This window comes from Rhodanobacter sp. B2A1Ga4 (assembly GCF_018101315.1).
Lineage (GTDB): Bacteria > Pseudomonadota > Gammaproteobacteria > Xanthomonadales > Rhodanobacteraceae > Rhodanobacter > Rhodanobacter thiooxydans_A.
The window spans coordinates 1-114556 of sequence record NZ_JADBJR010000007.1; the positions used below are offsets into that span (position 1 = coordinate 1).

A 114556-nucleotide genomic window follows, 5' to 3' on the forward strand; every position below is an offset into this window, starting at 1 on the left:
CGGGCAGGGGAGCGCCGGGGTGGGGGCGCTCTTGTTCGTACCCGTCAGCCTGGGCAACCCCCTCCCAACCTCCCCCTGCGCGCAGGGGGAGGAGCCAAGAAAACGGAGCCTCACGTGACCAGCCCCATCGAAGCAAAGCAGCAGCAAGTCGAAACCCTGATGCGGCTGGCGCCGGTGATCCCGGTGGTGATCATCGAGGACGCCCGCAACGCCGTGCCGATGGCACGCGCGCTGGTCGCCGGCGGCATCCCGACGATCGAAGTCACCCTGCGCACGCCTGCGGCACTGGACGCGATCCGCGCGATCGCTGCCGAGGTGGAAGGCGCCGTGGTCGGCTGCGGCACCGCGCTGACTGCACGCGACCTCGAAGCCGCGCAGCAGGCTGGCGCCCGTTTCGCCGTGTCCCCTGGCACCTCGCCGCGCCTGCTCGACGCCGCCGACGACAGCGCACTGCCGCTGTTGCCGGGCGTGGCCACCGCCAGCGAGGCGATGGCGCTGCTCGAACGCGGCTACCGCCACCTGAAGTTCTTCCCGGCGGTACCGGCCGGCGGCACCAAACTGCTAGGCGCCTGGGCCAGTCCGCTGCCGCAGATCCGCTTCTGCCCCACCGGCGGCATCAGCCTGAGCAGCGCGCCTGATTTCCTCGCCCTGCCGAATGTGCTGTGCGTGGGCGGCTCCTGGCTCACGCCCGCCGACAAGCTCGCCAGCGGCGACTGGGCCTGCATCGAACGGCTGGCGCGCGAGGCGGCTGGCTTGCGCGGAAACCCACCGCCCGCGCGATAACGGGTAAGGTGCCCTGCTGCACATGCCCGCCGATCCCGCGGCGGGCCAGGCCAGGACTGACTACTTGAACATCGGACCGCTCGCGCTCTCGTCCGGCCTGCTGGCCTTGCTGTTCGGCATCATCGCCGCGCTCGCCAGCGCCGGCTTCCTGCATCGGCGCGGTCATGCCGACGCCGGCAACGCGCTGTACCTGGCACTCGGCATCGGCCTGCTCGCCGCGCGCGCCGCCTACGTGGCCGGCTGGTGGCCGCAGTACATGCAGCAGCCACTGAGCATCCTGAACATCCGCGACCACGGCTTCGACCCGATCGTCGGCGCGCTCGGGCTGCTGGGGGCAGCGGCGGCGATCGGCTGGCGCCGGCCACCGTTGCGCCGGCCGCTGGCTGCCGGCGTGGCGGTCGGCGTCATGGCCTGGGCCTTCGCCGGACTGGTCGCGTACAAGCTGACCACGACCACCCATCCCGGCTTGCCGGCCCTCGTGCTGAGCGACCTGGACGGGCACGAGGTACCGCTGCAAACGCTGCGCGGCCAGCCCACCGTGATCAACCTGTGGGCCACCTGGTGCGGGCCGTGCCGGCGCGAGATGCCGGTGCTGGCCGAGGCGCAGCAAGCGACGCCACAGATCCGCTTCGTGTTCGCCGACCAGGGCGAATCGGCGGCGGCGGTGAAGCACTTCATGCAGGTGCAGCGGCTGGCGCTGCAGCACGTGCTGATCGACGGCAACCTGCAGCTGTCGAACCACTACAACGCCCGCGGCTATCCGACCACCTTGTTCCTCGATGCCGACGGCCGCCTGCGCGACATGCACATCGGCGAGCTGTCGCGCGCCACGCTGGCCGAACGGTTGCAGCGGATCCAGCCACCCACCGCGCCGGCGCCGCGCTGACCGCACCCCGCGAGCGGCTCCACCGCCTTCTGGTGACATGGTCCATGCACAACCCAGAATCCACCCGACCGAACGCCGCGACCAGCCGCACGCTCGGCCACCTTGCGCTGGTCGGCCTGCTGCTCTTCGGCATCGTCGCCGTGACCGTGCAGGTACTGCGCAACGACCTGAACTGGATCGACGCGCCGCTCAGCTTCTACCTGCTGGACGCCTACGGCCACTGGTTGCAGGCGGCATACGTCGTGCTGGCGTTGGCGCTGGCCTCGCTGGGTGCGGGTTACTACGTCGCGTTGCGGCATGGGCGCCGCAGCGCGGCGCCATGGCTGCTGTTCGTCTGCGCCGGTGCCGGCCTGTGCGTGACCGCGCTGGCGCACAGCAACCTGCCCGGCCACGCGCCCACGCTGGAAGGCTTCGTGCACGGCGTCGCAGCGCAGACGGCGTTCCTGTGCGTCAGTGTGGCGATGCTGCTGCAGTCGTGGTGGTTGCGTACCGATCCGCACTGGCGTCCGCGCTTCGCGCCGGCGTTCACGCTGGCGCTGGCCGGCTTCGCGGGAATCTGGACAGACGCGCTGTGGCACGGCATGCCGCGCGGACTGGAGCAGCGGCTGGTGATCGCGCTGATCCTGGCGTGGCTGCTGCTGGCGGCGAACTGGCTGCGGCGCCACCGCGCCGCCTGAAAAAACGCCTTACACCGTTTCGGCATCCAGCCGCGCCATCACCGCGTCGGTGACGCGGGCGCAGCGCTGGCCCATGAACGGGAACGCCCCGCTCATCGTTTCGGCCAGGCTGCCGTGCAGCGACGTGCGCAACAACCGGCGCGCGCGATACAGGCGCGTTTTCACCGTCTCCGGCTTGATCGCCAGCAGGTGGGCGGTTTCCTCGACCGAGCATTCCTCCACCTCGCGCATCATGTAGACGGTGCGGAATGCCGGCGGCAGTTCATCGATGGCGTGTTCGAGCAGGTGGCGGATCTGGCTGCGGGCGGCCGCGACGGCCGGATCCTCGCTGCCGAACTTCGAGGGGAACTGGATGACCTGGTGGCTATCGTCCACCGCCGCGTCGACCTGCTCCAGGCCGACCATGGCGTGCCGTTTGCGCAGGCGCCCGCGCGCCTCGTTCAGCACGATGCTGGTCAGCCAGGTCAACAGGGTCGAGTCGCCTCGAAACGAATCCAGCTTGTGATAGGCACGCATATACGATTCCTGCAGCACGTCTTCCGCTTCCGAATCCTCGCCGAGCACGGCACGCGCCACGCGGAACAGCCGCTGGTTGCAGCGCTGCATGATGTGGCGGAACGCCTCGCGATGACCGTCGCGGACCAGCGCCACCAGCGCGTGATCGTCCAGCGCGGCGACATCGACGGGTGAAACATGGGCATGGGCTGACATGGTTTTCTCCTTTTACACCTGATCCGATGCATTGGGGCGACTTGAGGTTCCCGGGTCAGCGCCTGTGAAGAAAACCACTTCCTGTGGTTTTCTTCTATCGCGAGTCCGGTACACGCCCGGACTCGCTCACGCGAATCAGGCACTTGCGTGCCCGATCCGCGACCGGCCATCCCTGGTCGGCCTGAGAGGTTGAATGGCCACAACCTCTTAGCCGGCCAGCGTCGCCAGGATCTCCTGCCGCCGCGGCTGATGCGCGAATTCGCCGAGCAGGCGCCGGGTCTGCATCGACACCCCGTGCAGGCGCACGCCGCGCGAGGACAGGCACTCGTGGCTGGCCTCTACGATTACCGCCACGCCGCGCGGCTGCAGCACCTTGGCCAGCGTGTCGGCGATCTCCACGGTGAGCCGCTCCTGGATCTGCAGGCGCCGGCCGAACGCCTCGACCAGCCGCGCCAGTTTGGAGATGCCGACCACGCGCTGGTTCGGCAGGTAGGCGATGTGCACTACGCCGCGGATCGCCGCCAGGTGGTGTTCGCAAGTCGACTGCAGCGGGATGTCGCGCAGGATGACCAGCTCGTCGTAGCCGCCGACTTCGCCGAAGGTGCGGCTGAGCAGGCTGGCCGGGTCCTGCCGGTAGCCGGCAAACCATTCCTCGTACGCACGCACCACGCGCGCCGGGGTGGCCAGCAGGCCTTCGCGCGCGGGGTCGTCGCCGGCCCAGCGGATCAGCGTGCGCACCGCCGCCTCGGCCTCGGCGCGGGTCGGCTGCGGGGTTTCGGCCGCGGCGGGCAGCACGGCGGGCTGGGCAAAAGCCTGGTCGAGATCGAGCATCGGAGAGCTTCTCTGGTGGTGGTCAAGCATCGGATGAGCTGGCGGTGTCCGAGGTTCCCGCCGGCGCCGCCGATTTACCCGGAACCTCTCGCGGGCTGATCGCATCCCATGCGCACCGGTACGTCTACAACGCGCATCCGCTCGCTGGCGCTACCCATCTGAAGGAGTGATCACCATGAACAAGACTGTCTTCGCCCTCGCCCTTGCGCTCGCCTTCGGCGGCATCACCGCCGTGCAGGCGCAGCAAGCTCCGGCCACCCCCGCGCACAGCATGTACGCCTCGCAGATGAACTGGTTCGGCGGCGTCACCTACAGCGGTGCGCCCGCGCTGAACGTCACCGCCGCCCTGGTCGAGGCTGGTGGTGGCGCCAGCCACTTCGACTTCGCCACGGCGCTGGTTTCGATGCTGGGCCAGGACACCGTCAACGCCGAAGTGGCCAAGCTCACCAAGCAGTACGGCAAGACCGCCACCGACAACTTCATCGCCGGCATGACCTTCGCCGTCAATGACGGCCTGAAGCGCGCCACCGAAGCGGGCGTGAAACTGCCGGCGGCGCCGGCGGACCTGAAGGGCGCCAAGCTGGCCAGCACGCTGGTGACCGCCGGCACCACCGCCGATGGCACCTGGTGGTCGGGCTATCTGTTCGACAAGGCCCTGTCGCATGGCATCCACGTGCAGGTGATGCAGGACATCGACGCGAAGTTCGGCCATGGCGCCGACGAAAACACCCACAAGATCCTCAACCAGGCGATGTACGACGTGGCGCAGGCACTGAAGGCGAAGGGCGTGAAGCTGGCTTCGCTGCACTGAGCCGGTTCGTCCGACAACACTGTCCCGGGCACCCTGCGCTGTACCTGACGCGGGGTGCCCGATGGCTCAGGCCACTTCCTGCCAGTTGAAGTACCGTCGGTCGGCGATGTCCAGCAGGTCAAGATCCTCGCTGGTGTCGCCGTAGGCGTATACGCAGTCGAAGTCGCCGGGGTCGTACTGTTGCAGCACCCGCCGTGGCTTCTCGGCGCCCACGCACTGGCTTCCACGATAGCGACCGCTGCAGCGGCCATCGACCACTTCCAGCTCCGAGCAGATCAGCGCCAGCCCGTGCCGGCGGCACCAGTGCTGCAGATAGGCGTCAAGCCCGCCGGAGACGACTACCACCACGTCACCCTGCGCCTTGTGCCAGGCGATGCGTTCCATTGCCTGTTCGCGCAACACGCCGGGCAGCACCTCGCGCGCAAACCGCTCCCCCGCGTCATCCAGTCGCGCCATGGGCTCGTCGCGAAAACCGAAGCGCACCACGTGCGAGCGGATCGCGTTGCTGGAAACCAGGCCGAGCTTGTAGCCGATCACCACCGGCGCCAGCAGCCACTTGCCGGCGGCCAGCCGCCGCGGCGTCACCGCGAAATGCATGAAGTCGGCAAACATCTCGCGGGTGGTGATGGTGCCGTCGAAATCGAACAGCGCAAGATTCATGCGTCGATGCGTCCTTTCGTCATCGGTAGTTCCTTCCTGCCCACGCCAGCCATGACGCTCTTTGCGGGCCGCGTGCACCGGCCCGCATGCCTCACGACATAAGCACGGCGGGCCATGACGCCCGATCAGTGCGCCGACTCGTCCTTCACCGGCTTCACGTACGTCTCGAATAGCTCATCGATGCGCCGGTATTCGTCGTACCAGGAATCGGCGTGCACGAAGCCGTGGCGCTCCAGCGGATACAGCGACATCCAGAAGTTCTTCTTGTGCAGCTCGATGAAGCGCTGGTACAGGCGGATCGAATCCTCGGCCAGCACGTTGTCGTCGATCAGGCCGTGCTGGATCAGCAGCGGGTCCTGCAGCTTGTCGGCGTACTCGATCGGCGAGCTGGTCTTGAACGCTTCCGGATCGAGCTGCGGGTCGTTGAGGATGTCCGAGGTGTATTCGTGGTTGTACAGCGTCCAGTCGCTGACCGGGCGCAGTGCGGCGCCGGCGGCGAATTCGCCGGGCGCACGCAGCAGCGCCATCTCGGTCATGAAGCCGCCGTAGCTGCCGCCGTAGATGCCCACGCGCTTCGGATCGACGTGGTGGTTCTGCACCAGCCAGGCCTTGCCGTCGAGCAGGTCCTCCAGTTCCGGGTGGCCCATCTGGCGGTAGATCGCGGTGCGCCAGGCGCGGCCGTAGCCTTCGGAGGCGCGGTAGTCCATGTCCAGCACCACGTAGCCCTGCTGCACCAGCAGGTTGTGGAACATCTGCTCGCGGAAGTAGTTCGACCACGACAGCGTGACGTTCTGCAGGTAGCCGGCACCATGCACGAAGATCACCGCCGGTTTCGGCGATGCATCCTCGCTGGCCGGGCCGTAGTACTTCGCGTAGATGGTGCCCGCGCCGTGCGAGGACTTCACCTCGACGATCTTCGGCGCGATCCAGTCGTGCGCGGTGAACGCGGGCTTCATGGTGTCGGTCAGTTCACGGGGCGTGCCGCCGGCGGACGGCTGGACGGCCAATTGCGACAATACGTACGGCGCGGAATGCAGCACGGCGAGCTGCGTGCCGTCGGGCGACAGCGCGAAGTCGTCCATGCCCTGGTAGTTCGTCACGCGCGCCAGCTCGCCGCCGGTAACCGGCAGGCGGTAGACGTCATAGCTGTACGGTGCCACCTGGTTCGTGCGCAGGTAGAACCACTGGCCGTCCGCGCTGAGCTGCGGGTGGCTCACCTCGAACTGGCCCGCGGTCAGCGCCTTCGCCTTGCCGTCGAGCGGCTTGACGTAGAGCTGCGACCAGCCGGTCTGCTCGCTCAGGTACCACAGCGTGCGGCCGTCCTTCAGCCAGCCGAAATCGTTGAAGTTCCAGTTGATCCACGCCGGGTCGGTCAACCGCTGCTGCGGCACCAGCGCGTGCTTGGTAAAATCCACGCTGGTGAGCCAGCGGTCCTTGTTGTCGATCGCGCGCAGCTGGATGGCGAGCTGGCGACCGTCGTCGCTCCACACGATGCCGCCGCCACCGCCGTCGTCGGCACTGCCGATGATGCGCACAGCACGCCGTTCCGGCGCCTTCAGCGCCTTGGCCTGGTCGGCCTTGCCGGCCTTCTGCAGCGCGGCGACAGCGCGCGCGCGCAGGTCCTTCAGCGGGTCGTCCTTGATCCCGGGCAGCGTGTCGGTGGCCAGCGGGTAGGACTGGTGGCCGGCCAGGTCGAGCAGCAGCAGCGACTGCGGCGCCGGATCGTTGCGGCCCACGTACACGCGTGCTTCCTGCGGTTCGAGGTAGCCGGAGTCGGTGACGTAATGGGCGAGCGTCGGCGCCGTGCCGGCGGCGTAGCCTTTCGGCGCGGTGACCAGCAGCAGCCAGCGGCCATCCGGCGACAGTTCGCTGTCGACCAGGGTGATCTTGTCGCCGAGGAAGAACGGCAGCGGTGCGCGGCCCGGGTCGGCGGCGGCCAGCGCCTGGTCCTCGTCGCGCTTCGCCTGCTTGTCGGCCTTGAGCTGGCGCAGCGTCTTGAACAATGCCAGCTGCCGCTCGCCCAGCGCGTCGGGCTGCTTCGCCTGCGGGTCGTCGGCGAATTTCAGCACCGCCGCGAGCGCGGTGACGCCGCTGGCCAGGTCGTGGCTGTACCAGTCGTTGCCGTCGCGGAACTGCAGCGCGCGACCATCGGCGGAAAAGCGCGGCGCGGATTCGCCCTGCGGCGTGCGAGTGAGCTGGCTGCGCCGGCCGCTTTGCAGATCCACCACGAACACGTCGCCGTGCAGGATGAAGGCGGCATGCCGGTGCGCGCGGTCGAACACCGCCGGGCCGTCGGCCTGCGCCAGCGCGGCCGGATCGAGCTTCGCGCCATGCCCCGTCGTCGGGTCGACCCGATACAGGTCGCGCAGCGGGCTGCCGTCGCGCTTCAGCGAGTAGTACAGGCTGCGGCCGTCCACGCTCCAGTACGGCGACTCCACCGCCTGGCCGATCCAGTCGGGGTTGGCCATCACGGTGTCCAGGTTGAGCGGCGTCGATGCCGGCGTGGCGAGCGCTGCCAGCGGCGCGGCGGTGAAGGCGACAAGGGTAGCCAGCAGCAATCGACGCATGGATTCTTCCCGGGCAAAAAAGCCAGCATAGCCGAGCGCGCCGGCGATCCGCCGCCACCCCTGCCGAAAGTCAGCGGCCGGCGGCTGCAGCGGCGGCGACGCATTGCTACTCTGCTCGCTGCCACGTCTTCCCATGGAACCTTCGCCATGCGCCTCGCGCCTCTCGCCGCCACCCTGCTGCTCGCCGCCGGCGCCACCATCGCAGCCCAGCTGCCGCCCGTGAATCCGTCGACGAAGCCGCCGCGCGAGCTGGCGCTGATCGGCGAATCGCAGCCGTTGCCCCCGCCCACGCCGCGGCAGGCCGCGTCCAGCGAGTTCCACGGCGTCAGCGTCGCCGATCCGTACCGCTGGCTGGAGAACCCCGCCGACCCGGCGGTGTGGCAATGGATAACCGCGCAGAATGCGTACACCGAGGCGGCCATGGCCGCGATGCCGCAGGGCAAGGCGCTCACCGCGCGGGTGCAGCAGCTGGCGATCACCTCGACCACACGCTCCGGCCCGATGCTGGCCGGCGGCACGCTGTTCTACCTGCAGCAGACCCCGCCGCAACCCCAGCCGGTGCTGATCGCGCAGGCGTGGCCGGATGGCGCGGTGAAGGTGCTGGTGGACCCGAACGCCGACCACGGCGGCACCGCGATCACCGCCTACTGGCCGTCGCCGCACGGGCGCTACCTCGCCTACGGCACCGCCGAGGGCGGCAGCGAACTGACCACCATCCGCGTGCTCGACGTGGCCAGCGGCAAGACCCTGCCCGACACCCTGCCCTGGGCTGGCGGCGGCACCACCCCGCAGGGCCTGGCCTGGGACGCCGACGAGCGTGGCTTCAGCTACGTGCGCTTCGCGCCGCCGGCAGCCGGCCAGGAAGTGGAACAGTTCCACGCCACGCTGGTGCACCACGCGCTCGGCGAGGCCGCCGCGGTGGATCGCGTGGTGTTCGGCCAGGGCTACGCGAAAACCGCAGAATACGTGCTGGTGAACTCGCCGGCCACCGCACAGGCTGCGGTGCTCGCCTACGACGGTGACGGCGGCCCGGCCGAGGTGTTCCTGCAGCATGGCGATCGCTTCACTCGCGTGCTCGACCGCGGCGCCAACGTGCGCACCGTCGCCTGGGTGAATGGACGTCTATACGCCGCCGCGTTCCGCGATGCGCCGCGCGGCAAGGTCGTGGCCATCGGCGAAGACGGCAAGGCGGTGCCGGTGCTGGCCGAGCGCGAGGGTGCGATCCAGCAGATCGCCCCGCTCGGCGACGGCTTCCTGGTGGTGCGCAGCTGGGGTCCGGACTGGTGGGTCGAGCAGTACGGCGCCGGCGCGAAATTCGTGCGCCGCCTGCCGCTGCCGGAACACGGCATCGGCATCGGTGACATCGCCTCCGAATCCGGCCAGCCGAAGGCGCTGATCAGCTACAGCGGCTGGACCACGCCCGCGCGCTGGGCCGAATACGACGGCACCAGCGGCACGCTGAAGACCGTATTCGAGGTCAAGCCTGCCGCCGACTATTCCAAGGTGGTCGCGCAGCGCATCGAAGGCACCTCGAAGGACGGCACCAGGATCCCGGTAACCGTGCTGTCGCTGCCCGGCACCACGGCGAACGGCAAGCGGCCCACCATCCTGTACAGCTACGGCGGTTTTGACCTGCCGGTGAAACCCGGCTTCATCGGTCCGAACCTGGCCTGGCTGGAACGCGGCGGCGTGCTCGCCTACGCCAACATCCGCGGCGGCAACGAGAACGGCCAGGCCTGGCACGCGCAGGGCCAGAAGCTCGACAAGCAGAATGTGTTCGACGACTTCCACGCCGCGGCGCTGGCGCTGATCCACGCGCGCTGGACCGACCGCGCCCATCTCGGCATCCTGGGCGGCAGCAACGGCGGCCTGCTGATGGGCACGCAGATCGTGCAGCACCCCGGTGACTACCGCGCGGTGGTGGCACGCGTCGGCATCTACGACATGCTGCGACACGAGACCGATTTCGCCAACGGCCCGTACAACATCCCCGAATACGGCAGCATCGCGGACCCGGCCCAGTTCAAGGCCACCCTGGCCTATTCGCCGCTGCAGCACGTGCAGGCGAACACCGCCTACCCGGCGGTGCTGCTCACCACCGGCGAGAACGACCCGCGCGTGGCGCCGTGGCAATCGCGCAAGTTCGCCGCTGCGCTGCAGAACGCCAGCTCCTCGACGCGTCCGATCCTGCTGCTCACCCGCATGAACGCCGGCCACGGCATCGGCGCCCCCTTCAGCCAGCGCGTCGGCGACACCGCGATCGGGCTAACTTTCTTCGCGCACGAGTTGGGGCTGGACGTCGCGCGCTGACGACACTGTTACCCGCCTCGTACGTGCGGCATGCTGGCTGCGCGTGCGGCGCGAGGGTGCCGGTATCCACGGGGGAGAAGATGGCGATGAAAAGCGTCGTGTGCTGTACCGGTGTCATGCTGCTGGCTTGTGCGTTGCCGGTACAGGCAGCCGACAGCCAGACCCAGACCTACGTCATCGGCGCCGAAGTAAGCGCACTGGGTGAACTGACAAAGACGCAACCGGAACTCGGGGTTACCAAACCGATCGCCGCTGTGCTGGACATGGCGCTCAAGCATTGGCGATTTGTGCCCGCGCAAAAGGATGGGAGAGCCGTTCCCGTACATACCTTCATCACGGCCGCGCTGGAGTCGGTTTTCGATGCCGATGGCAAGTACACGCTGACGGTCAGGTATATCAGCCAGGGGCCCAAGTGGGAGCACTCCGGCTTTCCGCTTTATTCTCCGGAGGCCATGCAGATCCACGCGCAAGGCAGCGTCGAGGCTACAGCCGAGCTTCAGGCGGACGGCAAGTTGATTATCAAGGATTCGCGCACTTCCGCCACAGGTCGTGGCGGCAGGTTGCTGGTCCACGGTGTCGACGATGCACTTCTGCACGATCGGTTTACCCCGGAAACGCTGGACGGAACGCCGGTCTCCGCGCATCTGCGCACCCGCGTCGTGTTCACTCCGGACACGCGCCATACGGGCACGACGACCTACTGCAAGGGGCATCCCGGCACCATCCCGATCTGGTGCAACGAAAGCCAGGCTGACAATTCACCCCCGACAGCCGCGGATCGCGATTTCCTGGAACAAACGGGTTTTGTCGTGGGCATCGAAGCCAACCGGACCTGGCGCCCGGGAATTTCGAGCGTGCTGCAGCCGAGCATGATCAATCCGATAACCATGCATCTCTGACCCACCGGTTCGTCCCGATCAAGTCGATACGGCGGCATGAACGCCGACCGCGGCATCGGCACATCGGTTACCTCGCGTGTCGTCGTTGAGGCATCATGGTGGCTCGCGCGGCGCGGGGACGCTGGCGATGCCTTGGAAGGAGATCCGATGAAAACTGCCATGCTCAGCGCCGCCCTGCTCGCGCTGGTGTGCGTCTTGCCGGCGCACGCTGCCGAGAAGCGCGAACAGATTTTTGCCGTTGGCGTCGACGTGGATGCAACCGGGCACATTACTGCCACCCAGGTCACCACCGATGTGCCCGCATCGATCGCCGCCGTGCTGTCTTCCGCGGTGAAACAGTGGCAGTTCGTGCCGGCGACACTCGGCGGCCGGCCGGTACAGGCGCATACCTTCGTCTACACCAGACTGCAGGCATCGCCAAACGCGAGCGGTCGATACGATCTGCGCATCAGCTTCATGGGCAACGGCCCCCGCATCGTCAACCGGACACCGCCGCGATACCCTGAAGACGCGTTGCGCAGACGTCAGGCGGCGCTCCTCATCCTCGAAGCCACCGTGCAACCCGACGGCCATTTGACCGGCATGAAAGTGAGCAACAAGTTTGCGGACTGGCCTGTGCTGCCGTCGTTCAAGGTTGCCGTACTGACGGCCGCCAAACAGTGGCATGCCATCCCGGAGCAGGTCGATGGCCACCCCGTGGCAACGCGACTGCGCATGCCGTTCACCTTTACCATCAATGGCCAGACGTACACCGCGCAACAAATCCGGATCCTGCGCGAAGCCGCGCACATGGACGCCGCGACAGCGGGCGCGAAGACCGCCCAGCCCGACATCCCGCTGCCATCGGAGCAGGAGGTTGCACTGGACAGTCCGCTGCAGCCACATGCCGTCGCCACTATCATCAGCGCCCCCTGACCCCACCGAGCACCGCATGCCCCTGCCCACCGTCGAACGCGAAACCGGCTCCTCGCCCCGCCACAGCATCCTCTGGCTGCACGGCCTCGGTGCGGACGGCAACGACTTCGCGCCGATCGTGCCGGAGCTGGTCGATCCGGCGTGGCCGGCGCTGCGCTTCGTGTTTCCGCATGCGCCGGTGCGGCCGGTGACGATCAACAACGGCATGTCGATGCGCGCGTGGTACGACATCATCGGCTTCGATGCGCGCGCACGGCAGGACGAGGCCGGCATCCGCACCTCGATCGCCGCGGTGGAGACGCTGATCGCGCGCGAGCACGAGCGCGGCGTGCCGAGCGAGCGGATCATCCTCGCCGGCTTCTCGCAGGGCGGTGCGATCGCCCTGGCCGCCGGCCTGCGCCATGCGCAAAAGCTGGCCGGCATCATCGCGCTGTCGACCTACCTGCCGATCTCGGCCACGCTCGCTGCCGAGCGCAGCGCGGCGAACGTGGCCACGCCGATCTTCTGGGGCCACGGCACAGCCGATCCGGTGGTGGTGCTGCAGCGTGGCACCGACTCGCGCGACACGCTGCAGGCGCTGGGCCATGCGGTGGAATGGCATACCTACCCGATGGCCCACGCCGTCTGCGCCGAAGAGATCGACGACCTGCGTCACTGGCTGGGCCTGCGCCTGGCGTAACTGCACCTGTGCTGCGGCATACTTGCCGCATGCGCGAACCCACGCCCAAGCGCGGCCTGCGCGGCCGTACCGAGCAAAGCCCACTACCGGATTTCTGCCAGCTGCCGGCGCTGTTCGCGCTGCTCGTGGTGGGCGCGCTGACGGTGACCGTGATGTGGCTGGCGCACGACGAGCCGCGTGACTGGTCCGCCTACAGCGTCGGCATGCTGTTCACGACCCTGCTGGGCATGGTGGTGGCGGTGACCTTGTGCGCACTGCGCCCCTGGCTGCAGCGCCTGCCCGGGCACCTGCCGTATGTCGGCGCCTGGCTGCTGATCCTGCTGCTGGTGCTGGCCGGCAGCATCGCGGCACACTGGTTCGATGGCGTACTGCAGATGTACCTGGTGCGCGGCAGCCTGCCCGTGTTCGCGCGCGACAACGTGCTGATCGCCGCCCTGCTCGGCGCCGCGATGCTGCGTTACTTCTACGTGCTGGCGCAGTGGCAGGCGCGGCTGGCCGCGGTCGCCCGCGCCCAGGTCGAGGCGCTGCAGGCGCGCATCCGCCCGCACTTCCTGTTCAACAGCATGAACACCGTGGCCGCGCTGATCCGGGTCGACCCCGACGCCGCCGAGCGCACGGTGGAAGACCTCTCCGAACTGTTCCGCGCCGCGCTGGGCCAGCACGACAGTGCCGACGGCACGCTAGGCGAGGAGTTGGCGCTGGTCGAACGCTACCTGGCGATCGAGCAGCTGCGCCTGGGCGCGCGCCTGCGCGTGCGTCGCGAACTGGACGAGCTGCCGCGGGATTTCCCGCTGCCGCGCCTGCTGCTGCAGCCGCTGGTGGAGAACGCGGTGCGCCACGGCATCCAGCCGCTGCGCGAAGGCGGCGAGATGAGCCTGCGCGGCTGGCGCGACGGCAACGGCGTGCGCATCGAGATCATCAACCCGCTGCCGGCCAACCCACCTGCCGCCGGCAACGGCCATGGCCTGGACAGCGTGCGCCGGCGCGTCGCCTACCGCTACGGGCCGCTGGCGAAAGTGCAAGCCGGCGCGCAGGGCGAACACTTCGTGGTGCAGCTGCAACTGCCGCGAGGGTCGGCCTGATGCGCGTGCTGGTGGTCGACGACGAACCGCTGGCGCGCGCTCGCCTGGCCGCGCTGCTGGGCGAATGCGCCGGCATGGAAGTCGTCGGCAACGTCGGCGACGGCGAGGCTGCGCTGGCTGCACTCGACGAACTACAGCCGGACGCGCTGCTGCTGGACATCAACATGCCCGGCACCGACGGCGTGGCGTTGGCGCAGCGCCTGGCCGGCCGCACTCGGCCGCAGGTGATCTTCTGCACCGCCTACGAAGCGCACGCGTTGAAGGCGTTCGAGCTGGGCGCGGTCGACTACCTGCTCAAGCCGGTGCGGCTGGAACGCCTGCGCGACGCGCTGCAGCGCGCGCAACGCCGTCTCGCCGACACCCCGCGCGAACCGGCCGCGTACCTGAGCGGCCGGCTGCGCGGCGAACAGGTGCGTATCGCACTGGACGAAGTGATCTGCCTGCTCGCCGACGAGAAATACGTGGTGGTGCAACACCGCCGCGGCGAACTGCTGATCGAGGATTCGTTGCGCCAGCTGGAAGAAACCTACCCCGACCAGCTGGTCCGCCTGCACCGCAACTGCCTCGTCCCCCCACCGCGCCTGCTCGGCCTGAAAACCCTCGCCGACGGCCGCGTGCTGGCCCGCCTCGACGGCAGCGAGCTCAATCCCGAAATCAGCCGGCGTAATTTGCCGGCGGTAAGGAAGTTGCTGCGGCTGGGATGAGTGCAGCCATCGTCAAACCCTGCAGGCAAGCCAGAGCGACAATTTCTATTACCGCGACTTATGGGTACCGAGAACGGACATCTCGATCAGTTCGCCGCGCAGCGAAGCAACCCCGTGCACCAATGCAGCAGATTGAATTTATACAAGCCCCACTCCGCTTGACGACTAACGATCAAAAGCCGAGTATCCAGTTCATGCGCTCCACCCCGAGGCCAAGCAAGCGCGTGCCAATTCACAACGCTTGTAGGGGAAGCTTATGACTTATTCAATCTGTCTTCATATCCAGCGAATCAGTGGCCGCGCAAGCAGAAACCCACTGATTTATCTACGTTAGGTGCGCCGGAGCCGCAAGATCGTATTTCATTATCAGGGGGATTAATCGTGTTCTACAAATGTTTGGTTGGCCTATCGCTGATACTTGTACTCGGCTCGTGTTCGAAGTCTCTGAGTCCCGAACAACAGGCCCAAGTAAAATCGCTTACTCATGAGCTAAGCGAAACGGATACTGCACTCTCAAGTGCGGTCGCAACAGATGCACAATATAGCGGTGGCGCGGTTAAAGCTTTGACTACGCTACGCGTCCAATTACTTCAAATCAACAAAGCACTATTACAGCAACGAATTTCGGCCATCGAGTCCGGAGCGCCGATGACCGTCAAGGTCAACACCAGCAAGCCAGATACTGAACGCGCCAACTTACTTGCAAGCGAGATTGCAGCACAGGAAACAAAGGCGGCTGCAGCGCAGGTTAAGGCCGACAGCGCGGGTGGTGGACTCATTGGCGCAATGGCACAAATGGAAACGGCTACCGAACAGAATACGCTTGCTCTACTTAGGCAGCAGTATCTGATCGCCAAGTATGGCTTGGCCCCGCTCACAGTTACACCTCGTGACGATGCACGGGCCGAAGCCAGCGGTCAAGCCGCGCCTACAACAAATCCGGAAGCAGCAACATCGGATAACGACAAGATTCAATTTGAAATTATCAAGCCAGTTCTCTTGAGCAAGAGGTTCGCAACGCAGGACTATCAGGATTATATCTGGTTCAATATCCAGTTTGATCCTATAGGTTTAGACAAACCAACTCGTGCCATAAAGGGCACTCTTATCTTAACTGATTTGTTTGGCGAACAAAAATTCGCGCTTAATTGGACGATTGACAAGCCAATGAAGCCGGGCGAAACATATACAGAGAACGGCTCTGGATTTGATTACAACAAGTTTGTTGACTCGCATCAATGGGTACTGGCAACCGATCTAAAGAATATGAGAGCCAAGTTCCGCGTTGATAGCATCTTGTACGCGGACGACACGAGACGAGACTTCTGATCAAAGGCACTGATCAAAGGGTGATCAAAGGGGACGGAGGTAATTAATTTTGGATGGTTACCTCCGTCCTTTTTTCGAGATCAGAGATCGCATACGCTGGAATTCCGAAGTGTGGCGCGTGAGTGGACAGATCACTGGTGCGCATAAGCGTGATATCGAGTACGAAGGCTCACCCGTGCCACTGCCGCGAGGCCGATCCGCAAAAAGATCGGTGTCAGGCTCCCCTATCTGGGCATCTTCGACAGGGTGTGCGCACCAGCTAGCCGGGCCCGGAAGTTCCGCAGCCGCACGGAACTTCCCTGCACCCGGCGTGGACGCGACATATGCGTCAATGGTCGGTGGAAACGAACGAGGAGCCACCATGAACCACCCCTTCAAAGTCGGCGACCACGTGCGCTGGAATTCGGAAGCGGGTTACGTGACCGGCCGGATCACCAAGGTGCATACGCGCGACACCGAGTACAAGGGCCATCTGCGCCACTGCAGCGAGGCCGATCCGCAGTACGAGATCAAGAGCGACAAGACCGATCACATCGCCATGCACAAGGGCGCGGCGCTGCACAAGATCGACTGAGATGCCCGACAACCCCGCCACGATCTGGACGATCGGCCACTCCACCCGCACGCTGCAGGAATTCCTTGGGCTGCTGGGCGAATACTGCATCGAGGCGATCGCCGACGTGCGCCGCTTTCCCGGTTCGCGCCGCTACCCGTACTTCGCCAGCGACGCGCTGGCCGCCACGCTGCCCGCGCACGGCATCGCCTACCAGTGGATCCCCAGACTCGGCGGTCGCCGCAAGGTGCAGCCGGGTTCGCCGAACACGGCGTGGCGCAACGCCTCGTTCCAGGGTTACGCCGACTACACCGCCACCGCGGAGTTCGCCGCGGGCCTGGCCGAACTGCTGACGCTGGCCACCGGCAAGCGCACGGCGATGATGTGCGCCGAGGCGGTGTGGTGGCGTTGCCACCGCTCGATCATTGCCGACGTGCTGAAGCTGCGCGGGATCGAGGTGGTCCACATCATCGACGCCGCGCACGCGACCGTGCATCCGTACACGTCCCCGGCACGCGTCGTGGATGGGCACCTGAGTTATGCACCAGCGCAGGACGCGCTGCTGTAGGCAGGCGGATCAGCGCAGCGGCTCGGTCGCGGTGTCGCCGCTGCAATGGATGGGCTGGCCGCTCTTGCCGAGCGCCTGGCTGAAACTCGAACCGCTGCGGTCGATGACCAGGCCACCGGCGCACTGCTGATCGGGGCCCAAGCGGTAGCTGGCCTGCACCCGCAGCGCTTCCTGCCGCTGCCGTTCCGCACGCCTGGCCTGCGCTGCCTGATACTGCGCGGCTTCCTCGCCGACCTGTCGATAGGTCGTGGCCAGCTCCTCGCGCCGGCGTTCGAGCGTCGCCGTCAGGCGGGCGCTGCGCAGCTCGGCCTGGGCCCTGGCCTGTTGCGCCTGCAACTCGGCATGCTGCGCGAGATCGCGGGTGAGCTCGTCAGCGTGACGCGCGGCCAGGTACAGGGAGAGTCCATGCCCGGCAAGCACCACGGCGACCAGACCGGCCACGACGCCTCCCACCTTCCATGACAATGGCACGGCCATCGTGTCCACCTCCTGCAAGACCGTCGAAAACCCCGGGTGATCCAGCTTCGCGGCGCCGCGCCGCGGATCGGCCGGGCGAGTCTAGCAGGGAGTTTCCGGACGCCTTGCCGGCCCGCGTCACACATCGTCCGGACCGGCCCGGCCCGGTTGGCATGGCGTCAACCATGACGGACGAAGGTCCGCATGGTCTGTCCCGACATCGTGCGAAACACCACGGGGCGCGGGGCGCCCGCATCGCCGGCGATGAACTCGAAGTGCTCGTCATCCAGCGTATAGCTGCCGGGCAAGGGCTTGCCCTGGTCCGCGCCAATGGCATCGATCCAGGTGATCGACTTCGGCCGGGTTGATGCGTCCATGACGAACTCGCCTTCCAGCAACAAGTGGCCTTGGATGGTGCGCACGCTGAAATGCGTTCCGGCGATCGTGGTCAGCGCACCCGCCCCGCCGTGCTCATCCGGCGGATCCACCACGCCATCGGCTTCCATGCGGACCTGTCTCCACACACCTTGCAGCCGTGCCAAGTCGAGCCCGGAATCGCCGGGCGCCAAGTCATCCGATCGTTGCGACATGTCCATCCTTGCATGAGTGGTCGGCGAGCTTGGCAGCGGCGCGTTGCTCCTCCGCGCGTTGGCTGCCGCCATCGCGCGTAGCGGTTGCACGCCGGCCAAGAGCGCTCAGCGCCCGCGCGGCGTGCCGACGCCTACTCCTTCTTGATGGCATGCCCGCCGAACTCGTTGCGCAACGACGCCAGCAATTTGTCGGCGAACGAATCGCTGTCGCGCGAGCGGAAGCGCTCCATCAGCGACAGCGTGATCACCGGGGCGGAGACGTTGAGTTCCAGCGCGGCGTTCACGGTCCAGCGGCCCTCGCCGGAATCGACCACGTAGGGCGCGATGCCGTCCAGGTTCGGGTTCTTGCCGAGCGCGTCGGTGGCGAGGTCGAGCAGCCAAGAGCGCACCACGCTGCCGGTGCGCCAGATCTCGCCGACCTGGTGCAGGTCGAGGCCGAACTCCTCCTTGTGCTTGAGGATCGCAAAGCCTTCGGCGTAGGCCTGCATCATGCCGTACTCGATGCCGTTGTGGACCATCTTGGTGTAGTGGCCGGAGCCGACCGGACCGACCCTGCCCCAACCCTGGTCCTTGCCCGGCGCCAGCGTCTCGAAGATCGGCCGCAGCGATTCGACGGTTTTTTCGTCGCCACCGATCATCATGCTGTAGCCCTCCTTGAGGCCCCACACGCCGCCGCTGGTGCCGCAGTCGACGTAGCCCAGGCCGTGTTCGGCGTACAGCTGCGCGCGGCGCAGGCTGTCCTTGTAGTTGGAGTTGCCGCCGTCGATCACGGTGTCGCCTTTCGCCAGCAGCGGCAGCAAGGCGTCGACGGTGTCGTCGGTGATCTTGCCGGCGGGCACCATCAGCCACACCACGCGCGGCGCCGGCAAAGCCTGGACCAGCGCCGCCAGCGAGGCCACCGGCGCGATGCCGACCGCTTCGGCGGCCTTGCGCGCATCTGCATTCGGGTCGAAGCCGCTGACCTTGTGGCCGCCGCGCACCAGCCGTTCGGCCATGTTGGCGCCCATGCGCCCGAGACCCACCATGCCAAGTTCCATCATGTTTGCTCCGTAGCAGTAGAAGAAAGGATCAGGACACCTGCTTGTTCGCGGCATCCAGCCAGCCGCCATCGAAACCGGCGCGGCGCAGGCCGTCGACGATGGCGCGGCAGCCGCGCATCAGTTGCCAGGGCATGCCGCTGCGATGGTTCTCCACCATCAGCACGATCGGGCCGAGGTTGAGGCCGAAGAAGTACGGCGAGACCCAGCAACCCGGCGACTGGCCGGGCTGGTCGGCCCAGGTCTGGTTGAAGCTGGCCCGGAAGCCGTAGGGATGCGCGTCGTGCAGCTGCAGCATGTCGATGAAGTGGTGCAGGGTCGGCAGCACGATCTCCGGCGCGAACGGCAGCGAGGCCACCACCGCCCACGGCGCCAGTGTGCCGTCGTCGATGCCGTACGGCGCGCCGCGACCGACGTAATCGTGAAACTGGCGCTCGATGCCGTCGATCTTCAGCGTGGCCGGGCCCGGTCCGTCGCAGGCGGTGATGCCCCAGCAATGCTCGCCGTAGCCCTTGAAGCCGAGCGGATTGTCGATCGCGTAGCGTTGCTGGACCTGGGTGGCGCGGCGGCTGTTCTCGAAGTAGTCGATGCCCTTGTCGCGCATGAACGCATCGCGGATGCCGCGGAAGTCGATCCATGCCTGCGACAGCTGGTGGGTGAACAGCGGGGCGCAGTACAGGTAGTCGATGTCGTAGCAGCGCTTCCACTCGTAGGTGGACGACCAGGCGGCATACGCGCTCGGCGGCAACGGATGCGTGGGCGAGCCGAGCGCCAGCACGTACAGCAGCAGGCCCTCGTCGTAACCCTGCCAACGGTGCGGGATGAAACCGCTTTCCGGGTGCCAGCCGTGGCCGAGGGTGCCGTCGGCGGCCTGCGCCCACGGCCACTCCGCGCGCTGGTAGAGGAAGTTCGCGGTGTCGCGGATTTCCTTCTGCTCGGCGGTGTCCTCGTCGAAGTACGCGGCGGCGGCGAGCATGCCGGCGAACAGCAGGGCGCTGTCCACGGTGGACAGTTCGCACTGCCACGCGCGCCGGCCGGTCTGCATGTCGAGGAAGTGGTAGTAGAAGCCGCGATAACCGCTGGCCTCGGGCTGCTCGCCCTGCGTGCTGTCGCGGAAGAAGCGCAGCGTGGCCAGCGTGCGCTTGATCGCGGCATCGCGGCCCAGCAGCCCGCGCTCCACCGCCACCGGGTAGCAGCTCAGCGCCAGCCCGGTGGCGGCGATGCTGGCCGGCCAGTCCGGCGCGGTCTTGTCGGAGACCAGGCCGTTCTGCAGGTTCGTCTCGTACTGGAAGTAGGCGAACGCCTTGTTCTGCAGGTGCTGCAGCAGCGGGCCCGCTTCGCGTGGTTGGCTGAGTGGGTGGGAACGCATGGATCTCGTGATCTGTCGCGGTGATGGCAGCAGGGCACCGGAGATGCTGCGCCTGGAGGTCGCTGTCGATACCGCAGGCATCCTACTCCGCGACATGGTGAAACGCAGGTTGACGTCATGCATGCCGCGACCGGCGCATGCTGGATTTTTGCTGTCGCCGACTGGAGTCATCATGCCCTCGCCCGTACCCCGCACGCTCGACACGCCGCCACGCTGTCTGCTCTCCAACGGCCGCTACAGCGTGATGCTGGGCGCGAATGGCGCCGGCTTCAGCCGCTGGCGCGGCCTGGCGGTGACGCGCTGGCGCGAGGATCCGGTCGGTGACGGCTGGGGCAGCTACCTGCTGTTGCGCGACGAGGATGACGGTGAAACCTGGTCCGCCAGCCGGCAGCCGTATGGCACGCACAGACCGGACGACGTGGTCGCGTTCGACGCGGGTTGCGCCTGTTTCAGCCGGCGCCACCACAGCGTGCACAGCATGCTGGAAGTGGCGGTGGCCGCCGAGGCCGACATCGAACTGCGCCGGCTCACCTTGAGCAACCACGGCGACCGCACGCGCACGCTGTCGCTGACTTCGTACGCCGAGCTGGTGCTCGGTCCGATCGGCGCCGACGACGCGCACCCGGCGTTTTCCAAAATGTTCGTGCAGACCGAGTGGGACGCCACGCGCGGCATGCTGCTGGCCACGCGGCGCCGGCGCGACAGCAGCGAGGCCGAAGTGTGGGCCGCGCAGGCGCTGCAGATCGCCGGGGACGGTGGCGGCGACGCCGGCAAATGTGAAACTGATCGCGCGCGCTTCCTCGGTCGCCTGTGCACGCTGCGTGACGCGCAGGCGATGCAGCCGGGAGCCGCGTTGTCGAACACTGTCGGCTGCGTGCTCGATCCGGTGTTTGGCCTGCGTCGGCACTTCACGCTGGCGCCCGACAGCAGCGTGACCCTGCTGCTGTGGACGCAGCTGGCCGATTCGCGCGACGGCGCCATGGCGCTGGCCACGCAGCTCGGCGATACAGCCGCCGCTGAGCGGCTGTTCGACGGCGCCGCGCAACAGGCCGACGCGGAGCGCCGACGGCTCGGCATCGGCGCCGCGCAGGCGGCGCGATTCGCCCACTGGATGAGCGCGCTGCTGTACAACGATCCGCGCCAGCGCGCGGCAGCCGATACGCTGGCGCGCGGCCACGGCGGTGCGCCGATACTGTGGTCCGCCGGCATCTCCGGCGACCGGCCGATCCTCCTGTTGCGCCTCGGCGAAGCCGACGACCTGGCGCGCGTGAACGAGGTGCTGCAGGCACAGCAGTACTGGCGCAGCCAGCAACTGGCCGTCGACGTGGTGTTGCTGCACGCCGCCAGCGACGCGCAGCAGGCCGCGCTCGATCCGCTGGTGAGTGCACAGCAGGCGCGCCTGAAAACCGGTGACCGGCTGCCCAAGGCCGAACTGTTCGCGTTGCGCGACGACGCGATCGGCGAGGATCTGCGCAACGGCCTGCTGACGGTGGCGCGCGTGGTGCTGGGTGGAACACAATCCGCGCTGATTACGGCCGCATCGACGCCTGCGCCCGCCGCGCCAGCGGCGATCCGCGCGACCGCCACCGCAGCCGCCGTCACCGCCCGCGCCGAGACACCGGAATTCGCCAACGGCCACGGCGGCTTCGTCGATGGCGGCCGCGCCTACCGGATCGAACTCGACGAACAGCGCCCCACGCCCGCGCCGTGGGTGAACGTGATCGCGAACCCCGCGTTCGGCTGCATGCTGTCGGCCGAGGGCGGCGGTTATGCGTGGTCGCTCAACAGCCAGCAGAATCCGCTGACGCCGTGGCCGAACGACCCGGTCAGCGACAGCCCGCACGACGTGCTGTACCTGCGCGACGAGGACACCGGCGTGCTGTGGAGCGCCACCGCGCTGCCGATCCGCGTGGCCGGCGCACACTACGCGGCCACCCACGGCAAGGGCTGGACACGCTTCGAGAGCGACGCGCACGGCATCGAACTGGAGCTGTTGCAGTGCGTGCCGACGGGCGACCCGCTCAAGCTGTCGCGCTTGCGCCTGTGCAATCGCTCGCCGCGCACGCGGCGGCTGTCGGTGACCGGCTACGTCGCATGGGCGCTGGGCACGAACGGCAGCACGCCGGCGCCGTTCGTGGTCACGTCGCGCGACGAACGCACCGGCGCCTTGTTCGCGCGCAACCGCTGGCGGCCCGACTTCGGCGACCGCGTGGCGTTCATCGACCTGGCCGGGCCCGCGCATTCGATGAGCGGCGACCGCCATGACTTCCTGGGGCCGCTCGGCACGGTCGCGCTGCCGCTCGCGCTGCGCGACGGGACGCCGCTGTCGGGCCGCCTCGGTGCCGGACTGGAGCCCTGCGGCGCAGTGCAGGTGCGCATCGAACTGCCGCCAGACACGCAGCTCGACCTGCGGCTCCTGCTCGGCGAGGCCGACGACGAGGCCGCCGCGCAGGCGCTGGTCGAGAAATACCGCGCGGACGATATCGATGGCGTGCTCGCCGACATCGCCGCGCAGTGGAATGGCCTGCTCGATGCCGTGCAGGTACGCACGCCCGACCGCGCGCTGGACATCCTGCTCAACGACTGGCTGCTGTACCAGGTCGCCGGTTGCCGGCTGTGGGCGCGCACTGCCTACTACCAGGCCAGCGGCGCCTACGGTTTCCGCGACCAGCTGCAGGACGTGATGGCGCTGTGCGTGAGCCGCCCCGATCTCGCCCGCGAACACCTGCTGCGCGCCGCCGGCCGCCAGTTCGCCGAAGGCGACGTGCAGCACTGGTGGCTGCCGCCGCGCGGCCAGGGCATCCGCACGAAAGTCAGCGATGACCGTCTCTGGCTGGCGTACGTGGCCATGCATTACGTCGAGGTGAGCGGCGACGCCGCCGTGCTGGACGAAGCGCTGCCGTTCCTCGCCGGCCAGCCGATACCCGACGGCGCCACCGACGCGTTCTTCCAGCCCGAGCGCTCCGACCGGCAAGCCAGCGTGTACGAGCACTGCGCGCTCGCGATCGACACCAGCCTCACCCACGGCGCGCACGGCCTGCCGCTGATCGGCACCGGCGACTGGAACGACGGCATGAACGCGGTCGGCGCCGAGGGGCGCGGCGAGAGCAGTTGGCTCGGCTGGTTCCTGCTCGCCACGATCGCCGCGCTGGCGCCGTACGCCGAACGACGCGGCGAGAAGGAGCGCGCGCAGCGCTGGCGCGGCCATGCCGACGCGCTGCGTGCCGCGCTGGAGCGGGCGTGGGACGGCCAGTGGTACCGCCGCGGCTACTACGACGACGGCGCGCCGCTGGGCTCGCACGAAAGCGACGAGTGCCGCATCGACACCATCGCGCAATCGTGGAGCGTGCTGGCCGGCATCGCCGGGCGCGCGCACGCGGTGCAGGCGATGGGCGCGGTCGATCGCCTGCTGATCGATCACGACAACCGCATCGCCCGCCTGTTCACCCCGCCGTTCGACCGCAGCCGCGAGAACCCCGGCTACATCAAGGGCTACCCGCCCGGCGTGCGCGAGAACGGCGGACAGTACACGCACGGTGCGGTCTGGTCGATCTTCGCCTGGGCCGGTCTCGGCGACGGCGACCGCGCCGGCGCCCTGTTCGACCTGCTCAACCCGATCCGCCACGGCGACAGTCCTGCCGCGATCGAGCGCTACAAGGTGGAACCCTACGTCGCCTGCGCGGACGTCTATTCGGTGGCGCCGCACGTCGGCCGCGGCGGCTGGACCTGGTACACCGGCTCCGCCGGCTGGCTGTATCGCGCCGGGCTGGAGGCGTTGCTCGGCTTTCAGCTGCATGGCGACCGGCTGCGCATCGAGCCGTGCATTCCGAAGGTCTGGCCGGGCTTCCGGCTCGACTACCGCCACCGCGGCGGACGGCACGTCACCGGCTACGCGATCGAGGTGGAGAACCCGCAGCGGGTTTGCCGTGGCGTGGCGCAGGTTGAATTGGACGGCCAAACGCTGGCCGCCGGCGAGGATGTGCCGCTGGCCGATGACGGCGGGACACACCGGCTGCGCATCGTGCTCGGCTGACGTCCTCCTGCGAGAAATGTCGCGAGAACAGCGAGGCGCACGAGGTGCGAGGGATTCACCCCCCGCGCCGAGTACGCGAGGCACCAAGCTTGCGGGTCAGCGTGTTGCGGCCCACACCCAACGCCTGCGCCGCGTTCTGGCGGTGCCCTTCGTGCGCCTGCAGCGCAGCCTGCAGCAAGGTCTGGTCGAGCGCCGCGCGGGCGCGCGCGTGGATGTCCGCCTCGCCATCGGCCAGCGCCTGCGAGGCCCACTCGCGCAGCGCATCGGTCCACTCGCCGCCGCGTGCTGCTTCGGCGCTGCTGCCGAGGTCGGCCGGCAGGATTTCGCTGCCGGGCGCGATCACCGCCAGCCGGCGGCAAAGGTTTTCCAGCTCGCGCACGTTGCCGGGGTAGTCGCGCTGGGCAACCAGTTTCAGCGCGGCCTTCGAGTAGCGCTTCGGCGGCAGCTTCAGCTCCTGTGCGGTGGCGGCGAGGAAGTGGCGGGCCAGCAGCGGGATGTCGCTGCGGCGCTCGCGCAGCGCGGGGAGATGGATGCGCACCACGTCGAGGCGATGCATCAGGTCGGCGCGGAACGCTCCGGCGGCGACGCGCGCGGCGAGATCCTGGTGGGTGGCGGCGACGATGCGCACATTGCAGCGGATCAGCTCGCGCCCGCCCACGCGGTAGAACTCGCCGCCGGCCAGCACACGCAGCAGGCGCGTCTGCAGGATCAGCGGCATGTCGCCGATCTCATCGAGGAACAACGTGCCGCCCTCGGCCTGCTCGAAGCGGCCGGCGACGCGGCGGGTGGCGCCGGTGAACGCGCCAGCCTCGTGGCCGAACAGCTCGCTCTCCAGCAACTCCGACGGAATCGCCGCGGTGTTCAGCGCCACGAAGGGCTTGTCACGGCGCGCGCTTTCCTCATGCAGCGCGCGCGCCACCAGCTCCTTGCCGGTGCCGGTCTCGCCGGTGACCAGCACGTTGAGGTCGCTGGCGGCGACCCGCCCGATCAGGCGGAACACCTCGCGCATCGGCGCGCTCTCGCCCAGCAGCGCATGGTTCGGCGCGAGCGCCGGGCCGGCGGACACTGCCGGCGCGGCCACGCTGGCCAGCGCACGCTGCACCGCAGCCACCGCCTGGTCGAGGTCGAACGGCTTGGCCAGGTAATCGACCGCACCGGCGCGATACGCCGCCGCCGTGGTGGCCACGTCGGTGTATGCGCTCATCACGATCACCGGGCCGATGCCATGCGCCTGCAGCTCGCCGAGCAGGCCCAACCCGTCCTCGCCCGGCATGCGCACGTCAGTGAGCAGCAGCGCGGGGTGCGTGTCCCGCAGCGCCGCGCGCACGGCGGCCACCGCATCGAACTCGCGCAGCGCGAGGCCGGCGTCACGCAGCGCCTCGGCCAGCACGAAGCGCACGCCACGGTCGTCGTCGAGTATCCAGATTTCTTCGGTCATGGCGTGTCTCTGCGGGCTCCTCCCCCTGCAGCGCAGGGGGAGGCTGGAAGGTGGTGGCGCCGGGTGGCGGGGAAGATCAAGAGCGCACCCCACCCCAGCCCTCCCCTGTTGCCCAGGGGAGGGAGCAGAGCGTGCAGGCAGGTGTCAGTCATGCGTGCGCTCCAAGGGCAGGTACAGCGAGAACACGGTGTGACCAGGGCGGCTGGCATGGCGCAGCTCGCCGCCATGTTCGTGGGCGATCTCGCGCGACAGTGCCAGGCCCAGGCCGGTGCCGTCGGCGCGGCCGGAGACCAGCGGCTGGAACAAGGTGTCGCGCAGCGCGGTGGGCACGCCGGGGCCGTCGTCGATCACATCCACCCGCAACGCCATGCGCAGCATCCGCTCGCCCACGCGCACGCCATGCTCGACCCGCGTGCGCAGGGTGAGCGCGCGCGCGCCGGCTTCCAGCGCGTTGCGGGCGAGATTGAGCAGGATCTGCTGCAGGCGGTCGGCGTCGCCATGCAGGTCGGGCACGCTGGGATCGTAGTCGTGATGCAGCTGCGGCGGCACGGGTTCGGCCAGCAGCAGGTCGGTGAGCCGTTCCAGCAGGCGATGGATGTTGACCGGACCGAGTTGCGCCGCGCCGTCGTGGTGCAGCAGGCGGTTGGCCAGCGCACCGAGGCGGTCGGCCTCGTCGATGATCATGCCGGCCAGCGCCTGCAGGTCCTCGCTGTCGACCCGCCGCTGCAGCAGCTGCGCCGCGCCGCGCAGGCCGGCCAGCGGGTTCTTCACCTCATGCGCGAAGCCGCGCAGCGTGGCCGACAGCGGCGAGCCGGTCGACGGCGGCTCGGCCAGCACGTGCACTTCCAGCAGCAGGCCATCGCCGAACGGCTGCAGCGCGATGTCCGCGCTGAGCTTGCGGTCGTCGGCCGTGGCCAGGGCCACGGCGCGCCACTGCGTCAGTCGCTGTTCCGCCAGCACCTTCGCGGCCTGCGCCGCACCCGCGTCGGCGTCATCCAGCAACAGCCCGAGCGGCTGCCCCACCACGTTGCGGAAACCCAGTTCCAGGCATTCGATCAGGGCGGGGTTGAGCCAGCGCAGGCGCAGCTCCGCGTCGACCAGGGCCAGCCCGGTCGCCATCTGCTCCGCCCACATCCGCCACGCCTGCTCGCCCATTGCACCATCATGGACAATGTTTCGTCTTGGTGCAAATTGGGCGGCGACACGGGGCAGCGTCAGCTTTTCTCTTCCCGGCTGCCCACGCAGCCCCGGGAGGTTTTGTGCCGGATGCCGGAGCCAGCTGCGCCGGCCATCCGCGATCTGCCGCCAGCGAATGGCGGGGCTCCCACATGTGCCTTGAATGAAGGCCGCCTCGGCGCGAGCGGATGGGCGCGACGCCAGAGAGGTCGCCCATCGATCCAGCGTCTCACGGCGTCTCCGCCGAGCTGCCGGCGAGGCACGACGGGTGGCTGCTGGTCGGGCATTTTTTACAGCGCATTCACCCGACTGATTCCACTGTAGACAGACACCCCCTGTGCGGGTGTCACGTCGGGAGCATCCCATGTCGTCGGAACAGCATGCCGGTCTGAGCCGGGAGTTCGTCGAGCAGCAACGGCTGCGACTGCTGGCATTGCGCAGGCAGTTGCTGGGCGGCGAGGAAGACGACCTGGCTGGCAGGCGCGCGTTCCAGTTGCAGCACGGCGACGAGGCCGAGGAAGAAGAGGACGACGCGCAGGATCTGTCGCAGCAGGAAGTCGACCAGGCGCTGCACGACGTGGACGATCGCCGCGTGGCGAACATCGAACGCGCACTGCAGAAAATCGGCGAGGGCAGTTACGGCCTGTCCGATCTCAGCGGCGAGCCGATCCCCAAGGCCCGGCTGGAGACCACGCCCGAAGCCGTGCTCACCATGCAGGAAGAACGTGCCCGCGAAGCCCGCGGATAACCCGCCTATCGTCAACGCCTGAAACGAGCCCGCCATGACCATCCTCGCCGCCGGCACCACCGCGCCGGAGTTCACCCTGCACTCCACCCCCGACCAGAGCGTGGCGCTGAAGGAATTCCGCGGCCACAACGTGATCCTGGCGTTCTACCCCGCCGACTGGAGCCCGGTGTGCAGCGACCAGCTGGCGCTGTACAACGAATTGCTGGACGAGTTCGCCCGCCTCAACGCGCAGCTGCTGGCGATCTCGGTCGACGGCACATGGAGCCATGCCGCGCTGGCGCGCGAACGCAAGTTCCACTTTCCGCTGCTGTCCGACTTCGAGCCGAAGGGCGAGGTGGCGCGCGCCTATGGTGTCTACGACGCAAAGGCCGGGGTGGCCGGGCGCGCGCTGTTCGTGATCGACGGCGACGGCGTGATCCGCTGGAGCTACCTGTCGCCGATGGGCGTGAACCCCGGCGCCGCCGGCATCATCAAGGCGCTGGAAGCGCTGCCGTCGAACAACATCCAGAAGACGCTGCCCGCCGACGCCGCGCAGGAGGCTGCATGATGCTGCACGAGGATTCGATCCTGGCCGTGCCGGTCGCCGCGCACGACCATATCCAGGGCAATACGCACGCCGTGGTGACCCTGGTGGAGTACGGCGATTTCCAGTGCCCCGCCTGCGGCATGGCCTATCCGCTGGTGAAGCAGCTGCAGCACCGCTACGCCGGCAACCTGCGCTTCGTGTTCCGCCACTTCCCGCTGAGCCAGGCGCATCCCTACGCCCAGATGGCCGCCGAACTGGCCGAGGCCGCGGCGGTCGAGGGCCAGTTCTGGGCGATGCACGACTGGCTGTACGAGAACCAGGACGACTGGGCGCCCCGCGGTGGCGCCGGCCTGGAAGCCGGCGTGCGCGCCCTGGGCCTGGACGAGCAGGCGCTCGCCGCCACCCTGCGCAATCCCGACATCGACGCGCACATCCGCCGCGACTTCATGGGCGGCGTGCGCAGCGGCGTCAACGGTACGCCCAGCTTCTACGTCAACGGCTACCTGTACCAGGGCGACTTCGACGCGCTGGTACACAACATCGGCCGGGTGATCGCCCGGCAGGCGTGACCTTGCGCCGACTCCGGCCACCACGCCAGCATCGATCAGGTCATGCACGGAATGTCCGCTGCCATGAGGCAGCTTCCATCACACGCTCGAAACCGGGACACCCACAACCATGAACGCGAAACCGACACCTTCCGCCAAGCCATTGCCGGGCAATCTCCGTGACCTGCTGCCGCAGCTGGAGAAGTTGTACACCGACATCCACGCCCACCCGGAACTGTCGATGCAGGAAACCCGCACCGCGGGCCTGGCCGCCGACCACCTGCGCGCCGCCGGCTACGAAGTGACCACCGGCGTCGGCAAGACCGGCGTCGTCGGCCTGTTGCGCAACGGCGACGGACCCACCGTGATGCTGCGCGCCGACATGGATGCGCTGCCGGTTGAGGAAGCCACCGGCGTGGCTTACGCGAGCAAGGTCACGGCGGTCGACCACGAGGGCAAGACCGTGCCGGTGATGCACGCCTGCGGCCACGACATGCACGTCACCTGGCTGGTAGGCGCGACGACGTTGATGGCGCAGACGCGGGACAGCTGGCGCGGCACGCTGATGGCGGTGTTCCAGCCGGCGGAGGAAACGGCCGAAGGCGCCCAGGCGATGATCGACGACGGCCTGTTCAAGCGTTTCCCCAAACCCGACGCGGTGCTCGGCCAGCACGTGATGGTCGGCCCGGCCGGTGCGATCGGCGGACGCAAGGGGGTGATCACCTCGGCCGCCGACAGCCTGCAGATTCGCCTGTTCGGGCGCGGTGCGCACGGCTCGATGCCGCAGGCCAGCATCGACCCGGTGGTGATGGCGGCGGCGACGGTGATGCGGCTGCAGACCATCGTCGCGCGCGAGCTGGCGCCGACCGAGGCGGCGGTGCTCACCATCGGCTCGCTGCAGGCCGGCACCAAGGAAAACGTGATCCCCGACGAGGCGGTGATCAAGCTCAACGTGCGCACCTTCGACGAGGGCGTACGCAAGCGCGTACTCGCCGCGATCACCCGCATCGTCAACGCCGAGGCGGCGGCCTCGGGCGCGCCGAAGCCGCCGGAGATCACGCCGCTGGACAACTATTCGCTGGTCACCAACGACGACGCGGCAACCGCCACCGTGGTCGAGGCGTTCCGCCAGCACTTCCCGGCCGATCGCATCCGGCAGACCGGGCCGACCTCGGCCAGCGAGGACTTCGGCTCGTTCGGCGCCGAATGGGGCGTGCCGTCGGTGTTCTGGTTCGTCGGCGGCACCGACCCCGACACCTACGCGAAGGCCAAGGCCGAAAACCGCCTCAATGAGATCCCGACCAACCACAACCCGCGCTTCCTGCCGGTACTCCATCCGACCCTGGAGACCGGCGTGGAGACACTGATGGTGGCCGCGCGGGCATGGCTGGCGGCAGCGCCCTGAACATGGAACACCCGACCGTAGCCACCCAGGTCGTGCTGCCTGTCCTGCTGGTCGTGCTGGACCTCGGCGGCACCTTCGTGTTCGCCATCAGCGGCGCGATGGTTGCCGTCCGGCATCGGCTCGATGTCTTCGGCGTGCTGGTGCTGGCGTTCGCGGCGGGCAACGCGGGCGGCATCACGCGCGACCTGCTGATCGGCGCGGTGCCGCCGGCGGCGATCGCCGACTGGAAGTATTCCGGCGTGTCCGCCCTGGCCGGGCTGGCCACCTTCTTCTGGTACCCGGCGGTGACGAAGAAGGTGGCCAACGACGTGCTGTGGTTCGATGCCGTGGGGCTGGCGTTCTTCGCGGTCGCCGGCGCGCAGAAGGCGCTGGCCCACGGCATCGACCCGACGATGGCGGCCCTGCTCGGCATGCTGACCGGCATCGGCGGCGGCATGCTGCGCGATGTGCTGGTATCCGGCATCCCCACCGTGCTGCGCGCCGACCTGTATGCGCTGGCGGCGCTTGCCGGCGCCAGTGTGGTGGTGAGCGCCCACCTGCTGCACCTGCACCCGATGGTCGCCGCGGCGGCCGGCGGTGGTGTGTGCTTCGCGCTGCGCTTCATGGCGATCCGGCACGGCTGGCGCCTGCCCACGGCGCGGCCGGCGCCGACGCTGACAGCGGACACACCGCACCACCGGCACCACGACGAAGGGCACTGACATGGGAACCTGCGTATTGCTATGCGGCCGGATGTTCGATGGCCTGGCCGATCGCCTGACCGGCCCGGTCGAGATCCTCGTGGAAGACGACCGCATTGCCGAGATCGGCCCCACCGTGCGCCGGCCGCCCGATGCGCAGACCATCGACCTGTCCGGGCGCACGGTGAGTCCCGGCTTCATCGACAGCCACGTCCACCTGACCATGAATGCCGCCGACCTGGCGCAGCAGACGCTGACGTCGTCCGCGGCCAAGGCGCTGAAGGGACTGAACATCGCCCGCGACTACATGCGCTACGGCTTCACCACGTTGCGCGACATGGGCTGCGTCGATCCCGACTTTCCCACCGTGGACCTGCGCAATGCGCTCGCCGCCGGCCTCGTCGAGGGGCCGCGGCTGATCGTCGCCGCGCACATCATCAGCTCGTCCGGCGGGCATGGCGACCTGCGCGGGTTCTACGGGCCGCGCTGGGACATCCCGGTTTCCGCCATCGCCGACGATGCGGGCGCAATCAAGGCGCTGGTTCGCCGCGAGCACACCTTCGGCAGCGACTGGATCAAGACCACCAATACCGGCGGCTACTTCAGCCCCGGCGACGACCCGGCCCGGGTGACGTGGTTCGACGACGAGATGAACCTGCTGGCCGCCACCGCGCGGCAACTGGGCATGCCGGTGGCGGTGCACACCGGCGCCGCCGACGGTTGCCGGCAGGCCATCCGCGCCGGCGCCCGCAGCCTCGAACACGCCTACCTGATCGATGCCGAGGCGCTGGCGCTGGCGAAGGAAGCCGGCACCTACCTGGTGCCGACGATGCAGATGACCCAGGAAGACCTGCACGCCCTGCACGAGCACACCCTGCCATGCCAGGCGATCTGGAAGTTCAGCCGCGACAGCGGCTCGATCGTCGACTCGCAGCGGTTGATCGCGCAGAGCGAGGTGAAAATCGCCTACGGCACCGATTGCGGCATGTTCCCCTTCAGCCACGGCATCCTCGAATTCCAGGCGATGGTGGCGGCGGGCCTCACGCCCGTGCGCGCGCTCAGGGCCGCCACCAGCGTCGCGGCGGAACTGCTCGGCCAGGACGACATCGGCGTGCTCGCGGTCGGCAAGCATGCCGACATCGTGGCCATGCCGGGCGATCCGCTGGCCGACATCGGCGCCACCGCCCGGGTGGATTTCGTGATGAAGAGCGGCCGCGTCTATCGCCGCCCGGAGCCGGCAGCGGCGACGAGCCGCTGAAGACTGGAACGCAACGGGCCGGCCACGGCGCGGGCACCGTCGGCGCTCAGCCGAACTGCACGCTCAGCATCGAGATCGAGCCGCCGTCCATGCCTTCGACCGGGAACGTCACGGCGTCACCCTCGTGGCTGGCACCGAGCACGTACAGCAGCGGCAGGTAATGATCCGGCGTCGGCACCGACAACTCCGCGTCGCGGCCCAGCGCTTCGTAATCGGTCAGTGCGTGGTGGTCGCCCTGCAGCATCAGCTCGCGCGCCTTCGCCTCGAAGCGCAGTGCCCAGTCGAACGGTTCGACCGGGTGCCGGCCCCAGGCATAGCTGTGCAGGTTGTGCACCACGTCGCCGCTGCCGATCAGCAGGATGCCCTCGTCGCGCAGCGGCCGCAGCAGCCGGCCCAGGCCGTAGTGGAACGCCGGCGGCTGCGACTCGTCGATGGACAGCTGCACCACCGGCACGTCGGCATCGGGATAGACGTGGCACAGCACCGACCAGGTGCCGTGGTCCAGCCCCCACGACAGGTCCGCGCGCACGTCGAGCGGGCGCAGCAGTTCGCGCACGCGACGCACCAGCTCGTGGTCGCCGGGCGCGGGGTAGTGCACCTCGAACAGCTCGCGCGGGAAGCCGCCGAAATCGTGGATGGTGCGCGGCGCCGCCATCGCGGTGACCGCGGTATCGGGCAGGTACCAGTGCGCCGACACCGACAGCACTGCGCGCGGCCGCGGCAGGCGCTGGCCGAGCGCCGCCCAGCCCCGTGTCCAGGCGTTGTCGTGCAGCGCGTTCATCGGATTGCCATGGCCGAAGAAGATCGTCGGCATCCGGGTCGCCGGGGTATCTCGCTCAGGCATCGGGAGCCCTCCACTCGTGACGGTTCACATCCACGTATTGCTGACATTCGCGGCGTTAGTCTGGCGTGATCGGCGGCGCGGCACCATGGGTCGTGAATGGACGGCCATTCGCATCGCACGCGTCGCGCCACTTCTGACCATCCCGCCGGTACAGACGAAACCGGCAATCAACCCGATGCAGCCACTGGGAGACAACCATGAATATCGCCTTGATCGGCGTCAGCGGCCGCGTCGGCTCGCGCCTGCTGGCGGAACTGCTGCGGCGCGGCCACCAGGTCACCGGCATCGCCCGCGACACCAGTATGGTGGCCCGCCAGCCGCAGCTGCTGCTCAAGCACGGCGACGCCAACCAGCCGGCGCAACTGGTACCGCTGCTGGCCGGCCACGACGCGGTGCTCAGCGCGCTGAAATTCGCCACGACCGACGCCGCATCGCTGATCGCCGCGGTAAAGCAGGCGGGAGTCGGCCGCCTGCTGGTGGTCGGCGGCGCGGCCACGCTGGAAGTGGCGCCGGGCCAGATCCTGCTGGACGACCCGGGCTTTCCCGCGGCCTATCGGCCCGAGGCCGAGGGCGGCCGCCGCTTCCTCGACGCCTTGCGCGGCGAGCACACGCTCGACTGGACCTTCCTGTCGCCGTCGGCCGAGCTCGTACCCGGCGAGCGCACCGGCAAGTTCCGGCTGGGCAGCGACCAGTTGCTCACCGACGCGAACGGCAAGAGCTGGATCTCGATGGAGGACTACGCGATCGCCCTCGTCGACGAACTGGAAGCGCCGAAGCACTCGCGGCAGCGTTTCACGGTGGGCTACTGATATTCACCAACATTCCGACCAGAGGACTCGCCCCATGAAGAAATCCGGCTCCAACAAGGCCTCCGTGCAGCGCCTGCAGCATGCCCCGCTGGCCACCCCCACCGACCTCGACGCCCGCGCCACCCGCGACGTGAGCGGCGCCATGAATGCGATCCTCGCCGACGTGTTCGCGCTGTACCTGAAGACCAAGAACTTCCACTGGCACATGAGCGGGCCGAATTTCCGCGACTACCACCTGCTGCTCGACGAGCAGGGCGACCAGCTGTTCGCAATGACCGACCCGATCGCCGAACGCATCCGCAAGATCGGCGGCAGCACGCTGCGTTCGATCGGCCACATCGCGCGGCTGCAGCGCGTCGACGACAACGACGCCGAGTACGTCGAACCGGCCGACATGCTGGCCGAGCTGCGCGAGGACAACAAGGCGCTGGCCGCGCGCCTGCGCGAGGCGCACGGCGTGTGCGACGAGCGCCACGACATCGCCACCGCCAGCCTGATCGAGGAATGGATCGACGAGACCGAGCGGCGCACCTGGTTCCTGTTCGAGACCAGCCGCCGCGGCGATTCCAGCGGGCACTGACTGCCGCGCATGTCGCCACGCGCAGCGCCGGCCACCATCCCCTTCTTCACCATGGCGGGCGCAGCAAACCCGGCCTGCCATTGAGAGATCACCCGCCGCGGCGATTCCAGCGGCACCGCAGCACGTCACCCACGAGGAAGTTCCCATGACTACGTTCAAGGTCGGTTACATCGTCGGCAGCCTCGCCAAGGGCTCCATCAACCGCCTGCTGGCCAAGGCACTGGTCCGGCTCGCACCGCCCACGTTGCAGCTGGTGGAGATCCCGATCCGCGACCTGCCGTTGTACAGCTACGACTACGATGCCGACTACCCGCCGGTGGCGCGCGCGTTCAAGCAGGCGATCGCCGGGGTCGACGCGATCCTGTTCGTCACCCCGGAATACAACCGCTCGATTCCCGGCGCGCTGAAGAACGCGATCGACTGGGCCAGCCGGCCATGGGGCAAGAACTCGTTCGCGCGCAAGCCGTCCGGCGTGATCGGCACCTCGCCCGGCTCGATCGGCACCGCGGTCGCCCAGCAGCAGCTGCGCGGCGTGCTGTGCTTCTGCAATTCGCCGCTGATGAACACGATCGAGGCGTACATCCAGTTCAGCCCCGGCCTGATCGCCGAGGACGGTACGGTCAGCAACGACTCCACCGCCGAGTTCCTGAGCAACTACATGAAGGAGCTGCACGTCTTCATCGAGCGCGTGCTCACCGTACTGCCCAGGGAAGACTAGGCCGTCGCCGTCGTTGCCGCCGGAACCGGCGGCAACGACGCTGGACCAGTGCAGCGACGACGGCGGGGAAGTCCATGGCCTCCATATCCTCCACGCGCCTGAGCGTGTATGCCGCGCTGGCGGGCAATCTGCTGGTCGCCCTCACCAAGACCGCCGCCGCGATCGGCACCGGCAGCTCGGCGATGCTCAGCGAGGCCGTCCATTCGTTCGTCGACAGCGGCAACGAACTGTTACTGCTGCACGGCATGCGCCGCTCGACGCAGCAAGCCGACCTGGAGCACCCACTGGGCTACGGTCGCGAGCTGTACTTCTGGAGTTTCATCGTCGCCCTGATGGTGTTCGCGCTGGGCGCGGGCGTGTCGATCTACCAAGGCGTCGTCCACGTCCGCCAGCCGCAGCCGATCAGCCGCCCGCTGGTGAGCTACGTGGTGTTCGGCCTGTGCTTCGTGTTCGAGGGCGCGTCGTGGCTGATCTCGCTGCGCCACTTCAAGGCGGCCAAGGGACCGCTTGGTTACTACGAGGCCTTTCTGTGCAGCAAGGACCCACCATCCTTCATGGTGCTGTTCGAGGACAGCGCGGCCCTGCTGGGCATCGCGATCGCCACCCTCGGCACGTTTGCCGCCACCACGCTCGATGCGCCGGTTTTCGATGGCGTCGCCTCGATCCTCATCGGCTTGGTGCTCGCCGTCGTCGCCGCCCTGCTGGCGCGCGAAAGCAAGAGCCTGCTGATCGGTGAGCGGGCCGATCGCCGGCTCGGCGCGTCGATCATGCGCATGGCGGGCGAGCACGACGCGATCGCCCGCGCCAACGGGCTGATCACGGTGCAGCTTGCGCCGAATCAGGTCGTCGTCGCGCTCAGCCTGACGTTCCTCGACGACGTGCGCGCGTCCGTGATCGAGGAGCTGGTGCACCGGCTCGAACTCGATATCCGCCGCCGCCATCCGGAAGTGGTCGCCCTGTTCGTGAAGCCGCAAACCGCCGAGGCCTACGCGGCGTCCGTGCATCGACGCTTCGGCGGCGGCATGGACGAGTAGCCCGCATCGCGTGCAAAGCGGCGCCGGATCAGTGGAAAACCAGGCGCGCCCCCAGCATCCAGGTGCGGCCAGGGCCAGGTTCGAAATAGCGCCCGTTGCTGTCGTTGACGATCACCGAGCCGATGTAGCGGCGGTTGCCGAGGTTGTCCACGCGGGCGCTGAGCTGCAGTCGCGTGCCCTTGCCCAAGGCAAAGGTGTAGCCGGCGTCGATGCCCAGCAAGCCATAGCCGGCCGCACGATCGGTGCCGGTGTCGTCGACGCTGACCACACCCACGCCGGTCAGGTCCAGGCTTTCATTCCAGCCCAGCTCGCCGCCGTGCCGGATGCGCAAGGAACCATAGTTTTCGGGCACGCCCGGCATGCGGGTACCCGCGGACACCGGCGTGCTGACCGCGGTGCAGGGCGTGGCCCGGCAGGCGAGGAACGCACTGCGGAAACGCGCCTGCAGGCGGGTGAAGCCGGCGCTGATCTGCCAGTCGTCGGCAAGCTGCCCGGTCAGGGACAACTCGACGCCCTGGCGCCGCGTGTCGCCGACATTCTGGTAGGTGGAACGGCCGCCCTGGCTGGTCCTGACCGCCAGCTCGTCGCGCGTATCGGTGCGGAACACCGCCGTGTCGAAGGCCAGTGCACGCGTGACCTGCCACTTGGCACCCAGCTCCAGGTTGCGGCTGCGTGCCGGACGCAGGTCGAAGGCCAGGCCAGGCCGGTCATCGCTGCGGTAGCCGAGTTCGTTGAAGCTCGGCGTTTCGAAACCCTTGCCGTAGCTGGCGTAGAGCCGCAGGTCGTCGCTGGGCCGGAAGCCCAGCCCGAGCACCGGCGTGGTGGCCGTGTAGTTCACCCCGCCGCTGTCGTCCGGATTGGTCGCCGTGACGTAGTGGTCGCGTGCGCGGAAGCGCACGTCGTCATGTCGCATGCCGAGCAGCAGCGACCATCGTTCGGCGAAGTGCCAGTACCACTGCGCGTACTCGTCGACGCTGTCGACATTGTCGTCCTCGTTCCGGCGCAACGCGCCGGTCACCCCCAGCGTGTCGCCGACGAAGTTCTCGTAGCCGCGGCGATGCTGCCATTGCCCGTCGGCACTCACGCCCAGCACGAACTCGACGTCGCGACCGGCCAGCTGGCCAGTGCGGGTCCAGCGCGCGTCGAGGCCGCCGTAGTCGGTATCCAGCGCCACCACGCCGCCCGCCGACAACGGGCTTCGCTGGGCGCTCACCGGGATCGACTGGTACTGCGCGATGTTGCGCTGGCCGAAGTAGCCCATCACCCGCACCTGGTCGCTGCCGTCCAGCGGCTGCTCGTAGATGGCGCCCAGCTGGTTCTGCTCGATGCGCTTGCGCGTGTCGTACTGGACGGCGACCGCGGCGACCTGTCGCGGATCGACGTCGACCTGCGCGCGGGTGAGGCCGAGCGGATCCTGCGACACCGGCTGGTTCAGGCGGTTCGCCACGATGGTGAGCTTCTTCCCGTCGCCCAGGTCCACCCCGAACCGGGCGTTGTCCGATTCGCGGCGCACCCGGCTGTGCCGTCGGTAGCCGCCGGAAAGGAACAGCGAGCCGGCGACGTTGTAGTCGACCGGCCCCAGCGTGCCGCGCGTGTCGACGCTGGTGCGGAAGGTGTCGTGGCTGCCGGCGTTCACGCCCAGCGTGGTCACCGGCACCGGCGTGCCTTCCGCGCTCCACAGCTGCACCACGCCGCCGGCGGCATTGCCGTAGAGCACCGAGAACGGGCCACGCAGTATCTCGACGCGGTCGGCCGAATCGAAGTTGAAGTGCGAGACCTGGCCCTGCCCATCCGGCAAGGTCGCCGGGATGCCGTCCACATACAGGCGGATGCTGCGCACGCCGAAAGTTGCGCGCGAACCGAAGCCGCGGATCGAGATCTGCACGTCCTGCGCATAGTTCTGCCGGTCACGCGCGAGGATGCCCGGCACGCCGACCAGCGACTCGGAAAGGTTCACGCCCGGCTGGCCGGATGCGGCAGGATCGATCTGCACCATGCTGAGCGCGGCGGGCAGGTCGAACGGGGGAATGTCCATGCGGATCGCAGTGACCTGCACCGCGGGCAAGGTCGGCGGCGCCGTACGGGCCGGGTCAACCCTCGCCGGCACGGGCTCTTGGGCGGCAACCCGTTGCTGGGCGAACCCCAGGCAAAACAGGATCGCGACGACCGGCCAGCGGACCGCAACTCTGCCAGCGGGGGCACGACCGGACGAGCCGCCACCCGGCCCGGAACCGCCTCCGGGCAAAGCCGACGCGACGAAAGCCGGGGCGGAATAATCGAGGACACGCGGACACATGCCACCAGTGTGTCACGAAGCTCCGACGGCAAGGCGTGTCACGAACGCGTCACGCTGTTACTCCCAATATCCCGAGCGGCGGGCCACGATTTCCAGTGTTGCCGGCGGCCGGAAGTGTGGGTGGGGGAACCGGCACAACGCCCGATGGCCGCTCCTCCACCGGCTCCTGCGCAGATCGTTCTCGCCACCCATAGCATCCTTCCCGCAGAGGTAGCTGCCCGTGAACTCGCGCGTCGCACCGCATCGCTCCACCCTGGCCAACGCCATCTATGGCCTGCTCAATCCCCTTCCGTTCGGCTTCTTTGTCGCCGCGCTGATTTTCGACATCCTCTATGTGCGGACCGCCGGCGTGTTGTGGAACAAGGGCGCCGCCTGGCTGATCGTGTTCGGCTTGTTGCTCGCGGTGATCCCGCGCTTCGTCAACCTCGCCCAGGTCTGGATCACCTCCCGACAGATCGCCCGAAGCGCCGACAAGCTGGACTTCTGGCTCAACCTGTTCGCCATCGTCGCGGCGATCTTCAATGCGTTCGTGCACAGCCGCGACGCCTACGCGGTGGTTCCCACCGGCGTATGGCTCTCGGTGTGCACGGTCATCCTGCTGGCCATCGCCCACCTCGTGATGGCCGTGCAGCACTCTGCAGCGAAGGAGTACATCCATGAATAAGATCATCCTTCGCAGTGTGCTGGCATTGGTCTTCGGGATGATTCTGGCGGCATGCAGCGGGAAGGCGTCGTATCAACCCGCGCAGCAGTCGGGCGACGCCCCGCCGCTGCCAGGCGCCCGCAACTTCCTGGTCCCGCCGATGCAGGTTCCCCGCTATGCCGGCTGGCAGCAGGGCCAGGCGCCGAAGGTGGCGGCCGGGCTCAGGATCGAAAAGATCGCCAGCGGACTCATGCACCCGCGCCAGCTTTACACCCTCCCCAACGGCGACATCCTCGTGGTGGAATCCAACGGCCCCGGCTCCGAGCCGGTGACCACGCCGAAGCAGCTGATCGCCAACAAGGTCAAGAATCTCTCGGGCAAGGGTGCGAAAGGCGGCAACCGGATCACCCTGCTGCGCCACACCGGCAACGCCGGTGGCGAGTGGGAGAAGCACGTCTTCATCGAGCACTTGCACTCGCCGTTCGGCGTGGCGCTGATCGGCGACACGCTGTACGTGGCCAACACCGACGCAATCGTGAAGTTCCCCTACGTCACGGGCGAAACGCAGATCACCGCGCCCGGGGTGGAGTTCACCGACCTGCCGGCCACCATCAACCATCACTGGACCAAGGCACTGGTGGCCAGCCCGGACGGCCGCAAGCTGTACGTCGGCGTCGGCTCCAACAGCAACATCACCGAGAACGGCATCGACCAGGAATACCGGCGCGCGAACGTGCTGGAGGTGGACGTGGCCAGCGCCGGCAGCCGGATCTATGCCTCGGGCCTGCGCAATCCGACCGGGCTGCAGATCGAGCCGCATACGGGCAAGCTCTGGGCGATCGTCAACGAGCGCGACGAGATCGGCGCGGACCTGGTGCCCGACTACCTGACCTCGGTCCAGCCGGGCGGTTTCTACGGCTGGCCATACAGTTACTTCGGCCAGCACGTGGACAGCCGCGTCATGCCGCAGCGGCCGGACCTGGTGGCGAAGGCGATCAAGCCCGACTACGCGCTGGGCTCGCACGTCGCCGCGCTCGGGCTGCTGTTCTCGGACAGCAACGCGCTGCCGGAGAAGTATCACAACGGGGCCTTCGTCAGCGAGCATGGCAGCTGGGACCGCTCGCCACTGAGCGGCTACGCCGTCGTCCATGTCGCGTTCGTGGACGGCAAGCCGACCGGCGTGCCCGAACCGCTCGTCACCGGCTTTTACTCGGACGACGAATCGCAGCTGTACGGTGCACCGGTCGGGTTGGCGCAGGACAAGGACGGCGCACTGCTGATCGCAGACGATGTGGGCGACGCGGTCTGGCGCGTCACCGCCGCCTCGCCCTGAATACCGGCGCGGAGCCAGCCGGTCAGTGCTCGCCACTCGCGTGGCCGGCGAACGCCGGCCACGCCTCATGACGACGATTTGCCGAATGACGCGTCGACGCTGGCCGAGCCCGCGCCATTGCGCACGAACCACAGCAGGCCACCGGCGATCGACAGGTTCTTCATGAAGTTGACCATCTGGTTCGGGTCGGCGAAATGCGTGTGCGCGATCAGCGCCGAGCCTACGGTGAACAGCGCGATGACGGCAGCCACCCAACGCGTCTTGAACCCGAACAGCAGGGCGAGCCCGCCACCCAGTTCGATGAGGATGACCAGCGGGGTCACCACGCCGACCAGGGGAATGCCCATGTGGGCGAAATAACCTTCGGTGCCGCTGTAGCCGGTCAGTTTCTGCCAGCCCGAGATGATGAAGAGCTGCGCCATCAACAGGCGTGCCGCTACGCTGATCAACTTGTCCACGATGTTCTCCACTTTCACGGAATTGAGCTTGCCGACCCGCCGGTTACGCGCTGGAGAAGCCGCCCGCCGGCGCCCTGATGAAACGCGTCTTGGACCAACGGCCTGCGCCCGCGGCACCGCGTTGCATGCCGCGCGGTCGGCGATGCTCGGCCACCTCGACGCGATCGATGGAAGGATCGACACCGTCGTGGGCCATCGCGCTGCGCGAAGTTGATCCGTCGCCCGTCACACATGCGTGAACGCTGCAAGGTGGAGATGCCGCAAGATTTTCCGGTCGGCATGGCTGCGGGGATGCTGCAGAAAGTCCGGCAATGCTTTTACTTTTCGTGAGGCGCCAACCACGCGCCGAGGCTTTCACCGGCCCGGATTTTTCACGTTGTCTTGAGCCCGCAGCAGAGTAGCGTTGCCGAGTCCGGCAAGTCGCCGGGCAGGGGCATCAACCTGGGGGAACATCATGACGACGAACTCGCTCGAGAGCATCGACACCCGGTGCGATACCCCTGCCGATCCTGCGCGGCGGCGCCTGCTGGCTGGCCTGCTCACCGCCTACACCGCCTCGCTGATCCCCTGGGCGCTGGCGCAACCGGCCCCGCGCGCCGACCTCGGCGCGTTCACCGCGCTGTCGGCAATCCTGGTGGGTCGGCAAGCGCTGGATGCTGCGCAGGCGACGCGCCTGTACGACGCCCTCGCCGCCACTCATCCGAACTTTTCGGCCGACGTGCAGGCGCTGCTGGCCCTGATCAACGAACGCCACATCGACCCGCTGCAATTGCAGGGCGTGCTGGACGGCGAGCATTCGCCGCTGGCGCCGCTGCCGCGCCAGATCATGAGTGCCTGGATGCTGGGCGTGATCGGCAGCGGCGAAGGCGCGCGCTGCGTCGCCTACGAGACCGCGCTCAACGCGGTGATCGTGGCCGATGTGCTGAAGCCGCCGACCTATGCCTACGGCAGCTATGGCAGCTGGGCCGCCAAACCCAACACCTGAGGAGTGAAGTCGGATGCCCGCACAGCTGTCGGCTGACATCGTGGTGATCGGCTCGGGCATCGTCGGCGCGCTGGCCGCGCGCCGGCTGGCGCAGCAGGGCGCCTCGGTGCTGATCCTGGAAGCGGGACCGCGGCTGGAACGCGCCCGCATCGTCGCCGCGTTCCGCAACTCGCCGTTGAAAGGCAACTGGATGGCGCCGTACCCGCCGTCGCCATGGGCGCCGCATCCGATCTACGTGCCGCAGGACAACGGTTACCTGAAACAGGCCGGGCCGTATCCCTATCCGGCCGAGTACATCCGCGCGGTAGGCGGCACCACCTGGCACTGGGCCGCGCAGGCGTGGCGGCTGGTGCCGAACGACGTGCGCATCAAGAGCCTGTACGGCGTGGGCGTGGACTGGCCGCTGAGCTACGAGGAACTCGACCCGTGGTACCAGGAGGCGGAGGAAATCCTCGGCGTGGCTGGCGCGGACAACACCGGCTCGCCGCGCCAGCACCCGTTTCCGATGGAGCCGGTGGCCGAGCCGTGGTCGATGCGCCGCTTCCGCGAACGGCTGGCTCCGACGTACCCGGTGGTCGCCAACACGGTGGCGCGCAACAGCCGCGGCTACGACGGACGACCGGCCTGCGTGGGTAACAACAGCTGCCAGCCGATCTGCCCGGTCAACGCGCAGTACCTGGGCATCAACGCGGTGGAAGCGGCCGAGGCGGCAGGCGCGAAGCTGGTGCCCAACGCGGTGGTCTACCGCATCGAGCACGATGTCGGCGGCCGCATCGTGGCGGTGCACTACTACGCGCCGGACAAGAGCGAGCACCGCGTCACCGGCAAGACCTTCATCCTCGCCGCGAACGGCATCGAGAGCCCGAAACTGTTGTTGCTGTCGGCCAGCAGCAAGTACCCGAACGGGCTGGCCAACAGCTCCGGCATGGTCGGCCGCCACCTGATGGACCACCCCAGCACCTCGCTCACCTTCTACGCCGACGAGGAACTGTGGCTGGGCCGCGGCCCGCAGAGTCCCAGTTCGATCAACACGCTGCGCGACGGCGCATTCCGCAGCCAGCACGCGCCGTACCGGCTGGATTTCACCAACATCTCGCAGGTGTATGGCGTCACCAACGACCTGATCAAGGAAGGTGTGTACGGCGCGGAGTTCGCCAGGCAGCTGCGCTGGCGCGCCGCGCGGCAGGTCAACGTGAAGAACGTGCTGGAGGTGCTGCCCAACCCCGACAACCGCATCGCGCTCAGTTCGGAGAAGGACGCCATGGGCATCCCGAAACCGGAGGCACACTACGCGATCGACGACTACACGCGCCGCGCCGCCGAAGTGTCCAAGGCCGACTTCGCCCGCATCGCCGAGCTGATGGGCGGCACCGGCCTGCGCTACAGCGCGGAAGGCCAGTTCGCCAACAACCAGCACATCACCGGCACGATGAGCATGGGCAACGATCCGGCCAGCTCGGTGGTCGATGCGTTCGGCCGCACGCACGACCACGAGAACCTGTTCGTCTGCAGCACCGGCGTGATGCCCACCGCGGCCACCATGAACTCCACGCTCACCGCGGTGGCGCTGGCGCTGCGCACCGCCGAGCACATCCTGCCGGCGAAACAGGCGCGCGCGGCCGCGGTGCACACCGGCCACGAGGCGGACCTGGCATGAACGCGCTGATCCGCCACCTTCCACTGCTCGCCCTGCTCGGCCTGCTCGTCGCCACGCCTGCCGGCGCCACCGACAACGCCGACGCCACCCTGCTGCAACGCGGCCAGTACCTGGCCACCGCGGGCGACTGCGTGGCCTGCCATACCGCGCCCGGCGGCCAGCCGTACGCCGGCGGGCTGACGGTACCCACCCCGGTCGGCAACATCATCAGCACCAACATCACGCCGTCGACCAGCGCCGGCATCGGCCACTACACCGAGGCGCAGTTCCGCGACGCGGTGCGCAAGGGCATCCGCGCCGACGGCGCCCACCTGTACCCGGCGATGCCGTACACCGCCTACGCGCAGCTCACCGACGACGACGTGCATGCACTGTATGCGTACTTCATGCACGGCGTGGCGCCGGTGGACAGCAAGCCGGCGCCGACCCGGCTGCCGTTCCCGTTCAACATCCGCCTGTCGATGGCGGCGTGGAACCTGCTGTTCCTCGACCGCCAGCCGTTCACACCCAACCCGGCCGAGAGCGCTGTGTGGAATCGCGGCGCCTACCTGGTACGCGGGCTGGCCCACTGCAGCACCTGCCACACGCCGCGCAACCTGCTGATGGCCGAACAATCGTCGCGCGAACTGGCCGGTGGCATGGTGGGCAGCTGGCACGCGCCGAACATCACCGCCGACGCGAACAGCGGCATCGGCAACTGGAGCGAACAGGACCTGGTCGACTACCTGCGGCTTGGCCACGCCCGCGGCAAGGCACAGGCGGCCGGGCCGATGGCCGAGGCGGTCGAGCACAGCCTGCAGCATCTCGAACCGACGGACCTGCAGGCGATCGCCACCTACCTGAAGACGGTCCCCGCGCAACACGACCCGGCCGACACCCGGCCCGTCGACGGCTGGGGCGCGGCGTTCGACGGGATCGCCGACCAGCGCGGCACCGCCCTGCCCGACGACGCGCAGCAGTGGAGTGGCGCGCAGCTCTACGACGCGCACTGCGCCAGCTGCCACCAGGCCAGCGGCGAAGGCAGCTTCGACGGCGGCCTGCCGCCGCTGTTCCACAACACCGCCACCGGCCGCGCCGACACCGCCAACCTGGTGCTGGTGATCCTCGACGGCATCCGCTGGCAGACCGGCGACTCCGGCGTGCGCATGCCGGGCTTCGCGCACGCGCTGTCCGATCAGCAGATCGCCACCCTCGGCAATTACCTGACGCTGCGTTACGGCAACCCTGCCGCACGGATCACCGCGACACAGGTCGCCAACCTGCGCAGCGGCGGCGCGCCATCGCACCTGGTCGCCCTGGTGCGGCTGGCGATGCTGGCGGTGCTGCTGCTCCTCGCCATCATCGTTCTATGGCTCCGGCGCAAACGGCGCCGGCCTTCCTCCGGCCAGGCCTGACCCTCATGCGCCATCCATCCTGCACGACCCGCGGCCTGGTATTCGGCGGCATGCTGCTGTGGCTGGGCACGCTGCCGGCGATGGCGCAGTCGACCGGCGACGATGGCTGGCTGACCCGGCCCACGCTGACCGGCGACTGGGGCGGCACGCGCAGCAGCCTGCAGGACGATGGCATCACCCTGCGCGCGCACTGGGCCACCGAAAGCGCGGGCAACCTCTCTGGCGGCCACGAGCAGACCGCGCGCTACACCCAGCAACTCGACGCCGGCGCGGATTTCGACCTCGACAAACTATGGGGCGTGCCGAACGCGAAGATCCAGTTCACCGTCACCGAGCGCGATGGCCGCAGCCTCAGCAACGATGCGATCGGCAACCAGTTCTCGGTGCAGGAGCTGTATGGCGCGGGGCAGAACTTCCGCCTCGCCGAGCTGAACTGGCAGCAGGATTTCCACGACCACCGCATCTTCATGGAACTGGGCTGGTCGCCGGTGGGTGACGACTTCGCGCGGCTGCCGGCGTTCTGCAATTTCCAGAACGGCATCATCTGCGGCCACGCCAACGCGATGACCACCAACAGCGGCGCGCACAACTTCCCCACCGCGCAATGGGGCGGTCACGTGAAGTGGCACGCCACGCCAGACTTCTACGTCAGCGTCGGCGCGTATCTCAACAACCCCAACGCCGGCAACAAGGACCAGGGCTTCAATCTCAGCCTCAAGCACCACGGCGTGTTCGTGCCGGTCGAACTGGGCTGGAGCAGCGGTCGCGGCGCCGGGCAGCTGCCCGGCGATCTCAAGTTCGGCGTGTACTACAACACTGCCGGCACGCCCGACGTCTATACCGACATCAACGGCCAGCCCGCCGGCCTCACCGGCGCCCGCTTCCTGCAGCACAACGGCCGCTCCGGCGGCTACGTGATCGCCGACCGCATGGTCTACCGCGAAGGCGCCGACTCCAGCCGCGGCCTGACCCTCGGCCTGATGGCCGGCGTCGGCGACAAGGCCACCGCCCGCTTCCGCGACTTCTGGGTGCTCGGCGGCCACTACCAGGGCACCTTTCCCGGCCGCGCCAACGACGTGATCTCGTTCATGCTCGCCAGCGGCCGCACCAATCCGCGCCTGACCCGCTACCAGCGCGACCGCGACAGCGTGGCGCCCGGCAGCGTCGGCATCCAGACTTATGAAAGCATCGCCGAAATCGACTACGGCGCGAGGATCACCCCCTGGCTGACCCTGCGCCCGAACCTGCAATACGTATTCCGCCCGGGCGGCACCGGCAACATTCCCGACGCCTTTGTCATCGGTTTGTATACGCAGGTGACGTTCTGAGCCGAAACCTGATGCCCGGCGTCGACTCGGCCAGCATCCGTTACCCGCGAGGCCTCCACTTCATGCGGCAGGTGCTGGTCGCAGCCCCGGGAAAACCGGGCCAGCCAGGACGAACAGCCAGACGACGAGCACGAACGGCAGCGTCAGCGCTGGCATGCCCAGCGGCTCCAGCGCCGCGGAGATGGCGGCAAACACCACCGCCGTGACGATCGTGGCAAGCAGCGTGTAAGCGGCAGAAGCCTTGTCCAGCACAAGGAACACACTGCCCAGGGCGATCGCCGTCAGCACGCTGTTGAAGCCGAACGCACCGGAGCGGATGGCGGGCTCGGCCGCGCCCATGCCCCAGGCCACCAGCAGGCCGATCAGGGAGCCCAGCAACGCGGTGACAAAGGCCCGGCGCGAACTGATCAGCAGGCCGATGGCGAACAGCACGCCGGTGATCACACTGCCCTGAAAGAACACCTGCGCGATGCCGTTGAACAGGCCTTCCAGCACCGTCGAGGTGGTTACGATGCCTTCCACGATGGCCGCCGCCCTAGGCAAGCCCGCGGTGGGCAGCACATGCGTCGAATGCAGCCGGCCAAAGCGGGCGCACGCCAGCAGAAAACAAAGCGCGGTAAAGACAAACGGCGCGGTGAGCACGGGCATCTTCCAGACATCGAACAACCGCAGCATCGCCGCCATCAGCACCGTGGTGCAGGCTGCGGCCAGAATCACATAGGCCCAGGTCAGCGCGTCCGGCTGCAAGAAATAGATGACGGCAATCGCCACGAGAGCGCCGTTGAAACCGAACAAGCCATCCCGCACGAGGGCCGGCTTCGCACCGAGCAGCATGGCCGTGGTCGTACTTGTCATGGTGCCGACCAGCACCGCGCATCCGAACAGCGTCGAGTTCCAGAAGATGCCGAGCAGGAACAGCACCCCCGCGTAGCTGTTGTTCTGCAACATGACCTGGCCGATGCCGCGCATGACGGTGTCGAGCAAACGCAGCAGGTTCTGCACCGGCGCATGGCCATCGAGCACCAGACCTGTTGAAGAGAGCCGCACGGGCATGGATGGAACTCCGCAGGTGGGAACGCATCCTAAAGTAGCAGCCTGCACGGGAAGCACCGCGAAAACTTCCCGGCGAAGCGATGCTGGCTTGCTGTCGAAACGACAACGGGCGCCGAGGCGCCCGTTGCTTTTACCGCATGACCAACCCGCTCAGAGCGAGTAGTACATCTGGAATTCCAGCGGGTGCGTGCTGGCACGGTACTTGGTCACTTCCTTCATCTTCACCTCGATGTAGGCGTCGATGAAGTCGTCGGTGAACACGCCGCCGGCCTTGAGGAAGTCGCGGTCCTTGTCCAGCGCTTCCAGCGCGGCGTCGAGGCTGGAGCACACCTGCGGGATGTTCTTCTCCTCTTCCGGCGGCAGGTCGTACAGGTCCTTGTCAGCCGGCGCGCCCGGGTCGATCTTGTTGATGATGCCATCCAGGCCGGCCATCATCAGCGCGGTGAACACCAGGTAGCCGGAGTTCATCGGGTCGGGGAAGCGCACCTCGATGCGGCGGCCCTTGGGGCTGGCCACGTACGGGATGCGGCAGCTCGCCGAGCGGTTGCGCGCCGAGTAGGCCAGCATCACCGGCGCCTCGAAGCCCGGCACCAGCCGCTTGTAGCTGTTGGTGGTGGAGTTGGCGAACGCGTTGATCGCGCGGGCATGCTTGAAGATGCCGCCGATGTACCACAGCGCGGTCTGGCTGAGGCCGCCGTAGAGGTCGCCGGCGAACAGGTTCTCGCCGTTCTTCGACAACGACTGGTGCACGTGCATGCCCGAGCCGTTGTCGCCGACCAGCGGCTTGGGCATGAAGGTGACGGTCTTGCCGTTCTGGTGCGCCACGTTCTTGATGACGTACTTCATCGTCAGCAGCTCGTCGGCCTTCTTCACCAGCGTGTTGAACCTCACGCCGATCTCGCACTGGCCGGCATTCGCCACTTCGTGGTGGTGCACCTCGACCTTCTGGCCCAGCGACTCCAGCACCTTGCACATGTCGGCGCGCAGGTCGCCCAGCGAATCGACCGGGCTGACCGGGAAGTAGCCGCCCTTCACGCCGGGACGGTGGCCGCTGTTGTTGCCGTCGTACTTGTAGCGCGACGACCACGCCGCCTCTTCCGAGCCGATCTCGTAGAACACGCGGCCGGGGTCGTTCTGCCAGCGCGCCGAGTCGAAGATGAAGAACTCCGGCTCCGGGCCGAAGAACGCGGTGTCGGCGATGCCGGTGGATTTCAGGAACGCCTCGCCGCGCTTGGCGATCGAGCGCGGGTCGCGGCCGTAGGCCTGCATGGTCGACGGCTCCAGCACGTCGCAGTGCAGGATCAGCTGGGTGTGCGAGCTGAACGGGTCGAGGTGGGCGGTGTCCGGGTCGGGCAGCAGGATCATGTCCGACTCGTTGATGCCCTTCCAGCCGGTGATCGAGGAGCCGTCGAACATCTTGCCGTCCTCGAACGTCGACTCGTCGATCGCATGGGCCGGGAAGGTGACGTGGTGGTGCACGCCGAGCATGTCGGCGAAGCGGAAGTCGACGAACTCGACCTCATGCTCCTGGATCAGGTCGAGCACTTTGTTGGCGGACATGGGGCAACCTCGAAGGTGGATGGTGACTGTTCTTTGGCAAGGTCCATGCCACCGGGCAGAACCCTTGTCTGACAACGGCTTGGCGGATGTCACGGTGACGGCAAGGCAGCTGCAAGCAGCATGATGGTGCAATATGGCTGGCACATTGCACCATCCTGGCTCTGTCATCACACCCGCCGACCGGCGGCCTCACCCATCGTAGGCGCTTTCGCCGTGCGAGGTAATATCCAGTCCCTCGCGCTCCGCCTCGTACGACACGCGCAGGCCGAACACCGCCTTCACCGCCAGGTAGGCCAGCACCGAAACCACACCACTCCAGAAGACGGTGATGCCCACGCCCAGCATCTGCACGCCGAGCTGGTGGAGCACCGAATAGTCCGCCGCGCCGGTGCCGCCCAGCGCCGGCGCGGTGAACACGCCGGTCAGCAGCGCGCCCACGATGCCGCCGACGCCGTGCACGCCGAACACGTCCAGCGCATCGTCCGCGCGCAGCAGCTTCTTCAGCCCGGTCACGCCCCACACGCAGCAGAAACTGGCCACGGCGCCGATCACGATCGCGCCCATCGGCCCCACCGTGCCGCAGGCCGGGGTGATCCCGACCAGGCCGGCCACCGCACCGGAGGCACCGCCCACCATCGACGCGTGGCCGCGCACCACCGCCTCCACCGCCAGCCACGCCAGCACCGCCGCCGCCGCGGCCAGCAGGGTGTTGATGAAGGCCAGCCCCGCGCCCGCGTTCGCCTCCAGGTTGGAGCCGGCGTTGAAGCCGAACCAGCCCACCCACAGCAACGCCGCGCCGACCATGGTGAACGTCACGTTGTGCGGCTTCATCGGCTCGCGGCCGAAGCCCAGCCGCGGCCCGACGAACCAGGCGCCGACCAGGCCGGCCACGCCGGCGTTGATGTGCACCACGGTACCGCCGGCGAAATCCAGCGCACCCCGGGCAAACAGGAAACCGTTCGGCCCCGCCCACACCATGTGCGCGATCGGCAGGTAGGCGAAGGTGAACCAGATCGCCACGAACAGCAGCACCGCGCGGAAACGCATGCGCTCGGCGAACGCGCCCACGATCAGCGCGCCGGTGATGCCGGCGAAGGTGGCCTGGAACGCCACGAACACGTACTCCGGCAGCGCCACGCCGGCGCTGAAGGTGGCCGCCAGCGTGTCTTTCGTCACGCCGTGCAGGAACAGCTTGTGGAAGTTGCCGATCACCGCGCCGCCGCCGCTGAAGGCGAGGCTGTAGCCGTACGCCACCCACAGCAGCAGCAGCAGCGAGAACACCGTCAGCACCTGCATCAGCACCGACAGCACGTTCTTCGCACGCACCAGGCCGCCGTAGAACAGCGCCAGTCCCGGCACCGTCATCAGCAGCACCAGCAGGGTGGAGGTGAGCATCCACGCCACGTCGCCCTTGTCGACCAGCGGCACGACCGCGGTGGCGTGCAGCATCGGCGCGGCCAGGGCCAGGGCCAGACCCGCACCGATGCCGCGATGGAACCTGAACTCTTTCATGGAAAACCTCGCGTGCTTCGGGTCAGAGGGCATCGGCGTCAAGTTCGCCGGTGCGGATGCGGATCACCTGCTCCACGCCGGTGACGAAGAGCTTGCCGTCGCCAACGTTGCCGGTGCGCGCGGCCCGCTGGATTTCCTCCAGCGCCGCGTCGAGCAGCTCGTCGGGCACCACCACCTCGACCTTGAGCTTGGGCAGGAAATCGACCACGTACTCGGCGCCGCGGTACAGCTCGGTGTGGCCCTTCTGGCGGCCGAAGCCGCGCACTTCCGTCACCGTGATGCCCGACACGCCGGCGAGCGCGAGCGCGTCGCGGACCTCGTCGAGCTTGTACGGGCGGATGATGCTGGTGATCATTTTCATGGATGGCTCCCGGTGGAATCTCTTTCAGAACGACCTGGCCACGCTCAGCAGCGCGGTGGCGCGGCCCAGGTAGTGACCGCGCGCATTGGTGTAGATCGACGCGTTCGCGTTGGTGTCGCAGTAACCCAGCGCCACCGACCAGCTGCTGCCGAAGGTCCGGGTCACGCCCAGCTTCCAGTCGCGGTACGAGGCGCCGGGCACGTTCGCCACGTGCTGGTGGCCGACGTGCGCGTTGAGCAGCCAGCCCGGTGCGAATGGCTGGTTCCACGACAGGTCCAGGTAGCCGCTATGCCCACTGCCGGCGTAGCCGAACAGGTCGGTGAAGGCGTACGAGTACTTCAGCGACACGCTTTTCCAGGCCAGCGCGACATAGCCCTCGGTGGTGTCGGGCAAAGTGAAGCGCGCCGGGTAGCTGCCGGGGTACTGGTAGCGGTACACGCCAACGTCATAGCTCCAGCCGCCGCCAAGGCTGCCGCGCCAGCCGCCGTAGAGGTCGAGCTCCACGCTGCTGGAAACCGGCGCCGCGGAGGTCGAGGCATCGGACAGCCAGCTGACATTGCTGCCCCAGCCGCCCACGTACCAGCCGCTGGCATGATCGAATTCGACGCCGGCCTGCACAGCAGGCTGGTGGTTGGTCTGCGAGAGCCCGCGAAAAAGGTAGTCGCTGACCGCGCCGGCGCTGCCGAGCCACTGGCTGGCTGGCACTTCGTCCGCCTGCGCCGGCACCGGGCCGGAGGCGGCGCAGCACAGCACGATGGCCGACGCGGATATCCAATTTCGTTTCATCGTCGGCCACGCCCCTCGGTGATGGCGTTGCGGTGATGGCCGTCCAGACGTCCAGACGTCCATGGGCTACCGCGACATGTCCATGCGACCGCATGGCTCATCACCACCTCAGCAAGCCACGTGCCATGGGCGGAAGCCGTTGCCGTGGCTGCATCGGCGCCGCCGTGACGGACCAGCCGCGTCCCGCGTTAGCACCATCTGCACCCGTCGCGGCGGCCGGTTTGCACTGTTCCGGTGCGCGCGGTGCGGCGGGCCGCCCAGCCCGCGGCCACCCGGCATAAGGGCAAAACCCGTAAGCTATGGCGCTTCATGCCGGCGATCCGTTCGACGGCGCGTTCCCACCCCGCCAACGGACCCGCCCGTGACCGACCTGCTCCACGTCATCCTGCTCGGCATCATCGAAGGCATCACCGAATTTCTGCCGATCTCCTCGACCGGCCACCTGCTGATCGCGGAGAAGTTCGGGCTGGGTGCGCGCTCGGATCTGTTCAACATCGGCATCCAGGCCGGCGCGATCCTGGCGGTCACGCTGATCTACTGGAAGCGCATCTGGCAGCTGCTGACGCAGTGGCGCGACCCGGCCAACCGCGACTACCTGCTGAAGCTGGTCGTGGCCTTCCTGATCACCGCCGTGCTCGGCCTCATCGCGGTGAAGCTGGGCTTCAAGCTGCCCGAGACGGTGACCCCGGTCGCCTGGGCGCTGGTGATCGGCGGCCTGTGGATGATCGCCGCCGAGCGGCTGGCCGCGCGCCAGCCCGAGCGCAGCACGGTGACATGGAAGGTAGCGATCCTGGTCGGCATTGCCCAGATGATCGCCGGCATCTTTCCCGGCACCTCGCGCTCGGCCGCGACGATCTTCGCGGCCATGCTGTTCGGCACCAGCAACCGCGCGGCGGCCACCGAGTTCGCCTTCCTGGTCGGCATTCCCACCATGTACGCGGCCACCGGCTACGAGCTGCTGAAGGTGGTGAAGGACGGCGGCGCCGCGCACGAGGACTGGAGCGCGCTGGTGGTCGGCTTCGTGGTTTCGGCGATCGTGGCGTTCATCGCGGTGAAGTGGCTGCTCGGCTACATCCGCAGCCACACCTTCACCCCGTTTGCCATCTACCGCATCGCCTTCGGCGTGGCGCTGCTGTTGCTGGTGCCGGCCGGCGCTTGAATCTGCCGCGGCCGGGCGCACGGCCGCGAAGGAAGCTCTACGCCGCTTCGGCCGGCGCCTTCCCGCGCGCCGGCTTCGGCACCATCTTCAGCGCACCGATCGCATCCTGGCCTGGCTGGTTGGTGCGATCGAACAGCTCGCGCACCCATTCGATGAAGGCCTGCACGCGGGCCGACAGGTGCTTCTTCTGCGGGTAGACGATCCACACCGGCTTGCCGGTGGAGTGGGTGTCGGTCATCACCCGTTCGAGCATGCCCTTCTCCAGCAGGCACGCCGCCAGCATGCGCGGCACCTGGGTGATGCCCAGGCCCGCCGCCACCGCCTGCAAAACCGATTCGCCGTCGTTGATCAGCATGTGCGCGTCGATGTCCACGCTCATCTGCCCGCCCGGTGTGTCGAACTGCCACTGGCGCGGACGGCCATTCGGGTAGACGTAGTTGATGCAGCGGTGATCCTTGAGGTCCTCGATGCTGCGTGGCGCACCGTACTTGCGCAGGTACTCGGGCGAGGCGCACACCACGTTGCTGAGGTAGCCGATCTTGCGCGCGATCAGGCTGGAATCCTCCAGCTCGCCGACGCGAATCGCGCAGTCCTGGCCCTCGCCGTTGAGATCCGCCGGCGAGTCGCTCATCGACAGTTCCAGCCGGATGTCCGGGTAGCGCTGCTCGAACTCGGTCAGGCGCGGAATCACCGCGGCGCGGCCCACCGACAACGAGATGCCCACGCGCAGCTTGCCGGTCGGCTTGCTGTTGGCGAAGTTCAGCGCCTCGGTGGCCTCGGCCAGGTCGGCGAGGATCTCCTTGCAACGCGCATGGAACGAGGCGCCGTCGTCGGTCAGCCGCAGCGAGCGGGTGGAACGGAACAGCAGCCGCGCGCCGAGCTGGGCTTCCAGCCGCGAGACGGCGCGGCTGACCCCGGACGGGGTCATGCCCAGCTGGCTGGCGGCGGCGGCGAAACTCTTGGCCTCGACCACGCGGACGAAGGTCGAAATGGCGGAAAAGTCTTCCATGGTTTCAATTCCTCGTCGATTCGTGACTGTGGCGCACGAGTGTAGTGCGCAAGAAACGGATTTTCTATACCGGTAAGTACACCTATTCTCTCGACCCTTCGCCGGGTTTCCCCTCCCCGGCCAACAAGGTGTTGGGAGCGCAAGATGAAAAAACAATGGATGCTGGTCCCCCTGGTCGCGGCCGGAGCCTTCGGCAGCTGGCTGCTGCTGCACGGCAACGACAGCCGTGCGCAAAGCCCCGCCGGCGGGCCGCCGCCGGAAGTGACAGTGGCGCAGGCGTTGACCCGCAAGGTCAGCGACAGCGCCGAGTTCACCGGCCGGCTGGAAGCGGTGAACACGGTGCAGGTGCAGCCGCGGGTTGGCGGCTTCGTGGAGTCGGTGCAGTTCCAGGAAGGCGCGCTGGTGCACAAGGGCGACGTGCTGTTCCAGCTCGACGCCCGCCTGTACCAGGCCGAGGTCGACCGGCTCGGCGCGAACCAGGCGCAGGCCCGCGCCGAGTTGAGCCTGGCCGAGACCAACCAGCGCCGCGCCGAGATGCTGCTGGCCCAGCACGCGATCGCACAGCAGGAAGCCGATCGCCAGGCCACCACCGCGCAGAGCGCGCGGGCGCAACTAGGCGCCGCCACTGCCGCGCTCGCCGCGGCGCGGCTGAACCTGGACTTCACCCGGGTGCGTTCGCCGATCGACGGCCGCGTCAGCAATGCCCGCGTCACCCCCGGCAACCTGGTCACCAGCAACGACGTGCTGACCAGCGTGGTCTCGGTGAACCCCGTCTATGTCTACTTCGACGTGGACGAGCAGACCTGGCTCAAGCTCGACCACCTGCGCGCCAGCGCGAAGCAGGCCGGCCACGACGCGCGGATCGAGGCGGCGATGGGCCTGGCCGACGAATCCGGTTACCCGCATGAGGGCCGCCTCGACTTCGTCGACAACCAGTTGCACACCGGCTCCGGCACGATGCTCCTGCGCGCGGTGTTCGACAACGCCGACGGCCTGTACACGCCCGGCCTGTACGCCCGCGTGCAGCTGCAGAGCGGCCAGGCGAAGTCGCGCGTGCTGGTGGACGACCGCGCCATCGGCACCGACCTCGGCAACCAGTTCGTCTACGTGGTCGACAAGGAACACAAGGTGCAATACCGCAAGGTCGACACCGGCGCGCTGTTCCACGGCCTGCGCGTGATCGACAGCGGCGTGCAGCCGAGCGACCTGGTGGTGGTGAACGGCCTGCAGCGCGTGCGGCCCGGCGTCCAGGTGAACCCGCAGAAGGTGGCGATGAGCTACCGGCTTGAGGCGGCCGACAAGGCGCTGGTCGAGCGGGGCATCGCCAAACCGGAATCGGCCGGAGAGCTGGCAAACGCGACCACGCCTAAGCCTCCGCAAGGTTGACGATGCACTCCCTCCCCTGCGACTGAAAGGAGTCCCCTTGCGGGACGTGCAGCAGGGGAGGGTTGGGGAGGGGTGAAGCCCTCCAGTTAGCCGCCAAGCCAAGAGCAAGAGCGTTACCCCCTCCCCACCTCCCCCTGCGCTGCAGGGAGAGGAGCAAAAGAAAGACCGAAGCCGCGAACCGGCTTCGTCGAGGACTCTTTGCATGAAAAACATCGCCCAATTCTTTGTCGACCGACCGATCATGGCCGCCGTGCTGTCGTTGCTGTTCGTGATCACCGGTTCCATCGCGGTGTTCAAGCTGCCGATCAGCGAGTATCCCGAAGTGGTGCCGCCCACCGTGGTGGTTCGCGCCGCCTACCCCGGCGCCAACCCCAAGGTGATCGGCGAAACCGTCGCCACGCCACTGGAGGAACAGATCAACGGCGTCGAGGGCATGCTCTACACCTCCTCGCAGGCGACCAGCGACGGCGCACTCACCCTGACCGTGACGTTCGCGCTGGGCACCGACCTCAACACCGCCCAGGTCGACGTGCAGAACCGTGTGGCGCAAGCGCTGCCGAAACTGCCCGAGGAAGTGCAGCGGCTCGGCGTGACCACGCAGAAGAGTTCGCCCGACCTCACCATGGTGGTGCATCTCACCTCGCCCGACCAGCGCTACGACATGCTGTACCTGTCGAACTACGCGCGGTTGCACGTGAAAGACGTGCTGGGCCGACTCGACGGCGTGGGCGACGTGCAGATCTTCGGCGCGGGCGAATACTCGATGCGCGTGTGGCTGGACCCGCAGAAGCTGGCGCAGCGCTCGCTCACCACCGGCGACGTGATCAACGCGATCCGCGAGCAGAACGTGCAGGTCGCCGCCGGTGCGCTGAACGCGCCGCCTGGGCCGTCCAACTCCGCGTTCCAGCTCAACATCAACACCCGCGGCCGGCTGGTCAGCGAGGACGACTTCCGCAACATCATCGTGCGCACCGACTCGAATGGTGGCGTCACTCATCTCAGTGACGTGGCCAAGATCGACCTGGGCTCGAACAACTACGCGCTGCGCAGCCTGCTCGACAACAAGCCTGCAGTGGCGCTGCCGATTTTCGCGCGGCCGGGCTCCAACGCGATCCAGATCTCCGACGAAGTACGCGCCACCATGGCGCAGCTGAAGCAGGATTTCCCGCAAGGGGTGAATTACTCCATCGTCTACGATCCGACCGTGTTCGTGCGCGGCTCGATCGAGGCAGTGGCACACACCCTGCTGGAGGCGATCCTGCTGGTGGTGCTGGTGGTGATCCTGTTCCTGCAGACCTGGCGCGCCTCGATCATTCCGCTGGTGGCGGTGCCGGTGTCGCTGATCGGCACGTTCGCGGTGATGTATTTGGCCGGCTTCTCGCTCAACGCGCTGAGTCTGTTCGGACTGGTGCTGGCAATCGGCATCGTGGTCGATGACGCGATCGTGGTGGTGGAGAACGTCGAGCGGCATATCGAACTCGGGCAGACGCCGCGCGAAGCCACTCGGCAAGCCATGCGCGAAGTCACCGGGCCGATCGTGGCGACCGCGCTGGTGCTGTGCGCGGTGTTCATCCCGACCGCCTTCGTCAGCGGCCTCACCGGGCAGTTCTACCGGCAGTTCGCGCTGACCATCGCGATCTCCACGGTGATCTCCGCGTTCAACTCGCTGACCCTGAGCCCGGCGCTGGCCGCCGTGCTGCTGAAGGGCCACGACGCGCCGAAGGACCGCCTCACGGTCTGGATCGACCGCGCGTTCGGCTGGCTGTTCCGTCCATTCAACCGCATCTTCCATCGCGGCTCCGAGCGCTACGTCGGCGGCGTCAAGCGCATCGTTGGCAAGGGCAAGCTGGCGCTGGTGGTGTATGCCGGTCTGATCGCGCTGACCTGGTTCGGCTTCTCGCACGTGCCGACCGGTTTCGTGCCGGGGCAGGACAAGCAGTACCTGGTGGCGTTCGCCCAGCTGCCCGACGCGGCCTCGCTCGATCGTTCCGAAGACGTGATCCAGCGCATGGGCGCGATCGCACTGAAGCAGCCGGGCGTCGAACACGCGGTGGCCTTCCCCGGCCTGTCGATCAACGGCTTCACCAACTCCACCAACTCCGGCATCGTGTTCGTCACGCTGAAGCCGTTCGAGGAGCGTCGCAGCGCCGATCTTTCCGCCGGTGCGATCGCCGGCGCGCTGAACCAGAAATTCGCCGCGATCCAGGACGCGTACATCGCGGTGTTCCCGCCACCGCCGGTGATGGGGCTGGGCACGATCGGCGGCTTCCGCCTGCAGATCGAGGATCGCAGCGACCGCGGCTTCGATGAGCTGTACCAGCAGACGCAGAACCTGATCGCCGCCAGCCGCAAGGACCCGGCACTGGCCGGGCTGTTCTCCAGCTTCCAGGTCAGCGTGCCGCAGGTGGACGCCGACGTGAACCGCGAGAAGGCCAAGGCCGAGGGCGTGAACCTGGGCGACGTGTACCAGACCATGCAGGCCTACATGGGCTCGCTCTACGTCAACGACTTCAACCGCTTCGGCCGCACCTACCAGGTCAATGTTTCGGCCGACCCGGCGTTCCGCCACACGCCGCAGGACATCCTGCAGCTGAAGACGCGCAACGCGCAGGGCCAGATGGTGCCGCTGGGTTCGTTCGTCACCGTGCAGCAGGGCGCCGGCCCGGATCGCGTGCAGCACTACAACGGTTACGCCACCGCCGAGATCAACGGTGGCCCGGCGCCGGGCTTCAGCTCCGGCCAGGCGCAGGCGGCGATGGAGAAGCTGGCGAAGGACAACCTGCCTAACGGCATCAGCTTCGAATGGACCGAGCTGACCTACCAGCAGATCCTGGCCGGCAACACCGCGATCCTGGTGTTCCCGTTATGCGTGCTGCTGGTGTTCCTGGTGCTGTCGTCGCTGTACGAAAGCTGGTCGCTGCCGCTGGCGGTGATCCTGATCGTGCCGATGGTGCTGCTGTCCGCGATCGCCGGCGTGTGGCTCTCCGGTGGCGACAACAACATCTTCACCCAGATCGGCTTGATCGTGCTGGTGGGGCTGGCATGCAAGAACGCGATCCTGATCGTGGAGTTCGCCCGCGAACGCCAGCACGAAGGCATGAGCCGTCACGAGGCGGTGCTGGAAGCAGCGAAGCTGCGACTGCGCCCGATCCTGATGACCTCGTTCGCCTTCATCATGGGCGTGGTGCCGCTGGTGACCTCGCATGGCGCCGGTGCCGAGATGCGTCACGCGATGGGCGTGGCGGTGTTCGCCGGCATGCTGGGCGTCACCATCTTCGGGCTGATCTACACGCCGCTGTTCTACGTCGTCATTCGCGCCCTGGTCGAGCGCCGCGAGGCGCGCGCGGCCGAACGTGCCGCCGCGCATGCGCTGCCAGCGCTGGAGAACCACTGATGAAAACCTTCATGCCCAACAAGCCATCGGGTCGTTCCACGCAGTCGCTTTCTGCTCGTCATTCCTGCGAAGGCAGGACAAACGCGAGCCATGCAAGCGTTGAACAGCCGAAGGCTGGCCCCGAAGCGGCGAGCGCAGCGAGTCATCGCACGGTTGCGCACCCCGGCATACGAGGAATTGCGATCCCGGCCTTCGCCGGGATGGCGATGGGGATTTTTCGAGCATCGTTGCTGGCCCTGACCCTCTCGCTGGCCGCCTGTGCCAGCGTGGGTCCTGACTACCACGCTGCAAAAATCGCCACCCCGCAGCTGCAGGGCCTCGACGCCACGCAGGAAAACAACGCGTCGTTCCAGGCCGCGTGGTGGAAGCAGTTCAACGATCCCGTGCTGGATGCGCTGATCCAGCGCGCCGCGGCCAACAACCTCGACCTGCGCATCGCGGTGGCGCGATTGCATGAAGCGCGGGCGCTGCTCGGCGGCGCGAAGTCCGACCAGCTGCCGACCATCGACACCGGCGCGAGCTACACGCGCAGCCGCGGCCAGCAGCCGGGCTTCGGCGAGCAGCGGCGCACCACCACCACCTACCAGGCCGGCTTCGATGCCAGCTGGGAGCTGGACCTGTTCGGCGGCGTGCGCCGTTCGGTGGAAGCGGCCGGCGCCGACCTCGGCGCCAGCGAGGCGGCGCTGCACGACGCGCAGGTCAGCCTGCTGGCCGAGGTCGCGCGCAACTATTTCGAACTGCGCGGCAGCCAGCTGCGGCTGGACATCGCCCGCCGCGACATCGACAACCAGCGCCAGACCGTGCACCTCACCGAAGTGCGCCAGCAGGTCGGCACCGGTTCGGAGCAGGACGTGGCCAGCGCGAAAGCCCGCCTCAGCGCGGTGCAGGCGCAGCTGCCGCTGCTGCAGACGCAGGCCAGCGCCAGCGAATACCGCCTCGCCGTGCTGCTGGGCGAGCGTCCGGGCGAGCTCGACATCGACGTGTCGCCGAAGAGCTTCACGCCGATCGCTGCGACCTTGCCGATCGGCAATGCCGGCGACGTATTGTCGCGCCGTCCAGACGTCCAGATGGCCGAACGCGAATACGCCGCCGCCACCGCGCGCATCGGCGTGGCCAAGGCGGATTTCTTCCCGCACCTCAGGCTCGGCGGTTTCCTCGGTTTCCTGTCCGGACGCAGCAACGACTTCGGCAGCCCGTCGACACGCGCCTGGTCGCTAGCGCCCAGCATCAGCTGGGCCGGCCTCAACGTGCAGCGCGTGCGCGCGAACCTGCACGCCAGCGAGGCACGTGCCGACGCGGCGCAGGCGAACTACCAGCGCAGCGTGCTGGAGGCGATCGAGGACATCGACAACGCCGTCACCGGCTTCAACCAGCAACGCATCCGCGTCGATCAGCTGATCGAACAGGCCACGCAGAGCAAGCACGCCGCCGACCTGGCCCGCGTGCGCTACCAGGAAGGCGCCACCGGCTTCCTCGAACTGCTCGACGCCGAGCGCACCCAGCTCTCCGCCGAAGACGACCTGGCGCAGGCCGAGGCGGCGATCAACACCCGCGCCGTCGCCTTGTACAAGTCGCTGGGCGGCGGCTGGCAGGCCTGCGGCGACGAGCGCTGCAGCGCGGTGGCGCAGACCGGCGCCGCACCATGAGCCGGCTGGGCCTCCGCGTGCCGGCAAGCACGCCGGTCTACCGCGTGGCGCTGGTCAGCGGCGCCAACCGCGGCCTGGGTTTCGAGGTGGTACGCCAGCTCAGCGAACACGGCATCACCGTGCTGCTGGGCGCGCGCGACCTGGACAAGGGTCTGCATGCAGCACGCCAGCTCGCCGGCGCGCTGGGCGAGGTGATCGCGGTGCAGCTCGATGTCACGCAACAGGACCAGGTCGACACGCTGGCGCGCTGGATCGAGGTGACTTACGGCCGGCTCGACGTGCTGGTCAACAATGCCGGCGGCCACTACGACCACGACGCCCACGCCAGCCACGCCGACCTCGCGCCGGCGCTGGATGCGATGCAAACCCACCTGTTCGGCACCTGGCGGCTGAGCAGCGCGCTGCTGCCGCTGATGCGCCGGCACGGCTACGGCCGCATCGTCAATGTCTCCAGCAGTTGCGGCGCCAGCAGCTCGAACGGCGGCGCCTGCGTGGCCTATCGCACCTCCAAGTCCGCGCTCAACACCTACACCCGCACGCTGGCGGCCGAGCTGGAAGGCAGCGGCATCGCGGTCAACGCCGTGTGCCCGGGCTGGACCGCCACCGATCTCGGCGGCCCGGGCGGCCGCCCGGTGAGCGTCGGCGCCGCCGGCGTGGTGTGGGCCACCAGCCTGCCGACCCCGGCGCCGACCGGGCGCTTCTTCCGCGATGGCGAAGTGATCGCCTGGTGATCCGCGCACCTGCATCGAGGAATGGGCGCCGACCGCGCCGTGCTGCGAGTACAGCGCGTGCCAGCGGCCGACAGACTGAGAGGCGGTGCTTTTCAACCGCGAAGGCGCGGGCCGGGCGCGCGAGCGCCGAGGCATGGCCTCCAGCACTGTTGCACCCGACGCGGTGGTTGCACACTGCGGCATCAGGCATTACCACCCAGCGAGGCTCCACATGACTACCCGGGAAATCGTCGAACTGCAGCGCATCTTCCTGTCGCGACTGGACACCCTCGATCACATCCTCGACGTCGGCGAGAAGCACCTCGGCGATCTCGACGCGGCACTGACCGAGCGCCTGGCGCCGGACATGTTCCCGCTCGGCACCCAGATCGCCTTCGCCTGCAACCAGCCGCGCGGCTTCTCGCAGTGGTGCGCCGGCGAGCCGGTGGAGAACCTGTCGACGGAGGTCGCTTCCGTGGCAGTGGCGCGCGCCCACATCCGGCAGACCCGGGAACTCGTTTCCGGCATCCGCGCCGGCGACCACAAGCTGGATGAGATCAAGCGCATCGGCCTTGGTCCCGGCAAGTACTGCGAACTGCCCGGCCGGCAATACGCAAGCGAATACCTGCTGCCCAATTTGTACTTTCACGTCACCACCGCATACGCCATCCTGCGCAAGATCGGCGTGCCGCTGGGCAAGGCCGACTTCATGCATTTCCTGGCCCCGGGCGTGAAGCTGGAAACGCGTGCCTGAGCGCGCTGACGACGGGGCACGCGCTGGCCTTCGGCTTCTGGACGCTGCTGACGCGCTCCTATTCGCTCGGCGGCGGGCTGTCATCGATCAGCGAAGGCTACCCGCCGAACTGTTTGCGCGCGCTGAGCTGTGGAACCCGGCAGCTTCTGGCTGTGGATGGCACTGGTGCCGCTGGTCGGCTGGCTGCGTGATGCTGGTCGAGCCGTACGGCGTGGTCAACACGGGCGACGCGGGTGGGACCTGCCCCACGCAGGACGACGTGTGGGTGTAGCGCGGCTCCCTAGCGCTGCACGATGTGCGCGAACCACTCCCAGCCGCGTACGCGTTCGCAGATCAACTTGGTGCAGGTCAGCATCGGCACCGCCAACAGCGCGCCGGGAATGCCCCACAGCCAGCCCCACACCAGCAGCCACAGCAGGATCGCGATCGGCGACAAGCGCATGCTGGCGCCCTGGATGAACGGCGTGATCAGGTTGCCTTCCACCGCGGTGATGCCGGCGAAGGTCAGCACCGGCAGGAACACCTGCAGGCTGGCGTCGCTGGCGTAGAGCATGCACACCACCGCCAGCAGCGCGGTGGTGACGATCGCGCCGACGTAGGGAATGAAGTTGGCGAACATCGCCACCGCGCCCCACAGCAGCGGGTCGGGCACCTTGTACAGCCATAGCATGCCGGTGGTGACCGCGCCGAGGCTGGCGTTGATCAGCAGCGCGGTGAGCAGGTAGCGCGACACCTCGGCCTGGATGCCGCGCACGATGGTTACCGCGTGCCGCTTGTAGGCGAAGCTGGGGGTGATCTCCACCAGCCGGCGCAACATCGAGTCACCGTAGATCAGGAAGAAGAACACCAGCAGCAGTACGCCGAGCACCGCCGCCAGCACCTTCGGCGCAGTGGAGACCACGTCCCAGGTGCTGAGCGAGATCGGCGTGGCAGGCGGCGCCGGCGCGCGGGTGGTGCCGCTGACCAGGGTCTGGGTGGCGCGGTTGGCCGCCTCCAGCGGCCGGGTGAAGCTGCGCAGTTTCGGCACGAAGCTCCTGATCGCCGCCGGCGCACCCTGGAACCAGCCGACCGCCGGTTGCGCCAGCAGGCCCGTGCCGCCGCCGATGCCGACCACCAGGCCGAGCATGAGCACGCTGGCGGTGAGCCAGCGCGGCAGGTGCAGGCGCGCGCCGAAGGCGACGATCGGGTTCAGCGCCAGGCCGATGAACGCGGCCAGCACCAGCGGAATCAGCAGCGCCTTGGCCAGCGTGATGGTGTACAGCAACGCCAGCAGCAGCAGCACGTTCAGCACCATGCGCAACGCGCGCAGATGGCGGCGTGCGCCGCGCGCCACACTCAGGCGATGCGTGACCTGCAGGACCGGCTCATCCGGCGTGCCCGGCGTGCCCGGCGTGCCCGGCGCGACCGGTCGCGCCGGCGCGGCTGTGTCGGCGGCATCCGGCGCCGGCGGGAGCGTTCCGGGGTCGCTCACGTGGGTTCGCCGCCATCCGCATCCGCCTCGCCCGCCGTGGCGGGACCCAGCCCCATCGCGCCCAGCTCCGCGAGCAGGCGCGTGCCATGGGCCACCGCCTCGGCCAGCCCGCCGCCAAGCAACGGCGCCAGCCCCGGCACGCGCAGCGGGTGCACGTTGAGGCTGCCCAGCACGAAACCGGCGCCAGCGGCCGCACCCACCGTAAGCAACGGATAGTCGCGACCGCGCGCCAGCAGGGCGGCCGCCGGCGTACTCAGCTCATGCCGCGCCGCGCGCACGCGCAGGCGCGCGGCCTGCACCCTGGCATGCTGCTGCTTCAATACGCTCATTGCCGATCCTCCCCGTCGCCCGGCCCGGCCGCCGCGCCCGCTTCGGCCTTGTGCAGGGTCTCGCGCATCATCGCACTCCACTCACCGCGCGTGGCGGGCAGACTCATCCAGTGCATGCAGCGGCGGAACAGTCCGATCGCGGCGAGCAGGAACAACAGCTGCAGCAACGCCAGCACCAGCAAGGCCCAGATCCACGAACCGAACCACGCCGCCAGCAGCACACCGACCAGGCCAAGCAGGGTCAGGCCGAGCGCGACCCCGGCCACGGTGGCGGCCAGCGCCGCCAGCAACATCCACGAAACCGCGCTGCGCGCCAGCCCCAGTTCCGCCGCCAGCAAATGCCGTTGCGCGCCGAACAGCCGCTTGACCGCGCGGCCGAGCTGGCCGATCTCGGCCAGCAGGCCAGACGATGACGGCGCCGGATCCGGCGCCGTCGCTTCGCGGGATGATGCATCCTCGTCGTGCATGCCCGGTCCCGCGACGCTCAACGTCGCAGGATGCGGCCGAGCAGCCAGCCGGCGCCGAGCGCGATGGCGACCGACTGCACCGGCTTCTCGCGTACGTAGTCGCGCGCCTGTTCCAGCCATGCGTCGGCGCGATCCATCGTCTCGTCGTAGACCTCGCGACTGCGCTCGCTGACCCGCGTGGCCTTGTCGCTGGCCTGGTGGGCGGCGCCGGCCGCCTTGTCGGTGGCGCGGTGCAGGCCTTCCTCGACGTGGTCGGCGACGCGTTCCATTTTTTCCCTGGTGTTGGCTACCGCTTCGGAAGTGGCCTGCTTGATCCGCTCGGCACGCTCGTCGATACGGTCGCCAGTGGCTGGTTCGGGGGACTGGACTTGCTTGTTCATTGCATGCTCCGGAGAAGACTCATGGTGACACAGACACGACGCGATGGCCGCGCCATCAACTGCTGCGGCGGAAGAACGCGATGACCGCGAGGATCAGGAAAATGATGAACAGGATTTTTGCGATCCCGGTCGCCGCGCCCGCAATGCCGCCGAAGCCGAGCACGGCGGCGATGATCGCGATGATCAGAAAAACAAGGGCATAGTGAAGCATGGAGGGCGTCCTAATCTGCAGGGAATGGCGGCGGGGAAACCGCAGGTGGCCATTCATCCACAGCCCATGCCATGCGGGCGTGAAGGGAGTCGGCACCGTCGTGCACGTGATGCCGACGTTTACGCCGGTTTCCGTTCAGCCGGCGAGCGCCGGATTGAGGCTGTAGGTGCCGACCAGTTCCGCCTCGGCCAGCACGTGACCGGCCATCGCCGCACGCAGTTCGGCCAGCGAGAAACCGCCGCTCAACGGCAGCACGGCCACATCGAGCGCGTGCACCTTGAAGTGATAGTGGTGCAGCAACGTATCGTTCCACGGCGGGCACGGGCCGTCGTAGCCGAGGTACTCGCCGCCCATGTCGGCGTCGCCGCTGAACCAGCCGGTGTAGTCGTTGACGCCCTGCACGCTGCCCGGTGGCCCGAACGGCGTGCGCTTGCCGCGCGCGGTGACTTCGTCGCTGCAGGCGCCAGCGGCAAGCTCGCCGCACTCGGCGGGAATGTTCGCCAGCAGCCAGTGCACGAACTCCACCCGCGGCAGATCGGCAGGCACGGTGCGGCCGGCCTGGTTCACGTCGTCGCCGCGGCTGGGCACGTCGGGGTCGATGCAGGTGAGCACGAACGAGCGGGTGGCCGGTGGCGCGTCCTTCCACGCCAGCTGCGGGCTGCGGTTGTCGGACAGCGCGACCGGATCGCCGCGCTTGCCGAACGCGAACTCGGCGGGAATCGGCTGGCCGTTGGCGAAGTTGTCGCTGCGCAGGTGCATGGGGTTTCTCCGCTCGGGTTGCATGGAACGTGGAGTGCGATTCCGGCCTTCGCCGGAATGACGGCGGTGGGGTCCTTATCTCGTCATGCCTGCGCAGGCAGGCATCGCACTTCGGCAACTACAGGATAGTCGGATACAAGTCCTGCCACTCGGTATTGCCCAGCTTGATCAACCGCATCTTCCAGTCGCGCTTCCAGGCCTTGAGCGTCTTCTCGCGCAGGATCGCCGACTCCATGGTGGGGTGAAGTTCGTACCAGACCAACGTATGAATGCGATAGCGGTTGGTAAAACCTTCGACCACATCGTTCCTGTGTTGCCAGATGCGTTTGACCAGATCGCCGGTGACACCGATGTAGAGGACGCCATTCTTCTTGCTGGCCAGCGTGTAGACGCAAGGTTGTCGCCTGTCCATGGCGTTTTCTCTGGTGTTGAGACGCGATTCCTGCCTGCGCAGGAATGACGACTTGATGGTTATGGGCGAGCGGACCGCTTCTTTTATCCCGTCATTCCTGCGCAGGCAGGAATCGCACTTTGCAACCAGATGGCGCCGCACTCACGGCTTGTACGTCACCCGATACACCGCCCCGGCCAGGTCATCGCTGACCAGCACGCTGCCGTCGGGCAGTGGTTGCACGTCGGCCGGACGGCCCCAGGCGCTTTCGTCCTGCTCGAAGCCGCTGACCAGCGGTTCGTACGAGACCACCTTGCTGCCGTTCAAACGCACCGTCATCACCCGGTAGCCGGATTTCCTGGTGCGGTTCCACGAGCCGTGTTCGGCGATGAGGATCGCGCCCTTGTAGCTGGCCGGAAACTGCCTGCCTTGGTAGAAACGCATGCCGAGCGAGGCCACATGTGCGCCCAGCTTCAGCACCGGCGGCACGTAGTCCTTGCAGCTGTGACCCTTGCCAAATTCCGGGTCGAGCGTGTCGCCCTGGTGGCAGTACGGATAACCGAAGTGCTCGCCGGGGCGGGTGATCTCGTTCAACTCGTCGCTGGGCATGTCGTCGCCCATCTCGTCGCGGCCGTTGTCGGTGAACCACAGGCGCTTCGTGCCCGGCTGCCAGTCGAAGCCGACCGTGTTGCGGATGCCGCGGGCCACGTCCTGCCAGCCGCTGCCGTCGGCGTTCATGCGGATCAGCTTGCCGTGATCCGGGCCCGGGTCGCAGATGTTGCACGGCGCACCGATCGGCACATACAGCTTGCCGTCCGGGCCGAATGCGATGAACTTCCAGCCGTGGTGGGTTTCGGTGGGCAGCTTGTCGGTGATCACCGCCGGCTTCGGCGGGTCGTCCAGGTGGTTCTCGATGTCGCGCAGCACGTAGATGCGGCTCACCGCGGAGACGTACAGGTCGCCCCCCTTGAACGCCACGCCCACCGGTAGCTGCAGGCCGCTGGCGATCACCCGCACCTTGTCCGCGACGCCGTCGCCGTTCGTGTCGGTGAGTGCATAGACCTTGCCGGCATCGTTGGAACCGACGAACACCGTGCCCTTCGCGCCCAGCGCGATCTCGCGCGCGTCCGGCACCTGGTCGGCATACACCGCGATGTGGAAACCCTTCGGCAGGGTCAGCCGGTCGAGCGGCGGCGGCGCGGCCAGCGCCGGCAGCGACGACAGGATCAGCAGCAATGGCAGCAGCAGGCGCATGGCGGTGGCTCCGCGATCGAGGGGAAGGCGCAGCGTATACCGGAGTGCATGGCGCCAGAAACCCGGCCGCCCGCTAAACTGCGCCCTTTCGGGGGGAGCGCATGAGCGAACTGGACGACCTCACCACGCTGGTCCGCGCGGCCACGCCGCTGCTGGTGATCGAGACGGTGGACGAGCAACGGGTGATCGAGTGTTTCCGCCACGTGATCGCGCAGGCGCTGCGCCCCCTGTGGCGCTGGACGTTGACCGACGGCCTCAGCCGACTCGACTTCGCCCAGCCCGGCGCCGAGGTGGCACCCGACGCCACCGCCACGCTGGAGGCGATCCGCGCCCAGGGCGAGCGCGGCATCTACCTGATGTTCGACTTCCACGGCCTGCTCGGCTACGCGATGAGCCTGCGCCAGCTGCGCGAGATCGTGCAGCGCCAGCGCTCGGCCGCGCACACCATCGTGCTGGTCGGCGCCAAGGTGGAGCTGCCCGAGGAGCTGGAGGCGCTGTCGCTGCGCGTGCCGCTGTCGTTGCCCGACCTGAAGGAACTGGCCGGCATCCTGCGCGGTGAGGCAGTGGCATGGCAGCGCGAGCAAGGTCGCCACGTCACGGTCGACAACGACGCCGCACGCACCATCATGCGCAACCTGCTCGGCCTGTCCGCACCGGATGCACGGCGCATCGTGCGCAAGCTGATCTACAACGACGGCGCGCTGGGCCCGCAGGATCTGCCCGAGCTGATGCAGTCGAAGTTCGACCTTCTCAACCGTTCCGGCCTGCTGCATTACGAATACGCCACCGCCAGCTTTGCCGACGTCGCCGGGATCGGCCGCGTGCGGGAATGGGTGCAGCGACGGCGCGCGGTGTTCCTCGCCGCCACGCCCGATCCCGCGCTCGACCCGCCCAAGGGCATGCTGCTGCTCGGCGTGCAGGGTTGCGGCAAGAGCCTGGCCGCGAAGGCGATCGCCGGCGGCTTCGGCGTGCCGCTGGTGCGGCTGGACTTCGGCACGCTGTACAACAAGTACCAGGGCGAGACCGAGAAGAACCTGCGCGAGGCGCTGGCCAGCACCGAGCTGCTGGCGCCGTGCGTGCTGTGGATCGACGAGATCGAGAAGGGCCTGGCCGGCGGCGGTGACGATGGTGGCGTGTCGCGCCGCGTACTCGGCTACCTGCTCACCTGGATGGCCGAACGCAAGGCCAAGGTGTTCGTCGTCGCCACCGCCAATGCGGTCAACGAACTGCCTGCCGAGCTGCTGCGTAAAGGCCGCTTCGACGAGATCTTCTTCGTCGACCTGCCGAAGGAATCCGTGCGCGCCGAGATCTTCGCCATGCACCTCAAGCGCCGCCAACTCGACCCCACCGGCTTCGACCTGCCCGCGCTGGCCGTCGCCAGCAATGGCTTCTCCGGCGCCGAGATCGAGCAGACCATCGTCAGCGCGCTGTACGACGCTGCTGGCAACGGCACGCCGCCGGACCAGGTGACCCTGCTCAACGCCCTGAAACAGACCCGGCCGCTATCGGTGCTGATGCGCGAGCAGGTCGACACGCTGCGGGCGTGGGCGCAGGGGCGCTGCGTGGCGGCGGATTAGGCGACCCCGAACCGCGCTGCGCAACACCAATGCGGCGCTAACCCCCGCACCTGTTTCGGCGTAATCTGGAACGCTCATCGTCAGGAGGGTCGAACCATGTTTCGTCGCACCTGCAAGCTGCTCATCCCGCTGATCATGACCTTGCTGCTGCCGGCCGTCGCCAGCGCCGCTCCCGCCAGCGCAGCCGACAACACCACCGCGGCGTTGCAGCAGGCGGTGAATGGCCACTGGCGTTCCGACGCGAACCGGGCCCGCGACAAATACCGGCACCCGCTCGAGACCCTGCAGTTCTTCGGCATCAAGCCGGGCATGACGGTGATCGAGCTGGCGCCCGGCGGTGGCTGGTACACCGAGATCCTCGCGCCCTTCCTCCACGCGCACGGCCACCTGATCGAAGCGGCGCCGCCATCGGCCGCGAAGTTCACCGCCAAGCTCAAGGCCGACCCGGCGGTCTACGGACACATCGCAAAGATCGTCCCGTTCGCCCCACCGGATCAGGTGAAGCTGGGTACCGACAACTCCGCCGACATGGTGCTCACCTTCCGCAACACGCATGACTGGCTCAACCACAGCCCAGCCACGCTCGATGCGGTGTTCAAGGCTGCGTTCAAGGTGCTCAGGCACGGCGGCGTGTTCGGCGTCACCGAACACCGCGCCAGACCGTTCGCCGATGGCGTGGAAAGCGCCGGGGCGTTGCACCGTCTCCCCGAGGATTACTTGATCGCGCTGGCCCTCAAGACCGGTTTCCGCGTGGCCGGCGTAGCGCAGATCAATGCCAACCCGAACGACCCGGAAGACATCAACGTGCACCGCCTGCCGCCGGACCTGTCCGGACCTGACAGCGAGCACGCGCAGATGAAGGCGATCGGCGAGTCGGACCGGATGACGTTGAAGTTCGTGAAGCCTTGATGGTGATGGGCACATCGAGGCCGGCGGGGCTGCTGTAGCGCCGGGCATCGTCGCGCGGCGCACATCGACTGCAAGATGACATCGAGTGATCCATAGTCCCGGCGGATTAGAAATGCAGCCCCGGCGGCTCATTGCAGTCGTATTTTTCGTCGACCTCATCCACGTCGCCCGGCGAGACATGTCGTGCGCTCAACTCCCGCGGAGTGAGATGGCGCCACACATCGACATCGACGCAATGACTATTCTTGACGCCAAACGCACGCTGGGCCGTGCGCATCACCGCGCCTATGCCCTGGCTCATCGGATCGACGAGATGAATGCCAGGTGCGGAGGGCGTATCGGAGCCGGGCACTCCGTGGACGGAGTAGGCGCGTCGAGCATGGCGTAGCCGCTCCTGAAAACCTCCGTCGCTGATGGAATTGTCCTCGCTCGCATCCCGGTTTCGCGCACTGCCTGCACGTGCCTGATGCGCCTCGACGTGTGCAACCAGCTGAACTGCCGGCGGCCTCGACGACCTCGCCGATGACGTCGCAGGGCTGTGTGCCACCGCCGCGATCAGGCGATGCGCCGGTAATGCCCGATACGGCAACGATGGCTGCGCTGGCCGGAAAAAACGCAGCTTGAGCGCCCGTGGGTCGCTTCTCGCGACGGGAGCCGTGTTCCGATAGAAGACCACTGGCCGCAGCAACAGCATCAACAAGCCAAGGTGGCAGCTGATCACCACGACCAGGACCATGACGCGGTAACTCGATTCGCGCAAACTGCAGGACTTCCCCGGCTCTTCTCTCACGGTCGAGCCTTCCCTTGGTACCGGCATGGGGTGGACCGCCCGGCGACTTGCAAAGTTCCTGCACCGCACATCGCGAGCATCGTGGTGCATGGCAGCCATGCGTGGCTGGCGCAATGCGGGGACGACGGCGCGCACGCACTGTACCGACATGCGGCATCATGCATGTCCTACTCGCATTTTTCGTCCGCCATGCCGAACCTGCCGCCGTTCCACCTCGCCTTTCCAGTCACCTCGCTGGCGAACGCCCGCGCGTTCTACGGCGAACTGCTCGGCTGCCCGGAGGGCCGCTCCAGCGACAGCTGGGTCGATTTCGATTTCCACGGCCACCAGATCGTGGCGCACCTGGCGCCGGAAGAGTCGCGCATGACGGAGGCGCACGACGTGGATGGCGACGACGTGCCGGTGCGCCATTTCGGCCTGGTGCTCGACATGGATGCATGGCGTGCGCTGGCCGAACGCTTGCGCGCGGCCGGCACGCGCTTCGTGATCGAGCCGCACATCCGCTTCCAGGGCCAGGTGGGCGAGCAGGCCACGATGTTCCTGCGCGATCCCTGCGGCAATGCGCTGGAGTTCAAGGCGTTCGCCGATCGCTCGCAGCTGTTTGCGAAGTAACGTGGCGATGGAAGTGGAAGACCTGCCCAAGCTGGTACGTGTGCGCATGCCGTACGGCAAGTACCAGGGCCGGCTGCTCGCCGACCTGCCCGGGGCCTATCTGGCCTGGTTCGCACGCAAGGGTTTTCCCGCCGGCGAACTGGGCCACTTGCTGGCGCTGATGCTGGAGATCGACCACAACGGGTTGTCCCGGCTGCTGGAGCCGCTGCGCCAAGGTACTTCCTGAACCACGCTGGTTACACTGCGCGCATGGATGACGAGCGCCTTTTCCGTACTGCTGCCGACGCCCTGGCCGGCGCCGGCTGGTGCATGGTCGACGACCTGCTGACGCCGGCACAGACACTGGCGCTGGCCGATGAATGCCACGCGCTGCATGCCGCGCAGCAGTTGACGCCGGCACGGGTGGGTGCCGCGCGCATCGCCACGCCGCAGCGCGGCGACCGCACGCACTGGTTCGAAGCCGGCGCGCCGAGCCCGCCGCAACGGGTCTTCGTCGAACGCCTCGATGCGCTGCGGACTGCACTCAACCGCGAACTCATGCTGGGCCTGGTCGAGTGCGAGGCGCACTACGCGGTGTACCCACCCGGCGCGCGCTACGCGCGGCACCTCGACCGCCTGCGCGACGACGACGCACGGGTGCTCTCGGCGGTGTTCTACCTCAACGAGGGCTGGCGGGACATCGACGGCGGCGCGCTGCGGCTGTACCTGGACGACGGCACGCATCACGACTTCCTTCCGCACGCCGGCACGCTGCTGCTGTTCCTCTCCGCGCAATTCGAGCACGAGGTATTGCCGGCCACGCGCGACCGCCTGAGCATCGCCTGCTGGATGCGGCAGCGCCCGTTCGGCGCGACCAGCTGAGCGACTGTCCGAAGTCCCCGTCTAGCGGGGATCGGCGCCGAGCAACTCGATCTCGGCCAGGGCACGCCTGGCGTCCGTTGCCGCTGCGTCGAGCTGCACGCGGTAGTACGCGTACTCGCCCGGTTCCCGCACGACGAAGGCCCGGGTCTGCTGCGGCCAGGCGAAGCGTTCATCGCGGCGCGTATCCAGCACGAGCCAGTGTTGTCCGTCGGCAGACCCCTGCAACTGCCAGCCCGACGGCGCCGCGGCGGTGGCACCCGAGGTCAACGTGAGCACGGTCACCCGGCGCGGCCGCGCGAAGCGCCAGTCGATCGTGGTCGATACGCCGGGCAGCATCACCTCGGCACCGGAGTCGTGGTTGAACAGCAGCGGCAGCCCCGCGATGGTGGGCGCGGCGTGGGCGCGGCCCAACCGCTGGTCGAGCAGATTGCGCCACGGCTGCGGCAGGCCCGCGGCGGTGAGCGATGGCGGCACGGCATCTTCGCCGCTGGCCCAGCGCGAAGGCCGCGGCCCCATGGCGAACTCCAGCGTGGCGCCCTGCGCCAGCAGTGCGTGCGGCAGGGTCAGTTTGTTCCACGGCTGGCCGTTGACGCGCAGGCCCTGCACATAGCGGTTGCGGTCGCTCACCGCGGGCGCGTCGATCACCAGGTGCTTGCCGTTCTCCAGCGCGACGTCCATGTGCGGGAAGTACGGCGCGCCGATCACGTACTCCGGCGTGCCCATGCGCAGCGGGTAGAAGCCGGCGGCGCTGAACAGGTACCAGGCGGACATCTCCCCGTTGTCCTCGTCGCCCGGATAGCCCTGGCCGATCTCGCTGCCGACGTAGAGGCGGCTCAACACGTCGCGTACCTTGTCCTGCGTCTTCCACGGCTGGCCGGCATAGTCGTACATGTAGATGATGTGGTGCGAGGGCTGGTTGCTGTGGCCGTACTGGCCCATGCGCACGTCGCGCGCCTCCAGCATCTCGTGGATCGGTTCGCCGTAGCTGCCTACGTGGAACTCGCCCGGCGTGGCGAAGAACGCGTCGAGCTTCGCCGCCAGCGCGGCGCGGCTACCGTACAGCGCGGCCAGGCCCGCGCCATCCTGCGGTGCATGGAAGGCCATGTTCCACGCGTCGGTCTCGGTGTAGTCGCCGCCCCAGCGCAGCGGGTCGAAATCCTGCGCGTCGTGGTGCCACTGACCCGCCGCGTCGCGGCCAACAAAGAAGCCGACGGCAGGGTCGAACAGGTTCGCATAGCCCAACGCGCGCTGGCGGAAGTACGTCGCGTCGTCGGCGTAGTGCGCGGCATACGGATCGTCCGCCGCGGGTTGCTGCGCCAGCGCGGCGGCGAGGTTGCCGATCGCGAAGTCGTTGATGTAGCCGTCCATCGACCACGACAGCCCCTCGTCCACGCCAGTGTCGGTGTAGCCGTTGAAGATCGAACGCTGCAGCCCCTTGCGGCCGGTGCCGGCGAGCGGGCTGACCACGGTAGCGTCCTTCAGCGCGGACTGGTAGAACGCGCGCACGTCGAAGTGGCGCACGCCCTTCAGCCACGCGTCGGCGAAGGCCACGTCGGCGCTGGTGCCGACCATCAGGTCGGCGTAGCCAGGCGACGACCAGCGTGCGATCCAGCCGCCGTCGCGGTACTGCTGCACGAAGCCGTCGATCATCTTGCCCGCTTGCGTCGGCGCGAGCAGCACGTAAGCGGGCCACGCGGTGCGGTAGGTGTCCCAGAAGCCGTTGTTGACGTAGGGCTTGCCGTCGACGACGCGCGCGCCGGTCCGCGTGGGCGTGTCCTGCCCGACCGGCGCGGAAAATGGACTGGCGTAGCGGTGATACGGCTGCGCCGCCGTTCCGGTGTTCTCGTACGCGGAGTTCGGATACAGGAACAGCCGGTACAGATTGGAGTACAGCGTGGTCAGCTCGTCGCGGCTGGCGCCACGCACCTTGACGATACCGAGCTGTGCGTCCCACTGCCGCTGCGCGCGTTCACGCACATCGTCGAAGGTCACGTCGGGCGCGATCTCCAGCGCCAGGTTGTGCCGCGCCTGTTCCAGGCTGATCAGTGAGGTGGCGATGCGCAGGTTCACCACGTTCGTCTTCGTGGTGTCGAAGCCGAACCAGGCGGCCACGTGGTCGCGGCCTTCGCCGCGAAGCCGGCCGCTCTCGCGCACCGGCCGGTCCACCGTGCCGTAGAAGAACAGCCGGGTGGCGCCGGCGGACAGCCGGCTTTTCACCTCGGACCAGCCGCTGAAGCTGCGCCCGGACGGATCCAGCACGATGCTGCCGTGGTCGTCGCGGTTGTCGAACACCAGCTGCGAGCGGTCGCCGGCGAAGGTGAAGCGGAACATCGCGGCGTGGTCGGTCGGCGCGATCTCGGCGACGATGCCGTCGTCGAAGGCGGCGTGATAGGTGTGGGCGTGCGCGGTCTCGTTCGCGTGGCTGAAGCTCAGCGCGCGCGCCGCCCGGTTCGCGCTCGGCGCACCGCGGGCGACCGCGGCCGGCATCAGCTGGAAGGTCTGCCGGTCGCCCATCCACGGGCTCGGCTCGTGCGACAGCGCGAACGCCTCCAGCCGCGGGTGGTTGTCGACATCGTTGCGCTGCTGGTACTGGTAGATCCAGTTCGAGCCGGCGTCGGTCACCGGCGTCCAGAAGTTGAAACCGTGCGGCACGGCCACCGCGGGGAAGTTGTTGCCGCGCGAGAAGCGGGCGTTGGAGTTCGTGCCGCGGCGGGTGTCGACGAAGTCGCTGGGGCGCCGGCGCACATCGGCGGGCGCGGCGCCGACGCGCAGGTCGTCCAGATAACCCTCGAAGCTGGCGGCCGGGCCGTCGTGCATCAGCACGATGCGCCTGATCGTGCGCCCGGCGGCGACTGCGCCCACATCGATCGACAGGTAGTTCCACTGGTCCGGATACAGCGTGCGGCCTTCGCCCTGCGCGTGCGCGGAGGCGCCGACCCGATGCTGGTCGCGCGCGCCGCGGGTGGACAGCCGGCTGCCGTCGTCGAACAGCAGGTCCACCGCGACGTAGGTGGAAGGATTGCGCAGGTCGCCTGCGTTCGACAGCGGGAAGATCAGGTACGACAGCTGCGTGTCGGACTGCACCGGCAGGTCCACGGCATACAGCTCCGCCTGCTGCTTCCCGCCGGCGCTGCCGCGGTAGTGCAGCGAACGTTGCCCGCTGAAACCGACGCCCGGCCTGGCGGTCAGCGCCGCCGCCTGGCCGGGACCGCTGGCCACTTCGACGGTGAACGAGGCACCCGCCAACGGCGCCGTCGGTGCCGGCTCGGTATTCTCAAACGAGCGCAGGAAGCTCGTTTCCGAGGCGCCGGCGGTGAGGCACGGCAGCAGGCAGGCCAGCCACAGAGCCCGGCGCAGCCAGCCGGCTGCGTGCAAGTTCCCCATCCACCCCGATCCGATCATGCCCCGCCCCTGGCTTGCCCACGGTGATGGTGCGCGTTCGTCCGTGGGCACCCGCTCTCCAGGCGATCGCGCCGGCGTTCAGCTCGCCGGCACGGCCGCGTCCGCCACCGCATTGAAACGCGTGGCGATGTAGTCGTCGGTGTAGCTGGTCATGCCCCAGCCGCGGATGAAGCCGCAGTGGCCGCCGTACGGCGCGATGTCCAGCTCGACGTTGGCCGGCAGCTCGAGTTTCTCGAAGCCGCTGACCGGGATCACCGGGTCGTCCCTGGCGGTGAGGATGGTGGCGGGAATCTGCAGCGCCTGCATGCTGTCGCCGGCCACCGAATAGCCGTCCAGATACTGCTGCAAGGTATTGAAGTCGGTATGCCGCAGCACCAGCGATTCGGTCAACCCGCGCAGGTGCTGCTTCAATTCGGACATCTCGAAGTACTGGTGCTGCGGAAACGCCTTCTGCTTGGCCAGCAGCGAGTGCCGCCACTTGCGCATGAAGTACGCCTGGTAGAACCACGGTGCGGATTCCTCCAGCGAGAACAGGCCCTCGCCGGGGTCGATGATCGGGCATACCGCCAGCACGTAGCTGAGCGGGATGCCCACGCGCGAGGTCTGCATCGCCGCGCGCAGCGCGAAGTTGCCGCCCAGCGAGAAACCGGCCAGCGCCATCGGCCGCGCCGGCCAGCGTTCGGCGATGTCGCCCAGCGCGTGCACCACCTCGTCGAGGCGGCAGGAGTGGAACAATGCCTCGTTGAGTCCGTGGCTGTCGCCGTGGTCGCGGAAGTTCAGGCGGAAGATGTCCCAGCCGTCGGCGAGCAGGCGGCTGCCGGTCTGCAGCACATAGGTGGAATCGACGCTGCCTTCCCAGCCATGGAACAGCACGGCCAGGCCACGCGACTGCGGCTGCGTTTTCTGTGCGGTATAGGCGCCGGTGAGGCGCACGCCGCCGCCGCCGTCGACCACCACCGCCTCGGCGCCACGCAACACGGTCTTCGCCGCGTGCGGCAGCAGGAGGCGGCGCACCCCGCTGGAGGACAGCATGGTCTGGATGTGGCCGCTGGTGAGCGGCCAGGGCGGTCGGAAATCCCTTCCGTGCAGCAGGTTCATCCGGCGCGGTCTTCCAGCGCGGCGGCGATGCGCTCGCGCGACAGCTCGGCCATGCGCCGGCGCGCCTCCGGGGTGGCCGGTACCGGTGCCAGGAAATGCACCTCGGCATCCAGCGGCGCCTCGCCCAGCATGCGCACGATGTTGTGCACGAAACTCTCGTCCTCGCGGAAGCCGGCCTCGATCACCCGGCGACCATCGCGGGCGAAGCGCAGCGCCACCGGCTGCACCGGCACCGTGGCATCCAGCGCGGCCTGGAAAATGCGCGCGTGGAAGACCTTCAGTACGCCGTTGTAGCCGGTGCCGCCTTCCGGGAACACCGCCACCGAACGGCCCTCGCGCAGCCGCTCCACCATCACCTGCATCACCGCGGACAGCGAATGGTTGTTGCCGCGGCGATGGAAGATGGTGCCGCCACTCCTGGCCAGCCAGCCGACCAGCGGCCAGCCGGCGATCTCCGCCTTCGCCACGAAGCAGGCCGCGCGCTGGCTGTGCAGCATCACGATGTCGATCCACGAGGTGTGGTTGGCGACGAACAGCACCGGATCGCGTAGCGGCTGGCCGATGCGCAGCGAGCGCAGGCCGAAGATGCGCAGCAGGCCGTGCGACCACCAGCGGATCATGCGGTGCGCGAACGGCTCGCGGCCGTCTTTCATCGCCACATGCTGGTTCCAGCTGAGGATCAGCGAGCACAGCGCGATGCCCAGCACGATGTGCAGCAGCAGCAGCGGCACCCGCCACAGGTAGCGCAGCGGGCGCAGCAGGTCGCGGTCGGGCGCAGTGGCGGTGTCGATGCTCATCAGTCACTTAGTTTAGCGTCAGTTGGCGCAGACGAGGCGCTCAACGCTCCAGCTGCGACAGCGGCAGCGACGGCGAACGTTTCACCGTGCGCAGCACGAAACTGGAGTTGACGTCGGCCACCCCTGCCGCGTTCAGCAGATGGTCGAGCAGGAAGCGCGAGAAGTCCTTGAGGTCGGCCACATAGACGTGCAGCAGGTAATCCATGTCGCCGGTCAGCGCATGGCAGGCGACCACCTCGTCCCAGCCGTTGACGTGTTCGACGAAGCCCTCGATCGCTGCGCTCTCGTGCTTCGTCAATTGCACCCGCACGAAGGCTTGCAGGCCCAGCCCGACAGCCTGTGGATCGACCTGCGCGGCGTAGCCGGTGATGACCTGCTCGCCCTCCAGCCGTTGCAGCCGGCGCAGGCAGGCCGACGGCGACAGGCTGACCCGTTCGGCCAGCTCGGCGTTGGTGATGCGGCCCTCGCTCTGCAACACGGCGAGGATGCGCAGGTCGGTGCGATCGAGTGTCGTCATACGCAATAAATTTCAGATAATGCTTATTACCTAGCAAGAATAGTGCATTTAATGCACCGATCAATGCAATAAAGCAACCTTGCTGCGAGAAAACCGCCGTATGCTATGGCTTGCCCTGTGCCGCACCGGAATCGAGTCCATGGACACGCCCCGCAAAGTCGAACACCAGCAGACCGATCGCGGCTACGTGCCGGTGTACGCCACCGGCGTGGTCGAGCAGCCGTGGGCCAGCTACAGCCAGACCGACCACGAGGTATGGGACACCTTGTTCAAGCGCCAGCGCGAACTGCTGCCCGGCCGTGCCTGCCAGGAATTCCTCGACGGCGTGGAACGCTTTGGCCTGGGCGACGGCGGCATCCCGAAGTTTGCCGAGATGAACAAGGTGCTCGGCGCCGCCACCGGCTGGGAGCTGGTCGCGGTGGAAGGCCTGCTGCCGGACGAGGTGTTCTTCGACCACCTGGCCCACCGCCGCTTCCCGGTCAGCTGGTGGATCAGGAAACCCGACCAGCTCGACTACCTGAGCGAACCGGACCTGTTCCACGACATGTTCGGCCACGTGCCGCTGCTGCTGAACCCGGTGTTCGCCGACTACATGCAGGCCTACGGCCGCGGCGGCATGAAGGCGTTCGCGCTCGGCCCCGACGCGTTGATGAATCTCACGCGGCTGTACTGGTACACGGTGGAGTTCGGCCTGATCAACACCAGCGATGGCATGCGCATCTACGGCGCCGGCATCGTCAGCTCCAAGGGCGAGTCGATCTACTGCCTCGATTCGCCCTCGCCGAACCGCATCGGCTTCGGCCTGGAACGCGTGATGAGCACGCGCTACCGCATCGACACCTACCAGCAGACCTATTTCGTGATCGACAGCTTCGAGCAGCTGTTCGAGGCGACGCATCCCGACTTCACGCCGATCTACGCGAAGCTGAAGCAAGCGCCTGCGCATGCCGCCGGCGACGTGCTGGACGGCGACCGCGTGTTCACCCGCGGCACGCGAGAGGGATTTGCGACCGGCGCGGATACGTGATTGCGAGGCAAGTCACCGCACGCCACGCATCATCCTGACGAAAGCCGGAATCTCTCGGCATCAGATGCGGACGTAGGCGTTTCGCTTGATGACATCCGCGATGTCCGCTTCGGGTCGGAAGTGAACCCATGGGGTCGTTATTGCTGTTTGTCGGTGACTTTCAAGTACGTAAAGGCTTGCTGATACCGGTCACCCTCGACACATGGGTCAACCCGTACCCGATTCATGGCTTAATCCAAACTAGGCTCCTGCCAGGCCACCGTTCACGCTGTCTCAGTTCGCAGCCTGAGAATGTCGACCCTGGTGATGATCCGCGTCGATGCGGCGGGGTCGTCCATCAGTCGTTCGGCTTGATGCTCGATCGTCTGGTCGAAGACCGTGCGACTGAGGCGGCCGTTTCCGAAATCGTCGTCGCGACTGGCGTACATCTGCGCAACCGGGGTCATGAGCTGGCTTGCGTAGCTTGGCCCGCCGGCCAGTGTTGCTCGAACTGCATCGGGCTGACGTAGTTCAAGGTGGAGTGCAATCGGGACTGGCCGTACCGGAGCAGCCAAGCGAGCGTTTCATCCTTGGCATGGCGACGGGTGAGGAAGCGCTGGCCGTGCAGTCGCTCCACCTTCAGCGAACCGAGCAGCGTTTCGCTGCAGGCATTGTCCCAGCAGCTGCCGCGCCGGCTCATCGACGCAGCGATGGCATAGTCCGCGAGCACCGCCCTGAAATCTGCAGGTCGTGGTTGCTGTCGGTGGTGACCTTGAACCGCTTCCTGCCCTTGGCCCGAATGCCGTGCTTGGCGGGCCAGCTTCGGCCATCCTCTAAACTCCCCCCGCCGCGCCAGCTGAACTTCCCTTCAAGTCATCTGCAAGGACGTCATGGGTTCTATTAGTTGACTAGTCAACTTAACAATGCGAGAATACCTACATGCCATCGCTGACCAAACAAGCGTCTCCCCTCTACCTGCAGCTCGCCAACGATTTGCGCGAGGGCATCCTGTCGGGCCGCTGGAATCCCGGCGATACATTGCCGAGTGAACCGGAACTGTGTCGTCTGTACGGCATTAGCCGCGGCACGGTGGTACGCGCTGTCGAAATGTTGATTCAGGAAGGTCTCGTTCAGCGCCGCCAAGGCGCTGGCACGTACGTTTCGCGCCCTGCCCTGCATCGCCAGCCCGGTCTGCTCGCGAGCTTTTCCGAAACCGTGCGACAGCATGGCCGCAAGCCCTCCCACAAGCTTTTGAAGCGCAACGATTTGACGCGCGAGCAAGCCTTGCAATACGGCTGCACTACCGCGGCGGTGCAACTCCTGCGCTTGCGCTTTGTCGATGGCACACCATGGTCGATCCACAACAGCATCCTGCCGATGCGCATCGCGAGTCGCTTGAAGGCACTCGCTCCGGAAAACGCCGAGGAATTGCGCGCGCCGGACTTTTCCCTCTATCGCGCCTACACCGAAGCCGGCATTCCGGTCGATCATGCCGAGGAGATCCTGCACGCGCGCGCGGCTACGGCGCAGGAAGCGCGCCTGCTCAAGCTACCGGCTCGTGCCGTATTGATGACGCTGCATCGCAAGAGCTACGACGCCGACAGTGGCCTGCTTGAAATAGTCGAATCCGATTATGCAGGCGAGAGCTACAGCTACACGGTCAGCCTCGCAGTTCCGCAAGCCGGACGCTCAAGCCGGGCCAAGTTGCAACGGCTCGGCTGGAAGATTTCCTGAGATCTAGGGGGAAATCACCATGTCGGGGACATCGAACGCAATCGATCCTAGCGCAGGCGAGGTCGCCCTCGTCCTGGTCGACGTACAGAACGCCTTTTTCCATCCTGACGGCGAGAACTTCTATCCAGAAGCGCAACACATCCTGCCGCAACTTGCCATCCTGCTTGATGCAGCACGAAGCGGCGGCCGCCTGATCGTCCACGTCGCCGACGTGCACCGACCGGGACTCGCCGACTTCGAATCGCACAAGCTGCCAGCGCATGGACAAAGCGATTCCTTCAATGCGCAGTATTTCACCGGGTTCGGCCCGCCTTCGGACGGTGCTCCACGCGAAATCGGCCTGATCAAGCGTCGCTTCAGCGCGTTCTTCAGCACCGATCTCGACTTGCTCCTTCGCGAAAACGGGGTGCGCCGCCTCATTGTCGCCGGAGTCAAGACCAACGTCTGCGTGCGCGCGACGATCCAGGACGGTTTCGGCCTCGGCTATCGCTGCCTGCTTGTCGGCGATGCCACCAACTCCAACCGCGCCGAACTCGCCGCCGCCGCCCGCGAGGATATTCGTCGCTACATGGGCTGGCTATCGTCGACCGACGACGCTTGCAAGGTGCTCTTATGACCCGCATCGCCGTGCTCGGCTACGCCTGCCTCGACTACGCCGCGAGCGTTGACGGCGATGTCCGCTGGGGTTGGACCAGCCGTATCAGCAGCCGTCCGCGCGATGAGTGGCCGCGGCCCGGCGGGTGCTCGTTCTATGTCGCGCGTCCGCTTGCACAAGCCGGCTTCGGCGTCGATATCGTCACCTGGACCGGCGACGACGCCATGGGAAATCTCTATGCCGACCATTGCCATCGCCATGGCATCGGCACGCAAGGTATCGATGCCTCAACCGGAGCCACGACGCCGGTTTCCATGTTGCTCTATAAGGACGACGGCCGCTGCGCATGCCTGATCGATTTCGGCTCGGCGGGCAGCGCCACGACGTCGACACAGGAAGACCTGATCCGCAAGGCCGATATGGTCGTGGTTACCGTCGGCCCCGCCGCCTGTGGATTGCGCGCGCTCGACATCGCGCGTGACGACGCTCTCATCGTATGGGTCGCGAAGAACGATCCAATCTCATTTCCGCCCGAACTGCGCACACGGCTCGGGCAACGCGCACGTTACGTATTCTGCAACGGTGACGAACGCACCTGGATCGACGACGCCACAGTCGATGCCGATGCCGAACAAATCGTTGTCGAGACGCGCGGCGCCGAACCAATCCACATCCGCAGCCGCGGCACCACGATGCATATCCCCGTCACCCCGTTGCAGGTGGGTGATGCAACGGGAGCCGGCGATACGCTGGCCGGCGCGACGCTCGCCGCCCTGCTCGGCGGCGAGACGGATCCCGTCGCCGCCGTGCGGTCCGGCGCGCTCGCTTCGTCCGAACTGCTGCGCCGGCGTACCTAAGTTCTGCAATTTACGAGAGTCATATTCGATGAAACGCGCCTGGTATCTCGGTATCAATTCTGACCAAGTGGCTCCGCGAGCCGTGCTACTCGGCGACCCCGGTCGCATTGATCGCCTGGCCAACCTGCTCACCGACGTCCAATGGCTCGGCGAAAACCGCATGTTGCGCACGATCACCGGAACGTGGAACGGCACCCGCATCACCGCCGCCACCTTCGGCATGGGCGCACCGATCGCAACCATCGTCCTGCACGAACTGTTCGATCTCGGCGTGCGCAGCTTCCTGCGCATGGGCACCGCCATGACCTTGCCGCCAATCCGGCTTGGCGATTTTGTCGTCGGCGCCGACGCGCTCTGCCGCGAAGGCACCTCACAGGTGTATGCGGGGCCATGTGACCGCGCTATGGCGGACATCGACCTGCGCGCGAACCTGGAAAGCACGCTCGCATCGAGCGGCCGGACTTGGCATCAGGTACGTTTCGCCAGCTACGACGGCTTCTATCGGGACATGTTCGCGCTTGATCCCGCCGATACCGCACGCGTTGAGGAGACGCGCGCCACGCTCATCGCCCAGGGTGTCCACGCGATCGACATGGAGAGTTCTGCGCTGTTCGCCGCTGCTGCGGCGCTACGCGCCCGCGTCGGCACGCTCTGCGTGGCAAGCGTCGACAGCCTGACCCGGGACAAGCTGGGTGCGGAAACGATGCTTGCCCGCGAAAGCGAACTGTTCCGTTTCGGCCTGGACGCGCTCGTGCGCACTCCGGCCACCATCGAGGAAACCCACGCATGAGCATCGTTCGCGACTATCACCAGCTTCTTTCCCGTCGCCTCGAACATATCTTCGATACGCAAGCGGCAGCGATCGATGCCGCAGCCGAAATCTGCGCCGACACGATCGCCCGCGACCGTCTCGTGTTCACGTTCGGCACCGGGCACGGTGCGTTCGCCGCGCTTGAGATGTTTCCGCGTACCGGTACCGTCGTCGGTTTCCGCCCCATCGTCGAAAGCACGATGATCTCGTTCCACCACGTACTCGGCGACATGGGGGCGCGCCAATACCGCTTCATCCACGCGCAGGAGGGCTACGGCGACGCGATTCTCTCCGCGCACCAGATCGAGTCCGATGACAGCATGCTGATCTTCTCGCATTCGGGCCTCAACGCGGTGACTCTCGATATCGCGCTAGGCGCCAAACGCCGCGGGCTGCGCGTCATCGGCGTGACCAGCGTGCCGCATTCGTCGTCAACCCCCTCGCGCCATTCCAGCGGCAAGCACCTCTACGAAATCGCCGACGTCGTGATCGATACCGGTGTGCCGAAGGGCGACGCGGCGCTCGAGGTCGAAGGCGTCGCCGGCCGCACCGGCGCCACCTCGACGAGCCTCGCGATCGCGATCGGCCAGGCGATCAATGCCGCGACGGTCGAGAAGCTCGCCGCACGCGGGGCCAAGCCGATGCTCATGGTCAATCCCAACACGACCGAAAAAGCCGCGGCCGATCGCCAGAACGATCTCAACTACGCCGAGCTGTGGCGCCGGCTCTCGATGCGGACAATGTGAGTCGCACATGGAAACCACTCTGTTTTACGACGGCAAGTGGCATGCGCCGCTGAATAATAACTGGTTCGAAGTACGCGATCCGGCCACCGGCGACCTCATCGGCCGGACCGCACTGGCCGATGCCGCTGACGTCGACCGCGCAGTCACCGCCGCCAAACGGGCACTGCCTGCATGGGCAGGCATGCCGGCCGATGCGAGAGCGGCGATCCTGCACGATGCCGCCAACCGAATCGAAGCCGAAGGCGACGAAATTGCCCGCCTATTGACCCTCGAACAGGGCAAACCCGTTCCCGATGCGCGCAAGGAAGTCGATTTCGGGCTCAAGGTATTGCGCTACTACGCCGAGGAAGGCCGTCGCCTCGGCGGCGAACTGCGTCCGACCGCGGACCTCGACGTCAAAACCGTGGTCTCGCGTCAGCCTATCGGCGTCACTGCCGGCATCGTGCCGTGGAACTATCCGGTCGATTTGTATTGCTGGAAGATCGCGCCCGCGCTCGCCACGGGCTGCCCGATCGTCATCAAGCCACCCCACGAAACGCCGTTCGCGATCGCTCGCCTCGTCGATTGCTTCCACGCTGCGGGGCTGCCGGCCGGCGTTCTCGCCAACCTGCCGGGCACGGGCCCCAGCGCCGGCGCGGCATTGTCGGCGCACCCGGACATTGCCGCGATTTCCGCGACGGCTTCGGTCGCTGCCGGGCAGGATATCGCCCGCCGCGCGGCGGGCAACCTGAAACGCGTGGTCCTTGAACTGGGCGGCCATGCACCATTCATCGTGCTCGCCGACGCCGACATCGAAGCCGCCGCCGCCGCCGCCGTGCGCCGTTCGTTTTCGAACATGGGCCAGATCTGTATCGCGGTCAATCGCATCCTCGTCGACCAGCGCGTACACCGCCGCTTCGTGGACGCCCTGGTGGCGCTGACCGAGTCGATCAAGCTCGGCCCTGGCAGCGAGCCCGGCGTCGCCTACGGACCTACGCTCAACGCCGGCGTGATCAGCCGCACGCGGGAGCATCTCGACGATGCCCTCAGCAAGGGCGGCAAGCTCGTCGCCGGCGGCCACGCGCCCAAAGATGCGGCACTCCGCGGAGGCCATTTTTTCCGCCCCACGCTGATCGACGATGCGCCACTCGACAGCCTGCCGATGAACGCCGAGACGTTCGGCCCGCTCACCGCGATCCGTGCCTTCTCGACCCAGAACGACATGCTCGAACTAGCCAACGGCCTGCCATTCGGCCTTGCCGCGTACCTCTATACCAACGATCTCGAGCGCGGCTGGGCGCTCGCCGAGCGCCTCGAGTTCGGCATGATCGGCGTCAACGTCAACGACACCTCCGAGCTGCAGGCGCCGTTCGGCGGTTGGAAACTATCGGGCATGGGGCGCGAACTCGGTCGCGAAGGACTCGACGCCTACCTGCAAACCAAGGCGATCCGCATGCGGGTGCGGCGCGTCTGACAGGTTCGAAACCGGCATCTGGCCAGCGAATACGATGCTACTTGACTAGTCAACCAGTCATATATACATTGTCATCATGTAGAAATAACTTACCCTCTCGCGCTCGCGAGGGGAATTCCAAGTCAGCATTGCTCGGGAGAGTGCTCGTGAACCATTCCGTCAGCAGTTTTCTTGCCCTCCTCGCCACCACTGCCCTCGTCGGTGCGTCGCCCGCCTACGCAGCCAACGAGTCCGATGCAGCGCAGCCCACCAAAACCACGGTGCCGCCGGCAAAGAAGAAGGCCGAGACACCTAATAAACCCGCCAAGAACATTGCGGAGCTGCAGGCAGTCACCGTCACCGCCGAACACCGGGCGGTCTCGATCAACGACACGGGCATCACGATCGACGCCTTCGTCGGCTCGGACCTGCGCGAAATGGGCGCGACCAAGCTCACCGACATTGCCCGCTACTCGCCTGGCATCAACATGCACGGCCCGTTCGGCGAGAACGGCTATCCCGAGATCACGATCCGCGGCATGAACGCGGACAACTTCACCGAACTGTCGCCGCAGTCGGTCGGCGTCTACGCCGACGGCGTCTACTTGTCCTCGCCGCCACTGCTCGGCCTACGCATGTTCGACCTCGACCGCGTCGAGGTGCTCAAGGGCCCTCAAGGCACGCTGTACGGACGAAACACGATCGGCGGTGCGATGAACCTCATCTCGGTACGGCCGACGTTCTATCCCGATGGCTATTTCACCGTCGACTACGGCAGTTACCAATATGCCGCTGCGGAAGGCGCGATCGGTGGGCCGTTGTCCGACAAGGTCGCCTACCGCTTGTCCACGCGCCTCGTGCGCCAATGGAGCGGGCCGTTCAGCAACAGCGCGGACGGCACTAAGACGGGCCAGTTACGCCAGGCGTATTGGCGCGCGCAGGTACTCTGGAACCCCACCGATGCCTTGTCGGTGCTGGTCAACTTTCACGGTGGTACGGACCGCTCCGATACGTGGCCATTTTCGCAGGTCGCCGCGCTCGTGCCGCCGGGCCAGGCAAATGCGGGCCAGATCTGTCCCGCCTTTCTCGCCGGCAATATCGGCCTGGCAAATGCACAATGTGTTGACGTCAGCGGCTACCACAACACCAGCAACGACCCATACCGGAATCCGCTGAGCCTGCACGGCCGCAATCACGACAAGAGCGCAGGCTTCTCCACTGAGATCAATTGGGATCTCGACGCAGTCAAGCTGACCTCGGTCACCGGCTACGACTGGATGACGCGGCGTGCCGGCTACGACGAAGACGCCGGCCCCAACAACATCATCGACACGGTGCGCGGTAGCGACATCAACCAGTTCTCCGAAGAACTGCGCCTCGCCTCGAACACAAAAGAGCGGCTCAACTGGATGACGGGCCTCTACTATTCGCACGACCGTCTCTCCGGCAATCCGATCTTCGTCTCCGATTTCACGCGCTGGTTCGGCGCATCGATCGCGGACTACTCGACCCTGCGCACCTCGACGTGGGGCGCATTCGGCCAGATCGACTACGCCCTCACCGACGAACTCAAGCTCACCGCGGGGCTGCGCGATAGCGGCGTGCGCCGCCAGTACGATTACCGCGAGATCTTCACGCCCAACGGCGGCGCGGCGCTCACGTCGTTCGCCGGCACCAGCCGCATGGACCAGAGCCAGTTGTCGGGCAAGCTCGGGCTCGACTACAAGCCGAACAAGAATCTGCTCCTGTATGCCAACGTGTCGCGCGGCTTCAACGCCGGCACCTACAGCGCCTACTTCATCTCCAATCCGCAGTCGCTCGAACCGACGAAATCCGAAACCGCGGTCACCTATGAAGGTGGCTTCAAACTCACCGCGCTGCAAAAGCGCGTGCAGCTCAACGGCGCGATCTACTACAACGACTGGAAAGGTATCCAGCTCACTGCTGTGGAGAACCGCACCGGCGTCAATGCGCCGTATCTGACCAACGGCAAAGGCGCCGACATCTACGGCGGCGAACTCGAACTGATCGCCCGCCCGACGCCGTTCTGGGACGTCACCCTCGGCGGCGCCTACCTGCACACCGAACTGCGCGACCTGTTCGTGCAGGACCTCTTCGGCAACATTGTCAATATCAAGGGACGCCCGCTCGCCAACTCGCCGACCCGGCAATTCAACGCGAGCACACGCTATCGTTGGGATATCTCGGGCGACTACCAGCTGGTGCCCCAAATGGACGTGAAATGGGAAGATACGATCTACCGCGACCTTCTCGGCACGCGCGCGTTGATCTCGCCTCCTCACATGACTGCCAACGCCAGCGTCACGCTCGACAACGGCCCCGGCAAGTGGCACGTGCAGTTGTGGGTGCATAACCTCACCGACCGTCGTTACGTCACCGAGGCCTATCAGGTGGTCAGTGCGGGCATTGCCGGTCTCGACTGGAGCATGCCGCGCACCTTCGGCGTCAGCTTCGGCATGGACCTGTGAGCCAGACGCATTCCACTCCGGCAACGGCGCCCGATCGTGCCGCGATCGGCGCGGCGATCGCCCTGTTCACCGCCGGCGGCCTGTTCTGGGCGTTCCTGCCATTTTTCATCGGCCTGCAAGAAGATCGTGGCGGGCTCTCCGCCACACAGGCCGGTGCACTCGGTTCGGCCTACCTCGCCGGCTTCACCATAGCCGGGCTCGCCGCGCCTTGGTGGAGCGCGCGCATGTCACCGCGAGGGGTAATCGCGGCTGGCGTACTGCTCGTATGGTTGGGGCTGGCGAGCCTCGCCCGCGGCATTGGCTACCCCCTTGCGCTGGCGGCATGCTCAGGCATCGGCCTTGCACTTGGCGCATTCTGGGTGGTCGCCTATCGCGTCTTCGGTGCCACGCCGAATGCGGAACGCGTGTTCGCCCTGGCCATCGCGATCGGCTATCCGATGCTTGCCGCCATAACCTTCGTCATTGGCCATCTCGTGCTGCCGCAGGGCGGCCTCTTCGGCATGACGACGGCCATCGCCTTGCTGATCGGCCTGCTGGCCGCCGCTGCGGTAAAGCTTCCCGCGAGGCTCGACAACACTGCGGCCACGACCCACACCGGCACGGGTGACGAAAAACGCCTGCCGCTTGCCTGCGGTCTGGCGGCCATCGCCCTTTTCAGCTTGGCCTTCGCCGCGGTCTGGGCTTTCGCCGAGCGCATCGGCACGCAAGCCGGCTTCGGCGGTCCGACCGTTGCCTCGGTGCTCTCCTCCAATCTCCTTTTCACCGGCCTCGGTTCGGTTGGCATCGCCCTGTTCGGCAAGCACTTCGGTCGCTGGCAGGTCCTGGTCGCAAGTTACGTCCTGCTCGCAGTGTGCATGGCCGCGCTCGGCCATGCCGGCACGATCGCGTGGTTCGCCTTCGTCATCGCCGGCCTCGGCTTCGGCGTCGGCACGGGCCTGCCACATCAAATGGCGATCGTCAGCCAATGCGACGTGCGTGGTCGCTTCGTCGCGTTGATCGCGGCAATGCAGGGACTCGGTACCGCGCTCGGCCCACTCGTCGGAGGTGCCGCATTTCAGGTATCCGGCACCACTGCGCTCGGCATCGTTGGCGCGGTGGCGTTGGCAGCGAGCTTCGTCCTGCTCCTCGTCGCGGATCGGTAAATTCGAGACACACAGCGATACTCGCCCGGAGTCCATCATGTCCACCGCACCGCTCGCCGGTCTGCGCGTCGTCGAGCTGGCCCGCATTCTCGCCGGCCCCTGGCTCGGCCAGACGCTCGCCGACCTCGGCGCCGAGGTGATCAAGGTCGAAAGCCCCGCCGGCGACGACACCCGCACTTGGGGGCCGCCGTTCATCGAATGCGGCGGCGAGAAGACCGCTGCGTACTTCCATGCCTGCAATCGCGGCAAGCGCTCGATCGTCGCCGACTTTGCCAGCGAGAAAGGCCTCGAAACCGTGCGCCAGCTCGCCGCGACAGCCGATGTGCTGATCGAGAATTTCAAGGTCGGGGGACTGACGAAGTACGGCCTCGATTACGCCAGCCTCGCGACGCTCAATCCACGTCTGATCTACTGCTCGATCACCGGTTTCGGCCAGACCGGACCGTATGCGTCGCTCGCCGGCTACGACTTCATGATCCAAGGACTTTCCGGAATCATGGATTTGACCGGCGACCCAGCTGGCGAGCCGCAGAAGATCGGTGTCGCCTTTGCCGATATCTTCACTGGCCTCTATGGCGTCGTCGCCGTGCAGGCCGCGCTGCTGGCGCGCGAAAAGACCGGCCGCGGACAGCACATCGACATGGCCCTGCTCGACTGCATGACCGGCGTGCTCGCCAATCAGGCGATGAACTACCTGGCCTCCGGCACAACGCCGCATCGCCTAGGCAACGTGCATCCGAACATCGCGCCCTACCAGACTCTCCCCGTCGCCGACGGCCACATCATCGTCGCCGCCGGCAACGATGCGCAGTTCGTGCGGCTGTGCCGCATCCTCGATCTTGCGGCGCTGGCGGAGGATGCGCGGTTCACGACCAATGCTTTGCGCGTTCAGCATCGCGAGGAACTCGCCGGCCTGCTCGCGGTTTCGACCCGCCAGCGCAGCCGTGCCGACTTACTCGCTGCGCTCGACGCGGCCGGCGTGCCGGCAGGTCCGATCAACAGCGTCGCCGACGTATTCGCCGATCCGCAATTCCGCGCGCGCGAAATGCTCGTGGAGAACGACGGCATTCCCGGACTGCGCACGCCGATTCGCATGTCGGACAGCGCGCTCACCACGAACCGTCGCTCACCGCGCCTCGACGAACACGGGGCGGAAATTCTCGCCGAGCTGGCAAGCCGGTCCTGATTCGAATTTTTCTTCGGAGCTCTTTCATGGCCAACACCGAATTCCTTTCCATGCTCGACGACCCAGGCTTGCTGCGCGAAGCGAACTTCATCGGTGGCGAGTGGATTCCCGTGGGCTCAGGCCCGGCAATCGAGGTCGCCGATCCGGCGACAGGCGCGTTGCTCGGTTGTGTACCCGACTTCGGCGCGGCCGAAACCGCCCACGCCATCGAAGCTGCGGCGCGCGCCTTGCCCGCATGGCGCGCGCTGACCGCCAAGGCTCGCGCACAGCCGCTGCGGCGGCTGTTTGAACTCATGCTCGCGCACCAGGAGGATCTCGCGCGCATACTTACCGCCGAGCAGGGCAAGCCGCTGGCCGAGAGCCGTAGCGAAATCGCCTATGCGGCAAGCTTCATCGAGTGGTTCGCCGAGGAAGGCAAGCGTGTCTACGGCGACGTGATTCCGCCGGACCGCGCCGGCCGCCGCATCCTCGTGCGGAAGGAGCCGATCGGCGTATTCGGTACGATCACGCCGTGGAACTTCCCGGTGGCGATGATCACGCGCAAGGCAGGCCCCGGCTGGGCGGCCGGCTGCACCGGCGTGCTGCGCCCCGCAAGCCAGACACCCTTTTCCGCACTCGCGATCGCCGTACTCGCCGAACGCGCCGGCCTGCCGGCGGGCGTGTGCAACGTGATCACCGGATCGGGCCGTGCAATCGGCGGCGAACTCACAGCCCACCCTCTCGTGCGCAAACTCTCGTTCACCGGCAGCACCGAGGTCGGCGCAGAGCTGCTCGCGCGCTGCGCGCCGGGCATAAAGAAGGCGAGCATGGAGCTCGGCGGCAATGCACCGTTCATCGTCTTCGACGATGCCGACCTCGATGCCGCAGTCGCCGGCGCTCTGACCTGCAAATACCGCAATGCGGGACAGACCTGCGTTTGCGCGAATCGCATTCTCCTCCAGGACGGCATCTATGACGCGTTCGCGGAAAAGTTTGCACATGCCGTCGCCACGCTCAAGGTCGGCAACGGCTTCGACACCGGCGTCACGCTCGGCCCACTGATCGACGCCGCGGCGGTCGCGAAAACCGAAGACCACATCGCCGACGCCCTCGCCCACGGCGCGCGACTTGTCAGCGGCGGAAAGCGGCACGCGCTTGGCGGCAATTTCTTCTCACCGACCGTACTTGCCGATGTGCCGACGCAGGCGAAAATTTTTCGCGAAGAAACCTTCGGCCCCGTTGCCCCGCTGTTCCGCTTCCGCGACGAGGCCGAGGCGATCCGTCTCGCCAACGACACCGAGTTCGGCCTCGCCGCGTATTTCTACAGCCGCGACATTAATCGCGTCATGCGCGTCGCCGAAGCACTCGAGTACGGCATGGTCGGCATCAACGAGGCGATCATCTCGACCGAAGTGGCGCCGTTTGGCGGCGTGAAGACGTCCGGGCTCGGCCGCGAAGGCTCGAAGTACGGCATCGACGACTATCTCGAGATCAAGTACCTGTGCTTCGGCGGCGTCGATACCTGACCCCGAACTTCGCCGCTACGTGCGCAGCCGGCGGAGTACCGATCCTTTCATTTTTTGCCGAATCTGGAGCCCGTATGCCCGCCGTCGCACTCGATCCTGCCGATCTTTATGACGTCCGCTCGCTGCTCAGCGAAGAGGAGCGCATGGTGCAGAACGCCGTGGCGCGCTTCACCGACGAGCGCGTGCTGCCCATCATCGGCGACTGCTTCGACCAGGCGCGCTTTCCAACGGAGCTCATCCCTGAGATGGCCGAACTCGGCCTGCTTGGTTCCTCACTGCCGACCGAGTACGATTGCGCCGGCATGAACGCGGTCAGCTACGGCCTCGTCTGTCAGGAACTCGAGCGCGGCGATTCCGGCATTCGCAGCTTTGCCTCCGTGCAGTCCTCGTTGTGCATGTATCCGATCTACGCCTACGGCGGCGAGGAACATCGCCGTGAATGGTTGCCGCAGATGGCGGCCGGCAAGGTGATCGGCTGCTTCGCTCTGACCGAGCCGCACGGCGGCTCGGACCCGGCGAACATGAAGACGCACGCGAAAAAGGACGGCGGCGACTGGGTCATCAACGGCGCCAAGATGTGGATCACCAACGGCAACCTCGCCCAGATCGCGATTGTCTGGGCGCAGACCGAGGATGGCATCCAGGGCTTTATCGTGCCGACCAACAGCAAGGGTTTCGCCGCGCAGGAAGTGCACAAGAAGATGAGCCTGCGCGCCTCGGTAACCAGTGGCCTGTTCTTCGACAACGTGCGCGTGCCGGATGCGAACCGCCTGCCGAACGTGAAGGGCCTGAAGGGCCCGCTCGGCTGTCTCACCCAAGCGCGCTATGGCATCACCTGGGGTCCGATTGGAGCGGCGATCGCCTGCTTCGGCGAGACGACCGAATACGCCAAGCAGCGCGTGCTGTTCGAGCGCCCGATTGCGGCGACGCAGGCGGTGCAGATCAAGCTCGCCGACATGGCGCGGCGGATCACGCTGGCGCAATTGCTCTCGCTGCAACTCGGTCGCCTCAAGGACGCAGGCAACATGCAGCCGACCCAGGTGTCGCTCGCAAAATGGAACAACTGCCGCATGGCGATCGACATCGCGCGCGAATGCCGCGACATCCTCGGCGGCGCCGGCATCACCACCGAGCATTGCCCGATCCGCCACGCGCTCAACCTCGAATCCGTGATCACCTACGAAGGCACCGAGACCGTGCACCAACTCGTGGTCGGGCGCGAGGTGACAGGAATCAACGCGTTCTGACTAAGAGAACCTGCGCAACCCGCAAGCGCCCAGCTTGCCGGCATCCGGCCATCGGGTGATACACACTCTCGGGTCTGTCCCGGGAAAGTCCGCCACCAGCGAGGTCCACAGGCGGATCGATGAGCTGCCGATGAACAGCACCGCGCCCGGCGCCGGCGGATGCGCCCGCTCCGCGGCCTGGAACGCGGCGATCTCGGCGTTCCACGGCGGGCGCGTGGTCGTTCTCGCAGTTGTCGCGCGCCGCCGTCAGCAGCGGCCACAGCAGCAGGATCAGCAGCAGCATGCGCGGGGTCTTCATCGGCTCGCCTCGTCGACCGGGTCTGAGCCCTAACTAGCGCGACCGCGCCAGCTCCGACACTGCCAGCACCTGCGTAATGCGCATGCCGTCCCAGCGATAGACCAGGTGCTGCGCCTGTACGCACGGCGCCACCACGTCGGGGCGGAAGGCGGCCAAACATTCGCCGCCCGGATCGCGCGCGCTGTCGTAGACGATGCCGTTGGAACCGGCCTCGCGCAGTGAGCGCGCCAGCTTCACGCTGGCCGCATAGACGTCCGCATCATGTTCGGCCTTCCAGCCGCCGCGGATGTCGTGCAGCTTGCTGTCGACGCGGGTGCGGTAGCAGCGCATCTGGATGTCGCAACCCGGCTCGGCGGTGGCGGCGAGGAAGCGCTGGCGGTGGTAGACGGTTTCCTCCACCGCGGTGGCGACGCTGTGCGCGGCATAGAACACGCCCCAGCTGCCGTCGGAGAAGCGGCTGCCTTCGGGGTTGAGATGGGTGAACGCGGCCATCACTGGTGTCGAACCCGGCCCGCTGAGACGGTGCTCTTTCGGAACCAGCGCCAGTGCGCCGGCCTCCTCGCGCAGGCGCGGATTGGTCAGCGCCTCGATCGCGAACACCGCGTCGAGGTCGGCCGGGTCGGCGATGCGGTCGTACACGCCGATCGGCGGGAAGCGGCTGGGCACGATGCGGTACGCCTGATTCCAGCGGATGCGTTTGACGGGCGGCGGAGGCATCGGATCTCCATGGACTGCCTGTAGGAGCGCACCCTGTGCGCGATGCTTTTCGTCACGTGACGGAGAACGTCGCGCACAGGGTGCGCTCCTACCAGGGGGTAGCGCGGCATCGCGGGGAATGTATCGCGGACTGCGATCAACCGCGCTGCGCATCCAGATACTGCCGCACCACGTACAGGTCGGCGACGTTGCCGGACAGCATGCGCTCCAGCGCGGAATGGCCGCCGAACAACGACGCCGTGTTCGGCTTGTGCAGCCAGGCGTCGGCCTGGGCCGGGTCGGGGAACAGGATCTGCAGCGATTTCCAGATGCCGAGCAGGTAACTGATGCGCTCCAGCGTGTCGCGCCCCAGGGCGCCGCCCTGCTGGCGCTTCCACTTGTAGAAGGTCGACTCCGGCGGGTCGCCGAGCAGTTTGCGCTGATCGGCGATGCGCAGCTTCCAGTGTTCGGCGAGCCGGAAGAACGCGCGCAGCGCCGGGTCGGCGAGCGTGTCCGGCGGCGCGTAGCGAGGCACGGCTTCGGCGATGCGGGTCGGGTGGGCAGTCATGGCGTAACTCTCTCCATGAAGTTTATTTACACAATACTACACACGTAAAGTAAAAGCCAACGAGCCGTCCCGGACTCAATGCCCCGCGGCGCCCTTTGCCTTCGCGCAGTCGCAGCCGTAATCCGGCTCCGGGCCGCCGTCGGCGATGAAGCGGTCGATGCGCTGCTGCAGCACCGGCAGCGGTACCGAGCCAAGCGCGAGCACGGTGTCGTGGAAGTGGCGCAGGTCGAACTTCGCGCCCAGCGCCTGCTCCGCCTTGGCACGCAATTCGAGGATCTTCAGGTAGCCCAGCTCGTACGACAGCGCCTGGCCCGGCCAGCTGATGTAGCGGTCCACCTCGTTGGCGATCTCGCGCGCAGACAGCGCGGTGTTGACGGTGAGGTAGTCGATCGCCTGCTGCCGCGTCCAGCCCAGGTGGTGGATGCCGGTGTCGACCACCAGCCGGCAGGCGCGCCACATCTGGTAGCTGAGGTAGCCGAAGCGCTCATAGGGCGTGTGGTAGATGCCCATCTCGTTGCCGAGGTATTCCGAGTACAGCCCCCAGCCTTCGCCGTAGGCGGAGATGTAGCTGTTGCGGCGGAACGCAGGCTGGTCGTGCTGCTCGTCGGCCAGCTCCAGTTGCAGTGCATGGCCGGGGTAGCTCTCGTGCAGGGTCAGCGCCGGCACGTTGAACAGCGGCCGCGACTTCAGGTCGTAGGTATTGACTAGGTAGGTGTCCGCGCCACCGCGGCCGGAGGTGTAATACGGCGCGATCTCGGCCGGCACCGGCTTGATGGTGAAGTGCGCGCGCGGCAGGTGGCCGAAGTAGCGTGGCATCTGGCCGTCCACCTGCTTGGCCACCCAGGCGCTGCGCATCAGCAGTTCGTCCGGCGTCTTCGCGTAGAACTGCGGGTCGGTGCGCAGGAACTGCAGGAACTCGGCGAAGCTGCCCTTGAAGCCGGTGGCCTGCATCACCTCCAGCATCTGCGCGTGGATCTTCGCCACCTGGTCGAGGCCGATGCGGTGGATTTCGTCGGGCCCCAGGTCGAGCGTGGTGTACTCGCGGATCTGCTGGCGATAGAACGCCTTGCCGTCCGGCAGCGCCTCGGCCGCCAGCGTGGTGCGCGCCTGCGGCACGTACTCGTTGCGGAAGAACGCCAGCAGCTTCGCGTAGGCGGGGATCACCTCGTCGCGGATCTGCCGCAGTGCCTGGCCCTGCAGCGCCTGCGCGCGGTCGGCCGGCATCGACGCCGGCAGTCGCTGGAAAGGTTCGTAGAAGCTGCTGTGGGTCGGGTCCTTCAGTTCGGCCACCGCGGCGATCGACGCGTCACGCCCGTCGAGCACCGCCCGCGGCACGCTGAAGCCGCGCTTGAGTCCGGCGCGCATGTTCGCGATCTGCTGGTCGAAATACGCCGGCACCTGGCCAAGTCGTTCGAGGTAGCGCTGGTAGTCATCGGCCGTGCGCAGGCGGTCACCGCCCAGCACGTAGTCAAGGTCGGACCAGAACGCGGAGTCGCTGTTGAACGGCATCTGCCAGGCTTTGAACTTCTGCCCGGCGACCAAGTTGCCGATCTGCTCGCGGTAGATCGCGTAATTCACCCGGTTCGCCGGCGACAGCTGCGCCGCGTTGACGCCGGCCAGCTGTTTCAGCACGCCCTGCCAGTAGTCCAGCCGTCGTTGCTGGCTGGCTGCGTCGACCTGGTCGAGCCGGCCGTTGTTCAGCTGCGGCTCGCCGGCGGTGCTGATCCCGGCCTGGCCGGTACGCCAGGCCCACTCGGCGCGATAGATGTCCTTGAAGCGCGCATCGGCACTGGCAGCGGCGTGCGGTGGCGCCGCCGCACGCAGCGGCACGATGCAGCTGACCAGCGCGAGCGCGGCGAGCCGCGCGATCATCAGGGGCTTGTTCACGGGAATTCCTTGCAGCGGGGCGACGTCATCATCCATCACGCGACGTGATGCAAACCCCTATCCTCGCCTTCATTCCATGCTATCGCAACGGGGCCTGCGCGCGGCTCCTGCGTTGCCTCAACTCGGCCACCCATGCCCTCGCCGTGGCCAGCCTGGGAGGTTGAAAATTCACAACCACTCAGCCGAGATCGAGCTTGCCCACGCCGACCGCACGCAGATAGGCGGCCAGGTTGCGTTCGTCGGCCTCGGCGAAGGCTTCGCCGCTGGGCTCGCAGGTACCGATGCGGTCCGGGCGGAAATTGCGGAAGTCACGGCGTAGCCGGCACCACGCGCCCAGCGTCCACTTGCCGCCCCAGAACGACAGGCACAGCGGCTCGACCTCGCGCGTGCTGGCGTTGCCAGCTTCGTCGCGATACTCCAGCCGCAGCACCTGGTTGCCCACGATGGCCGCATGCAGCCGGTCGATCAGTGCGGCGAAATCCTCGCGGTACTGGTCGCGCCACACCGGCGCGAAGATGCGCGTGCGCGCGGCGCGCTCGCGCAGTTCGGGCGGCAGCACCGCCTCGATCTTCAGCAGGGCGGACTGCGCACTCTCCGCCAGCCGGGTGCCGGCGAACGCGCGCACGAAGCGCGAGCCGACCACCAGGGCTTCAAGCTCGTTCGCAGTAAACATCAGCGGCGGGATGTCCGAGCCCTTGCGCAGCACATAACCGACGCCGGCCTCACCCTCGATCGGCACGCCGGACAACTGCAGATCGGCGACGTCGCGGTACACGGTGCGCAGCGACACCCCCAGCGTCTGCGCCAACGAGCGCGCCTGCAGCGCGGTGCGACGGCCGCGCAGGGCGTGGATGATGAGGAACAGGCGATCGGCTCGACGCATCCGCGCATGATGCCTCCAGGCGCGTCGCCGCGCCTGCGACGCAAGTCATGGTCATGGCAACCGCGCAGCTGCACCGTGGACGCGGCTCCCGGACGGGCGGCGGCAGAGATGCCGCGTTTCGGTCGGTGGCGACATCCCGTTGTCGTGGCCGGTCCTGGTTGTCACTTGCTGCGGGGGTGGAAGATGACAGAAGCCAGCGCGGCCAGCAGGGTACGCCGGCGCGCACGCGGAGCCGCCGCCGCGACCGTCGGGCCCACCTTCGGCAGCCTGTACGGCCCATCCAGCAGCAGGCCGTTCAGATAGAGCGGGCGGTAGGCCACCAGCAGGGTTTTCAGCATCGGTTTCATGACGGGCTCCTCATGCCATCGCCACGGCTTCGCCGACGCACCACGGCGGCGGCTGCGCGTGCTTGAACAGGCGGTACCAGTGTTCGCGGTCGCTGGGGCTGTACAGGTCCAGCGTGCGGATCACCTCACGGGCGAACTCCACGCTGCCCAAGTGGCTGGCGCTGATCACGCCGCCGTCGCTGACCGCCAGCACGCCGGCGTCGTACTGCTCCGCACCGGCGTAGGCCGGTACGTGGCCGTCGATATGGCCGGCCCAGTTGCCGGTGTGCCGGCAGTGGTCGAGCAGGCCGCCGCGGGCCAGCGCCAGCACGCCGCTGTCGATCGCGGCCACCGGTGCACCGGCCGTGTACAGCCGGCGGATCGCCGCCACTGCCGCGGCGCCCTCGCCGCGCTGCCACAGGTGGCCGCCGGGCACGATCAGCAGGGCCGCACGCTTGAGATCGAGCTGGTCCAGCGCCAGCTCGGGCTGCACGGTGAGGCCGCCCATCGAGACCACCGGCGCCATCGAGAAGCCCACCGCCTGGACCTGCCAGTCGCCGGGGCGGCGGATCTCGCACAGTGCCAGTGCCGCCTGCCAGTCGGCAAAGCCGTCGAACACCAGGAAATAAACCAGGTCGCGCATGTCGTGTCCCTCCACTATGGAGGTACAGCTTGCCCACCCCTTGCTGCCAACGTGATGTCAGCAGCCGGGCCGGATGCGGGCACGCGGGGCGCCGGGCTGGCACTGTTCAGCCGGAGCCCGGACAATGGCGCTTCTTCTTGCCATGGACCCGACATGAAACCCGTCTCGCTGATCCAGTTCCTGATCGAGGAACGCCGCGCCGGCCACATCAACGCCGAACTTTCGCTGCTGATCGAAGTGGTCGCGCGCGCCTGCAAGCGCATCGGCGTGGCCACCGGCAAGGGCGCGCTGGGCGGCGTGCTGGGCGAGGCCGGCACAGGCAACATCCAGGGCGAGGCGCAGAAGAAGCTGGACGTGATCTCCAACGAGATCCTGCTGGAGGCGAACGCCTGGGGCGGCCACCTCGCCGCCTGCGCCTCGGAAGAGATGGAAGACCCGCAGCAGATCCCGGACGGCTACCCAAAGGGCCAGCACCTGCTGCTGTTCGATCCGCTGGACGGTTCCTCCAACATCGACGTCAACATCTCGGTCGGCACCATCTTCTCGGTGCTGCGCTGCCCCGATGGCGTGACCGAGCCGAAGGCCGAGCACTTCCTGCAGCCGGGCACCACCCAGCTCGCCGCCGGCTACGTGGTGTACGGCCCGTCCACCGTGCTGGTGCTGACCTTCGGCCACGGCACCCACGAGTTCACGCTGGACCGCGAGGTGGGCAGCTTCATCCTCAGCCGGCGCGGCATCCGCATTCCGGAGGCCACCGCCGAGTTCGCCATCAACATGTCCAACCAGCGCCACTGGCAGGCGCCGATGCAGCGCTACGTCGGCGAACTGCTGGCCGGCAAGACCGGCCCGCGCGGCAGGGACTTCAACATGCGCTGGGTCGCCTCGATGGTGGCGGACGTGCACCGCATCGTGACCCGCGGCGGCGTGTTCTATTACCCGCTGGACGCGAAGATCGAGAAGCAGGGCGGCAAGCTGCGCATCATGTACGAGGCCAACCCGATGGCCTTCATCGTCGAGCAGGCCGGCGGCGCGGCGACCACCGGGCGCCAGCGCATCATGGAACTGCAGCCCACCGGCCTGCACCAGCGCGTGCCGGTGTTCCTGGGTTCGAAGGAAGAAGTCGAACTGGCCACGCGCTATCACCTGGAAGCCGACGCCGCGCAAGGCTGACGCCCTTGCTCCCTCCCCCTGCCAGCAGGGGGAGGGAGCAGATCAGAATCTTCCGACACCGATGCCCATGCCCTTCCGCCGTTTGCTGCCACTGCTCGCCACGCTCCTGCTGGGTGCCTGCACGCACGCCGTCAAGCCGGTGCCGCCACCCATGGCGCCGCCGCCGGTGAAGCTGAAGATCGGCCTCGCCCTCGGCGGCGGTGCGGCGAAGGGCTTCGCGCATATCGGCGGGATCAAGATGCTGGAAGCCAGCGGCATCCACCCGGACGTGGTCGCCGGCACCAGCGCCGGCAGCGTGGTCGGCGCGCTGTATGCCAGCGGCATGGACGCGTTCGCGCTGCAGCAGACCGCGTTCGGCCTCGATGAGGCGAAGATCCGCGACGTGCGGCTGTTTTCCGGCGGCCTGGTGCAGGGCCAGGCGCTGCAGGATTACGTCAACCAGCTGGTGCACAAGCAGCCGATCGAGCAGCTGAAGCTGCCGTTCGCCGCGGTGGCCACCGAGCTGGAGACCGGCACGCGCACCGTGTTCGTGCGCGGCAACACCGGCCGCGCGGTGCGCGCGTCGTCGAGCATTCCCGGCGTGTTCGAGCCGGTGGAGATCCACGGCAAGCACTACGTCGACGGCGGCGTGGTCAGCCCGATCCCGGTCGACGCGGCGCGCCAGCTCGGCGCCGATTTCGTGATCGCGGTGGACATCTCCGCCGCGCCCGACGGCAGCAACCCACAGGGCATGATGGGCATCGTCGGCCAATCCATCACCATCATGGGCCGGCAACTGGCCGCGCAGGAAAGCGCGCGCGCCGACGTGGTGATCCGCCCCGACCTGAGCGGCATCGGCCCGACCGATTTCGAGCAGAAGAGCCAGGCCATCCTGGCCGGCGAGAAGGCCGCGCTGGCGGCGATCCCGGTGATCCGCGCCCGACTCGCCGCGTTGGCGGCGACGCGCCAGGCGGCCACTGCCACGCACTGAGCGTCGACGCGGCGGCCCATGCCGTCCTGCACTTGGCTTGCATTGCCTCGGGGTTGTAGCGTCGGGTTTCCCCAGCCGGAATCCCCTCATGCCGAAACATTCGCGCCTGACCCTCTCCCTGTCGCTGCTGGCCTTCGCGCTGGCATCGCAGGCCTTTGCCGCCACGCCGGCGGTCGACCCGCGCATCGAGCAGGTGCTGACCCAGCTGGGCAAGGCGCAGTCGATCCAGGCGGTGGCCATCTCGCCGGACGGCCAGCAGCTGGCTTGGGTGATCGAGCGTGACGACAAGCCGGCGATCGAGGTGGCCGATGTCGACGGCCACCATGTGCGTCGCGTCAGTGCCGCCGCCAGGCCCGGCGCCTGCGCCGAGTCCGGCATCGCCTGGGCGCCCGATTCGCGTCGCCTCGCGTTCGTGTCCAATTGCAGCGTCGACCTGACCAGCACCAAGGCGATGCAGAACGCCATCTATCTGGCGGATACCCGCGGCAGCGATGCCCCGGCGCGGCTGGCCGAACTGAAGGGCTACGTGCGCGCGCTGCAGTGGAGCGGCGACGGCAAGTCACTCGGCTTCCTCTACGTGGCCGGTGCCACCCGCCATGCCAGCGCGGTGACCGCGGCCAAGCCGGCCGCCGGTGAGATCGGCGTGAGCGGACTGGAAGTGCAGCGCGTGGCCAGTCTCGACGTGAGCGGCGGCACGGTGCGCGAACTGACCCCGGCCGGCATGTACGCGTATGAGTTCGACTGGTCGCCGGACGGCTCGCGCATCGCCTATACCGCCGCACCGCCGCCGGGCGACAACAACTGGTGGATCGCGAAACTCTATGTGCAGCCGGCGCAGGCCGATGCCCATGCCGCCGTTCTGGTCGATCCGGCCAATGCGGAAAGCGGATCGCTGCATGGCCTGCAAATCGCGCTGCCGCGCTGGTCGCCGGATGCGTCGCGGATCGCCTTCATCGGCGGCCTGATGAGCGACCAGGGCGCCACCGGCGGCGACATCTATGCGGTGCCCGCCAACGGCGGCGCGCTGGTCAACCTCACCCCTGGCATCAAGGTCACGCCGAGCTGGCTGCGCTGGACGTCGCCGCAGTCGATGCTGGTCAGCCAGGTCAGCAACGGGCAGAGCCAGCTCGCGGATTACACGGTTTCCGCCACGCGCGCACAGCAGCAGCGCGTGTACTTCACCGTGCCGGCCAGCATCGGCGACGGCAGCGCGTCGATGGCGATGTCGCTGTCCGACGACCTCAGGCACGTCGCCTTCCTGCAAAGTTCGTACGCCGCCGCCAGCGAAGTGCATGCCGGTGCGTTGGGCAACACGCCGCCGCCGGCGGTGACCTCGTTCAACGCCGCGCTGAAGCCGGCCTGGGGCAAGGCCGAGTCGGTGGAATGGAACAACGAGGGCTTCCGCGTGCAGGGCTGGCTGTTGTATCCGGCGCACTACGACGCGAAGAAACGTTACCCGATGATCGTGGTGGTGCACGGCGGCCCGTCGAGCGCGGTGATCCCACGCTGGCCGGGCGTCGGTTACGGCGGCGCGCCGCTCTCCGCGCTGGGCTATTTCGTGTTCATGCCGAACCCACGCGGCAGCTTCGGCCAGGGCGAGAAGTACGTGCAGGCGAACCGCAAGGACTTCGGCTACGGCGACCTGCGCGACATCCTCGCCGGCGTCGACGCGGTGGAGAAGAAGGTGCCGGTGGACGACAAGCGGCTCGGCCTCACCGGCTGGAGCTACGGCGGCTTCATGAGCATGTTCGCACCGACCCAGACCCAGCGTTTCCGCGCCGTGGTGGCCGGCGCCGGCATCGCCAACTGGCAGAGCTACTACGGCCAGAACCTGATCGACCAGTGGATGCCGCCGTTCTTCGGCGCCAGCGTGTATGACGACCCGGCGGTGTATGCGAAGAGCTCGGCGATCAACTTCATCAAGCAGGTGAAGACGCCGATGCTGATCGTGGTCGGCGACCGCGACGCCGAATGTCCCGCGCCGCAATCGTTCGAGATGTGGCACGCGCTGCGCGCGCAGGGCGTGCCGACCTCGCTGGTGGTGTACCCGAACGAGGGCCACCACTTCGTCGATCCGGTGCACCAGCGCGATGTGCTGCAGCGGGCACTGGGCTGGTTCCAGAAATACCTGCCGGCGTCGGACTGAGCCGCGCCGGCAGCAACCGCACGTTCGGGGAACCTCTGAGCAATCAGTCATTCCGGCTTGGGCCGGAATGACTGATTGGAATTTCAACCGAGCTTCTTCAGAACAATTCGCCCTGCGGCGAGACCTTGCGCGGCGGCACGAAGCGCGAGGTGTCGAGGACGAGCTCGCGGGCGCGACCGAAGCCGTGCCGGCGGCAGGCCACCTCGAAGCGACGGCGCAGCAGGTCGGCGAACACGCCTGAGCCGCGCATGCGGGTGGCGAAGTTGCTGTCGTAGTCGCGCCCGCCGTTCATCTGCCGGACCAGGCTCATTACGTGTTCGGCGCGTTGTGGCGCATGCAGCGCGAGCCATTCGCGGAACAACGCTTTCAGCTCATACGGCAGGCGCAGCGTGGTGTAGCCGGCGCAGCGCGCGCCAGCGTCGGCGGCCTGCGCCATCACCGCTTCCATATCCTTGTCATTGAGTGCCGGGATGACCGGCGCCACCAGCACGCCGACCGGCACGCCGGCCGCGGCCAGCGTGCGGATCGCCTTGATCCGCCGGTGCGGTGCGCTGGCGCGCGGTTCGAGTTTGGCGGCAAGGTGGTTGTCCAGCGAGTTGACCGAGACGAACACCTGCAGCAGCCGTTCGCGTGCCATCGGCACCAGGATGTCGAGGTCGCGTTCGACCAGCGCGTTCTTGGTGACGATGGTGCACGGGTGGCGACATTCGGCCAGCAGCTCCAGCGCGGCGCGGGTCAGCCGCCAGCGCTTCTCGACCGGCTGGTAGGGGTCGGTGTTGCTGCCGATGTTGATCGGGCTGACCGCGTAGCCGGGTTTCGCCAGTTCCGCGCGCAGCACCTCGGCGAAGTTGCCCTTGGCGCGCAGCCTGGTCTCGAAGTCCAGCCCGGGCGACAGGTTGAGGTAGCTGTGCGAGGGCCGCGCGAAGCAATAGATGCAGCCGTGCTCGCAACCGCGGTACGGGTTGATCGCCTGGCTGAAGGCGATGTCCGGCGAGTCGTTGCGGCTGATCACGCTCCTTGCGCGTTCCTCGGTGACGCAGGTCGGTGGGCGCGGCGTGTCCTCGTCCAGCAGCGCGCTCTGCCAGCCGTCGTCCTCGGCGTGGTGGCGGATGCTTTCGAAGCGCCCTTCCGGGTTGGAGGCGGCACCGCGGCCCTTGAACGGACGCGTGGCCGGGAGCTGTTCCAGCGAGATCGGCGGCGGCGAAGGATCATCCATCAGGGCAGTTTCGCGCGGCGACGTCTCAGTCATCGCGACATCTTTGCGCGACGTGATCCGGCGCGCGCCGGACGCTCGACGGCGGCGCTATGATGCGGCCGTCCGCCGCCACCGGCGGCGCATTTCCACCTGTCGGGGCTTCCCCATGCGCTGGCTGCTGCTCGCCCTCACCGTGTTCGCGTTCATGCTGTGCTTCACCCGCCACGGCGCTGGCGCCTGGGGCTTCTGGCTGCTGGTCGGGCTGATCGGCGTGTTCGCCACCACGCTGGCCTTCGTGCAGGCGCGCATCGCCAGCCACGCACGCGCGGACAGCCTGTCCGAGTACGACCTGATACGGCTGCGCGAGGGCAAGGATCCGCAGAAGCGCGACCGCGCCGTGCGCTAGCTGCGCCGCGCTACAGCCCCAGCTCGGTGATCATCGCCTTGCGCATCAGGTACTTCTGCACCTTGCCGGTCACCGTCATCGGGAACGCGTCGACGAAGCGTACGTAGTGCGGCACCTTGTAGTAGGCCAGATGGTGGCGGCAGTAGTCCTGGATCTCCGCCACGCTGGCCTCGCTGCCCTCGCGCAGGCGGATCCATGCGCAGACCTGCTCGCCGAACTTCGCGTCGGGCACGCCGAACACCTGCACGTCGAGCACTTTCGGGTGGGTGTACAGGAACTCCTCGATCTCGCGCGGGTACACGTTCTCGCCGCCACGGATGATCATGTCCTTGAGCCGGCCGACGATGCGGCAATAGCCGTCCGCGTCCAGCGTGGCGAGGTCGCCGGTGTGCATCCAGCGCGCCTCATCGATCACCTCGCCAGTACGCGCCGGATCGTCCCAGTAACCCAGCATCACCGAGTAGCCACGCGTGCACAGCTCGCCCGGCGTGCCGCGCGGCACGATGTGCCCGCGCTCGTCCACCAGCTTCACTTCCAGCTGCGGATGGATGCGCCCCACGCTGTCCACGCGGCGCTCCAGCGGATCCTCCGGCACGGTCTGGAAACTCACCGGGCTGGTCTCGGTCATGCCGTAGGCAATGGTGATCTCGCTCAGGTGCATCTCGCCGACCACCCGCCGCATCACCTCGATCGGGCACGGCGAGCCGGCCATGATGCCGGTGCGCAGGCTGGACAGGTCGAACTCGGCGAAGCGCGGGTGCTCGAGCTCGGCGATGAACATGGTGGGCACGCCGTGCAGGCCGGTGCATCTTTCCTCGGCCACGGTTTCCAGCGTGGCCAGCGCGTCGAAGCCTTCGCCCGGGATCACCATGCAGGCGCCGTGGGTGACGCAGGCGAGGTTGCCCAGCACCATGCCGAAGCAGTGGTAGAACGGCACCGGGATGCACAGCCGGTCGTGTTCGGTGAGGCGCATCGCCTCGCCGATGAACCAGCCGTTGTTGACGATGTTGTGGTGGGTCAGCGTGGCGCCCTTTGGTGCGCCGGTGGTGCCGGAGGTGAACTGGATGTTGACCGGGTCGTCGAAGCCCAGCTCGCGTTCCGCCTCGTGCAGTCGCGCCAGCGCGGTGGCGTCGCCCAGCGCCGCCAGCTGTTGCCAGCTGCGCGTGCCGGGTGCCGGTTCGTCGTCGAGCAGAACCACCTCGCGCAGTGCCGGCAACCGCGCCGCCTGCAACTGGCCGGGCACGCTGGCGGCCAGCTCCGGCACCAGTTCGGCCAGCATATCCAGATAGTGTGAGGTCTTGAAGCGGCGCGGCAGCACCAGCGCGCGACAGCCCACCTTGTTCAGCGAATACTCCAGCTCGTGCGTGCGGTAGGCCGGGTTGATGTTGACCAGGATCAGTCCCGCCTTCGGCGCGGCGAACTGCAGCAGCACCCACTCGGCCCGGTTCGGCGCCCAGATGGCGACGCGGTCGCCACGCACCAGGCCCAGCGCCAGCAGGCCGGCGGCCACGCGCTCCACCGCGGCATGGAACTCGCGGTAGCTCAGACGCACGCCCTGCGCGCGCACCACCAGCGCCGGTCGATCCGGATGCGCGGCTGCGATGCGGTCGATCAGCGCGCCGACGGTATCACCCAGCAGCGGCTGCGGGCTGGCGCCGTGGACATAGCTCGGTGCTTCGCTCATACGCGATCTCCTCAGCTCTTCCTGGCGTGCCGCGCGACCGCCAGCATAGCGCCGCGACCGGCGGTCGCGGCCAAAGAAAAAACGCAGCGGCTCGCGCCGCTGCGTTTCCCGTACTCCGGCGCTCGCCCTCAGTCGCTGAGGTCGACGTCCTTGGTTTCACGCACGAACAGCATGCCGATCACGAAGGTCATCGCCGCGATCGCCACCGGATACCACAGGCCGGCGTAGAAGTTGCCGGTGGCCGCCACGATGCCGAACGACACCGAGGGCAGGAAGCCGCCGAACCAGCCGTTGCCGATGTGGTACGGCAGGCTCATCGAGGTGTAGCGGATCCGGGTGGGGAACATCTCCACCAGCCAGGCGGCGATCGGCCCGTAAACCATCGTCACGTAGAGCACCAGGATGGTCAGCAGCAGGATCAGCATCGGCGTGTTGGTCTTTGCCGGATCGGCCTTGACCGGGTAGCCGGCATCGGCAAGCGCCTTGCCGACGCCTTCGCCGAACGCCTTGCTCTGCGCCGCGAAATCAGCCTTGGACAAGGCCCCGCCCTCGAACGAGGGGAACTCCTTGCCGCCGATCGAGACCACCGCCGGCGTGCCCGCCGCTGCCGCGACGTTCTCGTACGGTACGCCGCGCTTGGCCAGGTAGCTCTTGGCCACGTCGCAGGAGCTGGTGAAGACCTTCTTGCCGATCAGGTCGATCTGCACGCTGCAGCCGGCGGGATCGGCCTGCACCCGTATCGGTGCCGTCACGCTGGCCGCCTCGATCGCCGGGTTGCCGTAGTGGGTGATCGCCTTGAAGATCGGGAAGTAGGTCAGCGCGGCGAGCAGGCAGCCAGCCAGCACCACCGGCTTGCGCCCGATCTTGTCCGACAGCCAGCCGAACACCACGAAGAACGGCGTGCCGATCAGCAGGGCCGCGGCGATCATCAGCTGGGTGGTGGTGGCATCGATCTTCAGCGTGCTGCCGAGGAAGTACATCGCGTAGAACTGGCCGCAGTACCACACCACGGCCTGGCCGGCGGTGGCGCCGAGCAGGGCCAGGATCACCAGCTTCAGGTTGCCCCAGCGTGCGAACGACTCGGTCAGCGGCGCCTTGGAGGTCTTGCCCTCCTCCTTCATCTGCTTGAACACCGGCGACTCGGACAGTTGCAGGCGGATGTAGACCGACACGGCCAGCAGCAGCGACGACAGCAGGAACGGAATGCGCCAGCCCCAGTCGTTGAACTTGTCGCCCATCATCCACTTGCAGCCCAGGATCACCAGCAGCGACAGGAACAGGCCGAAGGTGGCGGTGATCTGGATGAAGCTGGTGTACAACCCGCGCTTGCCCTTCGGTGCATGTTCGGCCACGTAGGTGGCCGCGCCGCCGTACTCACCGCCCAGCGCCAGGCCCTGCAGCATGCGCAGCGCGATCAGGATCACCGGCGCGGCCACCCCGATCGAGCCGTAACTGGGCAGCAGGCCGACGAAGAACGTGGACAGGCCCATGATCACGATGGTGATCAGGAACGTGTACTTGCGCCCGACCAGGTCGCCGACCCGGCCGAACACCAGCGCACCGAACGGGCGCACCGCGAAGCCGGCGGCGAACGCCAGCAGGGCGAACACCAGCTGGCTGGCCTCGTTGAGGCCGGAGAAGAACTGCTTGCCGATGATCACGGCGAGCGAGCCGTACAGGTAGAAGTCGTACCACTCGAACACGGTGCCCAGGCTGGACGCCAGGATTACCCGCTTGTGGCTGACGTCGAGCGCGTCGCCGGCGTTGCTGCCGATGGCGTCGATGGCATTGCTGGCCATGATGTTACCCCTCCCGAATGGTGTGAGATGCCTCTGCCCGGAACACTGGCGAGAAGCCGGAAGGCGCGGACCGCCCCTTGCCCCGGGCCGCACCTCATCAACCTCCCGCTGTTGCGGGAGGTTGGTCGGCGGCGCGCCGGGGCACGCCGCCATGAACCTCAGAAGCGATAAAGCGCGTTGAGACTGACCTGGTTGCCGGTGGTGGTCTTGCGGTCCACGCCGTTGCTGGTGGAGTCGAGCTTGTCGTGCATCCATTCGGCACTGAGGTCGTAGGAACCGGCGGTGTACTGCAGGCTCAGCGCGGCCTGGCGGTTGCGCAGCAGTCCGGTCGAACCGTTGCCCATCCAGGTGATCACGTCCTTGCTGTCGGGTTTGCTGTAGGCGTAGAGCGCGTACAGGCTCCAGTTCGGCGTGAAGCTGTAGCCCGCCTGCACGAAGCCGCCACGTTCGCTGATGTCACCGAACTGCGACATCGCGCCGAAGATCTCGCCAAGGCCGTTGCCGGCGTAGGCCAGTCCCTTGAATGTCCACGGGCCGGGCTTCCACTGACCGCCGATTTCGTAGCCGGTGCTCTTCACGCTGGACTGGATCGGCGTCGGTGCGGTGCCGCCGACGCCGCGCAGGTCGACCTTGCTGTAGTGCGCGGCGAAGTACGCCAGCCAGTTCTTGTCCTGCACGTGCAGGCGCGCCTCCACTTGCGGGCGGAAGCCGGCGCTGCCGGCGGTGAGGTAGTTGATATTGTTGCCCGGCCCGCTCCAGGTGCCCTCGAACGCGCCCACGTCGAGCCGCCATTGCGCGCCGGTGCTGCCGTGGTTGAGGTCCTGCATCACCACTACGCCGGGGAAACGCCAGCCGCCGTAGCCGGAACCGAAGCCCAGCGGGAACGCGATGTGCGCCAGCGAGGTGGGCGAATTGTCGATCGGAAACATCAGGTCCCACTGCTGGCCGATGCGCACGGTGGTGCCGCTCTCGGGGTTGGTCAGGTCCATGTAGGCCTGGCGCAGGCGCGGCGTCGGCTGCTGTTGGCTGTACGCGCCGGTGCCGTTGAAGCCACCGAAGAAGTCCATCTCGATGCGGCCGCCGCCGCTCCAGTTGCCGGCGAACTTGGCGCCCTTGAAGTCGAGCCAGAAGCGCGTGTTGCGCACGTCGACGCCGGAGAGCGAGCCCTTCGAGCCGGGAATCGGGAACAGCGCGTTCTGGCCGTTGCCATAGGTGAAGCTCTTGTTCTGGCTGAACGCGCTGGCGCTGACGAAACCGTGCAGTGCCACCGACACGCCGGGAGCGCTGCTGAACACCGGCGTCGCGGCGGCCGGCGCGGCCGCCACACTCTGCGCAGGTGCCGCGGGCTGGGCGGGCGCGGCTTTCTGCGCCTGGATCATCGCCTTCAGTTCGTTCAACTGCTGCTCGAGCTGCGCCACGCGCTGTTCGAGTTGCTGCTCGCGCGTGTCGCTCTGCGCGTGGCCAGCCAGCGGGAGCATCAGGGCGCAAGCCATGCTCAGGGCAAGCGCGGAATAACGGTTGGTGTGTCGCGTGGTCATGCGTGCGTCTCCCCGAGGTCGATGACGGACCGAGCATGGCCATGCTGCAGCGCGGGCGACTATTCGCCATTGGTCGAACTTCGACCAAAGTCGAGCCGGCTGCGCGCCGCCAACTCCGCGGCGATCGGGCTACACTCGAAAACGTGCACACCGCCGGGCGCCGACGCCTGCCGCGGTACCCCTGTCGCCACCTTTCATGCCGAGCCAGCAGGAGCCCAGCCATGTCCAAGCTCTATCCGGTCAACCCCTCGTTTGCCGCCGCGGCGCGCCTGCGTCACGACGACTACACGCGCCTTTACGCCGAGTCGGTCAGCGACCCGGAAGGCTTCTGGGGCCGCATCGGCCAGCGCCTGGACTGGATCAAGCCGCCGACGAAGATCAAGGATGTCTCGTTCGATCCGAAGGACCTGCACATCCGCTGGTACGAAGGCGGCGAGCTCAACGTCTCGGCGAACTGCCTCGACCGCCAGCTGGAAAAGCGCGGCGACAAGGTGGCGATCATCTTCGAGGGCGACGACCCGGCCACCTCGCGCAAGATCACCTACCGCGAGCTGCACGCCGAGGTGTGCAAGTTCGCCAACACGCTGAAGCACCTCGGCGTGGCCAAGGGCGACCGCGTGGCGATCTACCTGCCGATGATCCCCGAGGCGGCGGTGGCGATGCTCGCCTGCGCCCGACTGGGCGCGATCCACTCGGTGGTGTTCGGCGGCTTCTCGCCCGACTCGCTGGCTGGGCGCATCGCCGACTCGCAGGCCAAGGTGGTGGTCACCGCTGACGAGGGCCTGCGCGCGGGCAAGCACATCCCGCTCAAGGTCAACGTGGACGCGGCACTGGAGCGCCCCGGCACCAACAGCGTGGAAACCGTGATCGTGGTGCGCCACACCGGCGGCGCGGTGCACATGCAGTCGCCGCGCGACCGCTACTGGCACACGCTGATGGACGGCCAGAGCGCCGATTGCGCGCCGACCCCGGTCGAGGCCGAGCACCCGCTGTTCGTGCTGTACACCTCCGGCTCCACCGGCAAGCCCAAGGGCGTGCAGCACTCCACCGGCGGCTACCTTGTATTCATCAGCTACACCCACGAGCAGGTGTTCGACCTGCGCGAGGACGACGTCTACTGGTGCACCGCCGACGTCGGCTGGGTCACCGGCCATAGCTACGTGGTGTACGGCCCGCTGTGCAACGGCGCCACCACGGTGATGTTCGAGGGCGTGCCGAACTACCCCGACCACAGCCGCTTCTGGCAGGTGATCGACAAGCACCAGGTGACCCTCTTCTACACCGCGCCCACCGCGATCCGCGCGCTGATGCGCGAGGGCGAGGCGCCGGTGAAAAAGTGCTCGCGCAAGTCGCTGCGCATCCTCGGCTCGGTGGGTGAGCCGATCAATCCGGAAGCGTGGGAGTGGTACTACAACGTGGTCGGCGAGCAGCGCTGCCCGATCGTCGACACCTGGTGGCAGACCGAGACCGGCGGCATCATGATCTCGCCGTTGCCCGGCGCGATCGCCACCAAGCCCGGCTCGGCCACCTTGCCGTTCTTCGGCGTCAAGCCGGCGATCGTCGACGCCGAAGGCACCTTGCAGGAAGGCGTGGCCGAGGGCAACCTGCTGATCACCGACTCCTGGCCCGGCCAGGTACGCACCATCTACGGCGATCACCAGCGCTTCATCGAGACCTACTTCAGCGCCTATCCCGGCAACTATTTCTCGGGCGACGGCGCGCGCCGCGACGAGGACGGCTACTACTGGATCACCGGCCGCGTCGACGACGTGATCAACGTGTCCGGCCACCGCCTGGGCACCGCCGAGGTGGAGAGCGCGCTGGTGGCGCATCCGAAGGTGGCCGAGGCCGCCGTGGTCGGCTGCCCGCACGAGATCAAGGGCCAGGGCATCTATGCCTACGTCACCCTGGTCGCCGGCGAGAACGGCAGCGACGAGCTGCGCAAGGAACTGATCGCCTGGGTACGCAAGGAGATCGGCCCGATCGCCACGCCGGACTACCTGCAGTGGGCGCCCGGCCTGCCGAAGACGCGCTCGGGCAAGATCATGCGCCGGATCCTGCGCAAGATCGGCGAGAATCAGCCCGAGCAGCTCGGCGACATCACCACCCTGGCCGATCCCGGCGTGGTGAAGAACCTGGTGGACGAGCGGCTGATCAAATAAGCGACGGGATTCGGGATTTGCAAGAGTCGCTCTCCGAATCTCCCATCCCGAATCCCGAATCCCGGCTTCGCCCCATGCCCGACATCCTGATCGCCGACGACCATCCGCTGTTCCGCGACGCGCTGCAGCGCGCCGTGCTGACGGCGGTGCCGCAGGCGCGCGTGCACAGCGCCGACAGCGTGCACGCGTTGCTCGGCCTGATCGAGCAGTTCCCCGACGCCGAGCTGCTGCTGCTCGACCTGCACATGCCCGGCGCGCGCGGCTATTCGGCGCTGGCGCATATCCGTGGCCAGTATCCCGGGCTGCCGACCATCGTGGTGTCCGGCCACGAGGAGGCGCAGGTGGCGCGCCGCGCGCTGGCACACGGCGCCTCGGCCTACATCCCCAAGTCCACCGCCGGTACCGACATCGTGGCGGCGATCCGCGCGGTGCTCGACGGCGACGTGTGGCTGCCGCCGGCCCTGCTCGGCGACCCCGGCGAACTGAGGCCCGACGAAGCCGCCGCCGCCGCGCAGGTCGCCGCGCTGACGCCGCAGCAGTTCCGCGTGATGACGATGATCGCCGAGGGCCTGCTGAACAAGCAGATCGCCTGGGAGCTGGGCGTCTCCGAGGCCACCGTGAAGGCACACATGACCGCGATCATGCGCAAGCTCGGGGTCAATAACCGCACCCAGGTCGCGCTGCTCGCCAGCCAGCTGGCGGTCGACCAGGAAGGCCTGCCGGCCATGCCGGACGACTCCGACTGACCCCGTTCAGGCAACCGGCCACCCCGACTCACCCGTCGCCCGGCCACCGCCAGGCCACGTCCCGCGCCATCCAGACGCGGTCCTGCCACCGCTTCCGTCACGCCCGCGAACCACGCCCATCAGCTTCGTGCAATCAGCCTTATATACGGCTATTTGATTTTCTTGCTTTCTTTTGTTGCGGCGCACTATAGTCGATTCTCCCCATGCCGGGAGTGGAGAACATGGCTCAGCCGCACGCGCAGGGTTTGTACAACCCGTCCAACGAACACGACGCCTGCGGCGTGGGTTTCGTCGCCCATATCAAGGGCCGGAAAAGCCATGAGATCGTCCAGCAGGGCCTGTTGATCCTGCGCAACCTGGATCATCGCGGCGCGGTCGGCGCCGATCCGCTGATGGGCGACGGCGCCGGCATCCTGATCCAGATCCCCGACCAGCTCTACCGCGAGGACATGGCGCAGCAGGGCGTGCAGCTGCCGCCGCCGGGCGAATACGGCGTGGGCATGGTCTTCCTGCCCAAGGAGCACGCCTCGCGGCTGGCCTGCGAACAGGAGCTGGAGCGCAAGGTGCTGGCCGAGGGCCAGCTGGTGCTGGGCTGGCGCGACGTGCGCGTCGACGCCGACATGCCGATGTCGCCGGCGGTCAAGGCGACCGAGCCGGTGGTGCGGCAGATCTTCATCGGGCGCGGGCCGGACGTGATGGTGCCCGACGCGCTGGAGCGCAAGCTGTATGTCATCCGCAAGACCTCCAGCCACGCGATCCGCGCGCTGGGCCTGAAGCACGGCAAGGAATACTTCGTCCCCTCGATGTCCAGCCGCACGGTGGTCTACAAGGGCCTGCTGCTGGCCGGCCAGGTTGGCCGGTACTACCTCGACCTGGCCGACCCGCGCACCGTGTCGGCGCTGGCGCTGGTGCACCAGCGCTTCTCCACCAACACCTTCCCCGCGTGGGAGCTGGCCCACCCGTACCGCATGATCGCGCACAACGGCGAAATCAACACGGTCAAGGGCAACGTCAACTGGATCAACGCGCGCACCGGCGCGATCTCCTCGCCGGTGCTCGGCGACGACCTGGCCAAGCTGTGGCCGCTGATCTATCCCGGCCAGTCCGACACCGCCTCGTTCGACAACTGCCTCGAACTGCTGACCATGGCGGGCTACCCGCTGTCGCACGCGATGATGATGATGATTCCCGAGGCATGGGAACGCCACACGCTGATGGACGACAACCGCCGCGCGTTCTACGAGTACCACGCCGCGATGATGGAGCCGTGGGACGGCCCCGCCGCGATCGCCTTCACCGACGGTCGCCAGGTCGGCGCCACGCTCGACCGCAACGGCCTGCGCCCGGCGCGCTACCTGATCACCGACGACGACCTGGTGATCCTGGCCTCCGAGGCCGGCGTGCTGCCGATCGCCGAATCGCGCATTGTGAAGAAGTGGCGGCTGCAGCCGGGCCGGATGCTGCTGATCGACATGGAGGCGGGCCGCATCATCGACGACAAGGAACTGAAGGACCAGCTGGCCAACGCCAGGCCGTACAAGCAGTGGATCGAACACATCCGGATCAAGCTGGACGCCCTGCCGGAGCCGCGTGCCGAGTCGCACGTCGTCGACAGCCTGCTCGACCGCCAGCAGGCCTTCGGCTACACCCAGGAAGACCTGAAGTTCCAGCTGCTGCCGATGGCGCAGGCCGGCGAGGAAGCGATCGGCGCGATGGGCAACGATTCGCCGCTGGCCGTGCTGTCGGAGCGCAGCAAGTCGCTGTACCAGTATTTCCGCCAGCTGTTCGCGCAGGTCACCAACCCCTCGATCGATCCGATCCGCGAACAGCTGGTGATGTCGCTGGTGTCCTTCATCGGGCCCAAGCCCAACCTGCTGGACATCAACAACATCAACCCGCCGCTGCGACTGGAGGTGGCCCAGCCGGTGCTGGACTTCGCCGAGATGGCCAAGATCCGCAAGATCGGGCGCTACTCCAAGGGCAAGTTCCGCAGCTTCGAATTGGACATCACCTATCCGGCGACCTGGGGCAAGGCGGGCATCGAGGCGCGCCTCGCCTCGCTGTGCGCGCAGGCGGTGGACGCGATCCACCAGGGCCACAACATCCTGATCGTGTCCGACCGGCGCAGCAATCACGAGCGCGTGGCGATCCCGGCCCTGCTGGCCACCTCGGCCGTCCATCTGCACCTGGTCAACCGCGGTCTGCGCACCAGCACCGGCCTGGTGGTGGAGACCGGCTCGGCGCGCGAGGTGCACCACTTCGCCCTGCTCGCCGGCTACGGCGCCGAGGCGATCCACCCCTACCTGGCGATGGAAGTGCTGGCCCAGCACTTCGCCGCGGGCAGCGGCGGGATAAGCGCGGACAAGGCGCTGCACAACTACGTCAAGGCGATCGACAAGGGTTTGCAGAAGGTGATGTCCAAGATGGGCATCTCCACCTACATGTCCTACACCGGCGCGCAGATCTTCGAGGCGGTGGGTCTGAACCGCGAGCTGGTCGACAAGTACTTCACCGGCACCACTTCCAACATCGAGGGCATCGGCCTGTTCGAGGTGGCCGAGGAAGCGCTGCGCCTGCACGCCGCCGCCTACGGCGACGACCCGGTGCTGGCCGACGCGCTGGACGCAGGCGGCGAGTACGCCTGGCGCGTGCGCGGCGAGGAGCACATGTGGACGCCGGACATGGTGGCCAAGCTGCAGCACGCCACCCGCGCCAACAACACGCAGACCTACCAGGAGTATTCGCAGCTGGTCAACGACCAGACCCGGCGCCTGATGACGCTGCGCGGGCTGTTCGAGTTCCGCGCCGATCCGGCCGCCGCGATCGCGCTGGACGAGGTGGAACCGGCCGGCGAGATCGTCAAGCGCTTCGTCACCGGCGCGATGTCGCTGGGCTCGATCTCGACCGAGGCGCACACCACCCTGGCCATCGCGATGAACCGCATCGGCGGCAAGTCCAACACCGGCGAGGGCGGCGAGGACGAGGCGCGCTACCAGGGCGAGTTGCGTGGCGTGGCGATCAAGCAGGGCGACACCGTCGCCGGCATCCTCGGCAAGGCGCACATCGAGCGCGACCTCGAACTGCAGGCCGGCGACTCGCTGCGTTCGCGCATCAAGCAGGTGGCCTCCGGCCGCTTCGGCGTCACCGCGGCCTACCTGGTCTCGGCCGACCAGATCCAGATCAAGATCTCGCAGGGTGCCAAGCCCGGCGAGGGCGGCCAGCTGCC

103 protein-coding genes and 2 pseudogenes (1 of these 105 cut by a window edge) are annotated in these 114556 nt (G+C 67.5%); 60 read left to right on the forward strand and 45 right to left on the reverse strand.

The features are described from left to right. The first annotated feature begins 114 nt into the window (after nt 1–114). The 3 genes from eda to IMW82_RS16610 all read left to right on the forward strand — a co-directional run bounded on the left by eda (nt 115) and on the right by IMW82_RS16610 (nt 2346). Nucleotides 115–783 carry a bifunctional 4-hydroxy-2-oxoglutarate aldolase/2-dehydro-3-deoxy-phosphogluconate aldolase gene (gene eda, locus IMW82_RS16600; protein ID WP_211005389.1) on the forward strand — a complete coding sequence of 223 codons (669 nt, stop codon included), beginning with the start codon at nt 115–117 and terminating at the stop codon, nt 781–783. A 64-nt stretch (nt 784–847) separates the two neighbouring features. After that, nucleotides 848–1669, forward strand: a complete 822-nt coding sequence (locus IMW82_RS16605; RefSeq protein WP_211005390.1) for a TlpA disulfide reductase family protein — start codon at nt 848–850, stop codon at nt 1667–1669. A gap of 44 nt (nt 1670–1713) precedes the next feature. Then, nucleotides 1714–2346, forward strand: coding sequence for a DUF998 domain-containing protein (locus IMW82_RS16610; RefSeq protein ID WP_211005391.1), 633 nt, complete (start codon nt 1714–1716; stop codon nt 2344–2346). 9 nt (nt 2347–2355) lie between these two features. On the opposite strand, the gene IMW82_RS16615 is transcribed toward IMW82_RS16610, so the two are convergent. Together IMW82_RS16615 and folE are read right to left on the reverse strand one after the other, a co-directional pair. Then, a complete protein-coding gene (locus IMW82_RS16615; protein WP_108472205.1) occupies nt 2356–3057 on the reverse strand; it encodes an RNA polymerase sigma factor in 702 nt (233 codons plus the stop codon). Nucleotides 3058–3264: 207 nt separating this feature from the next. Continuing rightward, nucleotides 3265–3888, reverse strand: coding sequence for a GTP cyclohydrolase I FolE (folE, locus tag IMW82_RS16620; protein ID WP_211005392.1), 624 nt, complete (start codon nt 3886–3888; stop codon nt 3265–3267). A gap of 175 nt (nt 3889–4063) precedes the next feature. Between folE and IMW82_RS16625 the strand changes: the two genes are divergently transcribed. Next, nucleotides 4064–4699, forward strand: a complete 636-nt coding sequence (locus IMW82_RS16625; protein ID WP_108472268.1) for a hypothetical protein — start codon at nt 4064–4066, stop codon at nt 4697–4699. 66 nt (nt 4700–4765) lie between these two features. Here IMW82_RS16625 and IMW82_RS16630 read toward each other — a convergent pair whose 3' ends face one another. Both IMW82_RS16630 and IMW82_RS16635 read right to left on the reverse strand, forming a co-directional pair. After that, the gene (locus IMW82_RS16630; RefSeq protein ID WP_108472207.1) at nt 4766–5359 is read right to left on the reverse strand and encodes an HAD family hydrolase; all 594 of its coding nucleotides are present in this window, start codon (nt 5357–5359) and stop codon (nt 4766–4768) included. 125 nt (nt 5360–5484) lie between these two features. Then, the gene (locus tag IMW82_RS16635; protein ID WP_211005393.1) at nt 5485–7926 is read right to left on the reverse strand and encodes a prolyl oligopeptidase family serine peptidase; all 2442 of its coding nucleotides are present in this window, start codon (nt 7924–7926) and stop codon (nt 5485–5487) included. 147 nt (nt 7927–8073) lie between these two features. On the opposite strand from IMW82_RS16635, the gene IMW82_RS16640 reads away from it, so the two are divergent. The 9 genes from IMW82_RS16640 (at nt 8074) to IMW82_RS16680 (ending at nt 16965) form a co-directional block, all read left to right on the forward strand. Further along, the gene (locus IMW82_RS16640; protein WP_211005394.1) at nt 8074–10236 is read left to right on the forward strand and encodes a prolyl oligopeptidase family serine peptidase; all 2163 of its coding nucleotides are present in this window, start codon (nt 8074–8076) and stop codon (nt 10234–10236) included. A gap of 86 nt (nt 10237–10322) precedes the next feature. Further along, nucleotides 10323–11135: a hypothetical protein gene (locus tag IMW82_RS16645; protein WP_211005395.1), complete on the forward strand. Its 813-nt coding sequence runs from the start codon at nt 10323–10325 to the stop codon at nt 11133–11135. Between the two features lie 36 nt (nt 11136–11171). Then, complete coding sequence (locus IMW82_RS16650; RefSeq protein ID WP_244754406.1) at nt 11172–12050, forward strand: TonB family protein; 879 nt, start codon at nt 11172–11174, stop codon at nt 12048–12050. A 16-nt stretch (nt 12051–12066) separates the two neighbouring features. Further along, nucleotides 12067–12729 (forward strand): dienelactone hydrolase family protein, encoded by a 663-nt coding sequence (locus IMW82_RS16655; RefSeq protein WP_108472211.1) that lies wholly within the window; start codon nt 12067–12069, stop codon nt 12727–12729. Nucleotides 12730–12758: 29 nt separating this feature from the next. Beyond that, nucleotides 12759–13811 (forward strand): histidine kinase, encoded by a 1053-nt coding sequence (locus IMW82_RS16660; protein ID WP_108472212.1) that lies wholly within the window; start codon nt 12759–12761, stop codon nt 13809–13811. Continuing rightward, nucleotides 13811–14515 carry a LytTR family DNA-binding domain-containing protein gene (locus tag IMW82_RS16665; RefSeq protein ID WP_108472213.1) on the forward strand — a complete coding sequence of 235 codons (705 nt, stop codon included), beginning with the start codon at nt 13811–13813 and terminating at the stop codon, nt 14513–14515. The genes IMW82_RS16660 and IMW82_RS16665 overlap by 1 nt, the downstream gene beginning before the upstream one ends. A gap of 381 nt (nt 14516–14896) precedes the next feature. After that, a complete protein-coding gene (locus IMW82_RS16670) occupies nt 14897–15844 on the forward strand; it encodes a hypothetical protein (protein WP_159082202.1) in 948 nt (315 codons plus the stop codon). A 361-nt stretch (nt 15845–16205) separates the two neighbouring features. Further along, nucleotides 16206–16418: a DUF2945 domain-containing protein gene (locus tag IMW82_RS16675; RefSeq protein ID WP_211005396.1), complete on the forward strand. Its 213-nt coding sequence runs from the start codon at nt 16206–16208 to the stop codon at nt 16416–16418. Nucleotide 16419: 1 nt separating this feature from the next. Further along, nucleotides 16420–16965, forward strand: coding sequence for a DUF488 domain-containing protein (locus IMW82_RS16680; protein WP_211005397.1), 546 nt, complete (start codon nt 16420–16422; stop codon nt 16963–16965). A gap of 9 nt (nt 16966–16974) precedes the next feature. On the opposite strand, the gene IMW82_RS16685 is transcribed toward IMW82_RS16680, so the two are convergent. The 4 genes from IMW82_RS16685 to IMW82_RS16700 all read right to left on the reverse strand — a co-directional run bounded on the left by IMW82_RS16685 (nt 16975) and on the right by IMW82_RS16700 (nt 20417). Further along, entirely contained in the window at nt 16975–17406 is a 432-nt protein-coding gene (locus IMW82_RS16685) for a hypothetical protein (RefSeq protein WP_345777143.1), read from the reverse strand. 194 nt (nt 17407–17600) lie between these two features. Beyond that, nucleotides 17601–18011, reverse strand: a complete 411-nt coding sequence (locus IMW82_RS16690; protein ID WP_211005399.1) for a TIGR03067 domain-containing protein — start codon at nt 18009–18011, stop codon at nt 17601–17603. A gap of 131 nt (nt 18012–18142) precedes the next feature. After that, on the reverse strand, nt 18143–19048 hold the full coding sequence (gnd, locus tag IMW82_RS16695; RefSeq protein ID WP_211005444.1) for a phosphogluconate dehydrogenase (NAD(+)-dependent, decarboxylating): 906 nt from the start codon (nt 19046–19048) through the stop codon (nt 18143–18145). Nucleotides 19049–19079: 31 nt separating this feature from the next. Further along, nucleotides 19080–20417 (reverse strand): glucoamylase family protein, encoded by a 1338-nt coding sequence (locus tag IMW82_RS16700; protein ID WP_211005400.1) that lies wholly within the window; start codon nt 20415–20417, stop codon nt 19080–19082. A 172-nt stretch (nt 20418–20589) separates the two neighbouring features. Between IMW82_RS16700 and IMW82_RS16705 the strand changes: the two genes are divergently transcribed. Next, nucleotides 20590–24450, forward strand: a complete 3861-nt coding sequence (locus IMW82_RS16705; RefSeq protein WP_211005401.1) for a glycosyl transferase family 36 — start codon at nt 20590–20592, stop codon at nt 24448–24450. Nucleotides 24451–24505: 55 nt separating this feature from the next. Here the strand turns inward: IMW82_RS16705 and ntrC are convergent, their stop codons facing one another. Then, nucleotides 24506–25888, reverse strand: coding sequence for a nitrogen regulation protein NR(I) (gene ntrC, locus IMW82_RS16710; RefSeq protein ID WP_211005402.1), 1383 nt, complete (start codon nt 25886–25888; stop codon nt 24506–24508). A gap of 144 nt (nt 25889–26032) precedes the next feature. After that, nucleotides 26033–27043 carry an ATP-binding protein gene (locus IMW82_RS16715; RefSeq protein WP_211005403.1) on the reverse strand — a complete coding sequence of 337 codons (1011 nt, stop codon included), beginning with the start codon at nt 27041–27043 and terminating at the stop codon, nt 26033–26035. A gap of 385 nt (nt 27044–27428) precedes the next feature. Between IMW82_RS16715 and IMW82_RS16720 the strand changes: the two genes are divergently transcribed. From IMW82_RS16720 to IMW82_RS16745, 6 genes are all read left to right on the forward strand, one after another. Continuing rightward, nucleotides 27429–27812, forward strand: a complete 384-nt coding sequence (locus IMW82_RS16720; protein ID WP_211005404.1) for a TraR/DksA family transcriptional regulator — start codon at nt 27429–27431, stop codon at nt 27810–27812. A gap of 34 nt (nt 27813–27846) precedes the next feature. Continuing rightward, nucleotides 27847–28359, forward strand: coding sequence for a redoxin domain-containing protein (locus IMW82_RS16725; protein ID WP_211005405.1), 513 nt, complete (start codon nt 27847–27849; stop codon nt 28357–28359). Next, nucleotides 28356–28907 carry a DsbA family protein gene (locus tag IMW82_RS16730; RefSeq protein ID WP_234411357.1) on the forward strand — a complete coding sequence of 184 codons (552 nt, stop codon included), beginning with the start codon at nt 28356–28358 and terminating at the stop codon, nt 28905–28907. Before IMW82_RS16725 ends, IMW82_RS16730 begins: the two co-directional genes overlap by 4 nt. A gap of 109 nt (nt 28908–29016) precedes the next feature. Continuing rightward, nucleotides 29017–30291 (forward strand): M20 family metallopeptidase, encoded by a 1275-nt coding sequence (locus IMW82_RS16735; RefSeq protein ID WP_211005406.1) that lies wholly within the window; start codon nt 29017–29019, stop codon nt 30289–30291. A 2-nt stretch (nt 30292–30293) separates the two neighbouring features. Continuing rightward, nucleotides 30294–30992: a trimeric intracellular cation channel family protein gene (locus tag IMW82_RS16740; RefSeq protein ID WP_211005407.1), complete on the forward strand. Its 699-nt coding sequence runs from the start codon at nt 30294–30296 to the stop codon at nt 30990–30992. Between the two features lies 1 nt (nt 30993). Further along, nucleotides 30994–32229, forward strand: coding sequence for an amidohydrolase family protein (locus IMW82_RS16745; RefSeq protein ID WP_211005408.1), 1236 nt, complete (start codon nt 30994–30996; stop codon nt 32227–32229). A 46-nt stretch (nt 32230–32275) separates the two neighbouring features. Here the strand turns inward: IMW82_RS16745 and ygiD are convergent, their stop codons facing one another. Beyond that, a complete protein-coding gene (gene ygiD / locus IMW82_RS16750) occupies nt 32276–33073 on the reverse strand; it encodes a 4,5-DOPA dioxygenase extradiol (protein ID WP_244754408.1) in 798 nt (265 codons plus the stop codon). Nucleotides 33074–33270: 197 nt separating this feature from the next. Here ygiD and IMW82_RS16755 point away from each other — a divergent pair, with 197 nt between their 5' ends. The 4 genes from IMW82_RS16755 (at nt 33271) to IMW82_RS16770 (ending at nt 36214) form a co-directional block, all read left to right on the forward strand. After that, nucleotides 33271–33882, forward strand: a complete 612-nt coding sequence (locus tag IMW82_RS16755) for an NAD(P)-dependent oxidoreductase (protein ID WP_211005409.1) — start codon at nt 33271–33273, stop codon at nt 33880–33882. A gap of 34 nt (nt 33883–33916) precedes the next feature. After that, nucleotides 33917–34462, forward strand: a complete 546-nt coding sequence (locus IMW82_RS16760; RefSeq protein WP_211005410.1) for a DNA starvation/stationary phase protection protein — start codon at nt 33917–33919, stop codon at nt 34460–34462. Nucleotides 34463–34607: 145 nt separating this feature from the next. After that, entirely contained in the window at nt 34608–35180 is a 573-nt protein-coding gene (locus IMW82_RS16765) for an NADPH-dependent FMN reductase (protein ID WP_108472228.1), read from the forward strand. 74 nt (nt 35181–35254) lie between these two features. After that, nucleotides 35255–36214 carry a cation diffusion facilitator family transporter gene (locus tag IMW82_RS16770; RefSeq protein WP_211005411.1) on the forward strand — a complete coding sequence of 320 codons (960 nt, stop codon included), beginning with the start codon at nt 35255–35257 and terminating at the stop codon, nt 36212–36214. 28 nt (nt 36215–36242) lie between these two features. On the opposite strand, the gene IMW82_RS16775 is transcribed toward IMW82_RS16770, so the two are convergent. Continuing rightward, the gene (locus IMW82_RS16775; protein WP_211005412.1) at nt 36243–38249 is read right to left on the reverse strand and encodes a TonB-dependent receptor; all 2007 of its coding nucleotides are present in this window, start codon (nt 38247–38249) and stop codon (nt 36243–36245) included. 481 nt (nt 38250–38730) lie between these two features. On the opposite strand from IMW82_RS16775, the gene IMW82_RS16780 reads away from it, so the two are divergent. Both IMW82_RS16780 and IMW82_RS16785 read left to right on the forward strand, forming a co-directional pair. Beyond that, on the forward strand, nt 38731–39174 hold the full coding sequence (locus IMW82_RS16780; protein ID WP_211005413.1) for a hypothetical protein: 444 nt from the start codon (nt 38731–38733) through the stop codon (nt 39172–39174). Further along, entirely contained in the window at nt 39167–40486 is a 1320-nt protein-coding gene (locus tag IMW82_RS16785; protein WP_211005414.1) for a sorbosone dehydrogenase family protein, read from the forward strand. Before IMW82_RS16780 ends, IMW82_RS16785 begins: the two co-directional genes overlap by 8 nt. A 65-nt stretch (nt 40487–40551) precedes the next feature. Here IMW82_RS16785 and IMW82_RS16790 read toward each other — a convergent pair whose 3' ends face one another. Beyond that, the gene (locus tag IMW82_RS16790; RefSeq protein WP_345777144.1) at nt 40552–40944 is read right to left on the reverse strand and encodes a DoxX family protein; all 393 of its coding nucleotides are present in this window, start codon (nt 40942–40944) and stop codon (nt 40552–40554) included. Between the two features lie 454 nt (nt 40945–41398). On the opposite strand from IMW82_RS16790, the gene IMW82_RS16795 reads away from it, so the two are divergent. The 4 genes from IMW82_RS16795 to IMW82_RS16810 are packed head-to-tail and all read left to right on the forward strand — an operon-like array spanning nt 41399 to nt 46308. Further along, the gene (locus IMW82_RS16795; protein ID WP_211005415.1) at nt 41399–41929 is read left to right on the forward strand and encodes a sugar dehydrogenase complex small subunit; all 531 of its coding nucleotides are present in this window, start codon (nt 41399–41401) and stop codon (nt 41927–41929) included. Nucleotides 41930–41942: 13 nt separating this feature from the next. Then, nucleotides 41943–43586, forward strand: coding sequence for a GMC family oxidoreductase (locus IMW82_RS16800; protein ID WP_211005416.1), 1644 nt, complete (start codon nt 41943–41945; stop codon nt 43584–43586). Continuing rightward, nucleotides 43583–44980: a cytochrome c gene (locus tag IMW82_RS16805; protein ID WP_211005417.1), complete on the forward strand. Its 1398-nt coding sequence runs from the start codon at nt 43583–43585 to the stop codon at nt 44978–44980. The genes IMW82_RS16800 and IMW82_RS16805 overlap by 4 nt, the downstream gene beginning before the upstream one ends. Nucleotides 44981–44985: 5 nt before the next feature. Beyond that, nucleotides 44986–46308, forward strand: coding sequence for a carbohydrate porin (locus tag IMW82_RS16810; protein WP_244754409.1), 1323 nt, complete (start codon nt 44986–44988; stop codon nt 46306–46308). A gap of 60 nt (nt 46309–46368) precedes the next feature. Here IMW82_RS16810 and IMW82_RS16815 read toward each other — a convergent pair whose 3' ends face one another. The 5 genes from IMW82_RS16815 to IMW82_RS16835 all read right to left on the reverse strand — a co-directional run bounded on the left by IMW82_RS16815 (nt 46369) and on the right by IMW82_RS16835 (nt 51580). After that, nucleotides 46369–47361, reverse strand: a complete 993-nt coding sequence (locus IMW82_RS16815; protein ID WP_108472236.1) for an urea transporter — start codon at nt 47359–47361, stop codon at nt 46369–46371. Nucleotides 47362–47511: 150 nt separating this feature from the next. Further along, the gene (gene glnA, locus IMW82_RS16820; RefSeq protein ID WP_108472237.1) at nt 47512–48921 is read right to left on the reverse strand and encodes a type I glutamate--ammonia ligase; all 1410 of its coding nucleotides are present in this window, start codon (nt 48919–48921) and stop codon (nt 47512–47514) included. A 189-nt stretch (nt 48922–49110) separates the two neighbouring features. Further along, the gene (locus tag IMW82_RS16825; protein ID WP_211005419.1) at nt 49111–50433 is read right to left on the reverse strand and encodes an ammonium transporter; all 1323 of its coding nucleotides are present in this window, start codon (nt 50431–50433) and stop codon (nt 49111–49113) included. 22 nt (nt 50434–50455) lie between these two features. After that, on the reverse strand, nt 50456–50794 hold the full coding sequence (locus tag IMW82_RS16830; RefSeq protein ID WP_108472239.1) for a P-II family nitrogen regulator: 339 nt from the start codon (nt 50792–50794) through the stop codon (nt 50456–50458). A 24-nt stretch (nt 50795–50818) separates the two neighbouring features. Continuing rightward, nucleotides 50819–51580: a TorF family putative porin gene (locus tag IMW82_RS16835; protein WP_211005420.1), complete on the reverse strand. Its 762-nt coding sequence runs from the start codon at nt 51578–51580 to the stop codon at nt 50819–50821. Nucleotides 51581–51941: 361 nt separating this feature from the next. Between IMW82_RS16835 and IMW82_RS16840 the strand changes: the two genes are divergently transcribed. Continuing rightward, complete coding sequence (locus tag IMW82_RS16840; RefSeq protein ID WP_211005421.1) at nt 51942–52739, forward strand: undecaprenyl-diphosphate phosphatase; 798 nt, start codon at nt 51942–51944, stop codon at nt 52737–52739. 37 nt (nt 52740–52776) lie between these two features. On the opposite strand, the gene IMW82_RS16845 is transcribed toward IMW82_RS16840, so the two are convergent. Then, a complete protein-coding gene (locus IMW82_RS16845) occupies nt 52777–53748 on the reverse strand; it encodes a LysR family transcriptional regulator (RefSeq protein ID WP_211005422.1) in 972 nt (323 codons plus the stop codon). A gap of 144 nt (nt 53749–53892) precedes the next feature. On the opposite strand from IMW82_RS16845, the gene IMW82_RS16850 reads away from it, so the two are divergent. The 5 genes from IMW82_RS16850 to IMW82_RS16870 all read left to right on the forward strand — a co-directional run bounded on the left by IMW82_RS16850 (nt 53893) and on the right by IMW82_RS16870 (nt 61638). After that, the gene (locus IMW82_RS16850) at nt 53893–55134 is read left to right on the forward strand and encodes an efflux RND transporter periplasmic adaptor subunit (RefSeq protein WP_211005423.1); all 1242 of its coding nucleotides are present in this window, start codon (nt 53893–53895) and stop codon (nt 55132–55134) included. A gap of 202 nt (nt 55135–55336) precedes the next feature. Continuing rightward, nucleotides 55337–58528: an efflux RND transporter permease subunit gene (locus tag IMW82_RS16855; RefSeq protein WP_211005424.1), complete on the forward strand. Its 3192-nt coding sequence runs from the start codon at nt 55337–55339 to the stop codon at nt 58526–58528. A 200-nt stretch (nt 58529–58728) separates the two neighbouring features. Further along, complete coding sequence (locus IMW82_RS16860; RefSeq protein WP_211005425.1) at nt 58729–60174, forward strand: TolC family protein; 1446 nt, start codon at nt 58729–58731, stop codon at nt 60172–60174. After that, nucleotides 60171–60905 carry an SDR family NAD(P)-dependent oxidoreductase gene (locus IMW82_RS16865; protein ID WP_211005426.1) on the forward strand — a complete coding sequence of 245 codons (735 nt, stop codon included), beginning with the start codon at nt 60171–60173 and terminating at the stop codon, nt 60903–60905. The genes IMW82_RS16860 and IMW82_RS16865 overlap by 4 nt, the downstream gene beginning before the upstream one ends. A 211-nt stretch (nt 60906–61116) precedes the next feature. Beyond that, a complete protein-coding gene (locus IMW82_RS16870; RefSeq protein WP_108472247.1) occupies nt 61117–61638 on the forward strand; it encodes a DUF1993 domain-containing protein in 522 nt (173 codons plus the stop codon). A 280-nt stretch (nt 61639–61918) separates the two neighbouring features. Here the strand turns inward: IMW82_RS16870 and IMW82_RS16875 are convergent, their stop codons facing one another. The 8 genes from IMW82_RS16875 to IMW82_RS16910 form a co-directional block, all read right to left on the reverse strand. Further along, nucleotides 61919–63109, reverse strand: a complete 1191-nt coding sequence (locus IMW82_RS16875; protein WP_108472248.1) for an AI-2E family transporter — start codon at nt 63107–63109, stop codon at nt 61919–61921. Next, on the reverse strand, nt 63106–63438 hold the full coding sequence (locus tag IMW82_RS16880) for a hypothetical protein (protein WP_108472249.1): 333 nt from the start codon (nt 63436–63438) through the stop codon (nt 63106–63108). The genes IMW82_RS16875 and IMW82_RS16880 overlap by 4 nt, the downstream gene beginning before the upstream one ends. Continuing rightward, nucleotides 63435–63905 (reverse strand): hypothetical protein, encoded by a 471-nt coding sequence (locus IMW82_RS16885; protein WP_108472250.1) that lies wholly within the window; start codon nt 63903–63905, stop codon nt 63435–63437. The genes IMW82_RS16880 and IMW82_RS16885 overlap by 4 nt, the downstream gene beginning before the upstream one ends. Before the next feature lie 17 nt (nt 63906–63922). Beyond that, nucleotides 63923–64285 carry a DUF883 family protein gene (locus IMW82_RS16890; RefSeq protein WP_108472251.1) on the reverse strand — a complete coding sequence of 121 codons (363 nt, stop codon included), beginning with the start codon at nt 64283–64285 and terminating at the stop codon, nt 63923–63925. A 55-nt stretch (nt 64286–64340) separates the two neighbouring features. Beyond that, the gene (locus tag IMW82_RS16895; RefSeq protein ID WP_108472252.1) at nt 64341–64496 is read right to left on the reverse strand and encodes a DUF1328 domain-containing protein; all 156 of its coding nucleotides are present in this window, start codon (nt 64494–64496) and stop codon (nt 64341–64343) included. A 135-nt stretch (nt 64497–64631) separates the two neighbouring features. Then, nucleotides 64632–65255: a YbhB/YbcL family Raf kinase inhibitor-like protein gene (locus IMW82_RS16900; RefSeq protein WP_108472253.1), complete on the reverse strand. Its 624-nt coding sequence runs from the start codon at nt 65253–65255 to the stop codon at nt 64632–64634. A 118-nt stretch (nt 65256–65373) separates the two neighbouring features. Then, nucleotides 65374–65808 carry a GIY-YIG nuclease family protein gene (locus IMW82_RS16905; RefSeq protein WP_343230546.1) on the reverse strand — a complete coding sequence of 145 codons (435 nt, stop codon included), beginning with the start codon at nt 65806–65808 and terminating at the stop codon, nt 65374–65376. After that, nucleotides 65809–66900 (reverse strand): PQQ-dependent sugar dehydrogenase, encoded by a 1092-nt coding sequence (locus IMW82_RS16910; protein ID WP_108471195.1) that lies wholly within the window; start codon nt 66898–66900, stop codon nt 65809–65811. Nucleotides 66901–67001: 101 nt separating this feature from the next. Here IMW82_RS16910 and IMW82_RS16915 point away from each other — a divergent pair, with 101 nt between their 5' ends. Both IMW82_RS16915 and IMW82_RS16920 read left to right on the forward strand, forming a co-directional pair. Then, nucleotides 67002–68477 (forward strand): AAA family ATPase, encoded by a 1476-nt coding sequence (locus tag IMW82_RS16915; RefSeq protein ID WP_108471196.1) that lies wholly within the window; start codon nt 67002–67004, stop codon nt 68475–68477. 96 nt (nt 68478–68573) lie between these two features. Next, nucleotides 68574–69386, forward strand: a complete 813-nt coding sequence (locus IMW82_RS16920) for a class I SAM-dependent methyltransferase (RefSeq protein WP_108471197.1) — start codon at nt 68574–68576, stop codon at nt 69384–69386. A 106-nt stretch (nt 69387–69492) separates the two neighbouring features. Here IMW82_RS16920 and IMW82_RS16925 read toward each other — a convergent pair whose 3' ends face one another. After that, the gene (locus IMW82_RS16925) at nt 69493–70122 is read right to left on the reverse strand and encodes a hypothetical protein (protein WP_159082168.1); all 630 of its coding nucleotides are present in this window, start codon (nt 70120–70122) and stop codon (nt 69493–69495) included. A 216-nt stretch (nt 70123–70338) separates the two neighbouring features. Here IMW82_RS16925 and IMW82_RS16930 point away from each other — a divergent pair, with 216 nt between their 5' ends. Genes IMW82_RS16930 through IMW82_RS16940 form a run of 3 tightly spaced genes read left to right on the forward strand, consistent with a single transcriptional unit; the run spans nt 70339 to nt 71649 of the window. Beyond that, complete coding sequence (locus IMW82_RS16930) at nt 70339–70788, forward strand: VOC family protein (RefSeq protein ID WP_234411300.1); 450 nt, start codon at nt 70339–70341, stop codon at nt 70786–70788. Nucleotides 70789–70795: 7 nt separating this feature from the next. Then, the gene (locus tag IMW82_RS16935) at nt 70796–71014 is read left to right on the forward strand and encodes a DUF3820 family protein (RefSeq protein ID WP_108471199.1); all 219 of its coding nucleotides are present in this window, start codon (nt 70796–70798) and stop codon (nt 71012–71014) included. A 23-nt stretch (nt 71015–71037) separates the two neighbouring features. Next, the gene (locus IMW82_RS16940; RefSeq protein WP_108471200.1) at nt 71038–71649 is read left to right on the forward strand and encodes a 2OG-Fe(II) oxygenase; all 612 of its coding nucleotides are present in this window, start codon (nt 71038–71040) and stop codon (nt 71647–71649) included. A 21-nt stretch (nt 71650–71670) separates the two neighbouring features. Here IMW82_RS16940 and IMW82_RS16945 read toward each other — a convergent pair whose 3' ends face one another. The 4 genes from IMW82_RS16945 to IMW82_RS16960 form a co-directional block, all read right to left on the reverse strand. After that, entirely contained in the window at nt 71671–75033 is a 3363-nt protein-coding gene (locus tag IMW82_RS16945) for a GH92 family glycosyl hydrolase (RefSeq protein ID WP_211005427.1), read from the reverse strand. Nucleotides 75034–75129: 96 nt separating this feature from the next. After that, a complete protein-coding gene (locus tag IMW82_RS16950) occupies nt 75130–76149 on the reverse strand; it encodes an alpha/beta fold hydrolase (protein ID WP_108471202.1) in 1020 nt (339 codons plus the stop codon). Next, nucleotides 76146–76946 carry a lysophospholipid acyltransferase family protein gene (locus tag IMW82_RS16955; RefSeq protein WP_108471203.1) on the reverse strand — a complete coding sequence of 267 codons (801 nt, stop codon included), beginning with the start codon at nt 76944–76946 and terminating at the stop codon, nt 76146–76148. Before IMW82_RS16955 ends, IMW82_RS16950 begins: the two co-directional genes overlap by 4 nt. A gap of 40 nt (nt 76947–76986) precedes the next feature. After that, nucleotides 76987–77463, reverse strand: coding sequence for an Lrp/AsnC family transcriptional regulator (locus tag IMW82_RS16960; protein ID WP_108471204.1), 477 nt, complete (start codon nt 77461–77463; stop codon nt 76987–76989). Between the two features lie 139 nt (nt 77464–77602). Between IMW82_RS16960 and phhA the strand changes: the two genes are divergently transcribed. Continuing rightward, on the forward strand, nt 77603–78490 hold the full coding sequence (gene phhA, locus IMW82_RS16965) for a phenylalanine 4-monooxygenase (RefSeq protein ID WP_108471205.1): 888 nt from the start codon (nt 77603–77605) through the stop codon (nt 78488–78490). 263 nt (nt 78491–78753) lie between these two features. Here the strand turns inward: phhA and IMW82_RS16970 are convergent, their stop codons facing one another. Both IMW82_RS16970 and IMW82_RS16975 read right to left on the reverse strand, forming a co-directional pair. After that, the gene (locus IMW82_RS16970) at nt 78754–78936 is read right to left on the reverse strand and encodes a hypothetical protein (protein ID WP_159082169.1); all 183 of its coding nucleotides are present in this window, start codon (nt 78934–78936) and stop codon (nt 78754–78756) included. Beyond that, nucleotides 78933–79211, reverse strand: a pseudogene (locus IMW82_RS16975) (integrase core domain-containing protein); the annotation flags it as partial. The gene IMW82_RS16970 and the pseudogene IMW82_RS16975, both read right to left, overlap by 4 nt. Nucleotides 79212–79408: 197 nt before the next feature. On the opposite strand from IMW82_RS16975, the gene IMW82_RS16980 reads away from it, so the two are divergent. From IMW82_RS16980 to IMW82_RS17030, 11 genes are all read left to right on the forward strand, one after another. Further along, nucleotides 79409–80203: a GntR family transcriptional regulator gene (locus tag IMW82_RS16980; protein WP_108471206.1), complete on the forward strand. Its 795-nt coding sequence runs from the start codon at nt 79409–79411 to the stop codon at nt 80201–80203. Nucleotides 80204–80222: 19 nt separating this feature from the next. After that, nucleotides 80223–80819: an isochorismatase family cysteine hydrolase gene (locus IMW82_RS16985; RefSeq protein ID WP_108471207.1), complete on the forward strand. Its 597-nt coding sequence runs from the start codon at nt 80223–80225 to the stop codon at nt 80817–80819. After that, nucleotides 80816–81655 (forward strand): carbohydrate kinase family protein, encoded by an 840-nt coding sequence (locus IMW82_RS16990; protein ID WP_108471208.1) that lies wholly within the window; start codon nt 80816–80818, stop codon nt 81653–81655. Before IMW82_RS16985 ends, IMW82_RS16990 begins: the two co-directional genes overlap by 4 nt. Before the next feature lie 28 nt (nt 81656–81683). Next, a complete protein-coding gene (locus tag IMW82_RS16995; RefSeq protein ID WP_108471209.1) occupies nt 81684–82445 on the forward strand; it encodes a uridine phosphorylase in 762 nt (253 codons plus the stop codon). Continuing rightward, the gene (locus IMW82_RS17000; RefSeq protein ID WP_108471210.1) at nt 82442–83212 is read left to right on the forward strand and encodes a sugar isomerase domain-containing protein; all 771 of its coding nucleotides are present in this window, start codon (nt 82442–82444) and stop codon (nt 83210–83212) included. Before IMW82_RS16995 ends, IMW82_RS17000 begins: the two co-directional genes overlap by 4 nt. A gap of 7 nt (nt 83213–83219) precedes the next feature. Then, nucleotides 83220–84665, forward strand: coding sequence for an aldehyde dehydrogenase family protein (locus tag IMW82_RS17005; RefSeq protein WP_108471211.1), 1446 nt, complete (start codon nt 83220–83222; stop codon nt 84663–84665). A gap of 146 nt (nt 84666–84811) precedes the next feature. Continuing rightward, entirely contained in the window at nt 84812–87133 is a 2322-nt protein-coding gene (locus IMW82_RS17010; protein ID WP_159082170.1) for a TonB-dependent receptor, read from the forward strand. Then, nucleotides 87130–88275 carry an MFS transporter gene (locus IMW82_RS17015; RefSeq protein ID WP_108471213.1) on the forward strand — a complete coding sequence of 382 codons (1146 nt, stop codon included), beginning with the start codon at nt 87130–87132 and terminating at the stop codon, nt 88273–88275. Before IMW82_RS17010 ends, IMW82_RS17015 begins: the two co-directional genes overlap by 4 nt. Nucleotides 88276–88312: 37 nt before the next feature. Further along, nucleotides 88313–89461: a CaiB/BaiF CoA-transferase family protein gene (locus tag IMW82_RS17020; protein WP_108471214.1), complete on the forward strand. Its 1149-nt coding sequence runs from the start codon at nt 88313–88315 to the stop codon at nt 89459–89461. Between the two features lie 26 nt (nt 89462–89487). After that, nucleotides 89488–90966 carry an NAD-dependent succinate-semialdehyde dehydrogenase gene (locus tag IMW82_RS17025; protein ID WP_108471215.1) on the forward strand — a complete coding sequence of 493 codons (1479 nt, stop codon included), beginning with the start codon at nt 89488–89490 and terminating at the stop codon, nt 90964–90966. Nucleotides 90967–91040: 74 nt separating this feature from the next. After that, complete coding sequence (locus tag IMW82_RS17030; protein ID WP_108471216.1) at nt 91041–92213, forward strand: acyl-CoA dehydrogenase family protein; 1173 nt, start codon at nt 91041–91043, stop codon at nt 92211–92213. A 78-nt stretch (nt 92214–92291) separates the two neighbouring features. Here the strand turns inward: IMW82_RS17030 and IMW82_RS17890 are convergent. The 7 genes and pseudogenes from IMW82_RS17890 to IMW82_RS17065 form a co-directional block, all read right to left on the reverse strand. Beyond that, nucleotides 92292–92511, reverse strand: a pseudogene (locus IMW82_RS17890) (hypothetical protein); the annotation flags it as partial. A gap of 33 nt (nt 92512–92544) precedes the next feature. Continuing rightward, nucleotides 92545–93228 (reverse strand): RES family NAD+ phosphorylase, encoded by a 684-nt coding sequence (locus IMW82_RS17040; RefSeq protein ID WP_108471217.1) that lies wholly within the window; start codon nt 93226–93228, stop codon nt 92545–92547. A gap of 136 nt (nt 93229–93364) precedes the next feature. Next, on the reverse strand, nt 93365–93775 hold the full coding sequence (locus IMW82_RS17045; RefSeq protein ID WP_108471218.1) for an MbcA/ParS/Xre antitoxin family protein: 411 nt from the start codon (nt 93773–93775) through the stop codon (nt 93365–93367). 75 nt (nt 93776–93850) lie between these two features. Continuing rightward, nucleotides 93851–95647, reverse strand: a complete 1797-nt coding sequence (locus tag IMW82_RS17050) for a DUF885 family protein (protein WP_211005447.1) — start codon at nt 95645–95647, stop codon at nt 93851–93853. A gap of 193 nt (nt 95648–95840) precedes the next feature. Further along, entirely contained in the window at nt 95841–96545 is a 705-nt protein-coding gene (locus IMW82_RS17055; protein WP_108471219.1) for a YafY family protein, read from the reverse strand. A gap of 161 nt (nt 96546–96706) precedes the next feature. Beyond that, complete coding sequence (locus tag IMW82_RS17060; protein ID WP_211005428.1) at nt 96707–96892, reverse strand: hypothetical protein; 186 nt, start codon at nt 96890–96892, stop codon at nt 96707–96709. 10 nt (nt 96893–96902) lie between these two features. Next, a complete protein-coding gene (locus IMW82_RS17065) occupies nt 96903–97514 on the reverse strand; it encodes a DJ-1/PfpI family protein (protein WP_211005429.1) in 612 nt (203 codons plus the stop codon). A 153-nt stretch (nt 97515–97667) separates the two neighbouring features. Here IMW82_RS17065 and IMW82_RS17070 point away from each other — a divergent pair, with 153 nt between their 5' ends. The 3 genes from IMW82_RS17070 to IMW82_RS17080 all read left to right on the forward strand — a co-directional run bounded on the left by IMW82_RS17070 (nt 97668) and on the right by IMW82_RS17080 (nt 101800). Beyond that, the gene (locus IMW82_RS17070; protein ID WP_211005430.1) at nt 97668–98684 is read left to right on the forward strand and encodes a class 1 fructose-bisphosphatase; all 1017 of its coding nucleotides are present in this window, start codon (nt 97668–97670) and stop codon (nt 98682–98684) included. 67 nt (nt 98685–98751) lie between these two features. Beyond that, the gene (locus IMW82_RS17075; protein ID WP_211005431.1) at nt 98752–99654 is read left to right on the forward strand and encodes a patatin-like phospholipase family protein; all 903 of its coding nucleotides are present in this window, start codon (nt 98752–98754) and stop codon (nt 99652–99654) included. An 88-nt stretch (nt 99655–99742) separates the two neighbouring features. Beyond that, a complete protein-coding gene (locus tag IMW82_RS17080; RefSeq protein WP_108471224.1) occupies nt 99743–101800 on the forward strand; it encodes a S9 family peptidase in 2058 nt (685 codons plus the stop codon). 97 nt (nt 101801–101897) lie between these two features. On the opposite strand, the gene IMW82_RS17085 is transcribed toward IMW82_RS17080, so the two are convergent. Beyond that, nucleotides 101898–103016, reverse strand: a complete 1119-nt coding sequence (locus IMW82_RS17085; RefSeq protein ID WP_108471281.1) for a PA0069 family radical SAM protein — start codon at nt 103014–103016, stop codon at nt 101898–101900. 145 nt (nt 103017–103161) lie between these two features. On the opposite strand from IMW82_RS17085, the gene IMW82_RS17090 reads away from it, so the two are divergent. Next, nucleotides 103162–103401 (forward strand): hypothetical protein, encoded by a 240-nt coding sequence (locus IMW82_RS17090; RefSeq protein WP_108471225.1) that lies wholly within the window; start codon nt 103162–103164, stop codon nt 103399–103401. 10 nt (nt 103402–103411) lie between these two features. On the opposite strand, the gene IMW82_RS17095 is transcribed toward IMW82_RS17090, so the two are convergent. The 3 genes from IMW82_RS17095 to IMW82_RS17105 all read right to left on the reverse strand — a co-directional run bounded on the left by IMW82_RS17095 (nt 103412) and on the right by IMW82_RS17105 (nt 108422). Beyond that, complete coding sequence (locus tag IMW82_RS17095) at nt 103412–105085, reverse strand: AMP-binding protein (protein WP_211005432.1); 1674 nt, start codon at nt 105083–105085, stop codon at nt 103412–103414. A 128-nt stretch (nt 105086–105213) separates the two neighbouring features. Next, the gene (locus tag IMW82_RS17100) at nt 105214–106884 is read right to left on the reverse strand and encodes an MFS transporter (protein ID WP_211005433.1); all 1671 of its coding nucleotides are present in this window, start codon (nt 106882–106884) and stop codon (nt 105214–105216) included. A 158-nt stretch (nt 106885–107042) separates the two neighbouring features. Then, a complete protein-coding gene (locus IMW82_RS17105; protein WP_211005434.1) occupies nt 107043–108422 on the reverse strand; it encodes a carbohydrate porin in 1380 nt (459 codons plus the stop codon). Between the two features lie 221 nt (nt 108423–108643). Between IMW82_RS17105 and acs the strand changes: the two genes are divergently transcribed. The 3 genes from acs to IMW82_RS17120 form a co-directional block, all read left to right on the forward strand. Then, nucleotides 108644–110584, forward strand: coding sequence for an acetate--CoA ligase (gene acs, locus IMW82_RS17110; RefSeq protein WP_211005435.1), 1941 nt, complete (start codon nt 108644–108646; stop codon nt 110582–110584). 74 nt (nt 110585–110658) lie between these two features. Then, complete coding sequence (locus IMW82_RS17115) at nt 110659–111330, forward strand: response regulator transcription factor (RefSeq protein WP_108471230.1); 672 nt, start codon at nt 110659–110661, stop codon at nt 111328–111330. 221 nt (nt 111331–111551) lie between these two features. After that, nucleotides 111552–114556: the 5' portion of a glutamate synthase-related protein gene (locus IMW82_RS17120; protein WP_211005436.1), read on the forward strand. The gene runs 1699 nt beyond the window's last position; 3005 of the gene's 4704 nt are visible here — the first part of the coding sequence; the start codon lies at nt 111552–111554; its stop codon lies beyond the right edge, outside the window.

Coding starts and splice junctions, on each gene's coding strand:
- IMW82_RS16610 (WP_211005391.1), top strand. CDS start 1,714: ATGCACAACCCAGAATCCACCCGACCGAACGCCGCGACCAGCCGCACG.
- IMW82_RS16615 (WP_108472205.1), bottom strand. CDS start 3,057: ATGTCAGCCCATGCCCATGTTTCACCCGTCGATGTCGCCGCGCTGGAC.
- folE (WP_211005392.1), bottom strand. CDS start 3,888: ATGCTCGATCTCGACCAGGCTTTTGCCCAGCCCGCCGTGCTGCCCGCC.
- IMW82_RS16625 (WP_108472268.1), top strand. CDS start 4,064: ATGAACAAGACTGTCTTCGCCCTCGCCCTTGCGCTCGCCTTCGGCGGC.
- IMW82_RS16630 (WP_108472207.1), bottom strand. CDS start 5,359: ATGAATCTTGCGCTGTTCGATTTCGACGGCACCATCACCACCCGCGAG.
- IMW82_RS16635 (WP_211005393.1), bottom strand. CDS start 7,926: ATGCGTCGATTGCTGCTGGCTACCCTTGTCGCCTTCACCGCCGCGCCG.
- IMW82_RS16640 (WP_211005394.1), top strand. CDS start 8,074: ATGCGCCTCGCGCCTCTCGCCGCCACCCTGCTGCTCGCCGCCGGCGCC.
- IMW82_RS16645 (WP_211005395.1), top strand. CDS start 10,323: ATGAAAAGCGTCGTGTGCTGTACCGGTGTCATGCTGCTGGCTTGTGCG.
- IMW82_RS16650 (WP_244754406.1), top strand. CDS start 11,172: ATGAACGCCGACCGCGGCATCGGCACATCGGTTACCTCGCGTGTCGTC.
- IMW82_RS16655 (WP_108472211.1), top strand. CDS start 12,067: ATGCCCCTGCCCACCGTCGAACGCGAAACCGGCTCCTCGCCCCGCCAC.
- IMW82_RS16660 (WP_108472212.1), top strand. CDS start 12,759: ATGCGCGAACCCACGCCCAAGCGCGGCCTGCGCGGCCGTACCGAGCAA.
- IMW82_RS16665 (WP_108472213.1), top strand. CDS start 13,811: ATGCGCGTGCTGGTGGTCGACGACGAACCGCTGGCGCGCGCTCGCCTG.
- IMW82_RS16675 (WP_211005396.1), top strand. CDS start 16,206: ATGAACCACCCCTTCAAAGTCGGCGACCACGTGCGCTGGAATTCGGAA.
- IMW82_RS16680 (WP_211005397.1), top strand. CDS start 16,420: ATGCCCGACAACCCCGCCACGATCTGGACGATCGGCCACTCCACCCGC.
- IMW82_RS16690 (WP_211005399.1), bottom strand. CDS start 18,011: ATGTCGCAACGATCGGATGACTTGGCGCCCGGCGATTCCGGGCTCGAC.
- gnd (WP_211005444.1), bottom strand. CDS start 19,048: ATGGAACTTGGCATGGTGGGTCTCGGGCGCATGGGCGCCAACATGGCC.
- IMW82_RS16700 (WP_211005400.1), bottom strand. CDS start 20,417: ATGCGTTCCCACCCACTCAGCCAACCACGCGAAGCGGGCCCGCTGCTG.
- IMW82_RS16705 (WP_211005401.1), top strand. CDS start 20,590: ATGCCCTCGCCCGTACCCCGCACGCTCGACACGCCGCCACGCTGTCTG.
- ntrC (WP_211005402.1), bottom strand. CDS start 25,888: ATGACCGAAGAAATCTGGATACTCGACGACGACCGTGGCGTGCGCTTC.
- IMW82_RS16715 (WP_211005403.1), bottom strand. CDS start 27,043: ATGGGCGAGCAGGCGTGGCGGATGTGGGCGGAGCAGATGGCGACCGGG.
- IMW82_RS16720 (WP_211005404.1), top strand. CDS start 27,429: ATGTCGTCGGAACAGCATGCCGGTCTGAGCCGGGAGTTCGTCGAGCAG.
- IMW82_RS16725 (WP_211005405.1), top strand. CDS start 27,847: ATGACCATCCTCGCCGCCGGCACCACCGCGCCGGAGTTCACCCTGCAC.
- IMW82_RS16730 (WP_234411357.1), top strand. CDS start 28,356: ATGATGCTGCACGAGGATTCGATCCTGGCCGTGCCGGTCGCCGCGCAC.
- IMW82_RS16735 (WP_211005406.1), top strand. CDS start 29,017: ATGAACGCGAAACCGACACCTTCCGCCAAGCCATTGCCGGGCAATCTC.
- IMW82_RS16740 (WP_211005407.1), top strand. CDS start 30,294: ATGGAACACCCGACCGTAGCCACCCAGGTCGTGCTGCCTGTCCTGCTG.
- IMW82_RS16745 (WP_211005408.1), top strand. CDS start 30,994: ATGGGAACCTGCGTATTGCTATGCGGCCGGATGTTCGATGGCCTGGCC.
- ygiD (WP_244754408.1), bottom strand. CDS start 33,073: ATGCCTGAGCGAGATACCCCGGCGACCCGGATGCCGACGATCTTCTTC.
- IMW82_RS16755 (WP_211005409.1), top strand. CDS start 33,271: ATGAATATCGCCTTGATCGGCGTCAGCGGCCGCGTCGGCTCGCGCCTG.
- IMW82_RS16760 (WP_211005410.1), top strand. CDS start 33,917: ATGAAGAAATCCGGCTCCAACAAGGCCTCCGTGCAGCGCCTGCAGCAT.
- IMW82_RS16765 (WP_108472228.1), top strand. CDS start 34,608: ATGACTACGTTCAAGGTCGGTTACATCGTCGGCAGCCTCGCCAAGGGC.
- IMW82_RS16770 (WP_211005411.1), top strand. CDS start 35,255: ATGGCCTCCATATCCTCCACGCGCCTGAGCGTGTATGCCGCGCTGGCG.
- IMW82_RS16775 (WP_211005412.1), bottom strand. CDS start 38,249: ATGGACATTCCCCCGTTCGACCTGCCCGCCGCGCTCAGCATGGTGCAG.
- IMW82_RS16785 (WP_211005414.1), top strand. CDS start 39,167: ATGAATAAGATCATCCTTCGCAGTGTGCTGGCATTGGTCTTCGGGATG.
- IMW82_RS16795 (WP_211005415.1), top strand. CDS start 41,399: ATGACGACGAACTCGCTCGAGAGCATCGACACCCGGTGCGATACCCCT.
- IMW82_RS16800 (WP_211005416.1), top strand. CDS start 41,943: ATGCCCGCACAGCTGTCGGCTGACATCGTGGTGATCGGCTCGGGCATC.
- IMW82_RS16805 (WP_211005417.1), top strand. CDS start 43,583: ATGAACGCGCTGATCCGCCACCTTCCACTGCTCGCCCTGCTCGGCCTG.
- IMW82_RS16810 (WP_244754409.1), top strand. CDS start 44,986: ATGCGCCATCCATCCTGCACGACCCGCGGCCTGGTATTCGGCGGCATG.
- IMW82_RS16815 (WP_108472236.1), bottom strand. CDS start 47,361: ATGCCCGTGCGGCTCTCTTCAACAGGTCTGGTGCTCGATGGCCATGCG.
- glnA (WP_108472237.1), bottom strand. CDS start 48,921: ATGTCCGCCAACAAAGTGCTCGACCTGATCCAGGAGCATGAGGTCGAG.
- IMW82_RS16825 (WP_211005419.1), bottom strand. CDS start 50,433: ATGAAAGAGTTCAGGTTCCATCGCGGCATCGGTGCGGGTCTGGCCCTG.
- IMW82_RS16830 (WP_108472239.1), bottom strand. CDS start 50,794: ATGAAAATGATCACCAGCATCATCCGCCCGTACAAGCTCGACGAGGTC.
- IMW82_RS16835 (WP_211005420.1), bottom strand. CDS start 51,580: ATGAAACGAAATTGGATATCCGCGTCGGCCATCGTGCTGTGCTGCGCC.
- IMW82_RS16845 (WP_211005422.1), bottom strand. CDS start 53,748: ATGGAAGACTTTTCCGCCATTTCGACCTTCGTCCGCGTGGTCGAGGCC.
- IMW82_RS16850 (WP_211005423.1), top strand. CDS start 53,893: ATGAAAAAACAATGGATGCTGGTCCCCCTGGTCGCGGCCGGAGCCTTC.
- IMW82_RS16855 (WP_211005424.1), top strand. CDS start 55,337: ATGAAAAACATCGCCCAATTCTTTGTCGACCGACCGATCATGGCCGCC.
- IMW82_RS16860 (WP_211005425.1), top strand. CDS start 58,729: ATGGCGATGGGGATTTTTCGAGCATCGTTGCTGGCCCTGACCCTCTCG.
- IMW82_RS16865 (WP_211005426.1), top strand. CDS start 60,171: ATGAGCCGGCTGGGCCTCCGCGTGCCGGCAAGCACGCCGGTCTACCGC.
- IMW82_RS16870 (WP_108472247.1), top strand. CDS start 61,117: ATGACTACCCGGGAAATCGTCGAACTGCAGCGCATCTTCCTGTCGCGA.
- IMW82_RS16880 (WP_108472249.1), bottom strand. CDS start 63,438: ATGAGCGTATTGAAGCAGCAGCATGCCAGGGTGCAGGCCGCGCGCCTG.
- IMW82_RS16885 (WP_108472250.1), bottom strand. CDS start 63,905: ATGCACGACGAGGATGCATCATCCCGCGAAGCGACGGCGCCGGATCCG.
- IMW82_RS16890 (WP_108472251.1), bottom strand. CDS start 64,285: ATGAACAAGCAAGTCCAGTCCCCCGAACCAGCCACTGGCGACCGTATC.
- IMW82_RS16895 (WP_108472252.1), bottom strand. CDS start 64,496: ATGCTTCACTATGCCCTTGTTTTTCTGATCATCGCGATCATCGCCGCC.
- IMW82_RS16900 (WP_108472253.1), bottom strand. CDS start 65,255: ATGCACCTGCGCAGCGACAACTTCGCCAACGGCCAGCCGATTCCCGCC.
- IMW82_RS16910 (WP_108471195.1), bottom strand. CDS start 66,900: ATGCGCCTGCTGCTGCCATTGCTGCTGATCCTGTCGTCGCTGCCGGCG.
- IMW82_RS16915 (WP_108471196.1), top strand. CDS start 67,002: ATGAGCGAACTGGACGACCTCACCACGCTGGTCCGCGCGGCCACGCCG.
- IMW82_RS16920 (WP_108471197.1), top strand. CDS start 68,574: ATGTTTCGTCGCACCTGCAAGCTGCTCATCCCGCTGATCATGACCTTG.
- IMW82_RS16925 (WP_159082168.1), bottom strand. CDS start 70,122: ATGGTCCTGGTCGTGGTGATCAGCTGCCACCTTGGCTTGTTGATGCTG.
- IMW82_RS16930 (WP_234411300.1), top strand. CDS start 70,339: ATGTCCTACTCGCATTTTTCGTCCGCCATGCCGAACCTGCCGCCGTTC.
- IMW82_RS16935 (WP_108471199.1), top strand. CDS start 70,796: ATGGAAGTGGAAGACCTGCCCAAGCTGGTACGTGTGCGCATGCCGTAC.
- IMW82_RS16940 (WP_108471200.1), top strand. CDS start 71,038: ATGGATGACGAGCGCCTTTTCCGTACTGCTGCCGACGCCCTGGCCGGC.
- IMW82_RS16945 (WP_211005427.1), bottom strand. CDS start 75,033: ATGGGGAACTTGCACGCAGCCGGCTGGCTGCGCCGGGCTCTGTGGCTG.
- IMW82_RS16950 (WP_108471202.1), bottom strand. CDS start 76,149: ATGAACCTGCTGCACGGAAGGGATTTCCGACCGCCCTGGCCGCTCACC.
- IMW82_RS16955 (WP_108471203.1), bottom strand. CDS start 76,946: ATGAGCATCGACACCGCCACTGCGCCCGACCGCGACCTGCTGCGCCCG.
- IMW82_RS16960 (WP_108471204.1), bottom strand. CDS start 77,463: ATGACGACACTCGATCGCACCGACCTGCGCATCCTCGCCGTGTTGCAG.
- phhA (WP_108471205.1), top strand. CDS start 77,603: ATGGACACGCCCCGCAAAGTCGAACACCAGCAGACCGATCGCGGCTAC.
- IMW82_RS16970 (WP_159082169.1), bottom strand. CDS start 78,936: ATGACCCCGGTTGCGCAGATGTACGCCAGTCGCGACGACGATTTCGGA.
- IMW82_RS16980 (WP_108471206.1), top strand. CDS start 79,409: ATGCCATCGCTGACCAAACAAGCGTCTCCCCTCTACCTGCAGCTCGCC.
- IMW82_RS16985 (WP_108471207.1), top strand. CDS start 80,223: ATGTCGGGGACATCGAACGCAATCGATCCTAGCGCAGGCGAGGTCGCC.
- IMW82_RS16990 (WP_108471208.1), top strand. CDS start 80,816: ATGACCCGCATCGCCGTGCTCGGCTACGCCTGCCTCGACTACGCCGCG.
- IMW82_RS16995 (WP_108471209.1), top strand. CDS start 81,684: ATGAAACGCGCCTGGTATCTCGGTATCAATTCTGACCAAGTGGCTCCG.
- IMW82_RS17000 (WP_108471210.1), top strand. CDS start 82,442: ATGAGCATCGTTCGCGACTATCACCAGCTTCTTTCCCGTCGCCTCGAA.
- IMW82_RS17005 (WP_108471211.1), top strand. CDS start 83,220: ATGGAAACCACTCTGTTTTACGACGGCAAGTGGCATGCGCCGCTGAAT.
- IMW82_RS17020 (WP_108471214.1), top strand. CDS start 88,313: ATGTCCACCGCACCGCTCGCCGGTCTGCGCGTCGTCGAGCTGGCCCGC.
- IMW82_RS17025 (WP_108471215.1), top strand. CDS start 89,488: ATGGCCAACACCGAATTCCTTTCCATGCTCGACGACCCAGGCTTGCTG.
- IMW82_RS17030 (WP_108471216.1), top strand. CDS start 91,041: ATGCCCGCCGTCGCACTCGATCCTGCCGATCTTTATGACGTCCGCTCG.
- IMW82_RS17040 (WP_108471217.1), bottom strand. CDS start 93,228: ATGCCTCCGCCGCCCGTCAAACGCATCCGCTGGAATCAGGCGTACCGC.
- IMW82_RS17045 (WP_108471218.1), bottom strand. CDS start 93,775: ATGACTGCCCACCCGACCCGCATCGCCGAAGCCGTGCCTCGCTACGCG.
- IMW82_RS17050 (WP_211005447.1), bottom strand. CDS start 95,647: ATGATCGCGCGGCTCGCCGCGCTCGCGCTGGTCAGCTGCATCGTGCCG.
- IMW82_RS17055 (WP_108471219.1), bottom strand. CDS start 96,545: ATGCGTCGAGCCGATCGCCTGTTCCTCATCATCCACGCCCTGCGCGGC.
- IMW82_RS17060 (WP_211005428.1), bottom strand. CDS start 96,892: ATGAAACCGATGCTGAAAACCCTGCTGGTGGCCTACCGCCCGCTCTAT.
- IMW82_RS17065 (WP_211005429.1), bottom strand. CDS start 97,514: ATGCGCGACCTGGTTTATTTCCTGGTGTTCGACGGCTTTGCCGACTGG.
- IMW82_RS17070 (WP_211005430.1), top strand. CDS start 97,668: ATGAAACCCGTCTCGCTGATCCAGTTCCTGATCGAGGAACGCCGCGCC.
- IMW82_RS17075 (WP_211005431.1), top strand. CDS start 98,752: ATGCCCTTCCGCCGTTTGCTGCCACTGCTCGCCACGCTCCTGCTGGGT.
- IMW82_RS17080 (WP_108471224.1), top strand. CDS start 99,743: ATGCCGAAACATTCGCGCCTGACCCTCTCCCTGTCGCTGCTGGCCTTC.
- IMW82_RS17085 (WP_108471281.1), bottom strand. CDS start 103,016: ATGGATGATCCTTCGCCGCCGCCGATCTCGCTGGAACAGCTCCCGGCC.
- IMW82_RS17090 (WP_108471225.1), top strand. CDS start 103,162: ATGCGCTGGCTGCTGCTCGCCCTCACCGTGTTCGCGTTCATGCTGTGC.
- IMW82_RS17095 (WP_211005432.1), bottom strand. CDS start 105,085: ATGAGCGAAGCACCGAGCTATGTCCACGGCGCCAGCCCGCAGCCGCTG.
- IMW82_RS17100 (WP_211005433.1), bottom strand. CDS start 106,884: ATGGCCAGCAATGCCATCGACGCCATCGGCAGCAACGCCGGCGACGCG.
- IMW82_RS17105 (WP_211005434.1), bottom strand. CDS start 108,422: ATGACCACGCGACACACCAACCGTTATTCCGCGCTTGCCCTGAGCATG.
- acs (WP_211005435.1), top strand. CDS start 108,644: ATGTCCAAGCTCTATCCGGTCAACCCCTCGTTTGCCGCCGCGGCGCGC.
- IMW82_RS17115 (WP_108471230.1), top strand. CDS start 110,659: ATGCCCGACATCCTGATCGCCGACGACCATCCGCTGTTCCGCGACGCG.